The organism is Streptomyces sp. NPDC028635 (assembly GCF_040637635.1).
Taxonomy (GTDB): domain Bacteria; phylum Actinomycetota; class Actinomycetes; order Streptomycetales; family Streptomycetaceae; genus Streptomyces.
The window spans coordinates 1-83,608 of sequence record NZ_JBEZWX010000031.1 but is presented as its reverse complement, the minus strand read 5'-3'; the positions used below and the strand labels follow the sequence as shown (position 1 = coordinate 83,608).

General features: G+C 70.2%; 65 protein-coding genes, 1 tRNA gene, 6 pseudogenes and 1 riboswitch. Of the genes and pseudogenes, 33 read left to right on the top strand and 39 right to left on the bottom strand.

All coding sequences use genetic code 11. The features are described from left to right. Positions 1-199 precede the first annotated feature (199 nt). The 4 genes from AB0E88_RS27120 to AB0E88_RS27105 all read left to right on the top strand — a co-directional run bounded on the left by AB0E88_RS27120 (position 200) and on the right by AB0E88_RS27105 (position 6,550). Positions 200-2,785, top strand: coding sequence for a Helicase associated domain protein (locus AB0E88_RS27120; protein ID WP_361635530.1), 2,586 nt, complete (start codon positions 200-202; stop codon positions 2,783-2,785). A gap of 45 nt (positions 2,786-2,830) precedes the next feature. Beyond that, positions 2,831-2,905 (top strand) — tRNA-Leu (locus tag AB0E88_RS27115). 1,466 nt (positions 2,906-4,371) lie between these two features. Then, positions 4,372-5,049: a hypothetical protein gene (locus AB0E88_RS27110; protein WP_361635527.1), complete on the top strand. Its 678-nt coding sequence runs from the start codon at positions 4,372-4,374 to the stop codon at positions 5,047-5,049. An 874-nt stretch (positions 5,050-5,923) separates the two neighbouring features. Continuing rightward, positions 5,924-6,550 (top strand): hypothetical protein, encoded by a 627-nt coding sequence (locus tag AB0E88_RS27105; RefSeq protein WP_361635524.1) that lies wholly within the window; start codon positions 5,924-5,926, stop codon positions 6,548-6,550. Positions 6,551-7,242: 692 nt separating this feature from the next. Here the strand turns inward: AB0E88_RS27105 and AB0E88_RS27100 are convergent. Further along, complete coding sequence (locus AB0E88_RS27100) at positions 7,243-7,923, bottom strand: class I SAM-dependent methyltransferase (protein ID WP_361635521.1); 681 nt, start codon at positions 7,921-7,923, stop codon at positions 7,243-7,245. A 116-nt stretch (positions 7,924-8,039) separates the two neighbouring features. Beyond that, positions 8,040-9,593, bottom strand: a complete 1,554-nt coding sequence (locus tag AB0E88_RS27095) for an HD domain-containing phosphohydrolase (RefSeq protein WP_361635518.1) — start codon at positions 9,591-9,593, stop codon at positions 8,040-8,042. Positions 9,594-9,862: 269 nt separating this feature from the next. Between AB0E88_RS27095 and AB0E88_RS27090 the strand changes: the two are divergent. Then, positions 9,863-10,051, top strand: a pseudogene (locus AB0E88_RS27090) (transposase); the annotation flags it as partial. Between the two features lie 49 nt (positions 10,052-10,100). Here AB0E88_RS27090 and AB0E88_RS27085 read toward each other — a convergent pair. Further along, positions 10,101-10,265 (bottom strand): hypothetical protein, encoded by a 165-nt coding sequence (locus tag AB0E88_RS27085; protein ID WP_361635544.1) that lies wholly within the window; start codon positions 10,263-10,265, stop codon positions 10,101-10,103. A 191-nt stretch (positions 10,266-10,456) separates the two neighbouring features. Between AB0E88_RS27085 and AB0E88_RS27080 the strand changes: the two genes are divergently transcribed. Continuing rightward, positions 10,457-10,639, top strand: a complete 183-nt coding sequence (locus AB0E88_RS27080) for a DUF6233 domain-containing protein (RefSeq protein WP_361635541.1) — start codon at positions 10,457-10,459, stop codon at positions 10,637-10,639. Positions 10,640-10,769: 130 nt separating this feature from the next. Here the strand turns inward: AB0E88_RS27080 and AB0E88_RS27075 are convergent. From AB0E88_RS27075 to AB0E88_RS27065, 3 genes and pseudogenes are all read right to left on the bottom strand, one after another. Beyond that, a pseudogene (locus AB0E88_RS27075) lies at positions 10,770-11,108 on the bottom strand (aldo/keto reductase); the annotation flags it as partial. After that, positions 11,105-11,539, bottom strand: a complete 435-nt coding sequence (locus AB0E88_RS27070; protein WP_361635516.1) for a cupin domain-containing protein — start codon at positions 11,537-11,539, stop codon at positions 11,105-11,107. The pseudogene AB0E88_RS27075 and the gene AB0E88_RS27070, both read right to left, overlap by 4 nt. Positions 11,540-11,609: 70 nt before the next feature. Next, positions 11,610-11,930 (bottom strand): carboxymuconolactone decarboxylase family protein, encoded by a 321-nt coding sequence (locus AB0E88_RS27065; protein ID WP_361635513.1) that lies wholly within the window; start codon positions 11,928-11,930, stop codon positions 11,610-11,612. A 222-nt stretch (positions 11,931-12,152) separates the two neighbouring features. On the opposite strand from AB0E88_RS27065, the gene AB0E88_RS27060 reads away from it, so the two are divergent. Further along, positions 12,153-13,064 carry a helix-turn-helix transcriptional regulator gene (locus tag AB0E88_RS27060; protein WP_361635511.1) on the top strand — a complete coding sequence of 304 codons (912 nt, stop codon included), beginning with the start codon at positions 12,153-12,155 and terminating at the stop codon, positions 13,062-13,064. 618 nt (positions 13,065-13,682) lie between these two features. On the opposite strand, the gene AB0E88_RS27055 is transcribed toward AB0E88_RS27060, so the two are convergent. Together AB0E88_RS27055 and AB0E88_RS27050 are read right to left on the bottom strand one after the other, a co-directional pair. Next, a complete protein-coding gene (locus tag AB0E88_RS27055) occupies positions 13,683-14,477 on the bottom strand; it encodes a transposase (protein ID WP_361635508.1) in 795 nt (264 codons plus the stop codon). A 47-nt stretch (positions 14,478-14,524) separates the two neighbouring features. Then, positions 14,525-14,884, bottom strand: coding sequence for a hypothetical protein (locus tag AB0E88_RS27050; RefSeq protein ID WP_361635505.1), 360 nt, complete (start codon positions 14,882-14,884; stop codon positions 14,525-14,527). Between the two features lie 304 nt (positions 14,885-15,188). Between AB0E88_RS27050 and AB0E88_RS27045 the strand changes: the two are divergent. Continuing rightward, positions 15,189-15,347, top strand: a pseudogene (locus tag AB0E88_RS27045) (transposase); the annotation flags it as partial. Positions 15,348-15,538: 191 nt separating this feature from the next. Here AB0E88_RS27045 and AB0E88_RS27040 read toward each other — a convergent pair. The 3 genes from AB0E88_RS27040 to AB0E88_RS27030 all read right to left on the bottom strand — a co-directional run bounded on the left by AB0E88_RS27040 (position 15,539) and on the right by AB0E88_RS27030 (position 19,657). After that, positions 15,539-16,663 carry an HBL/NHE enterotoxin family protein gene (locus AB0E88_RS27040; protein WP_361635502.1) on the bottom strand — a complete coding sequence of 375 codons (1,125 nt, stop codon included), beginning with the start codon at positions 16,661-16,663 and terminating at the stop codon, positions 15,539-15,541. A 30-nt stretch (positions 16,664-16,693) separates the two neighbouring features. Next, positions 16,694-17,791 (bottom strand): hypothetical protein, encoded by a 1,098-nt coding sequence (locus AB0E88_RS27035; RefSeq protein WP_361635500.1) that lies wholly within the window; start codon positions 17,789-17,791, stop codon positions 16,694-16,696. Positions 17,792-18,751: 960 nt separating this feature from the next. Beyond that, positions 18,752-19,657, bottom strand: coding sequence for a LysR family transcriptional regulator (locus tag AB0E88_RS27030; RefSeq protein WP_361635497.1), 906 nt, complete (start codon positions 19,655-19,657; stop codon positions 18,752-18,754). A 149-nt stretch (positions 19,658-19,806) separates the two neighbouring features. Between AB0E88_RS27030 and AB0E88_RS27025 the strand changes: the two genes are divergently transcribed. The 5 genes from AB0E88_RS27025 (at position 19,807) to AB0E88_RS27005 (ending at position 25,616) form a co-directional block, all read left to right on the top strand. Beyond that, entirely contained in the window at positions 19,807-20,925 is a 1,119-nt protein-coding gene (locus tag AB0E88_RS27025; protein ID WP_361635494.1) for a PrpF domain-containing protein, read from the top strand. Further along, positions 20,922-22,319 carry a C4-dicarboxylate transporter DctA gene (gene dctA / locus AB0E88_RS27020; RefSeq protein ID WP_361635491.1) on the top strand — a complete coding sequence of 466 codons (1,398 nt, stop codon included), beginning with the start codon at positions 20,922-20,924 and terminating at the stop codon, positions 22,317-22,319. The genes AB0E88_RS27025 and dctA overlap by 4 nt, the downstream gene beginning before the upstream one ends. Before the next feature lie 629 nt (positions 22,320-22,948). After that, entirely contained in the window at positions 22,949-23,332 is a 384-nt protein-coding gene (locus tag AB0E88_RS27015) for a hypothetical protein (RefSeq protein WP_361635488.1), read from the top strand. Positions 23,333-23,582: 250 nt separating this feature from the next. Further along, a complete protein-coding gene (locus tag AB0E88_RS27010) occupies positions 23,583-24,371 on the top strand; it encodes a hypothetical protein (RefSeq protein WP_361635485.1) in 789 nt (262 codons plus the stop codon). Between the two features lie 531 nt (positions 24,372-24,902). Further along, positions 24,903-25,616, top strand: coding sequence for an alpha/beta hydrolase (locus AB0E88_RS27005; protein ID WP_361635482.1), 714 nt, complete (start codon positions 24,903-24,905; stop codon positions 25,614-25,616). 505 nt (positions 25,617-26,121) lie between these two features. Here the strand turns inward: AB0E88_RS27005 and AB0E88_RS27000 are convergent. From AB0E88_RS27000 to AB0E88_RS26990, 3 genes are all read right to left on the bottom strand, one after another. Beyond that, positions 26,122-26,475: a hypothetical protein gene (locus AB0E88_RS27000; RefSeq protein WP_361635479.1), complete on the bottom strand. Its 354-nt coding sequence runs from the start codon at positions 26,473-26,475 to the stop codon at positions 26,122-26,124. A gap of 667 nt (positions 26,476-27,142) precedes the next feature. After that, on the bottom strand, positions 27,143-29,032 hold the full coding sequence (locus AB0E88_RS26995; protein ID WP_361635477.1) for an ATP-binding cassette domain-containing protein: 1,890 nt from the start codon (positions 29,030-29,032) through the stop codon (positions 27,143-27,145). Positions 29,033-29,324: 292 nt separating this feature from the next. Then, positions 29,325-30,005 (bottom strand): NAD(P)H oxidoreductase, encoded by a 681-nt coding sequence (locus AB0E88_RS26990; protein ID WP_361635474.1) that lies wholly within the window; start codon positions 30,003-30,005, stop codon positions 29,325-29,327. Positions 30,006-30,118: 113 nt separating this feature from the next. Here AB0E88_RS26990 and AB0E88_RS26985 point away from each other — a divergent pair, with 113 nt between their 5' ends. Then, positions 30,119-30,925, top strand: coding sequence for an AraC family transcriptional regulator (locus tag AB0E88_RS26985; RefSeq protein ID WP_361635471.1), 807 nt, complete (start codon positions 30,119-30,121; stop codon positions 30,923-30,925). Between the two features lie 12 nt (positions 30,926-30,937). Next, positions 30,938-31,048 carry a hypothetical protein gene (locus AB0E88_RS26980; protein ID WP_361635538.1) on the top strand — a complete coding sequence of 37 codons (111 nt, stop codon included), beginning with the start codon at positions 30,938-30,940 and terminating at the stop codon, positions 31,046-31,048. 36 nt (positions 31,049-31,084) lie between these two features. Here AB0E88_RS26980 and AB0E88_RS26975 read toward each other — a convergent pair whose 3' ends face one another. Both AB0E88_RS26975 and AB0E88_RS26970 read right to left on the bottom strand, forming a co-directional pair. Beyond that, on the bottom strand, positions 31,085-31,423 hold the full coding sequence (locus AB0E88_RS26975) for an ACT domain-containing protein (RefSeq protein WP_361635468.1): 339 nt from the start codon (positions 31,421-31,423) through the stop codon (positions 31,085-31,087). A 246-nt stretch (positions 31,424-31,669) separates the two neighbouring features. After that, on the bottom strand, positions 31,670-32,392 hold the full coding sequence (locus AB0E88_RS26970) for a peptidylprolyl isomerase (RefSeq protein WP_361635465.1): 723 nt from the start codon (positions 32,390-32,392) through the stop codon (positions 31,670-31,672). Between the two features lie 383 nt (positions 32,393-32,775). Here AB0E88_RS26970 and AB0E88_RS26965 point away from each other — a divergent pair, with 383 nt between their 5' ends. Continuing rightward, a complete protein-coding gene (locus tag AB0E88_RS26965) occupies positions 32,776-33,996 on the top strand; it encodes an MFS transporter (RefSeq protein ID WP_361635463.1) in 1,221 nt (406 codons plus the stop codon). A gap of 44 nt (positions 33,997-34,040) precedes the next feature. On the opposite strand, the gene AB0E88_RS26960 is transcribed toward AB0E88_RS26965, so the two are convergent. After that, positions 34,041-34,874: a serine protease gene (locus tag AB0E88_RS26960; RefSeq protein WP_361635460.1), complete on the bottom strand. Its 834-nt coding sequence runs from the start codon at positions 34,872-34,874 to the stop codon at positions 34,041-34,043. A 226-nt stretch (positions 34,875-35,100) separates the two neighbouring features. Here AB0E88_RS26960 and AB0E88_RS26955 point away from each other — a divergent pair, with 226 nt between their 5' ends. Continuing rightward, a complete protein-coding gene (locus tag AB0E88_RS26955) occupies positions 35,101-36,468 on the top strand; it encodes an erythromycin esterase family protein (RefSeq protein ID WP_361635457.1) in 1,368 nt (455 codons plus the stop codon). 234 nt (positions 36,469-36,702) lie between these two features. Here the strand turns inward: AB0E88_RS26955 and AB0E88_RS26950 are convergent, their stop codons facing one another. Next, positions 36,703-37,026 (bottom strand): hypothetical protein, encoded by a 324-nt coding sequence (locus AB0E88_RS26950; protein WP_361635454.1) that lies wholly within the window; start codon positions 37,024-37,026, stop codon positions 36,703-36,705. A gap of 156 nt (positions 37,027-37,182) precedes the next feature. Between AB0E88_RS26950 and AB0E88_RS26945 the strand changes: the two genes are divergently transcribed. After that, on the top strand, positions 37,183-39,234 hold the full coding sequence (locus AB0E88_RS26945; RefSeq protein WP_361635451.1) for a histidine kinase: 2,052 nt from the start codon (positions 37,183-37,185) through the stop codon (positions 39,232-39,234). Between the two features lie 314 nt (positions 39,235-39,548). Here AB0E88_RS26945 and AB0E88_RS26940 read toward each other — a convergent pair whose 3' ends face one another. Further along, a complete protein-coding gene (locus tag AB0E88_RS26940; protein ID WP_361635448.1) occupies positions 39,549-40,157 on the bottom strand; it encodes a response regulator transcription factor in 609 nt (202 codons plus the stop codon). 125 nt (positions 40,158-40,282) lie between these two features. Between AB0E88_RS26940 and AB0E88_RS26935 the strand changes: the two genes are divergently transcribed. Further along, positions 40,283-41,014 carry an ABC transporter ATP-binding protein gene (locus AB0E88_RS26935; RefSeq protein WP_361635445.1) on the top strand — a complete coding sequence of 244 codons (732 nt, stop codon included), beginning with the start codon at positions 40,283-40,285 and terminating at the stop codon, positions 41,012-41,014. Beyond that, the gene (locus AB0E88_RS26930) at positions 41,014-43,446 is read left to right on the top strand and encodes an FtsX-like permease family protein (protein WP_361635442.1); all 2,433 of its coding nucleotides are present in this window, start codon (positions 41,014-41,016) and stop codon (positions 43,444-43,446) included. The genes AB0E88_RS26935 and AB0E88_RS26930 overlap by 1 nt, the downstream gene beginning before the upstream one ends. A gap of 339 nt (positions 43,447-43,785) precedes the next feature. Here AB0E88_RS26930 and AB0E88_RS26925 read toward each other — a convergent pair whose 3' ends face one another. Beyond that, positions 43,786-44,385, bottom strand: a complete 600-nt coding sequence (locus AB0E88_RS26925) for an N-acetyltransferase (RefSeq protein ID WP_361635439.1) — start codon at positions 44,383-44,385, stop codon at positions 43,786-43,788. Between the two features lie 521 nt (positions 44,386-44,906). On the opposite strand from AB0E88_RS26925, the pseudogene AB0E88_RS26920 reads away from it, so the two are divergent. The 3 genes and pseudogenes from AB0E88_RS26920 to AB0E88_RS26910 all read left to right on the top strand — a co-directional run. Then, a pseudogene (locus AB0E88_RS26920) lies at positions 44,907-46,217 on the top strand (MFS transporter); the annotation flags it as partial. Between the two features lie 285 nt (positions 46,218-46,502). Then, entirely contained in the window at positions 46,503-46,886 is a 384-nt protein-coding gene (locus AB0E88_RS26915) for a peptidase inhibitor family I36 protein (RefSeq protein ID WP_361635436.1), read from the top strand. Positions 46,887-47,063: 177 nt separating this feature from the next. Further along, the gene (locus tag AB0E88_RS26910) at positions 47,064-47,900 is read left to right on the top strand and encodes a DUF6461 domain-containing protein (RefSeq protein WP_361635434.1); all 837 of its coding nucleotides are present in this window, start codon (positions 47,064-47,066) and stop codon (positions 47,898-47,900) included. A 21-nt stretch (positions 47,901-47,921) separates the two neighbouring features. On the opposite strand, the gene AB0E88_RS26905 is transcribed toward AB0E88_RS26910, so the two are convergent. The 12 genes from AB0E88_RS26905 to dnaK form a co-directional block, all read right to left on the bottom strand. Further along, the gene (locus tag AB0E88_RS26905) at positions 47,922-48,827 is read right to left on the bottom strand and encodes an alpha/beta hydrolase (protein WP_361635431.1); all 906 of its coding nucleotides are present in this window, start codon (positions 48,825-48,827) and stop codon (positions 47,922-47,924) included. Positions 48,828-48,868: 41 nt separating this feature from the next. Further along, complete coding sequence (locus AB0E88_RS26900) at positions 48,869-49,822, bottom strand: sigma-70 family RNA polymerase sigma factor (RefSeq protein ID WP_361635428.1); 954 nt, start codon at positions 49,820-49,822, stop codon at positions 48,869-48,871. A gap of 240 nt (positions 49,823-50,062) precedes the next feature. Next, positions 50,063-50,782: a hypothetical protein gene (locus AB0E88_RS26895; RefSeq protein ID WP_361635425.1), complete on the bottom strand. Its 720-nt coding sequence runs from the start codon at positions 50,780-50,782 to the stop codon at positions 50,063-50,065. Between the two features lie 207 nt (positions 50,783-50,989). Continuing rightward, positions 50,990-51,382, bottom strand: coding sequence for a DUF2267 domain-containing protein (locus AB0E88_RS26890; protein WP_361635422.1), 393 nt, complete (start codon positions 51,380-51,382; stop codon positions 50,990-50,992). A gap of 135 nt (positions 51,383-51,517) precedes the next feature. After that, positions 51,518-53,332, bottom strand: coding sequence for an FAD-dependent oxidoreductase (locus tag AB0E88_RS26885; RefSeq protein WP_361635419.1), 1,815 nt, complete (start codon positions 53,330-53,332; stop codon positions 51,518-51,520). Continuing rightward, the gene (locus tag AB0E88_RS26880) at positions 53,332-53,595 is read right to left on the bottom strand and encodes a UBP-type zinc finger domain-containing protein (protein ID WP_361635416.1); all 264 of its coding nucleotides are present in this window, start codon (positions 53,593-53,595) and stop codon (positions 53,332-53,334) included. The genes AB0E88_RS26885 and AB0E88_RS26880 overlap by 1 nt, the downstream gene beginning before the upstream one ends. A gap of 5 nt (positions 53,596-53,600) precedes the next feature. Beyond that, positions 53,601-54,047 carry a thioredoxin gene (trxA, locus tag AB0E88_RS26875; protein ID WP_361635413.1) on the bottom strand — a complete coding sequence of 149 codons (447 nt, stop codon included), beginning with the start codon at positions 54,045-54,047 and terminating at the stop codon, positions 53,601-53,603. Further along, positions 54,044-56,683, bottom strand: coding sequence for an ATP-dependent chaperone ClpB (gene clpB, locus AB0E88_RS26870; protein ID WP_361635410.1), 2,640 nt, complete (start codon positions 56,681-56,683; stop codon positions 54,044-54,046). The genes trxA and clpB overlap by 4 nt, the downstream gene beginning before the upstream one ends. Further along, entirely contained in the window at positions 56,674-57,081 is a 408-nt protein-coding gene (locus tag AB0E88_RS26865) for a chaperone modulator CbpM (protein ID WP_361635406.1), read from the bottom strand. The genes clpB and AB0E88_RS26865 overlap by 10 nt, the downstream gene beginning before the upstream one ends. After that, positions 57,078-58,031 (bottom strand): J domain-containing protein, encoded by a 954-nt coding sequence (locus AB0E88_RS26860; RefSeq protein WP_361635403.1) that lies wholly within the window; start codon positions 58,029-58,031, stop codon positions 57,078-57,080. Before AB0E88_RS26860 ends, AB0E88_RS26865 begins: the two co-directional genes overlap by 4 nt. A gap of 6 nt (positions 58,032-58,037) precedes the next feature. Beyond that, positions 58,038-58,646, bottom strand: coding sequence for a nucleotide exchange factor GrpE (locus AB0E88_RS26855; protein WP_361635401.1), 609 nt, complete (start codon positions 58,644-58,646; stop codon positions 58,038-58,040). An 8-nt stretch (positions 58,647-58,654) separates the two neighbouring features. After that, positions 58,655-60,562 (bottom strand): molecular chaperone DnaK, encoded by a 1,908-nt coding sequence (gene dnaK / locus AB0E88_RS26850; protein ID WP_361635398.1) that lies wholly within the window; start codon positions 60,560-60,562, stop codon positions 58,655-58,657. A 271-nt stretch (positions 60,563-60,833) separates the two neighbouring features. Here dnaK and AB0E88_RS26845 point away from each other — a divergent pair, with 271 nt between their 5' ends. Then, the gene (locus tag AB0E88_RS26845) at positions 60,834-62,615 is read left to right on the top strand and encodes a helix-turn-helix domain-containing protein (protein ID WP_361635395.1); all 1,782 of its coding nucleotides are present in this window, start codon (positions 60,834-60,836) and stop codon (positions 62,613-62,615) included. Positions 62,616-62,657: 42 nt separating this feature from the next. Here the strand turns inward: AB0E88_RS26845 and AB0E88_RS26840 are convergent, their stop codons facing one another. Next, positions 62,658-63,548 carry a LysR family transcriptional regulator gene (locus tag AB0E88_RS26840; RefSeq protein ID WP_361635392.1) on the bottom strand — a complete coding sequence of 297 codons (891 nt, stop codon included), beginning with the start codon at positions 63,546-63,548 and terminating at the stop codon, positions 62,658-62,660. Between the two features lie 266 nt (positions 63,549-63,814). Between AB0E88_RS26840 and AB0E88_RS26835 the strand changes: the two genes are divergently transcribed. Both AB0E88_RS26835 and AB0E88_RS26830 read left to right on the top strand, forming a co-directional pair. Then, positions 63,815-65,002, top strand: coding sequence for an MFS transporter (locus AB0E88_RS26835; protein ID WP_361635389.1), 1,188 nt, complete (start codon positions 63,815-63,817; stop codon positions 65,000-65,002). A gap of 17 nt (positions 65,003-65,019) precedes the next feature. Then, positions 65,020-65,168 (top strand): annotated as a pseudogene (locus tag AB0E88_RS26830) (aldo/keto reductase); the annotation flags it as partial. Between the two features lie 22 nt (positions 65,169-65,190). Here AB0E88_RS26830 and uvrA read toward each other — a convergent pair. Beyond that, positions 65,191-67,659: an excinuclease ABC subunit UvrA gene (uvrA, locus tag AB0E88_RS26825; RefSeq protein WP_361635386.1), complete on the bottom strand. Its 2,469-nt coding sequence runs from the start codon at positions 67,657-67,659 to the stop codon at positions 65,191-65,193. A gap of 234 nt (positions 67,660-67,893) precedes the next feature. Between uvrA and AB0E88_RS26820 the strand changes: the two genes are divergently transcribed. From AB0E88_RS26820 to metE, 4 genes are all read left to right on the top strand, one after another. Then, positions 67,894-68,985 carry a hypothetical protein gene (locus tag AB0E88_RS26820; protein ID WP_361635383.1) on the top strand — a complete coding sequence of 364 codons (1,092 nt, stop codon included), beginning with the start codon at positions 67,894-67,896 and terminating at the stop codon, positions 68,983-68,985. A gap of 299 nt (positions 68,986-69,284) precedes the next feature. Then, on the top strand, positions 69,285-70,460 hold the full coding sequence (locus AB0E88_RS26815) for a glutathione-independent formaldehyde dehydrogenase (protein ID WP_361635380.1): 1,176 nt from the start codon (positions 69,285-69,287) through the stop codon (positions 70,458-70,460). Between the two features lie 313 nt (positions 70,461-70,773). Further along, positions 70,774-72,948 carry an FUSC family protein gene (locus AB0E88_RS26810; RefSeq protein ID WP_361635377.1) on the top strand — a complete coding sequence of 725 codons (2,175 nt, stop codon included), beginning with the start codon at positions 70,774-70,776 and terminating at the stop codon, positions 72,946-72,948. Positions 72,949-73,207: 259 nt separating this feature from the next. Beyond that, positions 73,208-73,430, top strand: a riboswitch (cobalamin riboswitch). Positions 73,431-73,595: 165 nt separating this feature from the next. Beyond that, the gene (metE, locus tag AB0E88_RS26805) at positions 73,596-75,914 is read left to right on the top strand and encodes a 5-methyltetrahydropteroyltriglutamate--homocysteine S-methyltransferase (protein WP_361635374.1); all 2,319 of its coding nucleotides are present in this window, start codon (positions 73,596-73,598) and stop codon (positions 75,912-75,914) included. 251 nt (positions 75,915-76,165) lie between these two features. Here metE and AB0E88_RS26800 read toward each other — a convergent pair whose 3' ends face one another. Together AB0E88_RS26800 and AB0E88_RS26795 are read right to left on the bottom strand one after the other, a co-directional pair. After that, positions 76,166-77,380: a chitinase gene (locus tag AB0E88_RS26800; RefSeq protein WP_361635372.1), complete on the bottom strand. Its 1,215-nt coding sequence runs from the start codon at positions 77,378-77,380 to the stop codon at positions 76,166-76,168. A gap of 318 nt (positions 77,381-77,698) precedes the next feature. Then, positions 77,699-77,887 carry a DUF2199 domain-containing protein gene (locus AB0E88_RS26795; protein WP_361635535.1) on the bottom strand — a complete coding sequence of 63 codons (189 nt, stop codon included), beginning with the start codon at positions 77,885-77,887 and terminating at the stop codon, positions 77,699-77,701. A 200-nt stretch (positions 77,888-78,087) separates the two neighbouring features. On the opposite strand from AB0E88_RS26795, the gene AB0E88_RS26790 reads away from it, so the two are divergent. Together AB0E88_RS26790 and AB0E88_RS26785 are read left to right on the top strand one after the other, a co-directional pair. Continuing rightward, entirely contained in the window at positions 78,088-78,306 is a 219-nt protein-coding gene (locus tag AB0E88_RS26790; protein WP_361635369.1) for a hypothetical protein, read from the top strand. Positions 78,307-79,442: 1,136 nt separating this feature from the next. Further along, positions 79,443-79,985, top strand: coding sequence for a hypothetical protein (locus AB0E88_RS26785; RefSeq protein WP_361635366.1), 543 nt, complete (start codon positions 79,443-79,445; stop codon positions 79,983-79,985). Between the two features lie 236 nt (positions 79,986-80,221). On the opposite strand, the gene AB0E88_RS26780 is transcribed toward AB0E88_RS26785, so the two are convergent. The 3 genes from AB0E88_RS26780 to AB0E88_RS26770 all read right to left on the bottom strand — a co-directional run bounded on the left by AB0E88_RS26780 (position 80,222) and on the right by AB0E88_RS26770 (position 82,454). Next, on the bottom strand, positions 80,222-80,629 hold the full coding sequence (locus AB0E88_RS26780) for a DUF5958 family protein (RefSeq protein ID WP_361635364.1): 408 nt from the start codon (positions 80,627-80,629) through the stop codon (positions 80,222-80,224). Between the two features lie 191 nt (positions 80,630-80,820). Further along, a complete protein-coding gene (locus AB0E88_RS26775; protein WP_361635361.1) occupies positions 80,821-81,438 on the bottom strand; it encodes a hypothetical protein in 618 nt (205 codons plus the stop codon). A gap of 137 nt (positions 81,439-81,575) precedes the next feature. Further along, the gene (locus AB0E88_RS26770) at positions 81,576-82,454 is read right to left on the bottom strand and encodes an alpha/beta hydrolase (protein WP_361635533.1); all 879 of its coding nucleotides are present in this window, start codon (positions 82,452-82,454) and stop codon (positions 81,576-81,578) included. A gap of 135 nt (positions 82,455-82,589) precedes the next feature. On the opposite strand from AB0E88_RS26770, the pseudogene AB0E88_RS26765 reads away from it, so the two are divergent. Next, a pseudogene (locus tag AB0E88_RS26765) lies at positions 82,590-83,585 on the top strand (AfsR/SARP family transcriptional regulator); the annotation flags it as partial. Between the last annotated feature and the right edge of the window lie 23 nt (positions 83,586-83,608).

Sequence of the window (83,608 nt, the reverse complement as noted above, 5' to 3'; positions counted from 1 at the left end):
TCGGCTGGTCGCTCCTTTGACTCGCACGTGCCGATGGGATGGCAGCTTGGTGCGTCATTTTCGGATGGTGCTTAGTTCTGGGATAATGACTGGGTATCCCTCCCCCGGCTCCAGCCTTGCCGGGGAAGATCCCGGCATTCGTAGCCGGTGCGGTTTTTCCGGTGGTGTGCCTGGAAAGTGAGCAGTGGGAATGAGTGTCATGGAATTGCGTCCGCATCAGGTTGAGGCAGTGGACGGCGTGTTGAGGGTTCTCGGCACGCCGCCCGGCGGGCACATGCCGCCTGAGGGGCTGCGGGCGCAGGTGATCGCGGCCACGGGCTCGGGGAAGACGCTGATCGGTGCGGCGTCGGCGCGCCGGCTGTCTGCCCGCCGGGTGCTGGTCCTGGTGCCGACGCTGGACCTGCTGACGCAGATGGCCGGCGCGTGGCGGCGGGCGGGCCGTCGGGGAGCGATGGTCGGTGTGTGCTCATTGCGTGCTGAGGAGAGTCACGGGGTGGCGTGCACCACCGATCCCGACGAACTGGTCGAGTGGACACGGGATCTGGACGTCGTGACGGTGTTCGCGACGTATGCCTCGGTGGGGCTGGGCCTTCTCCAGCGGGCGCATACCGGCGGTCTGCCGGTGTGGGACCTCATGGTCGTTGATGAGGCGCACCGTACGAGTGGGGATGCGGGGAAGCCCTGGGCGGCTGTGCATGACCAGGCGCAGATTCCTGCGGTGCGGCGGTTGTACATGACGGCGACGGCGCGGGTGTGGGAAGCCGACGGCGGGGGTGCGTCGCGGCTGGTGGCCAGCATGGACGAGGACTCCCCCGTGTTCGGGCCGGTCGCCTACAAGCTGAAGCTGTCCGATGCCATCCGGCTGGGGATCGTCGCGCCCTATCAGGTGCTGTGCCTGGACATCCGCGACCCGGACGTGTGGGCGCTGATGAGTGAGGGTGACGCGGTGTCGGATGCGGTGCGTGGGGCGCGGCTGGCGGCGATTCAGGCGGGGTTGATGCGTGCGGCGGTGGAGGAGCGGGTGCGGCGGGTGTTGTCGTTTCACTCGCGGGTGGGTGAGGCGGAGGCGATGGCGGCCGGCGTGCGTGAGACGGCGGCACGGCTGGCAGCGGAGGAGCCTGAGGTGTTTCCGCCTGCGGAGCGGGTGTGGGCGGACTGGCTGTACGGCGAGCATGCGCCCGGGCACCGGCGCAGGGTGCTCGATGAATTCGCCTCCGATTTCCTGGGATCGTATGCGGCTGAAGGACAGGATGTTCCGGCCGCGTTGCGGGTGCTGAGTTCCGTGCGGGTGCTCGGGGAAGGCGTTGATACGGCCGAGTGTGACGCGGTGCTGTTCGCGGACGCACGCGGGTCCATGGTCGACATCGTGCAGATGGTCGGGCGCGCCCTGCGCATACACCCCGGGCACGGGAAACTGGCGACGTTGATCGTGCCGGTATTCCTCGGACCGGATGAAGACGCGGATGAAATGCTGACCTCCGGGGCGTACGGGACCCTGGCGAAGGTGCTGACCGCGCTGCGGGCCCACGACACCGAGACGATCGAGGCCCTCGCCGACCCACGCGTGCGCAGCGGCCAGGCGCAGCCCGAGGACAACCGTCAGGACCAGGGGCAGCCCGACGATGAGGGCCGGGACGAGGACCGGGAGCAGGCCGGGGGCCGCGGGCGGGGTGAGGAGCAGGGTGAGGGCTGGCAGGAGGGCCAGCACGATCGGGGGTTGGGGCGGGAACGGGTCAAGGGGGCGGCATGGGTCAGTGGGCGTGCGGCGGGGCTGGTGCGGTTCGCCGAGGAGCGTGACCCTGCCGCTGTGGCGGCGTTCGTGCGGCTGCGGGTCATCGACCCCGAGGGCGCCTACTGGCGGCGCGGCATCGAGGCCGCTACCCGGTGGCTGCGGGAGACCGGTACGGACGAGCTGCGCGTCCCGTACACGTACGTCACCCCCGAGTCGTGGGGCGCGGCCGGCAGGCATCCGCTGGGGCGGTGGCTGGCGGATCAGCGGCGGTACTACACGGCCGGGACGCTGGAGTTCGAGCGCGTCGTCGAGCTCGAGGCGCTGGGGATGGTGTGGTCGGCGTGGGAGACCGCGTTCGCGGAAGGCCTCGCCGTCGCCCGCGACTACGCGGCCGTCCACGGGCATTTCCTGCCGCCCACCACGGCCGTGTGGGGCGACGGCTACCCGATCGGCAAGTGGGCCAAGAACCAGCGCGACGCAGCCCGCAGGACGCGCCAGAACGCCGAACGGCGCACGGCCGGAGAGAAGGACGTGAGCGCTGCTGGCGAGCTGTCACAGACGCGTATCGAGGCACTGGACGAGATCGACCCCGGGTGGTGCCCGGCATGGGACATCGGCTGGCAGAGATGCTTCCGGCTCACCCTCACGCACGTGCAAGCCAGCGGGACACTCCCGCAGGCCGCGGGTGAGGTGATCGTGCAGGGCGAGGACCTGGGCGCGTGGGTGCGCGCCCAGCGGGCGGGCTGGGACAAACTGCGGCCCGCGCAGCAGTGGCTACTGGAGAGCGTCCTCGGGATCGAGCCGCTGTCCGAAGGCGAGGCGGCGCAACCGGCGCGGCGCAGCCAGGACCAACGCTGGACCGCCAACCTCGCGGCGGCCCGTCAGTTCCACACCCGCGAAGGCCACCTCAACGTCCCCCGCAAACACACCGAGAGCGTGGGCGGCGTCGAATACAAGCTCGGAGCCTTCATCGACAACACCCGACGCAGGGCAGACCGACTGAGCGCGGAACGCCGCACCGAACTCGACGCCCTCAACATGCGCTGGAAGTAAATGGTGTGCCGGCCGCCACGGTTTCGTCCTATGATCATCAGCAAGGCGGGGTCGTAGCACAGAGGTAGTGCGCCGCGACAGCATCTCGGAGGACGTCGGTTCGAATCCGACCGCCCCGCCCCCTCTCTCCGTCCGCCACCGCGGTCCGATTCGGATGGAGTGTGGCTGCCTGGCATGGCACCTTCCACCTCCCCCACGCCCTGTAAGGGCCGGCGGCACACTCCTCCAGCCCCACGGGCGAGTAATTGCACAGGGCGAAGACCTCGGCGCGTAGGTGACTACCCAGCATTGCGGCCCGGCCAAGCTGGTGCGGACGCAGGAGTGGCTACTGGTCGGCACCCGCCACCGGATCCCATCGATTAGCCTCCGCCGGCCCAACGACGGCCGCCCCAGCACCGCGATCGGTAACAGCGGCTCCAGCACTGCTCACTGCCTGTCAGAAAGATCCCCTCGCCCCGCACCGCGATCATCACAGGCGAGGCGAGGAGCAGAACCGACGTTCAGGACTCGACCTGAGTGACTCTGAACGATCCCTTAAGAGCCGTGCGGGGTCACCCGGCCTCGGACCGCGGAGAAGTCGGCGGAGAGGGAGGCTACCTGGGGCGATACCTGAGAGCAGCCCCGAACCCCAGGATGAGAAGGATGCCGATGCCGCCGAGCCAGAGAGCTACTGCGAGCCGGTTGTTCGCCAATGCGTAGATGGCGATGATGTTGGCCACGATGCGGCGCTCCGGCTTCTTCTGTGCAGGGTCGTGCCGAAGCGGGCCGCGATCGACTACGGCGAGCGAGGGAATTCCTGACTGTCTCGACCGCTGTTGGAATGATGCCGGGCTGGCGCAAGGACCCTTCCGGGACGGTATGCCCTAGGGTCCCCGCTACGCGTGCTGGCAGGGGCCAGCACTCCTCTGACATCAAAGGAGGCAGCGACCATGACGAAAGATCAGACTGGCCGGGAAGAGCCGAGAGAGCAGCAGGGTCCCCAGCAGGGACCCGAAGTCGAAAACGAGGATCACATCGAGCCACCGTCTTCCGCGAGGGGAGAAGACGGGCCGTCAGTTGAGGAAGTCGACTAGGAGTACTCCATTCTGACTTCGCGGTCTTATCGCGGACCCGGTTGGAAACGGGTACGGCCACCGCGTGATCACGGCGGTTGCGTGGACTCCTCAAGATCGTGCGGTGGCACAGGCCCATAGCGCGGGCCCTGTCCGCTGGATCATCCTGCTGCCGGCGTCGGCCTCCGGGCCCGCGCAGGGCCATGGTGCTCTGGTTCCCGCAGCCGCGGAGTTCGATTGGCAGGGCCGCGCACGCGCCTCCCCAGGTGGTGAACGTCTGCTGTCCGTTCCCGTGGGCAAAGCCAGGGTGGTCGGCGTAGCGGTCCGGTGGCCGGGTCGGTTCAGTGATCATTGATCGGTCCGTGATCTCCGCGGAAACGTTGCGGTCGCCCTGATGGGTGCCCCCGCGTCCCCCCAGAGCGCACGTCGGCTTCGGCGAAGCCCTGCGGTACCGGAGGACCCGAATTCACCTCTAGGGGGGACATGGCTCCTCATAGTCGTTCCGACGCAGGCGTGGAGATCCACAATCTTGGCATGACGTCCCTCCCCAGCCGCCGCAATCTGCTCGGCAAGGCCGTGGCCGCCGCCGGCGGCGCACTGCTCCTGAGCCAGACCGGCCGTGCCATCGCCGCTCCTCAGGCCGCCGCCCGGGCCGCCCTTCTTCCCGAAATCGGGCAGACCATCAACCTCAGCCTGAACGCCTTCGGCACCACGCTCGCCGTGCACCTCCCGCCGCCGCTGCCCACACTCAACTTCATCGGTTCCGTCGTCCAGAAGGTTCTGATCGGCGGCCAGAACTTCGTACGCCTACAGACGCTCGACTTCACGATGGAGGCCCACCACCCGCTCTACGGGAAGATCACCCTTCATCTGCCGGACGACGATGTCACTCCCGCAAGCATCCTCTCCAGCAGCGCTGACGGGCTCACCGAGACGTGGCTCGAATCGTTCAAAGCCACTTTCGAACGGAACGGGGACGCCCCGGGCCCGTTCACGTACGAGACCCTCGAACCGGCGAAGTGGGTGGCGTCGAACCTCCCCCAGTACCCGCCACCGGCCCAGGGGATGAACCCCGACGGGTCGCCTACGGGAGGAGCCTTGTTCCAGTTGCAGGCCCCCATCCGCTTGGGCACCGTGTCGTCCAGCGGCATCAAAACCACTCACGCTCAGCTTCAAGGAATGAACGTCAACCAAGGGCAGAGGCTGGCGTAACAGCCCAAACACCGCCTGATCCACTGTGTGCTCACCACCCACGGCGGTGAGCACGTAGGCAACGGGCTGCTGTGCGGCAGGTGTCCGGGCTCGGACCTCAGGACTGCCGGCTCGGGACAACGCCGCCAGCACCGCGCACGCCATCAAGGTGACCCGCGCGGCCGACGTGATGCCGCGCTGCTCCATCACGTCGGCCATCCGCTCCGCGCGTTCGCGGAGTTCCCGGGGTTCATCCCCGCGGACGCGGGGAGCACGGCTGCTCGACGCCCCGCTCGACTACCTTGCCGGGGCCATCCACGCGGGCACGCTGACCCCGCCCCAACAGACGCCGTTCCCAGGGACCCTGGATAGGGCTCAATCGCTCTGGGGCGTAGTCTTCGATTCTTCGCGAGTGCGGGGGCGTTCCGACTCCTCCTCTTCAGCGGCCAGGTCGGCTTGGTCCGAAGCGCCACTGCTCCACGCGACGGGCGGTGTCGGCGCCGTGATCGTCTGCGCTTCGTCGGAACCCGGGCGGACGCTCGGCTGGGATCCCGGTGCGTGGGATGTCTGCGCTTCATCATCGGAGTTCGTCATGGAGTCTGTGTTCCCGTCGTTCTCAATTCAATCCCCTCATCGCTGTCCGGCACCCGGATCACCGACAGCAGCACCTCGAGCAGCAGACACAGCAGTGCCCCGGACCCAAGCCGATCCGGGGCACTGCTCGGTCTGCGGCCACAGCCCCAGTCCTGGCAGGTCATACCGCCGCCGACCGCAGAAGTTATCGGGTACCGGTCAGGCCGTCAGATGACTAGCCGCTGTCCGGCCGATCATGATCACGTGGAGGTGGAGGAAAACGGCGGGCCCGGGGCTGTTGGCCCTGATAGAACATGGGTCGATGGGTATTCAGGAACGTGGCCGCAAGGTATGCCGGCCTCTGCGACGGGCTGGCCTCGAGGTGATCCCCAACGCTGTGCCACCGGGCACGATGCCGTTCGTCCGCGGATACGGTGCGGAGGACGTGGCCGGAGGCTTCTCGCACCGATACGACACCTCGCGGCTGGTTGAGCGCCTCAATGCGGACTGGTACGACCTTGCGGTCTCCTCGGGCCTTTTTGACCACCGGCGCGAGCTCCTCGTGCAGCTTCCGCAGGGCACCCGTTCGCACCGGGCCGCCCTGCAGCAAATGCACAGCGGCAGCCATGCACCGGCACTCTGGACCCGCGTCCGGCTGCTGGATCGCTGGGACATCATGGGCCGAGGCGCGGCATCGGCGTTCCTGGGCGTGCACTCGGGCCACCCGGGCTTCGGCATGATGGCTCTGGACGGCAGCGTGTACGTCTGCGCCTCGACGGGCGAGATCGGCATCAACGTCCTCGTGGTGCGTCACCCGGACCGCTCGGAGAACGTCCTGCGACACCTGGAATGGATCACGCGTTACGACAGCCCCTATGCAAACCGCGAGGAAAAGCAGCGTGCCGCCGTCTGGCTCGCCAGCCGTGCGAGGGGCCTTCCGGGTCGCTGACGACGAGATCCCGGACGGGCTGACTGATCATGCGCGGAGGCAGATAACAAGGGTGGCCGCGGTGACCGTGCCGAGGAAGACGTACCCGCGCTTGTCCTAACGGGTTGCGACGGCGCGGGAGTTCTTCAGCTTGTTGATGGCCCTCTCCACGGTGTTGCGCTACTTGTACCGCTCCTCATCGAACCCCGGTGGTCGTCCGCCTCGAGACGGCCAGGAGCGCAGCTTCGGCTCGCACATCACCGAGTCGGCGCTCGCCTCCGCCATGCAGGGCAGGGGCTGCCGCTGGGAGGTCAGGGGGTTGGACTTCGGTCAGTGTGATTTTGAGCTGACACCTCTTGAGAATGTTCGCGTGAGCTTCGCTTTCGCGGACCGGGAGACCGGTGACGGCCCGCAGCTCCAGAAGTGGATCTTGGTCAAGGCCGGCTTCTGGACATCGGGCCACGGGCCGTGCCCTGAAGCCTGGGCCGGCGACGGGCACAGCCCGACATGACTGCGCGGCGCTTCGGCAGCGAGTAGGTCGGCGCTCGTGCGGGCCGTGAAGGCCAGGTCGTGTCCCACGCCGGATCGCCGTACGCCTGAACAGGATCCCCACCGGCTCCCCGAAGGTCAGCCGCAAAAGAACACTCAACCTTCGGGACAGGGCAGTTGGTCCCCTACTCCGCAAACGCGTCCGCGCTAAGCCGCACGATCCGTCAACCGGCCGCAGTCGTCTTCGGCACGGTGCCGGCCGCGCCGGGACCGGGCGGGGTCGCGGCCGGGACCCTGGCGCTGCCCAGCACGGCCGGGCCGATGAAGGACGGAGCCGTGGGGAAGACCTCCCGCTCGACGTGGTCGACGACGAATCCAGCCGCCCGGATCGAGTCGAGCGTCGGACGGTTGCACTCGCAGCAGACCAGCAGCCGGTTCAGCCAGTTCATCCGGTCCTGGTGACGCGCCGTCTTCGGGTCGTCCGCGCGCATGTGCTCCAGGAAGAGCAGCCGCCCGCCGGGGCGCAGCACCCGGCGAAGCTGTCGCAGGGCCCGCTGCTGGTCGCTCACCCCGCACAGCACCAGCGTCGACACGACGACGTCGAAGCTGTCGTCCTCGAAGGGCAGGTCCTCGGCGGGCGCCCGCAGCACCGTGGTGCGGGGAGCCCGCTCCTCGACGTGCCGTTCCAGCCGGCGCACCATGGCCGGCTCGGGCTCGGTGACCGTCAGCGACTCGACGCGCTTGCCGTAGAGCGCGAGGTTGGCCCCGGTGCCGCCGCCGATCTCCAGCACCCGGCCGTCGGCCTCGGCGATCAACCGCCGACGCAGGTCGTGAAGGCCCTGCCGCTCGGTCTTGGCCATCATCCGGTCGTAGGTCACCGCGAACAGTGTGCTTCTGATGCCCATGACTGCCTCGATTCACGGTCCGACGTTCTGACTCGACGCTAGGTCCATGCAGTGCCCGGCACATGGGGCGGATGCCTCATCTTCGGCGCCGTTGCTCCCGGTGCGAGCCGTCATTCTCAGAGCAGGCCGTTCTGCACCGCGAAGAGGCAGGCCGAGGCGCGGGTCGAGGTCCCGATCTTGGCGTAGATGTGCTCGATGTGGTTGCGTGCGGTCTTGGGCGAGATCACCAGCCGTGCCGCGATCTCCTTGCTGGAGCAGCCGCGGGCCAGCAGCCGCAGTACGTCGATCTCGCGGGCGGTCAGGCCCGCGGGCCCCGCGCCGCGCCGCGCCTTGCGGTGCCCCGCGGCCGCGAGGACCGCGGCGACCGCTTCGCCGTCCAGGCGCCCGGCGGCGACATCGGCGTGCAGCTGGGCGGCGGCCGCCGCCGCCGAGAGCGCCGCCCGGTGCGGGCGCGGCTCGATCATCGACTGGTACGCGTCCGCGACGCCCAGGATCCGGCTCGGCCAGGAGATCGCGCCGCCCGCGAGGCCGCGAGGATAGCCGGAGCCGTCCAGCCGTTCGCGGTACTGCACGGCGACCGCGCCCAGGGGCGCGAGCGCCGGGGACTGCCGGAGCATCCGTTCCGTCAGATAGGGCTGCAGCCGCACCCGTTCCCACTCCCCCGCGCCCAGCGGTCCCGGCTTGTCCCAGATCGCGTTGGAGACGCCGAGGCGGCCGAGACCGTGCACCAGGCCGGCCCGGCGCAGCGTGGTCACCTCGGCCGGATCCATCCGCAGCCCGAGCGCCGCCGCCTCGGCCAGCACCGCCACGGCGCGGCCGTGGCCCAGCGTGTAGGGGGACTTCAGATCCACGAAGTCGGCGACCGCCAGGAGCGCCGCGTCGAACTCCTCCTCGCCGAGCCGGACGCCGAGCGCGGGCTCGGCCCCGATCACCGCCTCCCAGGTGCGGGCCGTGTCCAGTCCGCCCACGATCCCCTCGGGCTCGCGGCAGAACTCGACCACGAGGTGGGGATCGAACTGCGTCCCCGCCCGACGCCTGGCCAGCGCCGTGGCCGCGCCGGTCCCGCCGACCCGGTGCGCCACCTCGACGTACTCGGACAGCTGCGCGAGTCGAGAGGGCAGCGGCACGGCCTCGCCCTTGAGCTCTCCCGGCCAGCCACGCCCGTCCCACTGCTCGTACGAGCCGGCCACCGCCTCCTGCACGGCATCCGGGAGACCGAGCCGCCGGGCGAGCTCGCGCGCCAGGGCCGAGTGCGTGTTGATCATCCCGTTCAGCTCGCGGAACCCGCCCAGGGTGAATTCCAGGCCGACCCTGAACCGGTGCAGCGGCGGATTGCCCGACCCGATCAACCGCAGCGCCGCCGCCGCGCCCGCCAGGCTGCGCTGCTCGTAGGCGTACTTGCCGGACTTCAGCGCGATGTCGTCGCCGAACCACTTCGCCTGCTCGTGCGCGTCCGAGTGACAGCCGACGTTGACCAGCAGCGCGGTGTAGTAGACGACCATCCGGGCGTCGTCGTCCAGGCCCAGCCGCTCGGTCAGCCGCAACGCGATCAGGCACTGCCGCAGCACGTGCTCCATGGGCTGGCCGAAGCCCAGGTCCACGCCCAGGGAGAGCGCGGCCACCAGCTCCGCCAGACGCACCCCCGCATCGCTCTGCGCGCGGCTCGCCATGGTCACCACGCTACGCCTCCGCGCGCCGCTGATCTCGAGCTGTGAGGTCTTCCCCATCACCCCGCAGCGGCTTGATCGTGCAACTCGGACGGCCTTGAACTCGGCAGTCTTCCGCTCCCCAGGGGAGGGATCGACGACCATCGGGACCTACGTCGGGATGGGCTCCCGGTTCGCTGATCCGATCCTGCTCATCCCTTGCCCAGATGGCAGTACGCAATGGAGCCAAGCGTTAGCCAGTGAGCTGCGGGCAATGCACGAGCGTTACGTGGGACGACGTGCGCGAGTACCTGGTCGAGCACCTCGGTGACCCGGAGGTAGTACTGGTCGTGGGTGACACCGGCTGCCTGAAGAAGGGGACTCGCTCGGCCGGGGGCCAGCGGCAGCACTCCGGAGCCTCCGGCCGGACGGAGGAGTGCCAGGTCGGAGCCTTCCACGCCCGAGCTGCCGCCAGCCGGCTGCGCCCTCGTCGACCGGCGTATCTACACCACTCTTACGCCACTCCGCAGGTCAGGCGAGATTGTCGGTCCGGCAGCCGGCGGAGCGGGCGCCGCTCGGGCGCGTCGCGGAGGCGGATGACGTCGCGAGGGCCATCAGGGTGCTCGTGGGGGACGACGCCCGGTTCGGGACCGGGGCGGTGGTGCCGAGCGACGGCGCGACGAGCGTGTCCTGCATGTGACCGTGCTCGCTCCGGGTGGCTGCGGCGGTGGCTTCTCCCGGGGAGGCCCGGAGCACCTTCACGCCCAATCCAGTCTGGAACGCAGTTCCGGCGCGAGCCGAACGCGACATCTGATCTGCCCGATGATCCGAACGGCCGGTGATCCAGACGAAACGCCTCAGCCGCCCGGCCCCCGGATCCGGACTGGCTGATCCAGTACGGCCTGAACCGGAAGAACGTCGACTGGGTGCATCCCGGCGACTGCTGGGCGGCCGCGAAGAGCGACCGGTGCCACCCGGTCACACGCGCCCAGGCCCTGGAAGCGCTGCGCCGGCAGGTCCCGGCGTGCGCGCGCTGCCGTCCCGACACCGCCCTCGGTGTCCTCGACTGACTGCTGAGGACACCGACACCCCTCACGCCGAGGGCGCCGCGCCCTCGCCGAAGGCCGGCACATCCCCGGGCACCTTGTCCTGGCGCAGTCGTACAAGCCGGACCGGGTGACGCCACGCCCGCGCTCCCTAGTCGTCCCACGACTGCGGGGTGTGGATCAGCATCAGATCGACGCGGTCCAGGCCCAGCTTCTCCAGGGAGCCGTCGATTGCGGCCACCGCCTGGTCGTAGTCCTTGATCTCCGCAGCGAGCTTCGTCGAGACGAACAGCTCCTCAAGGGGCACTCCCGAGGTGCGCACGCCCTCGCCGACGCCGCGCGCGTTGCCGTATGCCTGGGCAGTGTCGACGATCTGAACGGCTGCGCGGACCGCGTCGGCCGCCTTGTCGTCGTCGATGAACCAGGTACCGAGCCCTAGCTTGGGGATTTCGATGCCGTTGGCCAGGGTGTAGGTCTCGTTCAGGGAGCTCATGCGTTCGCTCCGTTCTTCGGCAGCGCGCCGTACACCTCGTCGGTGACCGGCTCGAGCCATTCGTTGCTGACGTTCTCGCCCGGCGTGATGAAGGCGAGGTGGGAGAACCACGAGTGGGCCTTCGCCCCGTGCCAGTGCTTGGTGCCCGCCGGGACGCGGACCACCGTTCCCGGCTCCATGCTGATGGGGGCCTCGCCCTCGGCCTGGTACCAGCCGCTGCCCGCCGTGCACAGCAGGATCTGGTCGCCGCCCCCGCCCGCACCGTGGTGGATGTGCAAGTTGTTGCGGCAGCCTGGCTCGAAGGTGACGTTGCTGACGGGAACGCTCCCCGAGGCGAGCGGAGCCAGGTAGCTCTGGCCGATGAAGTACTGCGCGAAGGCGTCGTTCTTCTCCCCGAGGGGGAAGATCTGATCGAATCCGTTGGCGGACATCGTGTTCTCTCCTTTTCGGCCCAACACGCCAGCCGTGCGGGGTGTCGTTGCCTCGCTCGCGCCCCCAGGGTCAGGCGGAGCGCTCGTCGGCGATCTTCTTCAGCTGCGTGATCGCGGTCATCGCGTTGGGCCAGCCGGCGTAGAACGCCAGATGCGTGATCGCCTCGGACAGCTCCTCCGCGCTCAGCCCGTTGTCCAGAGCGACGCCCAGGTGGTAGCCGAGCTGCTCGCTCCGGTACAGGGCAGCCAGCACGCTGACCGTGACCAGGCTCCGATCCCGTGGGGAGAGCCCGGGGCGCTCCCAGACGTCACCGAAGAGCACCTCGTTGGTGACCTCGACCAGCTTGGGCGCGATGGGGGCCAAGTCCTGGGGTGCGGACTGCTTCGGCATGACGGGGTGACTCCTTGATCGGGCGGCGTGGGCCGGGTAGGTCCACGGTGTGACGGTGCGGGGTCCGCGGCACCCGCCGCGGCCCATGCCGGCCGGGTCCGGGCGGCGCCTGCGGCCTCTGCCATCGAGGAAACCGCAGGTCACCATGGCGGAGAAGGGTCTGCTGTTACAGGTACTGGCAGGGCCCCCCACGTCTGCGCCGTCCGGCTTAGCGTGGAAGGCATGAGCACCGAGAGCGACATCCGCGAGTTCCTGGCCTCCCGTCGCGCCAAGATCACCCCGCAGCAGGCAGGACTGCCTGCCTATGGCGGCAACCGGCGCGTGCCCGGCCTGCGCCGTGAGGAGGTCGCCCTGCTCGCCGGCGTCAGCGTCGACTACTACGTCCGCCTGGAGCGCGGTCACCTGGCCGGCGCGTCCGAAGAGGTCCTCGACGCCGTCGCGAACGCCCTCCAGCTCGACGACGCCGAACGCGCCCACCTGTTCGACCTCGCCCGTGCCGCAGCCAAACGCCCCACCCGCCGCACCCGCCGCCCCGTCGGCGCCCTCCCGGACAGCGTCCTGCGCGTCCTGGCATCCATGACCGACTCCCCGGCCTTCATCCGCAACGGCCGACTCGACATCCTCGCGACCAACACCCTCGGCCGCGCCCTCTACGCCCCGCTGTTCCCCGACCCCGCCGCGAAAACCACCAACATCGCCCGCGCCCAGTTCCTCACCGCCGCCGGCCGCGACTTCTTCCCCGACTGGGAAATCAGTGTCAACACCACCGTCGCCCTCCTGCGGACCGAAGCCGGACGCGCCCCGCACGACACCGAACTCACCGGCCTGATCGGCGAGCTCGTCACCCGCAACGAGGAGTTCCGCACCGCCTGGGCCAAGCACAACGTGCGCCTGCACCACACCGGCCGCAAGGCCTTCCACCACCCGGCCGTCGGCACCCTCACCCTCGACTTCGACGCCATGGAACTACCGGCCCAGCCCGGCCTGACCCTCACCGCCTACACCGCCGCCCCCGGAACCCCCGACCACGACGCCCTGCAACTCCTGGCCACCTGGGCAGCAACCGAGCACCTGTCAGGCGCAGACGGACTCCCCGCCATGCCCTCAACTGACGCCACTTCCCACCGGCAGTGATCACACCAAACCGGCAGGGCCCATGCTGCCCGCAACCATGAGCGGTCGGAATTCGCGCAGCAGGTCGAGCGCAGTCCAAACTCGTGAAGAGAGGTACAGCCGGCTGGGCCCTTGTCTAAGGAGCGCTTATAGGGGTGCTGAGGCCGTCCTGGAGGCGGGCAGGATTGGGGGGGGTCGATGTGGTGGTGCGCGACGTCCACCCCGCGTTCCGCCCCACGCCGTCCAGACGCGCACCCGGTCTCGTGAGGCAGATGGTTGCCGTCCGACGACCGGGACAGGCCTGTGGAAGTTTCCCTTCTCCCTGCCACCACAGTGATCGCCATCCCGAACTCTCCCCTACGCCAGCAGGTGAGCTCGAGGCGGTGCTGGAGCGGGTGCGTGAGGAGAACAGACAGCTCAGGCGGGCACTCGCCTCCCACGCGCTGGCGGCTGGATTCAGCCCCCCAGCGACTACTGGAGGATCGGTACCTAGAAGTCGGAGAAGTTCACCTTCGTCGACAGGGACGACTGCGACGAGATCTGGTCCGACAACCTGGAGAAGGCGCTGACGATCACCGACGTCAACCGTCGGCGCCTCGTCGGGGACGCCGAGCCCGCCCGCTTCAACATCTACGACGCCTAAAGGCTGTCCCGTAAATGATCTTTGAGTCGCCGGGAGTGGGGTCGGTCGAGATGCGGTCTGCTCGCCTGTCCGGCGAGGGCGAGGTTGTGCATGCGGGCGATGCCGAGCATGGCGTGGTGGACCCCGTCGCCTTTGAGGCGGCAGTCTCGGAGGATCTTCCAGGCCTTCATCCGGGCGAAGACGTGCTCGACACGGGCGCGGACCTGTTTGTGGGACTTGTTGTGCGCCTTCTTCCAGTCGGGCAGGTCTTCGCTCTCGCGCCGACGATGGGGCATGACGAGTCCCGTGCCCGGATAGCCGCCGTCGGCGATCGTGAGTGTCCTGCCGACGGCGGCTATGGCGCCGGATTCCTCCCACGCCTTGCAGTCGTTGCGGTTCCCGCGCAGCGGTTGGCCGACCACGACGACGAGTCGGGGGTCGGCGTCCATGACGACCTGGTGGTTGGTGGAGTACCAGTAGTTCTTCGACTGCTCGGCGATGCTGTGATCGCGAGTAGGCACCAGGGTGCCACCCACGATGAGCACGGCGTCCTTGGCGAACCGCTTGCGGGGCTGGAGAGCGAGCACGGACCGAGGCGGTCGATGATGCTGGCGCATCGTCAGGTTTGTGCGCCGGTACGCCTCGACCAGCAGTGCCCGGTCCATCAGGGGCAGGCCCCATGGCAGACCGTTGCCGACCGCGTCCGCAGCTCCGCGCCGCAGCTTGGTCACCAGCTTCACGAAGGCACGCGGACTCAGCCCGGTGAACGGGGCTGTCCAGGACGGCTCCGACACCGTGATATCACCAGCCACGCCGGGATGATCGCACCGCAGCGTGCCCGCAAGCAGGCCTCCTCACCTCAGCGGAACTCGTGGACCACCTGGATTTCGCCGACGATGTGGGCGTTGAAGTCGTCCAGTTCCTCGGCCGGAACCCAGAGCTCGAGGACCGTCTGCCCACCGGCCTGCTGGATGGGATACCGGCTCAAGAACTCCGACTCGACCTCAAAGCGAGTGACGAAGCCGGCGCCATCGTGCTTCACGTTCCAGTCCCGCGCGATCCTGACCGCGTAGTCCTCGTTGAGGACCGGGTAGAAGATCGGCTGCTCGGGCAGCCGGGGCGGCCAGGCACGCCAGTTCAGCTCCCGCACCAGATCCAGCTCCTTGGGGCCGGTGGGGCGCCACAGGGTCGTCGTTCTTTGCCGGCTGGTCATCTGCATCGCTCTCTGAACGTAGGCCGCTGGTGCGGCGGGGCGGGAGAGCGGACGATACCGGCAGCGCGACCCATCAGCCACGCAGTTTCCGCACCCTGACCAGCAGTTACGGGACAACATTTGTCCAGTCGATCATGTACGGATCAGCCGTGACGGACGCTTGAAGGAGCCGTTGGTCATGGCATGAACCAGACCAAGCGGCTCATCGCCACTCTCGTACTGACCGGTGCAAGTTCACTGGTGTCCTTGCGCAGGACTAACACTCGTCCCGCCGATCGTGCGACCACTACGCAGTCATGTTGATCTGGACATGGGGCGGGGTGATCTGACCGATGCCGAGTGGGAACGGCTGCGGCCGTTTCTGCCCGTGAGCAACGGGCGTTGCGGTAGGTGGCGGGATCACCGGCAGGTGATCGACGGGATTCTGCACCGGGTGCGGACCGGGGTTCAGTGGCGTGACCTGCCTGAACACAGGCGGCTTGCGTCTGTGTCCTGTCGCACTGAACCTTGAGCGGTCTCATCGAGCCTTGAGCACGTACTGCACACCAGGTCACAGCGGTACGCGGCCGTCGGCAGGTGGATTGTGCTGCCGTCGCAGGAAGGCCGGTGCGGCACCCGGCACGGCCCTGGGCCGCACGGGCGTGGAGTTTCAGGGCGCTTTCATCGCGCCAGCCGGGGTGGCTTTTGCAGCTCGAACCGGATGAGGTCTGCAGTGTGTGTGTTCGGTTGGGACACCGTCTTCATGCCGATGAGGGCATTCCGCGTATTCCTGAGCTGTTCAAGATTTCGCGGCAGGGACCTCTCGATGGCCCTCAGGAAGCTCTTTCGGACGAAGTCCGACTGGGCCCTTCCGGCCTTCTCGATGTTGTCGGCGGCAGAGTTCAGCGATTCCTTGAGAATCGTCCAGCTGTTGGTGGTGTTCTGCAGCGCAGTGGCCACTCCCCCGGCTTGGGTGCCAAGGTCTGCCAGTCCGGCGCTGCATGCCGTCAGCAGCTTCACCCCGCTTTCGAGCCTTTCCTGCTTGGCGAGGAGGTCCTTCTTCTCGTCGTAGAGATTCGCTAGCGCGATCCCGCTGCCAATGCCTCCCGCGATGCCACCGAGGAGCAGGACACCGCCGCCGATGGCCACACCGAGGCTCAGTCCGCCGGTGAAGATCGAAGTGCAGCATCCGATGACAATGCATGCGGCACCCGTCAGAATGGCACCCCCGCTCGCTGCTGCCCCGATGGTCGCGGCGGTGATCTTTGAGTTCACATTCTCCAGATCCCTCCGCAAGTCTTCCAGAATCCCGTTTTCACCGCTCACCAGAGTGTTGATCTCCACGGCGCATTCAGTGAACCCCCGCTTGTCGTCACTGAAGGCACTAACCATTCTGTCCGTGCTGGACGCGACCCTTCTTGTCTCATCCGTGAACTCGCCCGCCTGTTCACGCAGGAACCTCAGCATCTGTACCATTGCATCCGGATCGTTCTCGTCCTTGAGGGTTTCCGAGAAAGCGCCCAGCGTGACAAAGTAGTTCTCGACCTTCGCCAGGAGCGCGATGGACTCAGGTTGTACCGTCCAGAGGTACTTTCCTGCGTTTTCTGCGGATTTGTTCAGTGCTCCCTGAACCGTGCCCTGGAAGCTCTGGATCTTTTCGTTGTCGATGCGACTGAAGTCCGGCTTCGGCTGCTGCATGATACTGAGAGCATGCGTCTGCACGAGTGCGGTCAAGGACCCTTGCGCGGCCACCTCCCCTCCAATTTCCTCCTGCTTTTCCAGGGCGGCGGCAAGTGCGTCACTCATAGCTTTCTCCCAGTCGTCCAGTAGCGGGTTTCAGTTTCCGGTGACCGTGGCGCGCAGTCTCTCCGCCTGGTCCTGGATGGTCTTCCACTTGATGACGCTCCAGCTGATCTCAGTGGCCAGCCAGGCGCCTCCGTCGTTCTTCTTCGCCTGCTCCTCCAGCGTCGCCGCGAACGAGGTGACCACCTGGGCCCAGGCATCTGCGATCTCCTGGGCCGGACGCATCACGTCACGCACGCTGCGGCCGTAGGCGCCGCATTCCGAATCGATCTTCTTCGCCGTCGCCAGGCCCGATTTCAAATCGGCGATCTCCCGGTAGAGAGCCTCGACCTTCGCGCGGTCCCTGCGGAGCTTCTGGAGGGCGGCACCAATGGCACCGGACGTGATGTCTTCGATCCCCTTGTGGACATCCTCCGAGGATTCCGGGGCGGGTTCGCCGGAGGACGGCTTGTCCTCCTTCTTGCTCTTGCCGTCATCCTCTCCCTTCTTCTTCGCGGCGTCCTTGAAGATGTCGAGGATGGTGTCGAGGATCTTCCGTGCACCGCTGCCCACCTTGTGCGAGGCGGAGATGACGGCATCCAGGTCCTTCCTCACCTCTTCCTGCATCTCCTCCAGTTCCTTGGTCTTGGCGGCGATCCTGCCGTCGTCCCCGGAGATCTTCTTGATCTCGGCATGCGTCCGCCCGGCCAGGGCTTCCAGCCGATCCTCCGTCTCCTTGGAGAACTTCCCGTACTTGTCCGCGAGATCGCGGGCATGCTGCTCATGCTCTTCGAAAATCGGCATCAGCTCGCCCAGAAAGGAGGCAACGCTCTCCGGGGACTCCACAGATCCCTCATACAGGCTCTGGAGCAGGTCGGCCGCCCCTGCCATCAGGACAAGCTGATGGATCACCGAGGGAAGCTGGACACTCCGGTACGTCCGCGCGTTCCCTCTGACCTCCTCCTGCGCCGTATGCATGGCGTGCTCATCGCTCGGGTCCGCCGTGTCGACGGACACCTGCGCTTCGAGGACCAAGGCCCATACCTGCGCGACCTGAGCAGCGGTCACCAACTGTTCCAGGGGCTCTTCGAGTCCGACCGGGTCTAGCGTGATCTTGGACCGAACGTTGGGGGCGACTTGCGATGACGTCATCGTGGCTCCGTTGGATGCTCAAGGACGGGACGGGACGGGCAGTGCAGGACAGCCGGGTCGAGGAATTCCTCGACCCGGCGCTCGGGTGCGCCGCCCACAGCGGGACACACTGGGCCTGTGAGAGCCGGTGGCGGTCGGCGCCGGCAGCGTCGGCCCAGGCTGCTCACATGCTCAGGTCGATGCGCAGGGCACACCGAACGGACGGACCAGGAACGGTCAGGGGGCTGGGATGTAGGGCGGATGATCGTGTCCTCGCACGGAGGCCACGTACAAGGTTCTGATCACTATGGCGTTCTACCGGCCGCGCACCGTCCCACAAAGCCCCCTGCCTCGTGCTCACCCGCCCGGCGGAAGGGTTTCACCGCAGAAACGCTCCGCCGCGTTCAGCCACTCGCGGGGCGCAGCGGCTCCCTGAATTCCGAGAGCTGAACGCCACCCCCATCAGGGGGCGGGACTGTTCTCCAGGGCTTCCAGAAGCTGCCCCAAAGGACCTCAGCGGACGTGCCGAGGCCGGTACCGGCCTCGGGACGTCCACCACTCAAACCTCAATGAGACGAACTGATCGGTCACCAAGGTTGAGTGAGAACACTCAACCTTCCCTACGTGCTTCACGAGACCGAGCCAGCCCTTCGTATGGGTGACCCGCCCAGGGGCGTCGGGTGTGGCTTTCGACCTTATGCCGACTGTGGCCGGCATCGATTGGCCGCCCGACGCCCTACGACGACTCGGCTGCCAATTAGGAATCGCGAATGATCGCTCCGTGGGGAATCGACAGCGAGGTCGTCCGCCGGGAGGCATCAACACCACACCGTACGGAGGAACAACGTGGCCGCGACCTCACCCACACGGGCCGCTCGTCTTGCCGAACGGCTACCGCACGCCGGCTGCCCTCCGCGGGATCGGCCGCACGAGGCTGGAAACGTGGCTGCGCCACCGCAAGCTTTACCGAGCGGCTCGCTGTCAGAGGGTTCGGGCCGCAGCGGCGTCGCGGAGGAGTCCGGCGAAGGTCAGGGCGGCGGGGGTGAGCGAGTGGTCGGCCATGCGAACCAGGAGGATGCGACGGACGGGGGCCGGCGGCTGGAGCGGCAGGACGTTGACGCCGGGGCGGATGCCCTCCAGGGCCAGGGTGGGGGCGAGTGCGACGCCGATGCCGGCGGCGACCATGGCCTGGGCTTCCTGGTAGTCATGGGCCTCGTAGGCGATGTGGGGTTCGAAGCCGACGGCGCGGCAGCCGCGGACGAGGGCTTCGGCCACCGGGTGATGCTCGGCGCGGGTGATCCAGGGGTCGTGTGCGAAGTCGGCGAGTGAGGCGGCGTCGCGGCCGGCGAGTGGATGGTGGTCGCTGACGAGAAGGGCCGGCGGGTCATCGAGGAGGGGGGTGACGACGATGTCCTCCCGGTCGATTCGGCTCCAGTCGTAGTCCCACATCAGCGACATCTCGATCTCCCGGTTCTCCAGCATCGTCCAGAGTCCGGCGATGCGGGCGCTGCGGACGGTCAGCCGTACGTCGGGGTGGGCGTCCCGGAAGGCGATCACGGCCTGCGGGAGGAGCGAGGCGCCGACCGTGGGGAAGGTGCCGATGCGCAGCGTGCCCGCGCGCAGGCCGGCGTAGTCGGCGAGTTCGTTCTCCGCGGCCCGCAGTTCGCGTTCGATCCGTTGCCCTCGTTCGGCCAGCGCCCGTCCGGCGTCGGTGAGGGTGACACCCCGGGCATGGCGTTCCAGCAGGGGCTGGCCTGCCTCCGTTTCCAGGCGGCTGATCTGCTGCGAAACCGCTGACGGGGTGTAGTTGAGGGCGCGGGCCGTCGCGGTCACTGAACCGCGCCGGGCGACCTCCGTGAACAGCAGGATGCGCCGGACGTCGAGCATGTCACCACCTTCAGCGTTCACTTCACCTTAATAGCCATGCAGATTTTCGAGATTGTACTTCACGCTGCCGACAGCCACCGTGGAGGACACCACGCACGGCGAGACCGTCGGTGGACTTCCCCCTTTCCCATGTCTGTGAGGAGTCAGTTGTGCTGCGTCTGCAGGGCGAGATGATCCGCGGAGGAACCAGCAAGTGCTGGATCTTCGACCACCGCGACGTGGCCGCCACGGGCGTGGACGTCGACGCCCTCCTGCTCGCCGCCTTCAACGCCGCCGACCCCCGTCAGATCGACGGCGTGGGCGGCGCCTCCTCCACCACCTCCAAGGCCGCCGTCGTGCAGGCGTCGTCCGAACACGGCGTGGATGTCGAGTACGCCTTCGCACAGGTCGGTATCGGCGACGAGCGCGTGGAATGGGCCAGCAACTGCGGCAACTGCGCCACCGCCGTGGCCCTTTACGCCGTCCACCACGATCTCGTGCCGATCGCATCGGACACCACCACCGTCCGCATGCTCAACATCAACACCGGGGCCCGCCTCACCGGCACGATCCCCACCCCCACGGGCGTGGCCCCGGAGGAGGGCACGGCCCAGGTCCCGGGTACCTCGGCGCGGGGAGTGCCGGTCCTGCTCGGGTTTCAGGACCCTGCCGGCTCGACGACCGGCCGCGCTCTGCCGACCGGCCGGGCACTGGACGAGCTGACCGGCCCGGACGGTCCCGTCGAGGCATCCCTGGTGGACGCCGGCGCGCCGGCCGCCCTGTTCGAGGCCAAGGCGTTCGGCCTCGACGGGACGGAATCCCTCACCGCGTTCGCCGCCGCAGTGCCCGCGCTGACCCTGCTGCGCCGCCAGGGAGCGCTGGCCATGGGCCTGGCCCGCGAGGGTGATCCCGTCAGCCACGCGGTGCCGAAGGTGGGCGTCGTCGCCCGGCCGGCCCCCTATCGCACCACTCAGGGCACACTCGTCAACCAGGACGAGTACGACCTGGCCGTGCGCATGGTCTCCATGCACGCCCCGCACCCGGCGATCGGCCTGACCTCCGCCGTGGCCCTGGCCACGGCCGCCGCCACCCCTGGCACCCTCGCCCACCGCGTCGCCCGGCAGACCGCCGACGGCACGCTGCGCCTGGGCACCCCCGCCGGCGTGATCACCACCCAAGCCGTCCCCGCACCGGACGGCGCGTCCCCCACGGTGCTGCTGCACCGCGCCGCCCGGCGTATCGCCCGAGCCGAACTCCTCGTTCCCGTCCTGGAAGGACGCCCCGCATGAGCCGCAACGACGCTGCCCCGGGTACCGTCACCGCACCACCGGGCCGCATCCGCCGGATGCTCTCCCACCTGTACGTCCAGTGCCTGATCGCCGTCCTCCTCGGCGCCGCCGTGGGCGGGCTGTGGCCGTCCTTCGGCGCTGATCTGAAGCCGCTCGGCGACGGCTTCATCGCGCTGGTGAAGATGTTCATCGCGCCGGTCATCTTCTGCACGGTCGTCCACGGCATCGCCTCCATGGGCAACGCCCGTGCGGTCGGCCGCGTGAGCCTGAAGGCTCTGGTCTACTTCGAGGTGCTGACCACCGTGGCCATGGTGATCGGCCTGGTCGTCGTCAACGTCGTCAAGCCGGGCAGCGGTCTGCACGTCGATGTCTCGACCCTGACCACCAACGGCTTGCCGCCCGAGGCGACCACGGCCCACGAGGGCTTCGCCGAATTCGTCCTCGCGATCATCCCGGCCACCCTGGTCAGCGCGCTGACCGGCAACGAGATCCTGCCGGTGCTGCTGGTGTCCGTGCTGTTCGGCTTCGGCCTGCACGCCAGCGGAGAGGCCGGCCTGAGCATCGCCCGGGGCATCGAGAAGTTCTCCACGGTCCTGTTCACGCTCATCCGCTGGATCATGCGGCTCGCGCCCATCGGCGCGTTCGGCTCGATGGCCTTCACCATCGGCCACTACGGACTGGGCACCCTGCGCCACCTGGCCCTGCTGGTCGGCTCGTTCTGGCTGACCGCACTCCTCTTCGTCCTGGTCGTCCTCGGGACGGTGATGCGCCTGAACGGACTGCGGCTGCTGCCCTTCCTGCGGTACATCAAGGAAGAGCTGCTGATCGTCCTGGGCACCTCCTCCACCGAGCCCGTCCTGCCGCGCATGATGGCCAAGCTCCAGCACGCGGGCGCCTCGAAACCGGTCGTCGGCATCACGCTGCCCGCCGGGTACTCCTTCAACCTCGACGGCACCGCCATCTACCTGACCATGGGCTCGGTCTTCCTCGCCCAGGCCCTCGGTATCGACCTCAGCCTCACCCAGCAACTCGCCATGCTCGCTGTCATGCTGCTCACGTCCAAGGGCGCCGCAGGCGTCACCGGCTCCGGCTTCATCGCCCTGGCCGCCACGCTCAGCGCCGTACCGCACGTCCCGGTCGCCGCCCTCGCGCTGGTCTTCGGCGTCGACCGGTTCATGTCCGAGGCCCGCGCCCTGACCAGCCTGGTCGGCAACGGCGTCGCCACCCTGGCCGTCGCCCGCTGGGAGGGCGAGCTCGACGAGGACCGCGCCAGGGCCGTCCTGCGCGGCGAGATCCCCTATGCCTCCGTCCCCGCTCCTTCTGCGGTGCCGTCCGGGCCCGATCCGATGGAGACGCCCGCACCGACCCGTGATCCCGTGCCCGCCGCAAGCTGACGTCGCGTGGGCGGGGCGGCCCGGAGCAGACGCTCCGGGCCGGCCCGCCCACGTCGCTTGCTGCAGATCCGTCTCCCGGGCCAGTAGGAAGGGCAGCAGCATCAGCACGGAGTACGCGTACGACCGCATCGTCTTGGCGTCGCACCATCTCACGGGCCTGCGTCAGCATCGGCTCCACCGGAGGCCGCAGCACCACACCTCCGGTCTACGCTCCGGCCACCGCTACCGCGACCGGGTGCTCCGGGCCGGCCGCGAGACCAAGGCGTACGGACGCATAGTGCGTCGCACAGGGCGGGACTTCTGAGTCAGAGGGGGGCGACGCCCGAGGTCGACCATCCACGTGTCGTTCAGTGAGTATGGCTGGTGACTAAGGCCGGTCGCGTTGCCATCGGCATTGAGGTGCCGGCGAGGAGGATGTCGCCGATGTGCGGCAACCGAGTGGCGCTCCTGCAGGAGTGGAGCGAGGAAGCACACAGGCAACGGGCCCTGGTGTCGATAGTTGCTGATGTGCCTCTCCAAGACCCCTGCCGCTCTTCGCAGGCGCAAGAGCGACACGGTGGCGGTGATGCGCGCTATAGGATCTTGAGCCCACAACTGGATGCTGGAGGGCTGGGATGGTAGCGCCTCAGATGCGCCTCGGTACCGATGATGCGTGGCTGGACCTGACTCGAGCCGGTGACGACACCTGGCGGGTCAGTGCCGACTGGTCCTCCGTGCTGGCAGCCGACTTCACCGCGTGCCTCAGCGATGCCGAAGTCGCGGACTTCGCGAGGCAGGTACTCTCGCGTCTGGGCGCGGCGTCGCGTGCGGGCTTTTCGGCCATGGTGACACCTGGCCGCAATAATCCCCTGGCTTTGAAGGCTCAGCCCGTCGGGGACGGTTTCGCCTTCTACGTGCGGTTGACCCCCAACGGGGACGACACCGTGTGCCACCTTCAGATGGAACTTGATCCGATCCCCACACCGGACTTGCGCGAGATGTTCGACGCGCTGCACGCGGCGCTGCTCCCCTGACAGTCCCGAGCACTGACTGGGCCGGCGGCTGTTTGGAGTCGATAGTCACAGACCAAGCGTCGTCCAGGGCGCGGTCGTCGCCGGCCGCCCAGGAGGTGACGACCGGTCTGGATAGCGGACATTGAGCGTGCGGTAGCTCAAAGCGCGCTGGCGCGGCCCGACGTACCCGCGCCCACCGCACGGTCGGGCCCCGCGTGTAGCCTCCCGCTTACGTGGTCGCTCAGGGTGAGCGACCACAGGGGAGGGAAGCATGAGCAGAGGCACCCGACGAAGAGCGACCTGGGCCACGGCGGGCGGCGCCGCGGCCCTCGTCCTCCTCACCGCGACCGGCGTCCACGCGGAGGGCCGGGGAGACATCCGCGTGGTGGGGGCCGTGGTCAACGGCGGTCATCCGGTGGGCATCGGGATCGCGAAGGAAATCTCGTTCCCCGTCGTCCTCACCGTCCGGGACGACTCCGGGGTGAAGGGCGTCAGCCGGGTCAGCACCCTCAACGTGTCAAACGGCTACGGCTTCATCGAGTGGACCGGCACGTCCTGCGCGAAGAGGTCGGCGACCACCTCGGTGTGCACGGCCACCCTGAAGGCCACCCCCGCCTGGATGCCGACGAGCGACGACATCGACACCAACCGCGTGGCCGGCCTCTGGCAGGTCAACGCCACCGTCAACGCGAACGACCGCGACTACTGGATCTCCGACAACGTCGCCCGCTATTCGGTGAAGCGGGCCACGACACTGACCGCGGACGCCACACCCGAACCCGTGCACAGGGGCGGGAAGCTGACCGTGACCGGGACGCTCAGCCGGGCGAACTGGGAGACCCTGAAGTACCAGGGCTACGCCGGCCAGCCGGTCCAGCTCCAGTTCCGCAAGGCCGGCACCACCCGCTACACCACGGTCACCACGGTGAAGACGAGCAGCACCGGCCGGCTCAGCACCACCGCCACCGCCACCGCGGCAGGTGACTGGCGCTGGTACTACCCCGGCACCTCGACGACCATGCTCGCCGTGTCGGCCGGCGACACCGTCATTCCGAAGTAGCCCGGCTCAGAAGTCCTCGTCCAGGTCGACGGTGCCCTCCACCCCGACCTGGTACGCGGACGGCGCCGCTCGAAGAGTCGGCCGACTCTCACTCCCCCGGACGCGGGAGGTCGTGATCTTGTCGCCTCGGTTGGCCTCTCCCAGGCCTGTACCTGCTGCTGAACCAGCGGCCCGCTGAGAGGCTCTTGCTCCGCGGTCGGGGCTTCATCGAACTCACGGAAGCAGACGGTCGGATCGGGTTCTGGATCAGAGCAGTTCCGGCATGCCCGATGGGCCCGGGACATGGCTCGTGTCCGGGTACCAACCCGTGATGAACTGCTCAAGCGCTACAGCCCGGTTGTCGTTGACGTGCCGGAGCCACCGCAGGTCCGGTAGGCCCGGAGCAGGACGGAGCGGGTGGGCGGTAGCCAGAACTGACCTGCTCAGACGCGTTCGGGGGCGCAGCAGGCAGCGTGACCGCGCTGCACGCCCGGGGCCTCGGCGCCGTGCAGCTCGTAGGAGATCATCAGGCTGCCCGGATACGGTGCGGGCATGGTGAATTTCGTGTTGGTCGCAGGTGCACGGCTCGGGGCGTGGGCGTGGGACGACGTGGTGCCGTATCTGCGTGCGGCTGGCCACGGCGTCCATCCGTTGACGCTGTCCGGTCTTGCTGACAAGCGGGGTGTACCGGCGGGGCAAGCGACTCACGTCCAAGACATCGTTGCCGAGGTAGAACGCCAGGATCTGCGTGACGTAGTCCTGGTGGGTCACAGCTACTCGGGCATCCCGGTCGGTCAGGCCGCGGAGCGGATCGGTGACCGACTGGTCCGCGTGGTATTCGTCGACGCGAGTGTGCCAACTGACGGCAAGTCATTTTCCTCCGCCTGGCCGGACGGCGGGGCGGCATTGGAGGCATCGATCGCCGAGAACGCAGGGTTTTGGCCGCTCGCGCCAACTGCTCATTACGACGGCGAAGGTCTCACCGATGAGCAGATAGCACGCCTCGTGCGTGGCTCGACACCTCACCCAGGTGCCACGCTGACCGAGCCCGCTGTGCTGGCGGAGTCGCTCAGTGCACTTCCGGCGACATACATCCTGTGTGTGATGCCGGGGGCCGAACCTGACGACGCCGAGCCCGACGCAAATGTCGCCGAGCTGTTGAACAGCACGCGCTGGCGGCTGGTCAAGATGGACACCGGACATTGGCCGATGTTCTCCCAGCCGCGCGAGCTGGCACAGATCCTCCTCAATGCTGCCGTGGAGTGAGAGCACATCCATGCCTGCGGGCTTGTTTTGGACGCGCTTGCTGTGCGCTAGTCACAGCCATTCGCCGATGACCGGTATGCCGCGTTGGCCGTTTCCCCGGTGAAAGTATCCTCCGGCCGGGTGAGCGCGGGGGGTGCCTGGGCGTGTCGAAGCAGGCGGTGCGGACGCGGTCGACGAGGCCGTCGGCTCCACGCGCAGGACCGACTCAAGGTTCGCGTGGATGCGCAGGGTGGCCCGGCCGAGACTGGCCCGGCAGGCTTAGCTGCCGAGCCAGTCCGCGAACTGTGGATCGTTCCGCGCTGTGTCTCGGCTCAGCTGATGAGCCACTTGTCGATCACGTAGAGGATCGCTCCGACCGAAATCCCCGTCACTGCCACCCCGTAAGTCCGCCGTTTGTTGACCGATTGCCATCCTGGCATCGCGTCGACGGGGTGATCACTCCATACGAGATGGCTGCGCACACCGTGACAGTCGTATTCGGGGCCTGAAGGAGCCGGTCCGCTGGTCATGGCTGCGGGATGAAGGCTGGGTCGATGCCCAGCGCGGTCACGCCCTCGCGTACGCAGCGGTCGAATTGCTTGATCTCTGACACAAGGACATTCCATGTAACGGGCGTGGTCCAGAAGTCCGGCGTGAAGAGGGATCCGATCTGCCAGCCCTGACCGGAGTTCACGATGCGGATCATCCCTTCCTCTGCCTGCATCGAGTCGAGCTCGAAGTCCTCATGTCCAGCCTGCGGACCATGGATCCAGAGCGCCAGGTGATACGCCAGCTCGGCAACGGGGAACTGCTCCTCGGACCACACCACCCGCCCCTTATCCCAGATGGACAGCTCCGCCTCGATGTCGAGGAGCAGCACCTCCAGAGGCGCGTCCTGCGGAGTGAGGCCTCGCCGTGGCAGATCCGACAGGCCAAAGTGTCGACAGGTGAACCGCACTTCCCCCCGCCTCCACAAGCTCCGGGGCTCCTTACACGTCCAGGCCGCCCAAATGTGGACCACCGTATCAAGGCGCTTCGGGCATCCCGCCCGGGCGCTCCATCAATGCCACATCCCTCATCCTCGTGAAAGACATGCCGAAGCCGGGCTGGGGCCCGGTGACACCGAGAATTCGGGGATAGGAACAGCGGAGAATGCCGGATTTTATACGCGAGGGAAAGTCTGTTCCGGGTGGTCAGCTTTGCCGCGTCGCAACGGGTGCTGCTGTTGCGCAGCGAACCCAATACGTACAGGTGTTGGGCGGCCAACCTCGCCGCGATGCGGCCAGTTCCGCGGCCGGGAGAGGCGCCTGCCTGTTCGGCATGCACGTCGAGACCATCGACGGCACCGCGCACCACCTCGGGGCGTGGTCGGACAACCCGGTGCCGAGCCGACCGGCTCGGCTCGGAATGCCGCGCCGAGCTGAACGCCCTCGGCATGCGCTGGAGCTGAGGTCTAGAGCAGGCTCGCCGGTGGCAGCCCTCCGATGACGCCGCTGGTGCGGCGTGCCGTTGCGGGACTCGCTTGCCGAGCTTGCGACACAGCAGCGTCAGCGGTCCTGGGAGAGGGCCAAGAGCTCGGCGAATGTGCCGCCGGCGTGGACGAGGTCATCGTAATGGCCCTGTTCGGTGATCCGGCCGTGTTCCATGACGACGACGTGATCGGCGACCCTGGTGTTCTCCAGTCGGTGGGTGATCACGATGGTGATGCGATCGGCGGCGATGGACCTGATCCGTTCGAAGATCCGGTGTTCGCCGCGCGGGTCCATCTGGGAGGTGGGCTCGTCGAGGATGAGCAGCTCGGGCCGCCGGTACAGAGCCCTGGAGCAGGCGATGCGCTGCCATTGGCCGCCGGAGAGCTCGGACCCGCCGAAGACCTCGCGGGACAGCAGCGTGTCCAGACCGCGGGGCAGGTCCTCGACCGCTTCGCGAAGACCGACGGCGTCCACGGCTTCCCACACGGCGAGGTCGTCCCGGGTGCGGGGCTGGCCGAGGGTGATGTTCTCGCGGACCCGCAGGGGCCACTGGGCGAAGATCTGCGGTACGAGACCGGTACGGCGCCAGACGGATGCCGGGTCGAGCTCAGCCAGGTCGGTGCCGTTCCAGGTGACGGTGCCCTTGTCAGGGAGGTAGATGCCGGTGAGCAGCCGGGTGAGGGTGGACTTCCCCGAGCCGTTCGCACCGACGACGGCGAGGATCTGGCCGCGCCTCAGGGTCAGGGACACGTGGTCGACGGCGGGCTTGTCCTTGCCCGGGTAGCGGTAGACGACGTTCTCGAGCCGGATCTCCTCCACGGGTGCGGTGAGCCGGCCCGGCCCGCGCCGGGGTGCGCGGGCGGCGGCGTCGTCGAGGAAGGCCTGCATGTCACCCAGGTACAAGCTGGTGTGGAAGACGGCGGCGCCGTTGACGACGACCTGGGAGAGCGCCGCGAGCGTGGTCTGGACGGCGATCACGGCCGTCGCGGCGACGGCCAGGTCGATCCGGCCGGTCACCGCCAGCCAGGCGAGGGCGCCCCAGGCCGCGACGAGGAACGCGCCGCCCGCCAGAGCGCAGAGCAGGGCGATCCGCAGGGTGCGCGGTGCGGCGGCCAAGGTGCGCCGGTCGCACCGCTCGGACAGGGCTCGGTACCAGTAGACGAGGTAGTCGGTCATCGAGTTGGCGCGGACCTCGTCGCCGTACTTCGACGTGGTCGCCCACCAGCGCATCATTCCCCTGACGTTGCGGTCGGCGATGTTGGCGTAGTGGATCTCGTAGTCGACCCGGGCGGTCAGGACCGCGCCGACACCGGCGGGCAGCACGGCGAGCAGCAACAGCGGCAGCATCAGCAGGTTCAGCACCGAGAGCACACCGCCTGCCGTGACCATGCGGATGAGCGCGGACAGGAACCGCTGGGCGTCGCTGACCATGACCTGGGTGCGGATCACTCCCATCTCGGCGGCCTCGTACCGGTCGGAGAACCCGTCCTCCGTGTACGAGGCCGCTTCCACCCGGCAGACCGCCTCCACCAGAGCGGTGTCCGTCCGGGTGGTCAGCTGCGGTGTGATCCTCCGTTCGGCGTAGGCGGCCACCGATCCCGCCGTGCGGCTCGTGGCGGCGGCGAGCCCGACGACCAGGAGCGCGGGCAGGGCGTCCCGCAGTCTCTGCTCGGGTGAGCCGCCGCCGAGGACCGGCTGCATCGCGCGAGCGGTGGCGGCCAGCACCACGGCGGCCGAGATGCCGGTGACGAGCTGGCAACCGAACAGGAGCTGGACCGCCCGCCGGTCGGTCCGCCACGAAAGCCGGACGATCCGGGCCAGCACGGCCGGGATCTGCGCCCCCATCCGTCGGAAGCCGACCTGGGCGAGGGGGTTCACGGAGTACTGACCGCTGTAGGTGATCTCCGCCGGAGGCGGTGGTGGTGGGGCCGTGTTCTGCTGCGCGCTGGTGTCTGCCGAGGTCAAGGTGGTCTCCCTCGTCGTCGTCCGCCGTGGTCACGCAGCTCAACGACCGGCCTCGGATTTCGAACACATGTGTTTCGGTCGGTCCCGGACTCCCGAAGCACGGGGCGTGTCGGAACGTGGGCAATGCATCGACCGGCGATGCACAACGGGCGCCCACCGGCCGGGGGTTGGCCGAAAGCCACCGCTGCTGATTCGCCGGCGCGTCGTCCGCGTGCGCGGCAACGCTCCGCGGCGGCCCGGTCGGCCCGGTCATCCCGCTGCGGCACTCAGCCCGCCACCGGCGCCGTGTTCCTCAGCCCGCCATCGGCTGTGCCGCGAGGAACTCTTCCACCGCCTTCCTTGCTCGGCGGTCGAACTCGGCGTACTGGGCCTCGCGTCGGGCTCCCGCGACCGCGTCGCCGACCAGCAGGTTTCCTTCGGTGTCGAGTCGCTGGGGGCGCTCCTCGGCGTCGGGGAGGAGGGCGACGGAGGAGTGGGAGAACCCGCAGTAGTAGGCGATGCCTTCGCTCAGGTGGGCCTCCAGCACGGCACGCATCCCGTCCGTGACGGGATCGTCGGAGGTGACACCGGCCAGGCCCAGCCACAGCATGCGCTTGCCGGCCAGGCGCGGCTTGCTGCGTCCGTAGGCGAATCCGTAGTTCCACACGCGGTCGATCCAGCCCTTGAGGAGGGCGGGCACGCTCTGCCAGTACACGGGGAACACGGCGACGACGAGGTCGGCGTCGAGGATGCGCCGCATGTGGGCCCGGGCTTCGTCCGAGTACGGCTTGTCCCGGTCGCCCCAGTCGGGCTGGTCCGCCACGTTCATCCGCGGGTCGAACCCTTCGGCGTGCAGGTCGAGCAGGTCGACGCCGTATCCGGCGCCCTCCAGTTGTGCGACGGTACGGCGGGCGGTGTGCGCCGAGAGGGAGTCGGCGCGGTGGTGAGCCATGACCACCAGGGCGGTCCCGGCTGCGCTGTCGAGGTGCGGCATCGTTTCTCCTGACTGGTGTCCGTCGGTGCTGCCCGTCCAGTACACGAGTGATCGACTGGATGATCCATAGGGGAAACGCTTCATGACATAGGAGTTCGTCTACGCTGGCACCCGTGGATCCCTTGAGTTCTCTGCTCCGCGGCATCCGGGCCGAGGGCTCGGTGGTCAGCAACGCTGTGCTGGAAGCGCCTTGGACCATCCGTTTCGCCGACGGTGCTCCGCTCACCATGGTCAGCGTGCTGCGCGGCGGCGGCACGCTGCGCCTGCCCGACGGAACCGAACGAACAATCCGCGCCGGTGACACGGCCGTCGTACGCGGTCCGGACACGTTTCACCTCAGCGACGGGCCGGCCTCCTTCGACCGTCCCCACACCGCGTACGAGATCGCCTGCTTCACGGAATCCGCCGAGTGCAGCGGTGAGGACCTCGGCGGCATCCACTGGGGCAACGATCCGGACGGAGCGACCGCGCTGGTCGTGGGCGCCTACCGTGCCTCGGGCCGTCGCCACGAGCGACTGGTGCGCGGACTGCCGCCCGTGCTGGTGGTCAGCGCGGACGCCGATGTCTGCGACTGGCTGGAGCAGGCCGCCGCCGATGCCGCCCAGCGCTCAGCCGGCTCACAGGCGCTGATGGACCGTCTGCTGGACTGGGCCCTGGTGTGCACGCTGCGCGCCTGGTTCGAGGGAGCACGTTCGGACGCGCCGGACTGGTACCGCGGTCTGGCCGACCCGATGCTCGCCCCCGCTCTCCATGCCTTCCACGCCGAGCCCGCCCGGAGGTGGACGGTGGCCGCGCTCGCGGCCGAGTCCGGCGTCTCCCGGGCGCTGTTCGCCAAGCGCTTCACCGAGATCATGGGCCGTCCTCCGCTCGCTTATGTGACCGAATGCCGTATGGACGAGGCCGAGGCGCTGCTGTGCTAAACGGAACTCCCCATCGCCCGGATCGCCACATCCGTCGGCTACGCCGATGCCTTCGGTTTCAGCGCCGCGTTCAAGCGCCACCGCGGTCTGAGCCCCAGCGTCTTCCGCGCCGCCGCGGCCTGACGGTGTGATCCGCCGAGGGCGATGCGACGCGGTGGGTCATACGGTGACCCGGTGACCGGCCCGGCGCAGTGCTGCGACGGCTTCGTCGAGCCGGTCGGCCGGGACGAGCACGAGGTCTCCGTCGTAGCTCGCGGCGGTCCAGACCGGGAGGTCGCCGGCGGCGAGCGGCGCGACGACGGCGCTGAGCATCCCCGTGGCCTCCGGGTCGTGCGCATCATCGCCGTTCCACAGCGCCGCCCATGCGTCCTCGGCCGTGTCGTCGCGCAGCATCGCCGCACCTCCGTCCGGACCCCGTACCAGCGCGAGCAGGTCGGAGTCGGCGGCAACCGCGCTGACGTCGGACACCCGCCGGAGAACGAAGCGGCCCTCAAGCACGCGCAGATTCTGCGGCCGGGCCGCCGGCATCGGGGTCAGGTGCCGCAGGTGCGGCTCCCCCGGTGACGCGGGACCATGATCCGGACGTTCACCTTTTCCCTCGCCGTCATGAGCCATTCGACGGTCCTCCTGTCGCGTGACAGCGATCCCGAGTGCCGGTATCACCGGGCGACGCAGGCGGGAACCGTCACATCGAACCAACCCTGCCCCATGATCACCAGTGCGCGGTGCACACACCGCAGTGCGTCAGGGCCGGCAGGTCGGCCGGACGCGCAGCAGTTCGGTCGTCAGCTTCGGTGTGCCGTCGACCGGCGCCGGGTCCTGCGCGGTCGGCTCGATTCCACCGGCAGCGATCTTGTCGAGCGTCTTCAGGCCGGCGGGGCCGACCGTGCCGAACACCGTGTAGTTCGGGCGCAGCGCGGAGTCGCCGTAGACGACGAAGAACTGCGAACCGTTCGTGTCCGGCCCGGCGTTGGCCATCGCCAGCAGACCGCGGCCGTAGAGGCGACGGACACCGGTCGGATCGCTCGGCGCCGGCGGCAGGTCCACCGGCAGCTCGTCCTTGTACCGGTACCCCGGACCGCCCTCGCCGGTGCCGGTCGGGTCGCCGCACTGCAGGACCTTCAGCGTCGGGTACGACGTCAGCCGGTGGCACACCGTACGGTCGTAGAACCGGTGCCGCGCCAGGTGTACGAAGCTCTGGACCGTGCACGGCGCCTTCGTCCGGTCCAGACGCAGCGGGAGCGGGCCCTGGCTGGTCGGGACAGCCACGTCGACCGTGCCGTGACCGGGGGCGTGCCGCGGGTCGGGCGGCAGCGGAACCGGCCGCGCCGCCGGCTCGTCCGGGGTCTGGGTGTACTGGCAAGGACCGTGCGTGGTCCGCGGCGGGGCATCGGAAGCGGCGGCGGTGGTGCCCCCGGACACGACCAACCCTGCTGCCGCCAACGCGGCCATGAGCGCTCGGTTCATCCTGCACACCCTCCAGAAGATCGTCAGATTTCGGAGCGGTCGCAGTCTAGGGCGCGGCCCGGCGGGCGAGTACCCGTCGGCAAGCCACATCGGCAAGCGACATCCGACCCCGCTCCGGCCCGGCCCCAGGCCACTGCCGTGGCCCACCCGGCCACCCGTCCCGACCACGGCTGGGGCGCCATGGAGGCCGCGCCACGCCAAGCGGGGCAGCCAAGCGGGGCAGCCAAGCGGGGCGCCCGGCCCCGGGCTCGGCGCACAGCGAGGGTGGGCCACGCCACGCACGCCTGCGCCTCCACTGAGACGTCGCAGAACTGCCAGCCCCTGGGCAGCGGAGCCTGTTGCACTGAGCACCCGATGCTCGGCGCTCCGCTGGGAGGGAACACATGGCTTCGACGACCACCACCACTCGTTCCGGCGATACGGGGCCCCCGGCGCGATCGCCGCTCTTCGGCTGGTTGGCCGTCGCCTCGGTGACGCTGGGGCTCTTCTCGATCGTCACGACGGAGATCCTGCCGATCGGTCTGCTGACATCGATCGGAGCCAGTTTCACCGTCTCCGACGGCATGGCCGGGCTGATGATGACCATGCCCGGACTTCTCGCGGCCGTCTCCGCGCCCCTGGTCACCGTGGCGACGGCGCGGATCGACCGCCGCCTCATGCTCTGCGTGTTCATGGCCGTGCTGGCCATGGCGGACTTCCTGGCCGCTGCCGCCTCCTCCTTCTGGCTGGTTCTGGTCTCCCGCATCATGGTCGGCGTCACCATCGGCGGCTTCTGGTCGATCGGGGCGGGGCTGGCCGAACGCCTGGTACCAGCGGCATCCGTCGGCCGGGCGACCGCGGTCGTCTTCTCCGCCGTACCCCTGGGCTCCGTTCTCGGTGTCCCGGCCGGGACCTTCATCGGCGATCTGGCAGGCTGGCGAGTGACGTTCGCCGTGATGGGTGCGCTGAGCATCGGGGTGCTCGTCATGCTGCCGGCGTTCGTGCCGGCGCTGCCGCCCGCGGGGGCCACGCGGCTGGGTGTCCTCCGTACCCTGGTCCACGACGTGAACATCCGCTTCGCGCTCCTGCTGACCTTCCTCATCGTGTCGGCTCACTTCGGCACGTACACCTATGTGACCCCGTTCCTGGAGCACGTCACGCACGCACGCGCGCAGCAGATCACCCTGTTCCTGCTGCTCTACGGCATCGCGGGGATCGCCGGGAACTTTCTGGGGGGTGCCCTGGTCACTCGTCGGCCCCGTGGCACCTTCGGCTCGGCAGCGGGGCTGATCGCGGCGGTCACCTTGCTGTTGCCGGTGCTGGGCGGCTCGGCGACCGGCGCCGTGGGGCTGCTGATCGTCTGGGGTGTCGCCTACGGGGCCGTTCCCGTCGCGTCCCAGGCCTGGTTCGCCAGAGCGGCGCCTCACGCCCCTGAGGCTGCCTCAGTGCTGTTCACCGCCTCTTTCCAGGCCACCTTCTCGTTGGGGGCCCTGACAGGCGGAGTCGTCGTGGACCACAGTTCCCCGTCCGTGGTCATGACCCTCGGCGGGACCATCGCCGCCTGCATGGTCCTGGCGACATGGGCTCACTTCGCACGACGCCTCACCTGGACCGTCGACCGGTGACAGGTGTTTCCAGGGGTGGTCTTCGGTGGGCAGGTTGCTCGGCGTCACCGGCCGCCGGGATCAGCGGAGTTGTGCCTGATGGTCCGCCGGATCCAGTGCACGTACGCGGGCGCGTTGGTGTAGAGGCCCGGGCCGGCCGAGCACGGGACACCTGGGGTCCCGGGACCCGAGGTCACTCCGATGAGCTCCCATCGCCCGTGTCGGTCCTTCTGGAGCTGCGGGCCGCCGGAGTCCCCGAAGCACGCCATGGCCGCGGGTACGCGGCTGATCGTGCACAGCCGGGTCCGGTCGGCGTATCCGGGGGCGCATTCGCTCTCGGCGCCGCGCCGCGTCCGGAGCTCGCGAAGCCGCTCGGGGAAGAGCAGTTCGGTGTCGGAGGTGGTGCCGAACCCCAGGATCCGGGTCGGGGTGCCGGGCCGTCCGGCCTGCTCCGCGATCCGGACGGGCTTCTCGGAGACGGGGCGGTCCAGCCGGACCAGGGCGATGTCGTCCTTGTTGGGGGCCCTGCCGTCGCCGTTCGCGTAGCCGGGGTGGACGAAGGTCTTCTCGATGGCTCGGACGGTTCCCCCCGACTTCCGGTCCGGGCTGCCGATCCGGACGATGCCGTCCAGTTGAAGCCCGTCGCCCTGCAGGCAGTGCGCCGCCGTCAGCACCCACCGCGGATCGATCAGCGAGGCTCCGCAGTTGCCGTCCTGCACCCCCTGTTCGGGCGCCGACTCCGGGATCACGGCCATGAACGGGTAGTGCTCCGTCGGCTCGGTTCCGTTGACGATGGCTCCGGCGCTGCCCGCCATCAGCGTGGCGCATGCGGCGGCCGCGAGTGTGCCGACCACGGCCGTGCGGGCCGCCCGGCGGCGGACCCACTTCATGCTGAACATCCAGGGTTCCCTTCGGTCGTACTTCTGGCAGCTACGACCCTGTCTGCTCCGGCGCCTGCCGGACCATCCGGCCGGCACCCGGAGATGGACGGGGACATTCCCCCACCGGTTGCGGGGGGAGGACCCCCGGACCAGGACGGTGGGAGGCCTCAGTGCGTCCGCGCCGCAGCGCCACGAAGATCACTTCATCGGCTCGACGAGCCACCGCATACGAGGAGTGATCACCATGCACGGAGACAGGAAGTCGATCGACCGGCGAGGGCTGCTCGCGCTCACGGCGGCGCTCGCCGCCACGGCGGTGGCGGCGCCGGTGGCTTCCGCGGCCCCGTCAGTTCCCCTCGCACCCGAAGCGGCCCCTGCGGCACCCGCAGACGTCGTACGCGCCCTGGAGCGGGCCGCGCACCCGCTGCGCTCCACGGATCCCGGCGGTCCGACGGCGGACCTGCGGGCGCTGGACGCCATGGTCGGAGGCGCGCAAGTGGTGGGCCTCGGCGAGGCCACGCACGGGTCGCACGAGTTCTTCGCCATGAAGCACCGCGTCTTCCAGTACCTCGTCGAAGAACGCGGCTTCACCACCTTCGCCCTGGAGATGAGCTGGTCGGCAGGGCTCAGGATCGACGAGTACCTGCAGGGCGGCCCCGGCGATCCGCGGCGGATCGCGCGGGAGACGCTGGCCGGATCCCCCTGGGAGCGTGCTGAGTTCGCCCGTCTGATCGGCTGGATGCGCGACCACAACAGCCGCCGGCCCGACCGCCGGGTCCACTTCATGGGCGACGACCTCGGGGCACCGAAACTCGGCGACCACATCTTCGAACGGGTCCTGTCGTCCGTCGCTACGGCCAAGCCCGAGGCGTTGCCCCGGCTCAAGGAGTTGTACGCGGGGCTGCGTCCGTTCGACGACATCTTCGCCTACCTGCGCAGGCCGCTTCCGGAACGCAAGGAAAGCGCCGCGCGGGCCCAGGAGGCTCTCGACCTGGTCGCCGGGCACGAGGCGGCCGGCGGCGCGGACTACGCGTGGACCGTGCAGCACGCCCGGAACATCGCGCAGACCTTCGCCTTCGCCACCATCGACCTCGCGGACCCGGCGTCGGTCACGGAGGCGGAGCGCCTGCGCGACCAGGCCATGGCCGACAATGTGCTGTGGTGGCAGCGCCAGACCGGGCACAGGATGCTGCTGTCGGCCCACAACGGCCACGTCGGCTACCTGTCGGCCCATCCCGACATGTACCCGCGCACCCAGGGCACCGTGCTGCGGGACTGCCTGGGCCGCGACTACGCGGCGATCGGCTTCACCTTCGCCGGTGGCTCCTTCCTCACCAAAGACGACTCCCTCGACGCCGACTGGAAACCGGTCACCGTTCCGGCGGCGCGCCCCGGCATGCACGAGTACACGCTGGACCGGGTCGGCTACCGGGACTTCTTCGTGGACCTGCGAACGGTTCCCGCGGAAGCCCGGGCCTGGCTCGGCCGGCTCCGGCCCGTCTACGACGCCGGTTCGACGTTCACCTCCCATCCCCTGCCCACTCTCGCGATCGGTCAGGCCTACGACGTCCTCATCCACCTCCACCGGGTCCGGGCGGCGGACAAGCTCTGAACTCAGAAAGGTGCTCTGCAACTCGTCGGGCCGGCGTGGTCCGTCGGCAGCCGTGTCCGTCGCCGGGCAGGCAGCCCAGGGCTGGGGCCCCAGGCGGATCCACCTCCCCCGGCCCGGCCGGCCTGTCGGGCGGCGACGTTCGTTCCCCCCGAGGAAGCGTCCGTACAGGTGGGTGCAGCGGTTGGCGTCGACGCACAGCGACGGCTTGAGTTCCGGGACGGCACTCCCCCGGCCTCAGTCGTGGTCCTGCCCGTCGAGGTTTGCCAGGCCCGCTTCCCAGCGTCGTCGGCGCTCGTCGTGCGTCTGGTCCCACCACGGGGTGCCCCGTTCACCCAGCGCGATCTTGGCCTCGTTCACGCGTGCTCGCGCTGCCCGCTCGGCGGACACGTCGCCCGCCGTCGTCGCGGAGCGCACCGCGCGGCGGGCCGCCATGAGGTGACGGCGAAGACGGGCGGCGGCGTCCTCGGGGATCAGGGGATCGGTCGCCCGCCACTTCCTTCCCCCGATGACGACGAAGTGCCCGTCGTCAGTCCTCTCCGGTGACCGGTGCGCTCCCACCCGACGATTGTGCCCCGCCGTGGACGTCCACGCTCGGAGGCGACGGGCGGTCACCCGGAGCGGCAGGTCGGCGGGGGCGTGCACCGGCCAAGAGAGCGGCTTCCACTGGCGTACGATCCCCTCGGGCCGGTGGGGGCCGGCAGGCCGGGGGGCGTGGTGACGCGAACAGCAAGGGCGAGCACGGTGGTGGTGCTGGCCGCTTTCGCCGCAGTCCATGTGATCGGTGGATCCCTTCCGGCGGCCTTGGTGTTCGCCCTCCAGCTCTGCCACGTGCTGCCGCCGCTGCGCCGTTTCCGCGGGCCGTGGCTGCTCGCCGCGCAGGCCGCCGCCGGGTATGTCGCGGTCCTCGCCTCCGGCGCGTCCGTGGGGGTTCTTGGCTTTCTCGGCGGTTCCCTGCTGCTGTGCCGCCGGCCCTGGCCGCTCCTCGCCACGCCGGTGGCGGTGAGCGCGTTCGTCCTCGGGTCCGTGGACGCGGCGATCACCATGGTGCTGACCGCTCTGGTGGTGTACGGGCTGACGAGGCTGACCGAGCGCGCCGAGGCCGCGGACGCCGCCCGCGTGGCTGGTGTCGTGGCCGCTGTCGCCGAGGAGCGGCTGCGGATCGCCGCCGAACTCGGCGACGGACTGGGGCGGGGCCTCGCCGAGATCGGCAACGGTGCGCGGGCCGCGCTGGCCCGTCCGGATCGTGCGTCCGCCGTGCTCGCCGAGGTGACCGGCAAGGCGCGCAGCTGTCTCGCCGCCGCCCGCCGGTCGGCCGCCTCGTACCGGGCGATGTCCCTGGCGCCGGAGCTGACCACGGCGCGCGCCCTGCTGGCCGCCGCCGGGATCCGGGCGGAGACGCACACAGGGCACACCGAGCCGCTGGGGCCGTCCGGGGCACTGCTCGCCCATGTGCTGCGCGAGGCGGTGACCGCAGTGGTCCAGCGGGGTGCCACCAGCTGCCGCATCGAGACGTTCGCCGCTCACGGCCGGGTCGGTCTGCGCGTCGTCAGCGATTCGGCCCGGACCGCCGACGACGAGATCCTCGGGGACGTACCGGCCCGCGTCGCCGAGGCCGGCGGCCGGGTGACCACCGGACTCACCCGCGAGGGACGGTACTGCACCGAAGCGGTACTGCCGTCCGGGGCATCTTCCGTGGCGGAACCGGCGGACGACCGGCAGGCGTACCGTCTGTCGCTCGCGCTGCTCACCGTCGTCCTGGCAGGGTTCTGCAGCAAGGCCCTGCTGATGCTCGACGGGCCCCGACTGGCGTGGGCGGCGGCCGGGTTCGCCGTGATCGTGTACCTGCAGCTGTCCTCCGTGCACGGCCGCCACCCCTGCAAGCTCGCGGTGATGACGCTGCTCGCGTTCCTCCCTGTGCCGCTGTTCGGCCAGGCATGGCTGGGCGCCCCCGGGTTCGTCGCCGGGCCACTGCTCCTCGCCCTGCCGTGGCGGGTGGCGTGGCCGCTGGTGGCGGTGGTCGCGGGTGCGGTGGGGGCGCTGGGAGCCCGTCTGGGGCTGCCGGCCGCACTCACCGTCAACTACGTCATGTCGACGGTGGTGACGGGCCTTGTGGTGCACGGGCTGCTGCGGCAGGCGCAGATCATCCGGGAACTGCACCGGGACCGGGACCGCCAGGCCCGCGCGGCCGTGGTCGAGGAGCGCCTGCGGGCCGCCCGGGACCTGCACGACCTCCTGGGACACAGCCTGGCGGCCATCCTGCTCAAGTGCGAGCTGGCCCGTCGGCTGCCGCCGGAGCGGGCGCGTACGGAACTGGCCGACGTCCTCGCCATGACGGAACGCGGTGAAGCGGATCTGCGGGCGGCGTCGGGCGGTGAGGTGCCGATGATGCTCTCCGCGGAGGCCGAGTCGGCGCGATCGGTGCTGGCCGCGGCCGGTATCGAGGCGAAGGTGCGCCTGGCGCACGGGGCGCTGGCGCCTGCGGCGGAGGTGGTGCTGAGCGCCGGGCTGCGCGAAGCCGTCACCAATGTGCTGCGGCACAGCTCCGCCACGCTGTGCGAGATGAGCACCGAGGCCGTGTCCGGCGGCACGGTGCTGCGGGTCCGCAACGACGGGGTGGCCGGCCCCTCCGGCCGACCGGGCTCGTCGGGCATCGGCAATCTGACGACGCGTCTGGCGGCCCTGGACGGCACGCTGAGGACGGCGACGGCGGACGGCTGGTACACGCTGGAGGCGTGGCTGCCCGGCGCGGAACGGCAGCCTCGGTGATGTCCCGGGCGGGCGGACCAGTGGCCGGCGTACGCCACGGCACGGGGCCCGGGGACGGCATGTGGCGCGGGAGCGGGCGAGGGGCTTGGCGTCTGGCGCGGGAGCGGGAGCGGGTCGGCCTCTGCCGCGGGAGCGGCGGGCGAGGGCTCGGCGTGTGCCGCGGGAGCTGGCCCGAGGCGTTGGGCCACGGGAGCGGGCGCGCGGCGTTGGCATGTGGCGCCGGGAGTGTGAGGGGCCCGAGGGGTCGGCATGTGGCGCCAGGAGTGTGAGGGGCCCGAGGGGTCGGCGTGTGGCGCCAGGAGCGGGGGCGGGGCCTAGATCCAGCCCGCCTCGGAGGCGATGCGGACCGCATCCGTACGGTTGCGGGCGTTGAGCTTGGCGACGATCCCGGTCAGATAGTTGCGTACGGTGCCCGCCGACAGGTACAGCTCCGCGGCGATCTCCGTGGCCTCCGCGCCCGCCGCCACCAGGCGCAGCACATCGGTCTCCCGGGACGTGAGCGGGTTGTCGGCGAGGTCCCAGGCGGTGACCGCGAGGGAAGGGTCGAGGACCCTGCGGCCCGCGGCGACCTCGCGGACGGCGGCCAGCAGGTCGTCGGGCGGCGCGGTCTTCAGAACGAAGCCGTGCACCTGAGCGGCGAGCGCCCGGCGCAGATGCCCGGGTTTGCCGTACGCGGTGAGCATCAGCAGACGGCAGCCGGGCACCTTCGCGCCGATCCGGGCCGCCGCGTCGAGGCCGTCCAGTTCGCCGGGCATGTCGATGTCGAGGACGGCCACGTCGGGCTGGTGCACCAGGGCCATGGAGAGCGCGGCCGCGCCCGAGTCGGCCTCGGCGACGATGTCCAGGTCGTCCTCCAGACCGAGCAGGGTCGCCAGTGCGGTGCGGATGATGTGCTGGTCCTCGGCGAGCAGTACGCGTATCACCGTCGAAGATCCCCCCTTTTTTGTCGTCGCGCAATGTACAGCAGTGTCCGGATCATGACGAGGTCATGGTCGATCCGGGACGAGATCCGTGGGAGACGTCCTTCCTGGTCGGCACCGTTGAACTCATGACGGACACAGTGCGGTTGGAAGCCGTGAGCAAGGTCTACGGCAAGGGGCAGGGTGCGGTCGCCGCCCTGCGTGAGGTGTCGGTGCGCATCCCCCAGGGATCGTTCACCGCTGTGATGGGGCCCTCCGGGTCGGGCAAGAGCACGTTCCTGCACTGTGCCGCCGGGCTCGACACCCCGTCGTCCGGGTCGGTGCGGCTCGGCGGCACGGAGTTGTCCGGGATGAACGAGACGAAGCTGACCGAACTGCGCCGCCGGCGCGTCGGGTTCGTCTTCCAGTCCTTCAACCTGATCCCCGCCCTGGACGTCCTGGAGAACATCACTCTGCCGATGCGGCTCGCCGGCGCCCGCGTCGAACGCGCCTGGCTGGACGAGATCGTGGCCCGGGTCGGCCTCACCGGCCGCACCGGTCACCGGCCCGCCCAGCTCTCGGGCGGCCAGCAGCAGCGGGTGGCGATCGCACGGGCCCTGATCACGCGTCCCGAGGTCGTCTTCGGTGACGAACCGACCGGCGCCCTCGACACCGTGACAGCACGTGAGGTGCTGAGGCTGCTGCGTGAGGTGGCCGACGCCATGCACCAGACGGTGGTGATGGTGACGCACGACCCGATGGCGGCCGCGTACGCGGACACCGTGCTGTTCCTGGCCGACGGCCGGATCGTGGACGCGATGGCGGACCCTACGGCGGACAAGGTCGCCGAGCGGATGACGCGGCTGGGAGCGTGGACGTGATGATCGGTTTCGCTCTGAAGACGCTGCGCCACCGCAAGGCCGCTTTCGCAGGCGCCTTCGTCACCTTGCTGTGCGCCGCGGCGCTGGTCTCCGGCTGCGGGATGCTCCTGGAGACCGGGCTGCGCGGCACGGTGGCACCCGAGCGGTACGCCGGTACGCCGGTCGTCGTCGCCGGGGACCGGTACGTGCACCAGACCGTCACCAAGTCGAAGGGCAAGACGAAACACAAGGCCAAGCAGATCGCCGAACGGCGCTGGATCGACGCCTCCTTGGCGAGGGAACTGCGAGCTCTGCCCGGAGTCCGCGAGGTCGTGTCCGAAGTGACCTTCCCGGTTCACGGCGCCGACGGCCGCGAGGCGCTCGGACACGGCTGGGAATCGGCGGCACTCACCCCGTTCACGCTGGCCGACGGGCGGGCGCCGACGGCTGCGGACGAGGTCGTGGTGGACGCCGCCGCGGGGCAGCGGATCGGATCGCGGATCGAGACGGTGACCTCGGCCGGACCGGCCACGTACCGGGTCGTCGGCGTGACGGCGCAGCACCTGCCCAGTCAGCGCACGCTCTTCTTCGCTCCCGCACAGGCAGCGCGACTGGCCGGCCGGCCCGGTCGGGTCACCGCGATCGGGGTCTTCCCGGCAGTGGATGTCTCCACGGTCCTGCGGTCCGGTGACGCGGTCGCCTACGAGGGTGAGGAGCGCGGCAAGGCGGAGTTCCCCGACGCCGAGCAGGCGCGGATCAAACTGATCAGCCTGGGTGGTGCGCTGGGCGGCACCGCGCTGCTGGTGGCGGTGCTGGTCGTGGTGGGCACCTTCGCCCTGTCGGTGCAGCAGCGGCAGCGGGAGATCGCCCTGCTGCGGGCCGTCGCGGCGACACCGAAGCAGCTGCGCCGGCTGCTGGGCGGCGAGGCGCTGCTCGTCGCCGCCGTCGCCTCGGTGTGCGGTGCGGGCCTCGGGGTCGGCGTCGGATTCTGGCTGCGGTCCCGTTTTGTCGCTCTGGGGGCACTGCCGGAGCAGTTGAAGCTTGTCGTCAGCCCGTTCCCGGCGGCGGCCGCCGTACTGACCACACTCGTGGCGGGCTGGGCGGCGGCCCGGCTCACCGCCCGGCGCGCGGCGCGGATCAGGCCGGTCGAGGCGCTCGGTGAGGCGGCGCAGCCGACCGCGCGACTGCCGTGGACCCGGCTGACGTGCGGAGCGGTGGTGTCGGCGGGAGCGGTGACACTGACGCTCGTCCTGTCGACGCTGACGACGGAAGCGGCCTCCGGACCGCTGACGATGGTCACCGCGCTGCTGTGGACCGTCGCCGTGGCGCTGCTCGGCCCGCTCCTGGTACGGGCGGCCCTCGCACCGCTCGCAATCGTGCTGCGCACCTCACGCGTCAGCGGTCACCTGGCCGCCGCCAACCTGCGCGCCCGGGTCCGCCGACTGGCCTCCGTGGTCGTCCCGTTGACCTTGATGATCGGAGTGACCTGCACGATCCTCTTCGTCCCGACGACGCTGGGACACGCCGCGCAGAGGGAGGCGGCCGACGGCAACCGGGCGGACTACGTGCTCGGCCCGCATGTGCCCGCCGTGTCGGCCGCGCGGCTGCGGAAACGCCACGGGGTGGTGGCGGTCACCGAGGTGCTGCACACCTCGGTGCGGGTGGGCCTGACGAAGTACGGGGCGCAGGGGGTCACGCCGCACGGCCTCGACCGGACCCTGGACCTCGGAGTCGTGTCGGGCTCGGTGGACCGGCTCGGGCCCGGCACCGTCGCCGTCAGCGAAAGCGCGGCCGCTGGCCTGCGGGTCGGCGTGGGCGGCGAGGTGAAGCTGACACTCGGCGACGGCACTCCCCGCGCACTGCGGGTCATCGCGGTGTACGCGCGCGGTCTCGGCTTCGGTGAACTCACCCTGGACCACGGCCTGGTGGCCCGGCACGTGGACGATCCGACGGGCACGCTCCTCGTCTCCGCACCGGGACTTAGCCGCAGCGAGGTGGCGGCCGCCGTCCCCGGGGCCGCCGTCCTCGACCGGGCACAGGCGGTCCAGCGGGCGGCACCGGATGACGAGGTCAACTACGTCGCGATGGGCCTGGTGATCGCGTTCACCGCGATCGCGGTGGTCAACACTCTCGCCATGTCGACCGCCGACCGCACCCGCGAACTGGCCCTGCTGCGCCTGATCGGCACCACTCGGCGGCAGATCCTGCGCATGCTCCGCCTGGAGACGCTGACCGCGCTGGCGATCGCGGCCGCGCTCGGAACAGCGCTGTCGGCAGCCACGTTGACGGCGTTCAGCAGCGGGATGACCGGCACGGCCGCGCCCTACATCCCGATCCCGGCCTACGCGACGGTGCTCGCCGTGGCCACCGTCCTCGCCCTGACGGCCACGGCGCTGCCGGCCCGGGTCGCGCTGCGACAGCAGGTGGCGGAGGCGGTGGGCGGACGCGAGTGACGCTCAAGAAGCGTCATGTGATCAGGGTCTGCCTGCTTCCGTGAGGCCGTCTCCCGCCTCCCGTCCACGGGGTCCCGGTGCGGACCTCGGGGCGGGCGGGGGGCCTCGGTCGGATGGGGGGCCGCGGTCGGATGGGGAGGCGGAGGCAGTTGGTGAGGCGCAGCCTGCGTTCGATCCCGGCCCCGTTCCGGCGGTGCCGCGGAGTGCCGCGCGGGTCTGGAGCCGCCAGCCGAGGAGACAGGGCGGCCGGTACGGCGCAGCCAGGATCGCCGCTGAGCCGCCGACCCCTCAGCGGTCCGGCTGCGTCACGGCTTCGCGCACCGGAGTGGGCGGCCCGCCTCAGTCCTCGGGGTCGCGCAGGCCGACGCAGTCAAAGGCCCAGAACGTCTCTGAGTAGACGAGGGTCCCCGTCATCCACGGTTCGTGCGCGGACAACCGGGCGACCTGGAAGGCGGCTTCGGGGATGCGCAGCGACGGGGAGCGAAAGCCGAGTGCGCCGGCGCCTGCGAAGCCGCGTGAACCGTAGTAGTGCGGCGAGCCCTCAAGAAACACCAGCGGTACACCCTGGCTGTCGGCGGCATCGAGGGCGTGGGCGATGAGTTGTGTGCCGATGCCCTGATGCTGGAACTCCGGAAGCACGCCCAACGGTGACAGTGTCAGAACGTCGACGATCCGGCGCGGCGCGTCCAACCGCGCCGCGCTCAGCAGCACATGCCCGACGACCCGGTCGTCGACGACAACGACGAAGGACATCGGCGCCAAGGGGGCCTGCGCGGTGCGGAGTGCGTCGACGAGCCCGGGGATCCGATCGTCGGCACCGAAAGCTCGCGTATGAACCTCACGCACCTCTCGGTGATCGTCGGCGGTCTCTTCACGGATCGACAGCGCCGCACCACCGAGAGCGGTCATGGAGCCTTCAGGTGCATCGTGTGACGTCATGGCCGCGAGGGTAGAGCGCGGGGTCGCTCATGGGCGAGTTGATTACTCACCCGGTGGCATGCGCATGACCACCATCAGGACGTCGAAGGACGGACCAGGACTCCAGGCCAGACCGGCTCGGGCGACCCGCCGCCGTCGAGCTTGCCGCACACAGGATGCTCGCGGATCGAATCCGTCTCGCACCTGTCCGGGTATTCCCCGATCATGAATAGGACGTATGCGCCGGCGATCTTCGCTGTCGTCACTGGGCCGACGGACCCGCCGTCATCGAGCCGGACTGGGCCAGATGGCGCATCGGGCCGGCGCCGGGGCGTGAGTGCGGTGTCATCGGCGTGCTGGCGGCACCCGCGGCTGCGGATCTAGATTGAGGTGTGATGTCGGCTCGGTACTGGCGCGGTACGAAGGGGCGGCGGTCGGCGGTCGCCGAGGGACGGACTCGGTCGCCTGGCCCGGGCGACGGGTTGCTGGTGACGTCGCCCGCGGGACGGTGGGTGCTGGCGGCGACGGTGCTGGGCTCGGGGATGGCGCAGCTGGACGCCACGGTGGTGAATGTGGCGTTGCCGTCGATCGGGCGGAGCCTGCACGCCGAGGTGGGGCCGCTGCAGCTGGTGGTGACCGGGTACTCGGTGACGCTGGCCGCGCTGATCCTGCTGGCCGGCGCCTTGGGTGACCGGCTGGGACGGCGGCGGGTGTTCGTGGCCGGGGTGGTGTGGTTCGCCGTGGCGTCGCTGCTGTGCGCGCTGGCCCCGACGGTGGGGGTGCTGGTCGGGGCGCGGGCGCTGCAGGGCATCGGGGGCGCCTTGCTCACGCCGGGCAGTCTGGCGATCATCGAGGCGAGTTTCGCGCGGGCGGAGCGTGGCCGGGCGATCGGGGCCTGGTCCGCCCTGGGGGGTGTGGCCGCAGCGGTCGGTCCGCTGACCGGCGGGTACCTGGTGCAGGCGGTCTCCTGGCGGGCGATCTTCCTGATCAACCTGCCGCTCGGCGCGGTGGTGTGGTGGCTGGCGGTGCGCCACGTGCCGGAAAGCCGGGACGAGACTGCCACGGGCCGGCTCGACTACCCCGGCGCGATCCTGATCACCGCCGGGCTTGCCGGGGCGACGTATGCCATGGTCGAGGGGCCGGCCCGCGGACTGGGCTCTCCGCCAGTGGCGGCCGCGGCGCTGGTCGGCGTCGTGGGGCTGGTCGGATTCGCGCTGGTCGAGCGGCGCAGCGCGCACCCGATGCTGCCGCTGGGTATCTTCGCCGCGAGGCAGTTCACCGCTGCCAACCTGGTCACTTTCGTCGTCTACGCCGCGCTGGGTGGGGTGTTCTTCCTGCTCGTGGTGGTGCTGCAGGGCGCGCTGGGCTACTCGCCGGTCCAGGCCGGCGCCGCGACGCTTCCGGTGACCGCGCTGATGCTGGCGTTGTCCTCGCGCGCCGGCGCGCTCGCGCAGCGGATCGGGCCGCGGATCCCGCTCACCGCCGGGCCGCTGCTGATCGCGGCCGGGATGCTGCTGATGACTCGTATCGGACCCGGTGCCGGCTACCTGTCGGTCGTGCTGCCCGCGTTGGTGGTGTTCGGCCTCGGACTGGCGGCCACCGTCGCCCCGGTGACTGCCACGGTTCTCGCTGCCGCCGACACACGGCACGCCGGCGCCGCCTCCGGGGTGAACAACGCGGTGGCCCGTACGGCCGGGCTGCTCGCCGTCGCCCTGCTCCCACCGATCGCCGGGCTCACCGGTGACACGTTCACCCAGCCGCAAGCGCTGGCCAGCGGCTTCCACACGGCGATGCTGGTCACCGCCGCCCTCGCCGCAGCAGGGGGTCTCCTCGCCTGGTTCACCATCTCCAACGAGGTGCTCACCGGCACACCACCCCACGATCACCCCCCGTCCTGCTCCCTCGCCGGCCCGCCGGCATGCCTGCGGCGACCGTCGCGCTGACTGGGCCGGCGGGCGCTCGGCGTGCTGGGGGTGGGGCAGGCATGACCCGACCGATAGGGGTGGTCAGGGCCCGCGTGGTGAATGGACAGTGTCCGCTCACGGCGGCAGGTGCGGATTCAGCGGTCCGTGTCTTTTGGATCACCGGACCGTTGGCCTGGTATGCGAGTCCACCACACCCCAGCCAAGGAACAGTCGATGAAGAAGCTGTCTGTACTACTCGTAGCGGTGGCTGCCGTGACCGGCGCTGGGGTGCCAGTCTCCGCGGCCCACGCGGCTGACGGGTACGACCGGTGCCCCGTCGGCTACTACTGTTTGTTCTCGGGCCTCGACGGCACCGGCGACATGATCACGATCAGGGCGAGTGCCCCGGATCTCGCGGCCCTCGGAATGGACGACCGGGCAAAGTCGGACTGGAACCGGACGTCTTCGACCATCTACCTCTGGTCCGATGCCAACTACAGCGGCTGTACGACCGTGACCTCTTCCGGCCCGACCGGCAAGGGCAACTTCTTCCCCGAATTGCGGGACTTCTTCAGCTCAGTTCAGTTCGACGGGCCGGGCGGACCCGCTTGCGGCTGACCTGATTCTGCCGGCCTCGGCACAGACCGGGGGCTGCAGCCGCTCGCTCTCGGCTGCAGCAGAGCTCGTCACCCGATCCCGTTGCTGACACCGGCAGGGCGCAGCCCCGAGTAGCAGCTCAAGCTGTAAGAACCGGCTCGGCGGGCACTGTCAGAGGCGTCAGGCACACTGCGCCATATGAACTCGGTAACCGCAAACGACTACTCGTGGATCCGCACCTCGCCGCTCTTCCGCCACATGATGGACATCGGATACTCCCTGACCCTGATACGAGGGACGAGCCCGCAGGAGGTGCTGCGTGCGTTGGAGGCGGAACCGCGCGGCGTCGGGAAGGGCGCGGCCGCGCTGATGGAGGCCAATGACGCTCACCGTGCCGAGGCGGATGACGACTACTGGGACGATTCCTACGTAGCGGGCGCCTTCAAGGCCTCCGGCGAGAACGGCGACTGGACAGTTGTCCTCGGCTTCGACGGTGGCCTTGGGATGCCGTGTGCGGAGACGCTGTCGGAGGGCGGCCGGGTCGTGGCGCACTCGAGCAACGGCGGCAAGCCCATCCACCTCTTCCACTGGTTTGAGCACGGTGAGCTCCGTACGACCTTTGAGGGCCCCTCGGCGCGCGATGGCAGCAGCCCCGATGAACTGGTCCACCTGATGCGGGAAGTGGGCTTCCCCTTGACTCCAGAGGGAGAGCACGACGAGGACGCCCCGGTAGTCGATGAAAAGGCGGCGGTCCTCGCTCTGGCCGAGCGACTCACCGGCATACGCGTCACCGAATCCCTCCTTCAGGACGCCACGTACGAACTGGGGCTGGTTCCGGAACAGCCTGCCGAGGAGTGGACCGGCCTGGTCATCGACATCACTGATGCCAACGGCGAACGTCTGTACAAGCAGTGGACGTACGAGGAGATCGCGGCGGCTTCCGACCGAGCACGGGCGGAGGCCAACAAGCCGGTGGTGATCCCCTGCGACGAGCCAGTCGCCAAGGATCGTTCGGAGTCACAGACGAGCGAATAGCGGACGGGCGCGAGTCGGGTGTCAGGCCAAGGCCGCGTCCCTGCCGGCAGGCAGCAGCGCGGCGCGCACGCGTGTGAAGAACGCGTCCGGTTCCTCCAGCCACGGGAAGTGTCCGCTCTGCTCGAACTCGAGGAGGCGCGCTCGGGGCATTCTCGCTGCGAGGAAGCGCGCTTGGCCCACGGGGCAGAACCGGTCGTGCAGCCCGGTGACGATGACGGTCGGCACCTGGAGCTGGGCCACCGCGTTCATCGGCAGCGGGTGGTTCGCGTCCGAGGCGGTCACCTTCTGCAGGGTGCGGCGAGAGAGGGTCAGCGGCTTCAGAGCCGTGGCCAGCGGTGTCATGGCCGCGGGGTCCTTGAAGTAGAGCGGCAGGAGATGGGTGAGGAACGCGGTCGCCTCGGTGTCCGTCTGCAGGGTGAACAGGGCGTCCAGCCCACCGTGCTCGGCCAGGAAGCGCATCGCCTCGGCAATCCGGGGCGGTTCGGGGGTCTCGGCAGGGGGCGTGGGGCCGCCGTCGGACGGCACTCCGGTGAGCTGGGCGTTCAGCAGGAGCAGGCGGCTGACTCGACGCGGATGCCGTAGCGCGTAGTGCAGCGCGATGAGGCCGCCGTGCGAGTGGCCGGCGATCAGGCACTCGTCGGCACCGAGGTGGGCGCGCAAGGTCTCCAGGTCGGTCACGAACGTGGGGATGTCCAGCTGCGCGTCCGGCGCGGGGGCCGGCCGGCCCGCCGCTCCGCGTGGCCACGGGTACACGACGGTGAAGGCGTCCTCGAGGCGGCTCAACGTGGTGGTGTAGGGGGTGGCGCCGATGCCCCAGCCGGGCGGGTGCACGACCAGGAGCGGTCCGCGGCCGGCGACCCGGTAACGGATGTCGACGCCGTCTGTTGTCAGGATGTGCTCGCCGGGAGCTGTCGGTGTGGTGTTCATACCCTCTGGTCGCCGGCGGGCGCGAAAAGTTCGATGAGACCTCAGACTGTCTCGTTCTCCGCGTTGTCCTGTGGCGGAGCGTCCCCGTAGTGCAGCAGCACGGAGGCGATCCCGTCGGCGTCGTGGAGGTACACGTGGGTGGTGACCGCGGGGCAGTGATCCGGGTGGTCGGGTGGGTTGAGGAAGGCGCCCTCCAGCACGGTGATCGCTTCGCCGGCGATCACATCGTGCAGCCGCACCCGGACCCCGATGTCGATGTCGCTCTCGAGCCAGTCGCCGATCGCCTCGCGGCCCTTCTCGACGCCGGGAACACCGACGGCGCGCAGCTCCGCGTCGCTTCTGAGCGCCGAGCGGAAGACCGAGCAGCGTCCACCGCGGTTGTACTCCGTGTAGATCTCGCCGAACAGTGACCGCCGGGCCTCGACGAGCCGGTGGTGGTCGGGATGCGCTGCGGCTTCGAGGTCGGCCAACGACGTCGTCAGCAGCCGACGTGCCTGGTTGAGGCGGCTGCGGACCGTACCGACCGGTATCCCGAGAACAGCAGCGATCGAGTCGTAGGCGCGGGCTTGACTGAAGTAGCGCAGCACCACCACGTCGCGCAGCGCCGGGGAGAGACTGTTCACTGCATGCCAGACCCAGTCGGACGTCGCTCCCGAGTCGAGGATCGCGGCCGGGTCGGTCAGCGTCGCCCTGTCCGGTTCCAGTTGCTGTGCTGTCGGCCGCACTCGGGAGCGGTGAGCGAGTGCCTGCCTGCACAGGTTGCGCGTGGTGGCGGTCAGCCAATGGCCGGCGGCGGGCGGGGACCGCAGGTAGTCAAGGCGCCCGAGTGCCACCAGCGAGGCTTCCTGGACGACGTCGTCGACTTCCGCACACGGCCCGAGCATGGCGACGGCCACAGCGCACATCCGTGCGCGGTGGCGCGCGATCAACACCGCGGTACTTGCCGCGTCACCCCGCCGCGCGCACGCCACGAGATCGGCATCCGTGGGCTCCATCTCCTCATTGTCCCTCCCGGGCGTTGTGGCGCTGCCCGGGAAGAGGGGAAGAGGCTGCCGCCTCGCAGAGGGAGCGGCACTGAGCACTGGAATCAGGTCCAGCCGCTGAGCGGGACAGGCCGCCGAGGAGGGCGACAGCCGTGACGACGGCGTTTCCTTCCCGCCGGTCGCTGTAGTGGTTGCCCGCAATCTGTAATCGTACATACGATCGAATGAAATCCGATGCGACACGCGGGCTGGTCAGTGCAGGATGCTGACGGCCCGGGCGATCACGAGGAGCGAGGTGAACAGGGCGGCGACGCTCTGGATGCTCATCAGGAGCTTGGCGCGCGTCGACAGCGGCATCGTGTCGGTCGGGCTGAACGCTGTCGAGTTCGTGACGGACACGTAGAGGTAGTCCACGAGGGTGGGGACCCAGTCCGACGTTGCGCTGGCGCCGTCGGCCACTTCCTCGACGGCGTCGTCGTTCTCGTCCTGCGAGAAACGCCAATCCGCCAGCGGCAGCGCAGAGCGGGGCGCCTGTGTGCGGCTGACCGGGCCGCCGCGGTCCAGCTCCCAGTAGGCCAGCCCGAAGACGATGATGTTGGTGAGCCACACCTGCAGCGCGGCCACCAGCAAGGACCGGCCGTCCTTGACCCCGGCGTACACCAGCTCGTGGATCAGGATGACCAGCGCCACCAGGTTGCTGACGGCGATGAGCGCCACGAGCGTGAGGGACAGTGCCCGGAACGCCTTCGTCTGCCGTGTCAGACGCTTCGGGTTGATCGCGATCAGCGGAACGAGCAGCAGGCACTCCAGGGCGGGCAGCACATAACGCGGGGCGACCAGCAGCCGTTGCGGCAGGAACAGGTACAGGGCGATCGCGGCGAGCGTCGCGACGACCGCGGGCAGCCGTGCTTCGCCCCTGCGTTGGTGCCGGGGATGCCTGGTGCTGCTCGCCTCCGCACGCGTACGTGCCATACCGACTGGTCCTTCCTGTCGCCGCCGGTGACAGCGCCTCGACGCCTGCGTCCTTGAGCGGGGCAGGCCACCGGGCACGTCCAGCATCTACCCCGGATACCGCTCTTCCCCGCCCGGTCCGGTCCGACGCGCGGGGGCGACGGGGCGGCGAAGGCTCCGCGCAGCGTGTCCGCCGGGCGCGACAATCCGGAGTCCTGGAAGAGGGACTCAGCCAGCGAGGTCGGCCTTGCCGAACAGGACCGCGTAACTGGAGGGGAGCTGGCTGATGATCTGATTCAGCTCTCCGCCGGTGACGGCGTCGGCGACGGTGGTCAGAACCGCGCCGGCGTCCCACTGCGCCGTACGCGGCCGGGCAGGGGTGCGCTCGGCGACCCGGCGGTAGAACTCTTCGATCCCGAAGCTGCGCGCCTCCTGCGGCGCGGCATGGTTGAGGACGTGTCCCAGCGGACCGGGCAGTTGTGATGCGAGGTCCTTGACCTCTCCCGGGTTGATCCGTTGGGCCAGCACTTCCAGCACGGCGCTGGTGACGGCCGCGGCTTCGTCCTGGTCGTGGTATTCGCCTCGCTCGCGCACACGGGCGAGGAATCCGTCGTATTTCATCGCTGACTTCCTTCTGCCTGGGTCACGGTGCCCGAACGGGCCATTCCTGCATGCCGCCACCGCGGTGGCGCCGGGCGGGCACGGCCATCGCGATCGCCTCCGCGTTCCTCTCGTGATCTCACCGTCCGTCATGCGTCAGGCGAGCCACGGGGACTCTTTGTGACGTATGCGTGGGGAGGCGTCCGAGTGGCCCGCGACGGCTGACGTGCCCGTGGTACCGGGTACCGCCGAGTGCCCCAGGTGCCGGTGCACGAAGTGGATGGCCATCGCGCCCTCACCGGCCGCGGACGCCACCCGCTTCACCGAGCCGCTGCGGACGTCCCCTACCGCGAAGACCCCGGGCAGGCCGGCCTCCAGAGTCATGCACGAGCGCCCGCGGCCCTGCCACACCTCGGGGTAGGCGCAGCCTTCCTGGGCCTCCGGCCCGGTGAGGACGAAGCCGCGGGAGTCGAGGGCGATGCTGCCGGCGAGCCACTCGGTGTGAGGTTCGGCCCCGGTGAAGACGAACAGGCCCCGCACCGCGAGCCGGCGGTGGACGCCCGTGCGGTTGTCGACCACGTCGAGCTCTTCCAGCATCTCCTGGCCGATGACCTCGGTGACCTCGGTGTGCAGCATGATCTCCACCCGCGGATGGCGCTCGACCTGGTCGACCAGGTAGCGGGACATGTCGGCGTCAAGGCGGGCTCCTCGGACCAGCAAGTGCACCTTCGGCGCGTACTCGGCGAGGAACAGCACCGCCTGGCCCGCCGAGTTGCCCCCGCCGACGACGGCCACCGGGTCGGTGCGGCACTGCTGGGCCTCGTAGACGGTCGCCGAGTAGTGCACGCTCGTTCCCTCCAGGCGTTCGATGCCGGGCACCTGGAGCCGGCGGTAGCGGGCACCCATGGCCAGGACGACAGCGCGGGCGGCGATCTCGGTGCCGTCGGCGAACGCCACCACGTAGTGGTCCTCGTCCTTGGGATGCAGACCGGTCGCCTCCAGCGCAAGGCTGATCCTGGCGCCGAACTTGTCGGCCTGGAGCACGGCGCGTTCGGTGAGTTCGGCGCCGGAGATGCCGGAGGGGAAGCCGAGCAGATTCTCGATGCGGGACGACGTGCCGGCCTGGCCGCCGGTGGCAATCGCCTCCACCACAGTGGTGCTCAGGCCCTCGGAGGCGGCGTAGACCGCCGCAGCGAGGCCGGCGGGTCCGGCGCCCACGATGAGGACGTCACCGTGACGGTTTCCGCTGGGCAGTGACGGCAGCCCGATGAGCCGGGCCAGTTCCGCGTTGCTGGGGTTGCGCAACAGGGTGGTGTCCCGCCAGATGACCAGCGGTGTCTCCGCCGGGCCGACGCCGAAGCGGCGCAGCAGTTCCTCGGCCTCCTCGTCGGTCTCCAGGTCGATCCAGCGGTGCGGCAGCCGGTTGCGGACGGCGAATTCGCGCAGCCGTCTGGTGTCGGGCGAGTAGCGCGAGCCGATGATGCGGAAGCCGGCGCCCTGTCCGACGAGCAGCGCGCGACGGCACAGGCAGGCGCGCAGCACGACGTCCCCGATGGTGGAGTCCTGGGACACCAGGTGGCGCAACTTATCCAGGGAGACGACGAGGACCTCGCCCGGCTCCCTGGCGACAGCGGTGTAGAAGGCCACTTGCCCGTGGAGCAGGCCGAGTTCGCCGATGAAGCGGCCGGGGCCGTGCACGCGCAGCACGTGCTCCTCGGAGGTGCCGTAGTCCTCGACGACGGCGACGGTACCGCTCAGGACGACGAAGAACGTCTCGCAGCGCTCCCCCTCACGGATCAGCACGTCGTTCGGAGCCATGGGCCGGCGTCGCCCGTGCTCCGCCAGACGTGCGGTCTGCTCCTCCGTGAGGCGGGGATAGGCGCCGTAGATGTCCGGGGTCTCCCAGGAGGCGCCCTCGTCCGCTTCGTCCGGCACCGGTGCTGCGCCCGGCAGCGGCTGGTCGCCGGACATCAGACGAACGCCTCGTGGGGGTAGCACCAGCGCCATTCCTCGCCGGGCTGGAACGACTGCACGATCGGATGGGCGACGGCAACCGCGTGCCTGCGTGCGTGCTTGTTCGGCGAGGAGTCGCAGCAGCCGACGTGCCCGCAGGTCAGGCAGAGCCTCAGGTGGACCCACGGGGAGCCGAGCGCCAGACACTCCTGACACCCTTGTGGGGTCAGCGGCTGGACCGGCCGGACGAGCGCGAGGTGGGGGTCTGCGTGCAGGGTCATCCTGATCACCCTTCCCGGGCGGTGATCGACTGTTCCACCCACTGGCGCAGAACGGGGGCGGGCGCCGCCCCCGCCTGCCGGGCGACCGTCTCGCCCCGGTCGAGGATCAGCAGTGTCGGTACGGCCTGGACCTCGAAACGCTGCGACAGTCGCGGGTTCTTGTCGACGTCGACCTTGACGAGTTTGATGCGGCCGGCGAGATCGGTGGCGACCTTCTCCAGTGCGGGGCTGACCATGCGGCAGGGGCCGCACCAGGTGGCCCACAGGTCGACCACGACGGGGACGCCGGCCCGCTCGGCGACCTCGGTGAAGTCGTCGTCGCCCGCGTCCACCATCCACGGTAGGGGCTGCTTGCAGTGGCCGCACTTGGGGCGTCCCTCGGCGGCCACGGGCACCCGGTTGGTGCGCCCGCAGTGGGGACAAGTCACGGTCGTGACCTGCATCGCGCTCATGCCGCTCGCGCTCCCTTCACGTCCTCGGGCTGGTCGTAGGTGACCACCAGCTCTCCGCGTTCGGTGTCCACGCGGACCGTCGCGCCGTCCTGGACGTCACCGCGCAGCAGGGCGCGCCCGACCATCGTCTCGACCTCGTGGGAGATGTAACGCCGCAGCGGCCGGGCCCCGTACACGGGGTCGTAGCCCTGGTGGGCGATCACTTCCTTGGCCGCGTCGGTGAGTTCGACGGTGATGCGACGTTCGGCGAGGCGACGGCGCAGTTCGTCGAACTGCAGCTCCACGATCCGCTCGATCTGCCGCTCGCCGAGCGGCTTGAACAGCACGATGTCGTCGACGCGGTTGAGGAACTCCGGGCGGAAGTGGCCGCGCAGCTCGCCCATCACCAGGGCGCGGGCGTCCGGCTTGATCTCGCCCTCGGCGGTCGCGCCGTCGAGGAGGTGCTCGGAGCCGATGTTGGACGTCATGATGATCACGGTGTTGCGGAAGTCGACGGTGCGGCCCTGGGAGTCGGTGATGCGGCCGTCGTCGAGGACCTGCAGCAGGGTGTTGAAGACATCGGTGTGCGCCTTCTCGATCTCGTCGAACAGCACGACCGAGTACGGCTTGCGTCGTACGGCCTCGGTGAGCTGGCCGCCTTCCTCGTAGCCGACGTATCCGGGCGGCGCGCCCATGAGCCGGCTGACGGTGTGCCGCTCCTGGTACTCACTCATGTCGAGGCGGACCATGTTCTCCTCGGAGTCGAACAGGGCCGCCGCGAGGGTCTTGGCCAGCTCGGTCTTCCCGACGCCGGTGGGACCGAGGAAGATGAACGAGCCGATGGGGCGGCGCGGGTCGCGGATGCCGGAGCGGGCGCGGATGATGGCGTCGGCGACGAGCTTGACGGCCTCGTCCTGGCCGATGACGCGCTCGCGCAGGATGTCGTCGAGGCGCAGCAGCTTCTCACGTTCGCCCTCCTGGAGACGGGCGACGGGGACGCCGGTCCAGGCGGCGACGATCTCGGCGATCTCCTCCTCGGTGACGACCTCGCGCAGCAGCCGGTTCTGCCCCTGTTTGGCGGCCAGTTGCTCCTCCTCTGCGGCGAGCCGGCGCTGCAGGTCCTGAAGTCGGCCGTAGCGCAGTTCGGCGGCGCGGTTGAGGTCGTAGACGCGTTCGGCCTCCTCCGCTTCGTGGCGGACCTGCTCCAGTTCCTGGCGCAGCTCCTGCACGCGGCGGATGGCCTGCCGCTCGGCCTCCCACTGGGCGTGCTTGGCGTCCGCCTCGCCGCGCAGGTCGGCCAGTTCCCTTCGCAGTTGCTCCAGGCGAGCCTTGCTGGCGGCGTCGGTCTCCTTGGACAGGGCCGCCTCCTCGATCTCCAGGCGGGTGACGCGGCGGGTGATCTCGTCGAGTTCGGCGGGCATCGAGTCGATCTCGGTCCGCAGCCGGGCACACGCCTCGTCGACGAGGTCGATGGCCTTGTCGGGCAGGAACCGGTCCGTGATGTAGCGGTGGCTGAGGGTGGCCGCGGAGACCAGTGCGGTGTCCTGGATCTTCACGCCGTGGAAGACCTCCAGGCGTTCGCGCAGTCCGCGCAGGATGGAGATGGTGTCCTCCACGCTCGGCTCGTCGACCAGCACTTGCTGGAAGCGGCGTTCGAGGGCGGCGTCCTTCTCGATGTGCTTGCGGTACTCGTCGAGGGTGGTGGCGCCGATCATGTGGAGTTCGCCGCGGGCGAGCATCGGCTTGAGCATGTTGCCCGCGTCCATGGCCCCTTCGGCGGCGCCCGCTCCCACGACGGTGTGGAGTTCGTCGACGAAGAGCAGGATGCGCCCCTGGGCGGCCTTCACCTCGGCCAGCACGGCCTTGAGGCGTTCTTCGAACTCGCCTCGGTACTTGGCGCCGGCGACCAGGGAGCCCATGTCGAGAGCGAACACCGTCTTGTCGCGCAGGCCCTCGGGGACGTCGCCGCGAACGATGCGCTGGGCCAGGCCCTCGACGATGGCGGTCTTGCCGACGCCGGGGTCGCCGATGAGGACGGGGTTGTTCTTGGTCTTGCGGCTGAGGATCTGGGTGACGCGGCGGATCTCCGCATCACGACCGATGACCGGGTCCAGCCGCCCGGACCGGGCCTCGAGGACCAGGTCGCGGCCGTACTTCTCCAGAGCCTCATAGGCCACTTCGGGGTTGGCGGAGGTGACGCGCTGGTTGCCGCGGACCTGGGTGAGGGCGCTCAGGAACGTATCCCGGGTCACGCCGTACTCCTTGAGCAGGCGTCCGGCTGCGGTCGCCGAGCCCTCTTCGGCGAGAGCGAGCAGGAGGTGCTCGACGGACACGTACTCGTCCTTGAGGCGCTTGGCCTCCCGCTCGGCGGCATCGAGCAGGCGGGACAGGCGCTGGGTGACGAAGACCTGGCCGGGTGCCGCACCGGGGCCGGTCACCTTCGGGCGGCGGGAGAGTTCCTCGCGCACGGCCGCGCGCAGCTCCTTCGGCTCGGTACCGGCCTGTTGCAGCAACCGTGGGATCAGACCGTCCTCCTGATCGAGAAGAGCGAGCAGCAGGTGCTCCCCGTCGACCTCGGTCTGCCCCATGCCGACGGCCGCGCTCTGGGCCTCCTGAAGGGCTTCCTGGGACTTCTGGGTGAGACGGTTCATGTCCATGGGGGTGTTTCACTCCTCGTTCCGCGGCCGCGCAGGGCGGCTTCGAGCAGGCTGATGCGGTCGAGCAGATCGAGCACCAGGCCGATGGATGCGTAGTTGAGGCAGAGTCCGGTGCGCAGCCGCTGGACACGGGCGACAACCGCCGGAGCCGTGGGGTCGAACAGCAGTCGCCCCGCGGAGTCGCGTTCGGCGTCGACCAGGCCGAGGGCGACGAACCGGCGGATCAGATCGGGGTGGAGGCCCGAGCGGCGGGCCACGGCGGCCAGGGAAAGCCTGGGGACGGGCACGAGCGCGTACCGGACAGCCGTCGAGGCGGTGATGTCGGCGGCCGTTCGTCCCGGACGGGCGCCCACGCCGGCCCGGCCGATGCCTCCCGCTCCCGCGGGTCGGTCGTTCATCGCGTCCTCCTGGGGTCGAACGAGGAAGTGGCGGCGAGCTCCTCGAACAGTTCGCGCTCCCGGTCGCCCAGGGCGGGGGGCACCATGATGCGAAGTTCGGCGTACAGGTCGCCGTTCGCTCCCCGCGGGTTCGGCATGCCCTCGCCGCGCAGCCGCAGCCGCCGGCCGCTGGACGAGCCCGCGGGCACCGTGACCTTCGCCGTGCCGCCGCCGGGCGTGGGCACCGGCACGGTCGCACCCAGGGCCGCCTCCCACGGGGTGACCGGGACCTGGACGTGCACGTCACGGCCGTCCAGCCCGAACCGGGGGTGGGGCTGGACGCGTACCCGCAGGTACAGGTCGCCCGCGGCCGCGTCACCACTGCCCTGGCCACCCTCGCCCGCCAGCCGGATGCGCTGCCCGTCGGTGACGCCCGGCGGCACGTCGACCTCGTACCGGCGCGGCCGACCGGTGGGGCCGGCGAGTGTGACGGTGCGACGGCCGCCTCGGTACGCCTCCTCGACCGTGAGCGGCAGTTCCGCCTCCTGGTCCGCTCCGGGGACGCCGCCGCGGGCGGCGCCGGCTCCGAACATGGAGCCGAGCAGGTCATCGATGTCGATGCCCTCTGCTCCGAAGTCGTCGCCGAAGCCGGTGGTGTAGCGGACGCGGGGGCCGCCCGCGCCTGCGGTCCTTCGAGCGCGGAAGCCGCCGCCCGCTCCGGCCGCGACCCGTTCGTCGAAGTCCTCGGGGATCTTGCGGAAGTCCTCGCCGAAGCGGTCGTAGCGGGCACGGGTCCTGGGATCGGAGAGGACGCTGTATGCCTCGTTGAGGTCCTTGAAGCGTTCCTCCGCCCCGGGGTCCTTGTTGACGTCGGGGTGGTACTTGCGGGCGAGTTTGCGATATGCCTGCTGGATCTCGTCCTGGTTCGCGGTCCGCGACACGCCCAGCACCTCGTAGAAGTCCCGTGCCATGACCGGTCACTCCCGCTTCGCGACCGTCACGGCGGCGGGCCTGAGCTGCCGTTCGCCGTCCCCGTAGCCGGGGCGCAGCACCTCGACGACGGTGCCCGGTGGGGCGTCGGAGTCCTGGACGACACCGACCACCTCGTGCCGGGCCGGGTCGAAGGCGACGCCGGTCTCGGCATGCCGCGGGTATCCGAGCAGTTCGAGGACGTTCACCGCTTGGTCGCGTACGGCTCGGATGCCTGCCACGATCGGGCCCGGTTCGGCGCCGGCGTGGGTCAGGGCGAGTTCGAGGTTGTCGAGGACGGGCAGGAAGGCGGCCGCCGTGCGGGACCGCTCGACCGCCCGTTCGCGCTCCAGTTCCCGTGCGTGACGCTTGCGAAGGTTGTCGAGGTCGGCGAGTGCGCGCCGCCAGCGGTCCTCCAGTTCCCGGATCGCGGTCGTGTACTCGTCCTCGGCGGACGCGGGGCCGGCGGCATCGGGTCCCGTTTCTCCGTTCGCCTCCTCGGACCGGGGCGGGCCCCCTTGGGGCAGATCACCGCGAGGAGGGCGTCCGGCGCCTTCCGGGATCCGTACGCCCGGATCCGACGCGGCCCGGTCGGGTTCCTGGGGGTGGGTGGCCATGGCGCGCCTCAGCCCTTGTCGAACTCGGCGTCGATGACATCATCGTCATCGCCACCGCCACCGCCACCCGTGGGACCGCCGGTGGCGGCGTCCTGGCCGGGACCACCGTCCGTGGCGGCGGCGCCCTGATGGGCCGCCAGCCCGGCGAGCACCTGCTGGAGTTCGGAGGTCAGCGGCCGTACGCGCTCCACACCCGCCTCTTCCTTGACCGCCGCCCTGGCGTCGGACACGAGCATCTCGGCGCGTGCCTTCTCGTGCGCGGGCGCCGCGTCGCCCAGTTCCGCGAGGCGCTTCTCGACCTGGTAGGCGACGGCGTCGAGTTCGTTGCGGGCGTCGACGGCCTCGCGGAGTGCCTGGTCCTGCCCCCGGTTGCGCTCGGCCTCCTGGACCATGCGTTCGACCTCACCGCGGTCCAAGTTGGAGCTCTCGCTGATGGTGATGCCCTGTTCCTTGCCGGTGTCCCGGTCGCGGGCCTTGACGTTGAGGATGCCGTTGGCGTCGATGTCGAAGGTGACCTCGATCTGCGGTTCGCCCCGCGGCGCCGGCCGGATGTCGGTGAGCTGGAACCGGCCCAGCACCCGGTTGTCCGCGGCCCGCTCGCGCTCACCCTGGAGGACCACCACATCGACGGCCGGCTGGTTGTCCTCGGCGGTGGAGAAGGTCTCGCTGCGGCGCACCGGGATGGTGGTGTTCCGCTCGATGATCTTCGTCATCACTCCGCCGCGCGTCTCCACGCCCAGCGACAAGGGTGTGACGTCGAGCAGCAGGACGTCCTTCACCTCGCCCTTCAGCACCCCGGCCTGGATCGCGGCACCCAGGGCCACGACCTCGTCGGGGTTGACGCTCATGTTGGGTTCCTTGCCGCCGGTCAGCCGGCGCACCAGGGTCTGGACGGCGGGGATGCGGGTGGAGCCGCCGACGAGGATGACCTCGTCGATGTCGCTCTCGCCGACTTTCGCGTCGGCCATCGCCTGCTGCACCGGTCCCAGGCAACGCTCCACCAGGTCGCCGGTGATCTGCTCGAAGGTCGACCGCATGATCGAGTCGGTGAGGTGCTTGGGGCCCGAGGCGTCGGCGGTGATGAACGGCAGGCTGACCTGCGTCTGCGTCACGGAACTGAGCTCGGTCTTGGCCTTCTCCGCCGCCTCGAACAGTCGTTGCAGCGCCTGCGGGTCCTTGCGCAGGTCGATGCCGTTCTCCTTCTGGAAGTCGTCCGCGAGGTGGTCCACCAGACGCCGGTCGAAGTCGTCGCCGCCAAGGTGGCTGTCACCGGCGGTGGAGCGCACCTCCACCACCCCGTCGCCGACGTCGAGGATGCTCACGTCGAAGGTGCCGCCGCCCAGGTCGAAGACGAGGACGGTCTCGTGCTCCTTCTTGTCCATGCCGTACGCGAGGGCGGCCGCCGTCGGCTCGTTGATGATCCGCAGCACCTCCAGCCCGGCGATGCGTCCGGCGTCCTTGGTGGCGGTGCGCTGAGCGTCGTTGAAGTAGGCGGGCACGGTGATGACCGCCTCCGTGACCCGCTCCCCCAGTTGCTTGGACGCGTCGTCGGCGAGTTTGCGGAGCACTTGTGCGCTGATCTCCTCAGGCGCGTAGAGCTTGTCGCGCACCTTGAAGCGGGCCGCCCCGCCGTCGCCCTCGACGACGTCGTACGCCACCGCCCGGGCCTCGTCGGAGATCTCGTCGAAGTGGCGGCCGATGAACCGCTTGGCCGAGTAGATGGTGCCCTTGGGGTTGAGGATCGCCTGGCGCCGGGCCAGCTGGCCCACCAGGCGCTCGCCGGTGTCGGTGAAGGCCACCACGGACGGTGTCGTGCGGTTGCCCTCGCTGTTGGGTACGACGGACGGCTCGCCGCCCTCCCACACGGCGATCACCGAGTTGGTGGTGCCCAGGTCGATACCCACTGCCTTGGCCATGAGGAACTCCTCCCGGTGCGGCGCCTGCGTCGACTCTCCGGATCACGTCCGTTCAGGCAGAGGTGGGACTCCGCCGGTTTCCCGTCAGTGCGCACGGAGGGTCTCGAGCACTGCCCAGGGTGACGAAGCGAGTGGCTCCCCGCCTGCGCCTGGCGAGTCAGGAATGCACGGGGTCGGTCGCCCCACGAGTACGAGAGAGAACACGTCTCGGATAGCCGGCCCGGGACCGGGTACGCGAAAGCCGCTCACCTCCTAAGGACGGAGCGATCCCATGGCCGGCAGTCGGGCGTACGGCCTGTACCACCCCTACTCCGACCGGAAGGGCGGCCTTCCACGGGGCAGCGCCCGGCGGCGCCCCACGGCCGCGCCCGGGCGGCCCCGCCTGCCCGCTCGCACCCCGGTCGCCCATGCCCTCCACGAACTGGCCGCGCTCTCGCGCGCCCAGTTCGAAGCCCCGGACGAAGGCGAAGTCCTGCGCCTGGCCATGGAGCACGTCGTCGCCGCGGGGCCGTACAGCGCCGAGGCCGGATACCTCGAGGTGGGCGGCCGCCTGGTCCCCAGCCCGATGAACGGGCAGACGCATGCCCTGGCCGTGGGCCGCAGGCTCCGGGAGCTGGCCGGTGAGGACGGAAAAGTGACCGTGGCCGGCAGGCCCTGGGGCCGGGCCCTGGGCCTGCGCGGACCTGGAGGACTCCACGGCTATCTCGTGGTCACGTCCCGCTCCCGGCCCACCACGGTCGAGCGATCGCTGCTCGCCATGCTGATCCGGCACACCGCTGCCGCACTGTCGGTCGCCTTCGCACACCGCCGCCAACGCGAGGACGCGCTGGAGCTGGGCCGACTGCGGGAGGAACGCACAGCCCTTCAGCGGCAGCTGATCTCCGTGGTGGCCGAGCTGGGCTACGAGCGAGCCGTTCACGCTCTCATGGCCGGTGTCGCTGTCTCGGGTGGCGGCGAGGAAGCCGTCACCCGCGCGCTGCACAGTCTCACCGGACTTCCCGCACTGGTCGAGGACCGCTTCGGTCGGCTGAGGTCCTGGACCGGCCCCAGCCGCCCCGTGCCCTATCCCGAACCGGACCCCGTGCGCCAGGACGAAATGCTGCGGGCCGTCGCCAAGGAGGTCGGGCCGGTGCGCATCAGGGACCGGCTGATCACCCTGATCCGCCCGCACGGCGAGATCCTGGGCGTGCTGGCGCTGGTCGATGTCCGGGACGAAGCCGACGAGCACACCGTCCTCGCGCTCGGACACGCCGCCGCGTCGCTCACCCTGGAGCTGACGCACCTGCGCGATCTGGCCGACGTGGAGCTGAGGCTGCACCGCGAGCTGGCCGACGACCTCCTGGCGGGGACGGACGAGCCGAGCGCCTACGCCCGGTCCGAGGCAGTCGGACACGACCTGCACGGCAGCCACTACATCGTCGTGGTGCAGTGGTCGAACCGGACCGCCGACGACTCCTTCGCGCAGACCGTGAGTCGGGCGGCGGCTGCCGTGGGCATGCGTTCGCTGCTGACCCGACGCTCCGATCACATCGTGCTCATCACCGGTGACAGGCCGCACGCCCGCGCGCTGTACGAGGCGCTCGCCCGGGAGACCGGAACATGGTCCGGGACGATCGGGGTGAGCGCCGCTTCCGGCTCCCTGAACGACCTCCCCCACCATTATCAGGAGGCGCAACGTGCCCTGGACGTGCGCCGCCACTCCCGCGAACGCTACGGCACGACGTTCTTCGACGAGCTCGGCCTCTACCGCATCCTGGGACCCGGCAACGATTACCGGGAACTGGAGACGTTCGTCCGCGAGTGGCTCGGGCAGCTCATCGACTACGACTCCCGGCATCACGCGGCCATGGTGGAGACCCTCTCCCGGTACTTCGACTGCGGCGGCAACTACGACGAGACCGCCGACTCCCTCGCGATCCACCGCAGCACGCTGCGCTACCGGCTCCAGCGCATCCGGGACATCAGCGGCCACGACCTCGCCAACGTCGAGGACCGGCTGAACCTCCAGGTGGCGACCCGCGTGTGGAAGATCGTGCTGGGCGGGCCCGGCTGACAGTCGGGCCCTCGGCCCTGTGACAGCGCCACGGGGAGTGGGTCACAGGGGCATGACGTGGTGGTCGACCAGGTCGAGCAGCGCCCGCAAGGCCGAGCTGGGCCGCCGGGTCGACGACGTGCCGAGATGCATGCTCCAGCGGAGCGTGGTGTCGTGGACGTCCAGGACGTGCAGGCCGGGGGTGCGGGCGACGGCGAACGGGGGCAGGAAGGCGATGCCCAGGCCGTGCCGGACCAGTGCCGCTCCCATGTCGATGTCGGGCACTTCCAGTGCCACCCGGCGCCCGACGCCCGCCGCCGCGAACGCCCGGTCGACCACCTCACGGTTGCCGTAGCCCGGCGGGAAGTCCACGAAGGGCTCCCCCGCGAGGTCCGCGAGTGCCACCGTCTCCCGCTGCGCGAGCGGATGGGCGGCACCCACCACCAGGACGAGCGGCACGGTGGCCAGCTCCCGTGCGTCGATCCCGGCGGGCTTGCGTTCGGGCAGCGACAGGAAGGCCACGTCCAGGTCCCCGCCGAGCAGCGCGTGCGCCAGCCCCGCCGAGCCTGCCGTCGCCAGCCGCAGCCGGACGTCGATCGCCGGATGCCGTGCGTGCAGCTGCCCGAGGAGCGCAGGCAAATCCACCACCTCGACCGAGGCCATCGCGCCGACGTTCACCGTGCCGCGCAGCGTGCCCTGTGCGGCACGCACGACGTCCTGCGCGGCCTGGGCGGCGTTCAGGGTGGCCCGAGCCTCCGGCAGCAGCGCGGCGCCCGCACCGGTGAGCCGGACCTGCTGCGACGTGCGCTCGAACAGCGCGCAGCCGAGCTCGCGCTCCAGTGCGCGGATCGCGGCGGACACCCCGGACTGCACCACGTGCAGCCGACGGGCGGCACGCGTGAAACTCAGCTCTTCGGCGACCGCGATGAAATGCTCCAGCTGACGTAGCTCCACAGGAGAAGTATCACTCGCAGTGCTGGAGCCCAGCAAAAACATTCGTTGGCATTGATTGTGGCTGGTGAGGAGGATGGAAGGCGCCATCCGCTTCCGCCCGAGGAGGGGTACCCCTGCCTGCCGTTCCGACGCCGCTGAGCCGTCCCACAGCCGAGGCTCCCGCCGACCCGACCGACCGTATCCCCGCACCCGCTCCCGCCGACTCGCCGCCCCGCGCCACCGCCCGGCGCCGTGCCTCGCACACCACCGGCTTCTGGTTCGTGGCGGTGGCCTTCGCCGTGCTGATGGCCTTCGGCACCGCGCCGACCCCGCTGTGGCCGCTGTACGAGGCACGGGACCACTTCGGCGCGACCACGGTCACGGTGGCGTACGCCTCGATGGTCGTGGGCGCGGCGGTCGCCTTCCTGGGACTGGGACACCTTTCAGACCGGCTCGGGCGGCGGCGCATCATCGTCCCGGCGCTGCTGGTCGGCATCGCCGCGTCGGTCGTACTGATCGTGTGGCGGGACCTGCCGGGGCTGATCGCGGGCAGGATCCTCAACGGGGTCGGACTGGGGCTGATGGCCTCGACCGCGACGACGTACCTGCACGACCTCCACCACGAGGTCCGTCCGGAACGGACGGGTTCGGTGCTGCCCGGCATCGTGGCCACCGCCGCCAACCTCGGCGGCCTGGCATCGGGGCCCCTGGTCGCCGCAGCCGCCGCCGAGTGGCTTCCCATGCCCCTGATCACCACCCAGGCGATCTTCACGCTCGCCATGGCCGTGTGCCTGGCGCTGGTGCTGTGCACCCCGGAGACCGTCGACCTGGAGCTGCCCGCGGTGCAACCGCCCAGCAGGTTCGTCCTGCGTCCCGGCGGCCGGCGGGCGTTCGGTGCGGCGGGCGCGCTCGGCGCCTTCGCCTTCGCGATCCTCGGCCTGATCTCCTCCCTCGGGGCGAGCGTCCTCCACGGCACCCTGCACACCGACTCGCACCTCGTGGTCGGCCTGGCGGCCTTCCTCATGTTCGGTTCCGCGGCGGCCGCCCAGCTGGTGCTGGGCCGTCTCCCCCTGCGACGGCTGCTCACCGTGGGGGCAGTGGTCTTTCCTGTCGGACTGGTCCTGTGCGCCGTCGCCCTTCACCACCCGGCGCTCTGGCTCTACCTGGTCGCCGTGTCCCTGTCGGGAGCCGGCTCCGGACTGCTGTTCAAGGGAGGAGTCGAACGTGCCGGTTCCGTGGCCGAGCCGACCTCACGCGCGGGGGTCCTCGCCGTGTTCTTCGTCGTCGCGTACCTGGGGATGGGCCTGCCGTCCGTCCTGTTCAGCATCGCCCTGCGGCACTTCGCCGTGCAGACCGCGATGATCGGTTTCGCGACGGTCCTCTCCTGCGGCGCCGTCGCGTCGGTGGTCGTCGCGCTGCGGGACCGCGCGCCCGGTGCCGGCGAGCCGTCGGGACCGTCCGCCCGTCCCTTCTGACCTCGCACTCCGGCGCGTACCTGGGCCAGGACCCGGCCCGGGTCAAGCGGAGAACGCCGCGCTGCGGCAGGGCGTGGGCCTGGGTATGACCGTGGTCGACACGGCGGAGACGTACGGCGTCGGCGCAGCCGAGGAGCTCGTCGGGGAGGCCCTCCGCGGACGCCGGTACTCGGCTCCTCGCGCTGCCGTCAGGAGCGCGCGAGCCGGGCCGCGAGATAGGGCGCGGTGGCGCTGCGGCGGGCCTTCGCCACCTTGGCCGGCGGGCCCGCCGCGACCACCCGCCCGCCCGCGTCGCCGCCGCCCGGACCGAGGTCGATGACCCAGTCGGCGGTGGCGATCGTGTCCAGGTCGTGCTCGACGAGGACGACCGTGTTGCCGGTGTCGACGAGCCGGTGCAACTGCCGCAGCAGCAGTGCGATGTCCGAGGGGTGCAGCCCCGCCGTCGGCTCGTCGAGCAGGTAGAGCGCGTGCCCGCGGCGGGCTCGCTGGAGTTCTGTGGCCAGTTTGATGCGCTGCGCCTCACCGCCGCTGAGCTCCGTCGCGGGCTGGCCCAGCCGAAGGTACCCCAGTCCTACCTCGCGCAACGTCTCCAGGCTGCGGGAGGCGGCCGGGACGGCGGACAGGAACTCGGCGGCGGCGTCGACGGACAGCGCCAGTACGTCCGCGATGTTCTTTCCGCGGTAGGTGACTTCGAGCGTTTCGGCGTTGTAGCGGGCGCCTTGGCAGGTCGGGCACGGCGCGTAGGTGCCGGGCAGGAACAGCAGTTCCACCGCGACGAATCCTTCACCCTGGCAGGTCTCGCAGCGCCCCTCGGGCACGTTGAAGGAGAACCGTCCGGCCGAGTAACCCCGCGCCCTGGCCTCGTCCGTCGCCGCGTACAGCTTGCGCACCGCGTCGAACATCCCGGTGTACGTGGCAAGGTTGGACCGGGGAGTTCGGCCGATGGGCCGTTGGTCGACCCGGACCAGCCGGTCGAACGACTCGACCCCCGACGCGTCCTGGACGTCCACCTCCAACTGCGCCTCGTCGGGCTCCTCGGGCACGAGTCCGAGGTGACCCCGGACGACCTCGGCGAGTACCTGCGTCACCAGCGTCGACTTCCCGGAACCGGACACGCCCGTCACCGCCGTCAGTACGCAGAGCGGCACCTCGACGGACACGTCGTGCAGATTGTGGCGGGATACCCCGCGCAGGTGCAGCCAGCCCTGCGGTGTGCGGGGGCGGTGGTCGAGCGGCTGGGCCCGCCCGAACAGGTACCGGCTCGTGGCCGACTCCCGGACCCGCTCGAGCCCGGCGACCGGGCCGCTGTACAGCACGCGTCCGCCGCCCTCTCCCGCGCCGGGGCCGATGTCGACCACCCAGTCGGCCCGCCGTACGACGTCCATGTCGTGCTCCACGACGAACAGCGAGTTGCCCGCCGCCTTGAGGCGGTCCAGCACGTCCAACAGCGGTTCCGCGTCGGCCGGGTGCAGGCCCGCGGAGGGTTCGTCGAGGACGTAGACGACGCCGAACAGACCCGAGCGCAACTGCGTGGCGATCCGCAGGCGCTGCGCCTCGCCGGGCGACAGAGTCGTCGAGCGGCGTCCGAGGCTGAGATATCCGAGGCCGAGGTCGAGCAGTACGTCGATCCGCGCGACCAGATCGCCGCAGATCCGGACCGCGACCTCGGTCGTCTCCCCGGACCGGGCGGTCGACGTGGTGGCGTCGGCCTCGGACCGCCCAGCGACGGGTTGCAGCAGCGCCACGGCCTCGGTGAGCGGCATCGCGTTGATCTCGGCGATGGAACGTCCGGCGAAGGTCACGGCGAGCGCCTCGGGCCGCAGTCCGCTGCCGTGACAGGCGGGACAGGGCCCGCTCCTGACGAACCGGAGCGCCCGTTCGCGCATCCTCTCGCTCTTCGAGTCGGCCAGGACGTGCATGACGTGCTTGCGGGCGCTCCAGAACTTGCCCTGGTAGCCGTAGTCGACGCGTTCCTCCTCCGGCTCGATGTACACGGAGGGCTGTTCGTCCGTGTACAGCAGCCAGTCCCGGTCCTTCTTCCTGAGTCTGCGCCACGGTCGGTCGATGTCGATCCCCAGGTTGCTCACGACACTGCGCAGGTTGGCTCCCTGCCAGGCGCCCGGCCAGGCGGCGATCGCCCCCTCGCGGATGCTCAGCGAGGGGTCCGGGACGAGCAGGTCCTCGGCGACGTCGTGCACCACGCCCAGTCCGTGGCACTCCGGGCAGGCGCCGGCCGCGGTGTTGGGGGAGAACGACTCGGCTTCCAGCCGTGCGGCCCCGGGCGGGTAGGTGCCGGCCCGGGAGTACAGCATGCGCAGCAGGTTGGACAGCGTGGTGAGGGTGCCGATCGTCGAGCGTGAGCTGGGCGACCCGCGTCGCTGCTGCAGGGCCACCGCCGGTGGCAGTCCGGTGATTTCCTGCACGTGCGGGGCGCCGACCTGTTGCAGCAGCCTTCGGGCGTACGGTGCCACCGACTCGAAGTAGCGCCGCTGGGCCTCGGCGTAAAGCGTGCCGAACGCGAGCGAGGACTTGCCCGAACCGGAGACGCCCGTGAAGGCGACCATCGCGTCCCGCGGAACGTCTACATCGATGTTCCGCAGGTTGTTCTCACCGGCGCCTCGGACATGGACGAAGGGGTCGGTCGCGTCCTTGTTCACCGTTCCTGATTACCTGATCGCGCCGCGATCCGCGCGACAGGCGCCGTCACCGGGCCCCGCTCCTCGGGCACGGGGAAGCGCTAGGAGATCTGACCGTACCGCCGGTGCCTGCCGGCGGGGCCAGCGTGTCATGCGGCGTCGGCGTAGCCTCGAGGACATCACGTGGCCATGTGCGAGCGCGGGCGCAGCCGATGAGAAGGAGTCTTACGGGTGTCGTCACAGAAGGTTACGACCGTGGCTCTTCTGGCGGATCCGGATGCGCCGACGCAGATCGCGCGGCGCATGGCCGGGATGCTTGCCGACCGGCTCGCCGACAGGTCGGACCAGGGACGACGGTTCGACGTCGAGGTGGTCAGCGAGCCCTTCACCGCAGGGACCGAGGACCTGTCCACGCTGACGCGTCGGGTCATGGACCGCGCGCGTGCGGAGAGCTGGGACATCGTCGTGGCCCTCACCGACCTTCCGCTGCACTCACGCGGGCGCAAACTCGTGGTGGATCTGAGTCACGAACACGGCGTGGCGCTGCTGTCCCTTCCCACGCTGGGGGGCTTCCGCCTGCAGACAAGGGCGCGACAGGCCGTGGAAGAAGCCGTGCTCAGCTTGGCGGCCCCGCAGGTCACCGGGCCTGAGGGGGCTCCGGGAAGTCAGCCGCTGCGGGGGCCCTTCACCGCTCGTCTCGCGCCCATCCGTCGGGGGCAGGTCGAGGAGGAGGAGATCGCCGACCTGCGGTACGTCGTCAGCGGACCACGCGGTTACGTGAGGGTGCTCGGCGGTATGGTCCGCGCCAACCAGCCGTGGCGGTTGGTGCCGGGCTTGTCGAAAGCCCTGGCGGCCGCACTCGCCACGGGAGCGGTCGCCACCGTGAACTCCACCATCTGGAGCCTGGCCACCTCGTTGAGCACGCCACGCCTGGTGATCGCCACGGTCGGGTCTGTCGCTCTCATGATCGGCTGGCTGATCGTGGACGCGAACCTGTGGCATCGAACGGACGAGGTTTCGCCGGAGGCCAAAAAGAGGGCGGCACTGTACAACGCCTCGACGGTCGTGACCGTGGGTATCGGGGTGCTCGTCTGCTACGCGGGTCTGGTGGTCATCAACCTGGTGTGGGCGCTCTTCATCCTCAACGACCGCGTCTTCGGCTCCATGACACGAACGCCGCTGCACGCCACGGGGTACTGGACGCTGGCCTGGTTCGTCGCTTCGGTCGCCACGGTGGGCGGCGCGCTGGGATCGGGCCTGGAGAGCGACGAGGCGATCCGGGCAGCCGCCTACTCCAAGCGCGAGCAGGAACGTCGCAGCGCGCTACAGGACGACCACGGCAACTAGCGGGTGACCTGGGTCGGGGATGTGCCGTCGGTCGGTGGTCGTCCGCCTTCGCGGATTCTCCTGGATCGGTCGGTGCGTGGTTGTTTCGCCTCGAGGCCGACGGGGACCCGGACGCAACGCCGCCGGAGCGCCGAAGCGCCGCCTCGCGGGCCGGCGGCCGACCGACCGCTCCACCTGATCCTGGAGAACGGCCCCGCAGAGGCGTGCCGGAGCCACGGACCCCGTCGCAGCACTTCCGAGAGTCGGACTCTCCGCGCCCTCTCCATCACCGCCATGCGGCGACATCAAGGGAAGTCACCATGAAAGCAGCGGTATACGAAGGACCGCGAACGGTCACAGTGAAGGACGTACCGGACGCGAAGATCGAGCACCCCTGCGACATCATCGTCAAGATCACCACTACCAACATCTGCGGTTCGGACCTGCACATGTACGAGGGCCGCACCTCGTTCGAGTCCGGCCGCACCCTGGGACACGAGAACATGGGCCAGGTGGTGGAAGTCGGCTCGGCCGTCCGCAAGGTCCAGGTCGGCGAGTACGTGGTCCTGCCTTTCAACATCGCCTGCGGATTCTGCAAGCAGTGCGAGCAGGGACTGACCAACTACTGCCTGACCATGCAGCCGGAACCGGCACTCGCGGGAGCCGCCTACGGGTTCGCCGACATGGGTCCCTACCAGGGCGGCCAGGCGGAGCTGCTGCGCGTGCCCTACGGCGACTTCAACGCGCTGCGTCTGGGCGAGGACGCCGCCGAACGGCAGACCGACTACGTGATGCTCGCCGACATCTTCCCCACGGGCTATCACGCCACCGAGATGGCCCACGTCAAACCGGGTGACCAGACCATCGTCTTCGGGGCCGGCCCCGTCGGGCTGATGGCGACCTACTCCGCCCTTCTCAAGGGCGCCGGCCGCGTTTGGACGGCCGACCACCAGCCCGACAGGCTGCGCATGGCGGAGCAGCTTGGAGCCATCCCGATCAACACCGCCGAGCAGAACCCGGCGGAGGTCGTCAAGGAGGCCACCCTCGGTCTGGGCGCCGACAACGGCTGCGAATGCGTCGGCTACCAGGCACACGACCCCCAGGGGCACGAGGACGCCAGCCTCACGCTCAACGGCCTGATCGACACGGTCAGGTTCACGGGCCACATCGGTGTGGTGGGCGTGTTCCTGCCCCAGGACCCCGGCGGCCAGGAGGCCCAGGGCGAGCTGGAGGCACAGGGCAAGGTTCCGATCGACTTCGGCATGATGTGGTTCAAGGGCCAGCACATGGGGACCGGGCAGGCGCCGGTGAAGAGGTACAACCGGGCCCTGCGGGACCTGATCGCCGGCGGGAAGGCGAAGCCGAGTTTCGTCGTCTCCCACGAGCTCGGCCTGGACGAAGCCCCCACCGCGTACGAGCACTTCGACGCCCGTGACGATGGCTGGACCAAGGTGGTCCTTCATCCCGACGGACACGGCAACGGCCACAAGCGGTAAGAGACCGGGGCCTCCGTGCCCCGTGTCTCCCCTGGACGGGTCCGCGGGGGACGGGCGGTGATCTGCCTCCCCCGACGTTCCTGGGTCAAATCGCCGCGCTCCGGCCGGATTTGACCCAACGACGATTGTCCGCGCTCCGGCCCGGAGGACGGACGGCAGACACTCATCAGTGTCCGCAGCGGCAGCATCACCTCCAGCGGCTGCGGCCGCCGGCCGGCCGACGGGTCATATGGGAGGCCGCCGTGCGCGACGATTGCGGCATGCCCACCAGAACGACCCGGCCCGGCAGGGCATTCCGGACAGGCGAACACCGGTGACCTGGCTGCGGGCCTTCGGGGAGGTCGTGCGATCCGGTCTCAGGATCGAGGAGACGCGACTGGAGCCCCTGCTCGCGCTGCGCACGGCCGCTGGGGTGGCGATCGTGATCGGGCCGATGCTGTGGCTGGTCTCCCCCGCGTATGCCGCGTCCGCCGCCCTCGGCGCCTATTCCGCGGGTGGGGCCGTCTTCCAGCGCAGCTGGCGTCCACGCAAGGTGGTCGCGCTGGGCGCGGGCGCGGGCCTGGCGCTCAGCACCTTTGTGGGCTACCTGGCGGCGGGGCGACTCGTCACGTTCCTGCCGCTGCTGGCCGTATGGGCGTTCGCGGCGGGAATCGCGTGGGCCGTCGGAACGACCACCGGGATCGTCGCAGCGACGACCGTGGGCAGCATGCTGGTGACCATCACCTTGCCCACGAGCACCGGACGAGCCCTGGAGCACGCCGGGGTCATCGCACTCGGGGGCGTGACGCAGGCCCTGCTGATCCTGCTGTTCCCGATCCGGCGTTGGGGAGCGCACCGTGACGCGCTCGCCGACGCCCTGGCCGCCGTGGCGGACTACGCGCGCCGGTTGCGGCACGACCCGACCGCCCCGTTCGACCCGGAGCCGTTGATGACGGCCCGGGACGCGGCTGCCGTGACGCCGTCCCAGGCTCGCACCCGTCCCCCCGCCCTGCACGGCCCCCGGGGACTCGCCGAGCGCGTTCGGCCGGTGGTCGCCGCGCTCGCCGACCCGGACGTGGGCGCCCCGGCGGAGGGACCCGGGCGGGACCGCGCCCGGGAGTTGCTCGACGCGGCCGCCGACGTCCTGGATGCGGCCGCCCGTTCGATCCGCCGCGGCATTCCCGCCGAGGTACGGCCCGAGAGCAAGGACGTCCTGCGCATCAACGAGGAGCACGAGGTGCTGGAGGGCCCGGCGCGGCAGGCCGCCGAGCGGCTCGTGGAACTGCTCGGCGAGGCGTTGGAGATCGCGGGGAGCGGATGCGCGAGCGGGAGGACGCCCACGCCGACCGGCCCCGCGGGCGCCCAGTTCCTGATGCGCCCGACGATGCACCGGCTGGTCCCGGTCGTCGTCCGGGCGGTCCGCCGTGAGCTCCGCCTGGACTCGCCCGTGTTCCGGCACGCCGTCCGCCTGGCGGCGGTGGCCACGCTGGGCTATCTGATCGCCGCCCGGCTGCCACTGGGGCACGGCTACTGGGCGCCCATCGCCTCGGTGATGGTGATGCGGCCGGACTTCCACCGGACGTACGCGCGTGCGGTGGCCCGGCTCGCCGGGACCCTGGCGGGCGTCGCGCTCGCCACCGGGACGGTGCGGGCGATGGGCCCGGACGCCCATGTGTCCGGCGCGCTGGCCGTGGTCTCGGCGGGCCTGTCGTACACGCTGAACCGTACCGGCTATGCCTATACCCAGTGTTTCACCGCCGCGTACGTCGTCTTCCTGCTCGGCATGGGCGGCGAGGCATGGGAGCAGACAGTCCTGGAGCGGGTGGTGCTCACCCTGCTCGGCGGGGCCCTGGCCATGCTGGCGTACGTGGTGTTCCCCGCCTGGGAGACACCTCGACTGCCGGGCCGGCTCGCGGACTGGCTCGCCGCCAACGGCCGCTACGCGGCCGCGGTGCTCCGCGACCTGGCCGAACCGACCCGGGAGCGTCACGCCGACATGCGCCGGGCACTGCTGGAGAGCAGGGAGGCACGTGCCGCGTGGCAGGAGGCGTACGACCGGGCACGGCAGGAACCGGTCCGCCCCAGGGGCCTGACGTCGCGCGAGGCTCAGGAGGCGCAGGAGGCGCTCAAGGGGTTCGGCCGGGCGGCGATGCTCATGGAGAGCCACGTCCCGCAGGCCGACAGCCGTTCCCTCCCCGAGGCGGAGCGATTCGCCCAGGCCCTGGAGACGGACACCTCGAAGGCAGCAGTCGCCGTGCGCGAGCACCGGAATCCGGACTGGAGCCGTGTGGAAGAGGCGCTCCACGCGTGGGATGACGCCGCGGACCATGGCAGCCCGGTCGTGCGGCGCGAAGCGGAACTACAAAAACGGGCCTTGGAGGACCTCGCGACAGCCGTGAGCCGCACACCTTTGGAACGGGACGTCGGCTCTGCTCGCGAGGAGCAACGGGTGCGAGCGACCCTTGCTGCGGAAGGTGATGGAACAGGGCCCGCGCAACGGGGTGGGTGACGACGCCGGCGCCGCCTAGAGCCGTGGAGTCGGGCTCCTCGACCGGAAGACCGGCCGCTGCAACAGCTACGTCCAGGATCGAGGGCCTGGTTCGATCGGACTGAGGGGTTACCGCAGCGTCGACGGTCCGGCGCGGCGTTGCAGGGGAAGGGCGGGAAGCGCGTGTGCGGGGTTTCCCGCCGTGCGTTCTCGGTTCGGCGTTCGCGTCGCCATGGCCGAATGACGGAGGTCGCGCTGCCTTCCCGCACGGAGAACCCGTAAGGTGGCGGGTGCAGCTGGTTCGCCCCGTCCGCCAGGCGGGATGCGTCGTAAGAGGGAACCCGGTGGGAATCCGGGACTGCCCCGCAGCGGTGAGCGGGAACGACCGCCGTCATACGCACTGGGTCCGAGGTACCGGGCCTGGGAAGCGACGGCCATTAGGTGTCTCGTACGACGAGACGTGCCCGCGAGTCCGAAGACCTGCCATCTGCCCGCGCGCGAACCACTCGTGCGCGGACATCCCGGTGACCTCGAGGGCGGGTCGGCGTACATACCAGGCGGACGACCGTGCCTTGCCGCGCACGCTTCGTGCCGTCCGGTTCGTCACCCCTTCGCGCTCTCGTCCCGTACCCGGGATCTCAGGGATTCATCTCGCGAAGGAGATCTCCGTGACCACCAAGTCCGCAGCCTCGGCAGCACGGGCCACCGTGTACGGCTACCCACGCCAGGGCCCGAACCGGGAACTGAAGAAGGCGATCGAGGGTTACTGGAAGGGTCGTGTCAGCGCCGACGCCCTCCGGGCCACCGCTGCCGAGCTGCGTCGCACGAACTGGCGGCAGCTCGCCGACGCCGGCATCCACGAAGTCCCGACGGGGGACTTCTCGTACTACGACCACGTCCTCGACACCACGGTCGCGCTCGGCGCGATCCCCGACCGCCACCGCGCCGCCCTCCAAGCCGACGCGCTGGACGGCTACTTCGCCATGGCCCGCGGCACCCGGGACACCGCGCCCTTGGAGATGACCAAGTGGTTCGACACCAACTACCACTATCTGGTCCCCGAGCTGGGCCCCGGCACCGTCTTCACCGCCGACTCCGGCAAGCAGGTCGCGGACTTGAAAGAAGCCCTCGGCGTGGGTCTGACTCCCCGTCCCGTCCTGGTCGGCCCCGTCACCTACCTGCTGCTCGCCAAGCCCGCGCCGGGCGTGGCGGCGGACTTCGCACCGCTCACCCTCCTGGACCGGCTGTTGCCGGCCTACGCGGAGATTCTGGCCGACCTGCGCGCGGCCGGCGCGGAGTGGGTCCAGCTGGACGAGCCGGCCCTCGTCCAGGACCGCACCCCGGCCGAACTGAACGCCGCCGCCCGCGCCTACCGCGACCTCGGCGCCCTCACCGACCGGCCCAAGCTGCTCGTCGCCTCGTACTTCGACCGGCTCGGCGACGCCCTGCCGGTGCTGGCCAAGGCGCCGGTCGAGGGCCTCGCCATCGACTTCACCGAGTCCGCGGCCGGGAACCTGGAGGCTCTCGCCTCCGTCGGCGGGCTGCCCGGCAAGCGGCTGGTCGCCGGTGTCGTCAACGGCCGCAACATCTGGGTCAACGACCTGGAGAAGTCCCTGTCCACCCTCGGCACCCTGCTCGGGCTGGCCGACCGGGTCGATGTGGCCGCCTCCTGCTCCCTCCTGCACGTGCCACTGGACGCGGCGGCCGAGCGCGACATCGAACCGCAGATCCTGCGCTGGCTCGCCTTCGCCAGGCAGAAGACGGCCGAGGTCGTCACCCTCGCCAAGGGCCTCGCCCAGGGCACGGACACGATCGCCGCCGAACTCGCCGCCAACCGCGCCGACCTGGCCTCCCGGACCGGCTCCCCCATCACCCACGACCCGATGGTGCGCACACGCGCCGCCGCCGTCACCGAGGCCGACACCCGCCGGTCCCAGCCCTACCCCCAGCGGAGAGCCGCCCAGCGCGCGCACCTCGGCCTGCCTCTGCTGCCGACCACCACCATCGGCTCGTTCCCGCAGACCGGCGAACTGCGTACCGCGCGCGCCGACCTGCGCGCCGGCCGCATCGGCACCGCCGATTACGAGGAGCGCATCAAGGCCGAGATCCAGGAGGTCATCTCCTTCCAGGAGAAGACCGGCATCGACGTCCTGGTGCACGGCGAGCCCGAGCGCAACGACATGGTGCAGTACTTCGCCGAACAGCTCACCGGCTACTTGGCCACGCAGCACGGCTGGGTCCAGTCCTACGGCACCCGGTACGTCCGTCCGCCGATCCTCGCCGGCGACATCTCCCGGCCCGAGCCGATGACCGTGCGCTGGACGTCCTACGCGCAGTCACTGAGCGATCGCCCCGTCAAGGGCATGCTCACCGGCCCGGTCACCATGCTCGCCTGGTCGTTCGTACGTGACGATCAGCCGCTCGGCGAGACGGCACGCCAGGTCGCCCTCGCCCTGCGTGACGAGGTGAACGACCTCGAGGCGGCCGGCACGTCCGTCATCCAGGTGGACGAACCGGCCCTGCGCGAGACCCTGCCGCTTCGCTCCGCGGAGCACCCGGCCTACCTGGCCTGGGCGACCGAGGCGTTCCGGCTGAGCACCGGTGGCGTGCGGCCCGACACCCAGATCCACACCCACATGTGCTACGCCGAGTTCGGGGACATCGTCCAGGCCATCGACGACCTCGACGCCGACGTCATCAGCCTGGAGGCCGCCCGCTCGCACATGCAGGTCGCCCGCGAGCTGGCCGCCCATGGCTACCCGCGCGAGGCCGGGCCGGGCGTCTACGACATCCACTCCCCTCGCGTCCCCAGCGCCGAGGAGGCCGCCGAACTGCTGCGCGCCGGCCTCAGGGCCATCCCTGCCGAGCGGCTCTGGGTGAACCCTGACTGCGGGCTGAAGACCCGCGCCTGGCCCGAGACGCGCACCTCCTTGGAGAACCTCGTCACCGCCGCCCGCACCGTCCGCGGGGAACTGTCCGGGTCCTGACCCGCCCGATACCCGCGGGGCCGGGGCGCCACTGGTGCCCCGGCCCCTGCAGGAGCGGCCCCACCGCGGGGAGCCGTTCGGGGTGGTCAACCACAGCCGGCGGCATCGCTAGTCATGCTCCACACCTCCGTCACCACCGTGCGGTGCGGACGGGCACTCCGGGCCGACGTGAGAGCCCCGGCCCGGGCAGTCACCGGCGAGGCCCTTGCCCTTGGTGACCCGAGAGGGTGCACATTCGGACGTCCAACTGTTCAGCAGGCGCCCTCGTCCTGCCACGGACCCCACTGCGAGGTGCCGGGCACCTCGTTCTGGGTCCACCACTTGGCCTTCCAGTTGTGCTTGCCGTAGGAGACCTCGTTCCCCACCGTGTACACCGCCGACGAACTCCACGCCGTCTTGCAGGAGGTGGGGGTCGGCGTCGGAGTCGGAGTCGGGCCGGGCGGGGTGGTCGGCGGGGTGGCGCCCGCGAACTTCACGGAGTACGCGGCGAAGTCCCAGGGGTTCTGGGCGACGCTCGAGCAGGTGCCGGACGTACGCCCGCCGTTGTCGGGCGGGCTGCACTGCCGGTCGCGGTTCAACGACCAGAAGGTGAAGCGGTCCATGTGATGGCTGGTGGCGTAGTCCAGCACCGTCTGGAAGTCGGCCTGCGTGAAGATCTCGCCCGTGTCGCTGCGGCCGTTCATGCCGGAGAAGCCCTCGTGGGCGTAGGCCGTCGCCTGGTCCCAGCCGAAGGTCGACTGGAGCACCGAGTTGAAGTTGGTCAGCGCGCTGGTCTGGCTCGCCGCGCCGTTGAAGCCGCCGTCGAACGGCATGATCGAGAAGTTGTTCGGGGTGAATCCTTGCGACTTGGCCTCCAGCAGCATCTGCTTGCCGAACCAGCCGGTGCCGTCCGCGGTGCCGGCCGTCGTCACGGACACGTACAGACCGGGGTTGTTCTGCTGGAGGATCTTGGCGGCGCCGATCTCGTTGTGGATGGCCGCGGTGTTCTCGTACTCCGGCTCCTCCAGGTCGAAGTCGATGGCGTGCAGCCCGTACTTGGTGATGACCTGCTGGTAGGCCGCCGCCGTGGAGGCGGGGTCGGAGCATGCCTGGCCGAGCTTGGTGCCGCCGTAGCCGCCGATGGAGACGGAGACGTCGCCGCCCTTGCCTCGGATCGTGTTGATCACCGACTGCACGGCCGTGTCCGAGGAGACAGGGGCGGTGCCACCCCAGGTCGGCGAGCACCCGCCGCCGTTCGGGGCCAGGATGAAAGCGAGCTGGAAGGCCTTGAGGCCGGTCGCGTCCATGATGGCGGCCGCATCCGGCGGATCGTTGTCCAGCGGCATCAGATAAGGGGCAGCGGCATACCAGCGGTTGTCGAGCGCGGTGGGCGCGCCCGAGGCGCTGCCCGCGACGAGGGCGGTCGTGCCGGCGGCGGCCAGCGTGACGGCCGCCGCCGCGCCCAGACAGGCCCGAAGGGGTCTCATGAAGTGCCTCCCGGAGCGGGTGAGGAGGGGAAGTCGCCCCAGGCTCCGGGAGGTGTTGGGGTCACGTCAATAAGTTGGACTAGACCAAATCTCCCTTTGGACTAGACCATGCGATTCCTTTACCTAGGGGGCGCATCCCTCTGCGGGCCGCCGAACCACTGGGCACCGCCATCCACACCGCCCTGCATCTGCGCGCAGCACGCCCGCCATCCAGCGAACCGCCCCACCTTCCCCGACGCCCACACCGCAAATTCCGGGCTCTGCAGCTCAAGCCGGTCGGCCCGATCGGTAGGGGCGTTACGGAGCCCACCACTGCCATCACTGCTTCGGGCCGTCGCCGGAGTGGAGCACAGCCTCCGCGGTCTCCCGGACGCGGTCCAGGATGATCCCCTTGCGCTGTTCGACGGCGAGGGGGCGGTCGGTGGGCTCAAGCCCGACGAAGGGGCGCTCGCCGATCGGGCGGGTGTGGACGTGCGTCTTGAGGTTGAGGGTCGCGGCCGGGTGGATCGGCAGGTCGGTGGTGAGCCAGCCGAAGTACGGCGCCTAGGCCTCGCGGCCGAACGTCCCACAGATCCCCGGACCGGAGAAGCTCTCTGGGCTGAGCGACAACCAGACGCCCGAGGAGGACACGTCGTCGCTGCCGATGACCGACGCACCGGGCAGGTGTCGACGAGCGAAGTAAATCGAACACATGATTGAATTAAGCCATGCGACCGATTCCCGATGACCTCGCCCGGGCGGTTGACGAGTGGCACGCGACCTACCGCCAGCTCGCGGCCCAGCAGCGCACCGTGCTGCGCAGACGACTCGTGAAGCTGTCGGGCCAGGTGCTCTTCCACCCCCACTGGGACGGCCGGCGCACGTCGGCCGCAGCCGCGCTGTACGCAGCCGGTCATCGCGCCCGCGATGGGCGAGCCGCCTCCTGACCCTGCGCGGAACACACTGATCTACCAGGTGCTTGTGGTTGCAGATGGGATGGCTCGAAGGGCATGCGCTCGTATCAGCGGCCGCAGGGAGGCAGCGGTCTGCCGCGGCCGCCCGCCAGGCGGGTGCGGCCAGCTGTCCGGGCGGTGTCCCCGGGCAATGAGAACGGCAGCGTCGTAGCGTCGTGAGCATGCACGATGCGCCCCGACGTATCGACCCCACCACCGAGCGGGCCACCGCGGCGCTGCTCCTCGGGTGCCGGCCGAACCAGGTCGGGTACTGCTCGCGCTGCCTGGGGTTCACCGTGCGACACGTGCCACACGCCTTGGTCGTGTACCCGGCCTGCCGCGCCGTCGAGCCGGACGACGGCTGGGGCCTAGGCGGCCGATCATGACGGCCCGGCAGCCGGACGGTCTGAGGGGCGGGGGAACATGGTCGTGGGTTGGAACGACGGAGACGCAGGGCTGGGGGGACTCATGGGAGCGTTTTACGCGTCCGCGCTGGACGGAGTCGCCCGCAACCCGGCGCTGCCGACACCGTTGCTGCTGCGCTTGCTCGCCTTCGATGGCGGTGACGGTCCGCCGTGTCATGCCGTGCAGCGGGCAGGACTTCCCGAGTCAGCCGTCGCGGTGATCCTGGATCACCCGAACCCGGGCACCCGGATCAACTTTGCGATGAGCACCAGGGCCGAGCCCGCGCACCGGGCCCGGCTCGTGGACGACCCTTCCCCCAGGGTGCGGGCCGCTCTGGCGTACGGACCCGAGGAACGTGACCCGCGGACAACGGTCGCGCCGCTGCCGGACGACGTGTGCGCACGCCTGCTCGACGACCCGGACTCCTTCGTACGAACGGCCCTGCTGGACTCACCCCATCTCGCGCCGTCGTTCGTGGCCTCCTTGGCCACGCACCGCGATCCGGCAGCGCGCCGAAGGGCGGCGCTCGCATGGGAGAAGCTGCCTTCGGACGAGCGACCAGCGCTGCTTGCCGACCCCGACCCTGAGGTGAGGCAGGCCGCCGCACTGTGGGAATGCCGACGGGACGCACGCGTCACCGCCGCACTCCTCCGCGATCCGAAGTCAGCCGCCGAGGCGCTGCGCCGCGGACTCCTGCACCGCGCCGACGCCGAACGAAACGATGCGTGGCCGAGCGGACGCACCTGGCCGCCCTCGCCGAGAACCCGTCGTTGCCCCCGGACCTCGCGCATCAGCTCACCGTGGACCCCGACGAGGCCGTACGGCTCGCGGTCTCCCTCAGACTCGAACCCGGCGAGACGCAGCGCATGACGATCGACTTCACAGTCGGGGCCTCCGACCGGGGGAACGTCGAGTGGGTGCGCGACGGGCTCGCCCACCCCGATGTGCTGCGCCGGGCCGCCACCTCCGCCCACCCACTGCTCCAGCGCAGCGCCGCCCAGAGCCCACACCTGCCACCCGATCTCGTGCGCCTGCTCGCACGCACCAAGGACCCACTGGTGGAAGTTCTTTTGAGTATGCACCACCCCGACACCCCGGAGGAGGTCCTGATGCGCGTGTTCGCACGCCTCGGCGGCACCTTCTCCGCCTGGATGGCGGAGACTCACCCCCGCTTCCCCCGTAAGGTCTCGCCGCGCGTTACGCGAATCACCCGGACGGCAACTACCGGCGGCTTGCCGTCCGGGATCCGGCCGCAACACCCGCGCTGATCGAACGGCTCAGCCGTGACCCCGCGGTCCGGACACGCCAGGCAGCGGTCGGCGACCCGCGCATCCCGCTCCACCGCCTCCGCGAAGCGCTTCATGTCCCAGAACTGGCCTCCAGCGCGGGCGCCAATCCTGCCCTGCCCGAGGACGAGATGGCCGCCGTCCTGAACCGGTCCGCCGTTCCTGCCTGACCGCCGAGCGGAATCGTCAGGCGCTGAGTACAGCGGCTGGACTCGTCCTCACTCGTTGACGATGGGCAGGTTGTGCCACCAGTGACCGCATCCGCCAGAGCAGCAACGTTCGCGGCGCCGTTCGTCTGCGACCGCGAGGACCGCGACCAGCAGCCGGAACGCCTTGCGTCGTTCATCGACAGGGGTGAGGCCGGCGATCTTGCCCAGTTGCTGGTCGATCGGGCCGCACGTGATCAAGACCGCCGGGGTGTGCGTCGGGCGCAGCCCAGCACGTCGGATGCTCTCCGGTCCGTCTTCGGTGACGGCGCGCGCCTGCACGCAGTGGTGGCGAAGAAACAGGAGTATCTCGGCCTGCTCCCCCGGGTCGTGGGCTTCGAACCACTCGATGCCCTGTGACATCGAGCGCAGCCCTTGGGCGAGTTCGTTGAGGATGATGTCCCGCTCCATCATGATCATCTCCGGCAGGCAAGCGAGGCGTAGAGCGCGGCGGTCTCATCGACGAAGGCCAACGGTGCCTTGTGGCCTGTCAGCAGTCATGCGGGTCGACGCTACACCCCCGGAACAGGGGTACGTGCGGCCCTGCACGCTCATGGACGGGTCTGCTCCCGGTGCCCCCTGTGCCTTGCCGTGCACGGGTTGACGGGGCTTCAGAACGGGCGATCGGCCGTGCCCAGAACGACGAGTTCGGTACTGCCCAGCACCTCCGCGAGCGCCTTCGGGGCGCCGCGCATGTGGAAGTAGTCCCACTGCGCGCGGCGGATCACCTGGTCGGGGTGGCCGAGTGCACGCAACACGTCCCAGTGCAGGGCCTGGGCCCAGACGTAGCCGGGGTCCCCGTCGACGTCCATGTCCTGCACGTCGATCGGGGTGTCTGCGAGCGCGGAGGCCAAGCGGTGGCTGTCCACAGGCCCGGCGGCGAAGTCCAGGAACGCAGCAGGGTCGGCGCCCAGGGGCGCGTCATGGGCGCTCTCGTCGTCCCGGACCGGCCAGGAGTCGTAGCGGTGGGCGCGCAGTCCGTCCCGCCAGACCTCCAACTCCAGTCGGTCACCGTCGTATTGGAAGGCGGCGAGCACCGGGGCGCCCAACTCGGCGCTGATCGGTCCGGCGAGCGCGAAGACACTGTTGTCGTCGACGGACCGGTCCGGATGGACGAGGCAGAACCTCGGCCCGGCGGGAATCGCATAGCCTGCCGTGCAGACCCCTCCCAGGACGGGGGCCGCCTGTTCGAGCGGCGCGGCGATCAGAATCGTGCCGTACGTGGTCACGGCCTCACCTCCTGGAATGCGGTGACCCTACGCGGCGGTGAAGCTGCGAAGCAAAGGAGGCGAATCAGCGGTCGCGGATCGTGGGGCCGGTCCGGCGCCGGCGGCCGCGGGGCTCCCACGCCGACCGGCACGCGGGCTCAGCGGAGCAGCAGGTCGCGGATCGCGCCCGTGATCTCGTCGGGCGCCTCCTCGGCCATGAAGTGCCCCGCACCGGTCAGCCGGTGGTCCAGGTCCGGCGCCCACGCGTGCCAGAGTGCGGCGGCGTCGTAGTCCAGTCGCGTGCCCCAGTCCTGCTGGACGACTGTCACCGGCATGGCCAGCTGGGAGCCGGCGTCCAGGTCCGCCTGGTCATGGGTGACGTCGATACCGGCCGAGGCCCGGTAGTCGGCGACGATCGAGGGCACTGCGGCAGCGCACGCCCGCACGTACTCGGCACGAACCTCGTCCGGCAACGCGGCCGGATCGCCGGCCCAGGTGTCGAGGAACGAGCCGAAGAACGCCTCCGCGCTGTTGGCGATCATCGTCTCGGGCAGGCCGGGAGGCTGCGCCATGAGGAAAAGGTGGTAGCCGACCGCTGCCGGCACGCCGTGCAGCACGTTCCACATGTCAAGCGTCGGCACGATGTCGAGCAGGCCGAGATGGGTGATGCTCTCGGGGTGATCCAGCCCCGCGCGGAAGGCGACCAGAGCGCCCCGGTCGTGTCCGACGAGGGCGAAGCGCTCGTGCCCCAGCGCCGAGGCCACGGCCACGACGTCCGCGGCCATGGTGCGCTTGGAGTACACCTCGGGGCCGGTGGCCGCCGGCTTGTCGCTGGCGCCGTAGCCGCGCAGGTCGGGACAGATCACCGTGTGTTCGCCGGCGAGGCGCTCGGCGACGTGCCGCCACATCAGGTGGGTCTGCGGGAAGCCGTGCAGCAGCACGACCGGGCTGCCGTTGCCGCCGACGGCGGCGGCCAGCTCCACTCCGTCCGTGCCGGGCTGCCGGACGTGGTCGAAACCAGGGATGGTGAACATGATGAGAGTGCCTTCCTGGGGCGGCGGATCGGCGAAAGCGTGGGTCCGGGGACTGTCGGGTTCAGCGTGGGCGACGGCGATCAGCAGCCGATCAGTGCGCTTCGACGCCCCGGACCCGCGGCACGGAAGATGGAGGGCATGCGTATCGACGTACTCGGTGCCGTGCGGGCCCTCCGCGACGACGGCACCCCGGTCGACCTGGGCGGTCCGCGCCACCGTGAGGTGCTCGCCCGGCTCGTCGCCGCCGGGGGACGGATGGTGGCCACCGACACCCTTGTGGACGACCTGTGGGCCGAGCCGCCGGTGCGCGCCGTGGGTGCGTTGCGTACGTTCGTCGCCGCGGTGCGTCGCGCGATCGAACCGGACCGGCCGCCCCGCACTCCCCCGCGCGTTCTCGTCACGGAGGGCTCCGGCTACGCGCTGTGCCTGCCACGGGAAGCCGTGGACGCTCACCGGTTCGAGGACGCCCTGGCCCGCGCCCGGCGTACACCCGATGCGCTGACCGACCTCGACGCGGCGCTCGCGGCCTGGCGCGGCCCCGCCTACGCCGACGTGACCGGCTCCACGTGGGCCCGGCGCGAGCAGACCCGGCTGGAGGAGCTGAGGCTGGAGGCGGTGGAACTGCGCGCCCGCCTCCTGCTCGACTCCGGTTCAGGAGCCGAGCTGGTCGCCGACCTGGGCGCCCACGTCACCGAACACCCCTGGCGCGAGCCGGCCTGGGCGCTGCTGGCGCGCGCACTGCACCGAGCGGGCCGCCAGGCGGACGCTCTGGCCACCCTGCGCCGCGCCCGCACCATGCTCGTGGAGCAGCTCGGGCTCGACCCGGGTGCCGACCTCCAACGCCTGGAGGCGGACATTCTCCGCGGAGCCACGACGCTCCAGCCCCCGCGTACCGTGTGGACCGCCGGCGGACGACTCGGCCCGCGCACCACCGTGGAAGTGGCCCGCACCCTGGCCCTGGCGGGCGGTGACGCCCTCATCCACTCGCGGCGCGACCGCCTCGCCGCCGTCCGGGCGGCAGAGCGCACCGGAGACACCGCCCTGACCGCCCGCGTCATCGGCGCCTACGACGTGCCCGCCCTGTGGAGCCGGGCCGACGACCCCGAGCAGTCCCGCGCCGTCGTCGCGGCGGCCTAGCGTACGCTCACCGCGCTCGG

Coding starts and splice junctions, on each gene's coding strand:
- AB0E88_RS27120 (WP_361635530.1), top strand. CDS start 200: ATGGAATTGCGTCCGCATCAGGTTGAGGCAGTGGACGGCGTGTTGAGG.
- AB0E88_RS27110 (WP_361635527.1), top strand. CDS start 4,372: ATGACGTCCCTCCCCAGCCGCCGCAATCTGCTCGGCAAGGCCGTGGCC.
- AB0E88_RS27105 (WP_361635524.1), top strand. CDS start 5,924: ATGGGTATTCAGGAACGTGGCCGCAAGGTATGCCGGCCTCTGCGACGG.
- AB0E88_RS27100 (WP_361635521.1), bottom strand. CDS start 7,923: ATGGGCATCAGAAGCACACTGTTCGCGGTGACCTACGACCGGATGATG.
- AB0E88_RS27095 (WP_361635518.1), bottom strand. CDS start 9,593: ATGGCGAGCCGCGCGCAGAGCGATGCGGGGGTGCGTCTGGCGGAGCTG.
- AB0E88_RS27085 (WP_361635544.1), bottom strand. CDS start 10,265: ATGCAGGACACGCTCGTCGCGCCGTCGCTCGGCACCACCGCCCCGGTC.
- AB0E88_RS27070 (WP_361635516.1), bottom strand. CDS start 11,539: ATGTCCGCCAACGGATTCGATCAGATCTTCCCCCTCGGGGAGAAGAAC.
- AB0E88_RS27065 (WP_361635513.1), bottom strand. CDS start 11,930: ATGCCGAAGCAGTCCGCACCCCAGGACTTGGCCCCCATCGCGCCCAAG.
- AB0E88_RS27060 (WP_361635511.1), top strand. CDS start 12,153: ATGAGCACCGAGAGCGACATCCGCGAGTTCCTGGCCTCCCGTCGCGCC.
- AB0E88_RS27050 (WP_361635505.1), bottom strand. CDS start 14,884: ATGCAGATGACCAGCCGGCAAAGAACGACGACCCTGTGGCGCCCCACC.
- AB0E88_RS27040 (WP_361635502.1), bottom strand. CDS start 16,663: ATGAGTGACGCACTTGCCGCCGCCCTGGAAAAGCAGGAGGAAATTGGA.
- AB0E88_RS27035 (WP_361635500.1), bottom strand. CDS start 17,791: ATGACGTCATCGCAAGTCGCCCCCAACGTTCGGTCCAAGATCACGCTA.
- AB0E88_RS27030 (WP_361635497.1), bottom strand. CDS start 19,657: ATGCTCGACGTCCGGCGCATCCTGCTGTTCACGGAGGTCGCCCGGCGC.
- dctA (WP_361635491.1), top strand. CDS start 20,922: ATGAGCCGCAACGACGCTGCCCCGGGTACCGTCACCGCACCACCGGGC.
- AB0E88_RS27015 (WP_361635488.1), top strand. CDS start 22,949: ATGCGCCTCGGTACCGATGATGCGTGGCTGGACCTGACTCGAGCCGGT.
- AB0E88_RS27010 (WP_361635485.1), top strand. CDS start 23,583: ATGAGCAGAGGCACCCGACGAAGAGCGACCTGGGCCACGGCGGGCGGC.
- AB0E88_RS27005 (WP_361635482.1), top strand. CDS start 24,903: ATGGTGAATTTCGTGTTGGTCGCAGGTGCACGGCTCGGGGCGTGGGCG.
- AB0E88_RS26990 (WP_361635474.1), bottom strand. CDS start 30,005: ATGCCGCACCTCGACAGCGCAGCCGGGACCGCCCTGGTGGTCATGGCT.
- AB0E88_RS26970 (WP_361635465.1), bottom strand. CDS start 32,392: ATGAACCGAGCGCTCATGGCCGCGTTGGCGGCAGCAGGGTTGGTCGTG.
- AB0E88_RS26965 (WP_361635463.1), top strand. CDS start 32,776: ATGGCTTCGACGACCACCACCACTCGTTCCGGCGATACGGGGCCCCCG.
- AB0E88_RS26960 (WP_361635460.1), bottom strand. CDS start 34,874: ATGTTCAGCATGAAGTGGGTCCGCCGCCGGGCGGCCCGCACGGCCGTG.
- AB0E88_RS26955 (WP_361635457.1), top strand. CDS start 35,101: ATGCACGGAGACAGGAAGTCGATCGACCGGCGAGGGCTGCTCGCGCTC.
- AB0E88_RS26935 (WP_361635445.1), top strand. CDS start 40,283: ATGACGGACACAGTGCGGTTGGAAGCCGTGAGCAAGGTCTACGGCAAG.
- AB0E88_RS26930 (WP_361635442.1), top strand. CDS start 41,014: ATGATCGGTTTCGCTCTGAAGACGCTGCGCCACCGCAAGGCCGCTTTC.
- AB0E88_RS26925 (WP_361635439.1), bottom strand. CDS start 44,385: ATGACGTCACACGATGCACCTGAAGGCTCCATGACCGCTCTCGGTGGT.
- AB0E88_RS26915 (WP_361635436.1), top strand. CDS start 46,503: ATGAAGAAGCTGTCTGTACTACTCGTAGCGGTGGCTGCCGTGACCGGC.
- AB0E88_RS26910 (WP_361635434.1), top strand. CDS start 47,064: ATGAACTCGGTAACCGCAAACGACTACTCGTGGATCCGCACCTCGCCG.
- AB0E88_RS26905 (WP_361635431.1), bottom strand. CDS start 48,827: ATGAACACCACACCGACAGCTCCCGGCGAGCACATCCTGACAACAGAC.
- AB0E88_RS26900 (WP_361635428.1), bottom strand. CDS start 49,822: ATGGAGCCCACGGATGCCGATCTCGTGGCGTGCGCGCGGCGGGGTGAC.
- AB0E88_RS26895 (WP_361635425.1), bottom strand. CDS start 50,782: ATGGCACGTACGCGTGCGGAGGCGAGCAGCACCAGGCATCCCCGGCAC.
- AB0E88_RS26890 (WP_361635422.1), bottom strand. CDS start 51,382: ATGAAATACGACGGATTCCTCGCCCGTGTGCGCGAGCGAGGCGAATAC.
- AB0E88_RS26885 (WP_361635419.1), bottom strand. CDS start 53,332: ATGTCCGGCGACCAGCCGCTGCCGGGCGCAGCACCGGTGCCGGACGAA.
- AB0E88_RS26880 (WP_361635416.1), bottom strand. CDS start 53,595: ATGACCCTGCACGCAGACCCCCACCTCGCGCTCGTCCGGCCGGTCCAG.
- trxA (WP_361635413.1), bottom strand. CDS start 54,047: ATGAGCGCGATGCAGGTCACGACCGTGACTTGTCCCCACTGCGGGCGC.
- clpB (WP_361635410.1), bottom strand. CDS start 56,683: ATGGACATGAACCGTCTCACCCAGAAGTCCCAGGAAGCCCTTCAGGAG.
- AB0E88_RS26865 (WP_361635406.1), bottom strand. CDS start 57,081: ATGAACGACCGACCCGCGGGAGCGGGAGGCATCGGCCGGGCCGGCGTG.
- AB0E88_RS26860 (WP_361635403.1), bottom strand. CDS start 58,031: ATGGCACGGGACTTCTACGAGGTGCTGGGCGTGTCGCGGACCGCGAAC.
- AB0E88_RS26855 (WP_361635401.1), bottom strand. CDS start 58,646: ATGGCCACCCACCCCCAGGAACCCGACCGGGCCGCGTCGGATCCGGGC.
- dnaK (WP_361635398.1), bottom strand. CDS start 60,562: ATGGCCAAGGCAGTGGGTATCGACCTGGGCACCACCAACTCGGTGATC.
- AB0E88_RS26845 (WP_361635395.1), top strand. CDS start 60,834: ATGGCCGGCAGTCGGGCGTACGGCCTGTACCACCCCTACTCCGACCGG.
- AB0E88_RS26815 (WP_361635380.1), top strand. CDS start 69,285: ATGAAAGCAGCGGTATACGAAGGACCGCGAACGGTCACAGTGAAGGAC.
- AB0E88_RS26800 (WP_361635372.1), bottom strand. CDS start 77,380: ATGAGACCCCTTCGGGCCTGTCTGGGCGCGGCGGCGGCCGTCACGCTG.
- AB0E88_RS26790 (WP_361635369.1), top strand. CDS start 78,088: ATGCGACCGATTCCCGATGACCTCGCCCGGGCGGTTGACGAGTGGCAC.
- AB0E88_RS26780 (WP_361635364.1), bottom strand. CDS start 80,629: ATGATCATGATGGAGCGGGACATCATCCTCAACGAACTCGCCCAAGGG.